Source organism: Paenibacillus camelliae, assembly GCF_023715345.1.
Lineage (GTDB): Bacteria > Bacillota > Bacilli > Paenibacillales > Paenibacillaceae > Pristimantibacillus > Pristimantibacillus camelliae.
In genome coordinates, this window is record NZ_JAMBNY010000001.1 from 288,357 (window position 1) to 403,699 (window position 115,343).

Here is a 115,343-nt window from a genome sequence, read left to right on the forward strand (position 1 = left end):
ATACGCGATACCGGTCACGTGCCGGTCCAGCACAGCGTGTTCATTATGCTCCCAAGCTGCATCCTGCACTAATGTGCCTTCCTCATTCGAAAACGTTGACCGAATACGAACAGGTATGCGTGCCTGCTGAGCGATCTCAACCGCGCGTGGGTGAACGACTTTTGCTCCTTCTCTCGCCATATGGCAAATTTCAGCGTAGCTCACTTGTGCAATCGGTTTTGCATCGCTTACTAGCTTGGGATCAGCCGTTAAAATTCCATTCACATCGGTATATATATCAACGATCTCAGCCTTAAGAGCTGCGCCAAGCGCCGTCGCAGATGTATCGCTTCCCCCTCTGCCAAGCGTTGTAACAGCCCCGTGCTTCGTCATTCCTTGAAAGCCTGTGACGACAACAACATGATCAGCCTCCAAAGCCTTTAATATCCGCTCTGGTTTTATAGCTATGATCTTAGCTGATCCATACTCCTCATCAGTCTCAATGCCGGCCTCTCCACCAGAGAGCACCAATGCAGGAATTCCTTCCGAACGTATCTGTGCCCCAATTAACGTCGCGCTAATTAGTTCACCGCAGCTTAACAGCATATCCCGCTCTTTCAGATCAATGGCGTGCCCATAGGGCTGCAATTGATCAAGCAGTGTATCGGTAGCGTATGGATCACCTCTTCTACCGATCGCAGATACAACGACGACAACGGCATAGCCGTTGTCACGTTCGCGCTTTATATGTTGGATTACATGTTCCTTAGCTTGACTAGTCGATAAAGACGTACCGCCAAATTTTTGAACAATGATTCGCATAACTTACTTCGCCTCCAAGGTACACAGCCTAAGTTGACGAAGTGAAGGCCATTAGCCTTTTGCAATATATTCTGCGATTTGTACTGCATTCCATGCAGCGCCTTTTAGTAGGTTGTCAGACACAATCCACATGTTCAAGCCTTTTTCACTCGTAATATCACGACGAATGCGGCCTACGAAAACATCTGGCTTGCCAGCTGAATCGGTAGCTAAAGGATATTGCTGATTAGCAGGATCATCCACAAGCGTAACGCCTGGCGCAGCTGCTAGCAATTCCTTCACTTCTTCAACGTCGAATTGCTCATCAAATTCAACATATACGGATTCTGAATGTCCGTAAATAACAGGGATTCGAACACAAGTAGCAGATACTTCAATCGAATCGTCACCCATAATTTTTTTTGTTTCGTTTGTCATTTTCATTTCTTCAAAGGTATAGCCGTTTTCTGTAAACTTATCAATTTGCGGAATCGCATTAAATGCAATTTGATGCTTTACAGGTAGTCCCCCAACTGGCAATACATCTGGTGTAAATGGTTTTTCGTCAAGTACAGCACGTGTTTGGTCAAGTGTTTCTTGAATCGCACGAGCACCTGCTCCAGAAACGGCTTGATACGTCGAAACGATAACACGTTTAATACGGTAACGATCATGCAGCGGTTTAAGTGCTACGACCATTTGGATCGTAGAGCAGTTCGGATTGGCAATTATACCATTATGCTCCTTAATTTTATCAGCGTTAACCTCTGGAACAACAAGCGGAGCATTTGGATCCATACGGAATGCACTCGTATTATCGATACAAACAACACCACGCTTTGCTGCCTCAGGCGCTAATGCCTTACTTACGTCACCACCAGCACTAAATAGTGCAATTTCTACTCCATTAAAGCTATCTGGTGTTGCTTCCTCAATGACATGCTCCTGCCCTCTAAACGTAAGAGTTTTACCAGCTGAACGTGCTGAAGATAAAAATTTGATCTCATTTATAGGGAAGTTTCTCGTCTCCAACAGCTTAATAATTTGTTCCCCTACTGCTCCCGTTGATCCGACAACTGCTACATTGTATAATTTTTGATTTGACATATGATGCTTCTCCCCTCTATTACTTATATATTAATGGCGCTCGACTAAAAGTGGCTGCAGCTGCTTACCTTGCAAGGCCGCTTCACATGCTTCCATAATCAAGTCCATTCTAGCAACTAAAGAATTCGGTTTATTGATAGGATCATCTTGACCGAACGGTACAAAATAAATATTTTTCGTAACAATGAGCTTGGCAATATTCGCTAGATTTAAGCCTAATCCATCATTAGTCGAAATCGCAATAACGATTGGCCTACCATTGCGCATTTGGGATTTAGCAGCCATTAGCACGGCGCTATCCGTGATTGCATTTGCAAGTCTACTTGTTGTATTACCAGTACAAGGAGCGATCGTAAGGACATCAATTTTTTTCGATGGTCCAAGCGGCTCTGCTTGCACGATAGTAGAGACAATCTCATTACCTGTAATTCTATTAAGCTCATTACGCCATTTTTCGGCCGTGCCAAAACGAGTATCCGTCGTAATCAACGTATTGGACACAATCGGAATGACATTCGCTCCTGCATCAACAAATCGTTGGATTTGCGGCATTACCTCTTCAAATGTGCAATGTGAGCCTGACAGCGCATAACCAACTGTTTTTCCGTTCCAATCCATCATAATTCCCTCCGCTTCATTTGATCCAATAGTAATTGGCTTAAGCAATCGGCGAGAATTAGACCTGCTGTCTTCGGAGCTACAATGCCAGGCAGTCCTGGCGCAAGCAACGCTTTTATCTCTTTTGACTCAGCATAGGAAAAATCTGTTCCCCCTGGCTTTGTCGCAAGATCGATAATAACCGCGCTTTTTTGTAGTTTGTCGATTATTTGTGCTGTGATAATCATAGTCGGAATTGTATTAAAAAGCAAGTCAATATTCACCACATATTGCTCAAGATCCTTTGTGTAGAAAGGCTGAAAGCCCATTTCATAAGCACGTGCAAAGTGCTGGCTTCGATTTACACCAACCCACACGTTCGAACCCAATGCCTGCAAACCTCTCGCCATAGAAATTCCCGTTCGGCCGAACCCCAGAACCATCGAGTGAGATCGGTGAATGGTGATATCGGTATGCTGAATGGCCATCATAAGCGCGCCTTCCACCGTCGGTATCGAATTAAAGATTGCAATATCATCACGCTCGAACAACTCTACTAGCTGTAATTGGTGACGCGCACAGAGCTCCTTCAAATAAGGTTTAGCCATGCCTGCATAAATGACGCAAGTTTTAGGTAAGGCAGCAAGCAGTTCATCTGTTAGCTGTATCGTTTCGCTGCTGAAAACGGTATGCACATATCCATCGTCATCGCAACCGACAGCTGGCAGCAAAAGTGCATCAAGCTTAGCAAAAGCCTGTTTATTCAGCTCAATTGAAATTGCTTTATCAGGCAATTCCTTCTTCTGTTCAAAACCACAGATGCTGACTGTTGCATTGTTTTCGCAAAGCTTATTAATGATTTCAAGCTGCCTTGCATCTCCGCCAAGCAGAAGTACATTTACGCCCGTTAACATGGGGCACACTCCTTTCTGGCTCAAAAATATATGCTATACTATGCGGTTGCACAAAAATAGGTGTATAACTAGAGCTGAATCTTTTTAAAGTTCAACAAGGTCGAATCAGGCCTTAAAGGCGAGCCACTTCGTTTTACAGAATCGCTTTGCTCCTCCGCTCACGGTGAGCGTTGAGCAAACCTTGTATTGCTATATTCAGCTAACACCTCGCCATAACCATCAAAGCTTGAGCAAGGACGCACAACATATCTAAGCAAACACTAATGCTTGATACCTAAAAGACTCATTACATAACCAAACTAAAGCCCTCAAGCTGAGCACAAAAAAAGAGCAGTATGCCTATTCGGCATACTGCTCTTTTTGTCGCTCGATATAAAACCTATACTCCTGTATGTCCAAAACCGCCTGCACCGCGAACGGTGTCTGGCAGCTCATCAGCTTCTTCGATTGCAACCTTTGGTACAAGTCCAAACAGCATTTGTGCAATTCGTTCACCACGCTCAATCGTGAATGGCTCGCTACCAAAATTAACAAGCAATACCTTCACCTCTCCACGATAATCAGCATCGATGGTGCCAGGTGTATTCAAGCATGTAATCCCGTGCTTGTATGCTAGACCGCTGCGCGGACGAATTTGCGCCTCCAGCTCATTAGGCATTGCCATGGCAAAGCCAGTCGGAATCAGCTTGCGCTCACCAGGAGCAAGAATGATGGGTTCATCAACTGCCGCCTGCAGATCAAAGCCTGCGGAGCCTTCTGTCATCCTTTTGGGTATAGCTAAATCCTCATTGCCAGGCATTCTTTTAAATAACACTTGATACAAGCTGATCCCTCCTAAGGTTAGCAATTGCTTTGTCGCTTGCACCAACCATTGAAATAGCAAAAGGTGTTGCGAGCATCGTCTTAGTCACTTCTTTAATATCATCCATCGTAATCGCATCAATACGAGCTAGCAAGGCATCAATCGAATTATGCTTACCGAGCATAAGCTCATGCTTGCCATTTCGATTCATACGACTGCTCGTGCTTTCAAGATTAAGGATAAGCGAGCCTTTGAGCTGCTCCTTGCCTCGAATAAGCTCCGCTTCCGATAGGCCTTTGCTTCCAACTTCATGCATAAGCTCCATCGTTAAATTGACAACCTCTTCGGTTTGCTTTGGTGCAGTTCCAGCATAAATCGTAAAAAGACCAGAATCTGCAGCTGCACTATGATAGGAATAAACGGAATAAGCTAATCCCCGCTCCTCACGTATCACTTGAAACAGACGTGAGCTCATACCGCCGCCCAGCGCATTATTAAGTAAAATCATTGCATTCTGCAGCGGAGTGCCCATCGCGAAGCCTGGAAATGATATGCAGATATGATTTTGCTCCGTTTTCTTTTGGAAGAATGAATAATCACCAATAAAGCTTGGAGCCGTAATGCTCGTTGGCTCAGTCGCATCATTCCGATAATGTCCAAAATATGTTTCCAGCAGCTCAATTAAGCTTTTCGGCTCAATATTACCTGCAACACTCAACACGATATTATCTATGGTATAACGATCCTTCATAAATTGCAGCAAATCCTCGGAGCTCATCGATTCAAGAGTCTGCTCCGTACCTAAAATCGTATAAGCAAGCGGATGGTCGCCATAGGCAGACTTAGCCACTTCATCATGAACTCGATCATCCGGTGTATCCTCATACATCGATATCTCTTCTAGTATGACGTTACGCTCCTTCGCGAGCTCTTCTTTATCCATTTGCGAATTAAAAAACATATCTGCCAATACATCAACAGCTAGTGGCAAATGAGAATCAAGCACCTTAGCAAAGTAACAGGTGTATTCCTTAGCGGTAAATGCATTCACATTACCGCCGATCCCATCAAATAAGTCAGCAATATCGCGTGCACTGCGCTTTCCTGTTCCCTTGAACATCATGTGTTCAATAAAATGTGAAATTCCGTTATTATGTACCGTTTCATTGCGGGAACCATTCTTTACCCATATACCGAATGAAACAGATCGTACGGTAGGAATTTGTTCGACAACGACACGCATGCCGTTGCTAAGCTTGTATTTTTCCACCAAGCGCCCTCCTAAACCTTTTCGTAAGTTCAGCCATACTTCCTTGCAACGAAAAGTTGCTTCGGAAGCATTACCAATACTTTTCGTAGTTTCTTACTATACTCCCTTGCAACGAAAAGTTACATCGCAAGCATTTATGTGAATGATATCACTATATCAAAATATGTCTACTCCCTCAACTGCATCGTGCAATCGTTCTGAAGAAAGGGTATGTGCAACAGTACCAGGTATATATCCTTTCTCCTTCATATATTGAATCATCATCGGCAATGTCTGTTCGGTTGCTGCCGTTGGATGCATCAGAATCATTGCGCCAGGCTCAAGATTAGACTTAATACGTGCCATTACTTGATCTGACGTAGGATTGCGCCAATCAATCGTGTCAATCGTCCATAGTACCGTCAGAAGCCCCTGTTCTCTGGCAACTTGCACAGTCGTAGCATTAAAGGAGCCGGACGGCGGTGCGAACCATTGATTATTGACGTTCATTTCCTTCAGTAGTTGCTCTGTTTTAACAATCTGTCGTTGCTGCTCCGATCGAGACAAAGTCGCCATATCCGGATGGCTGTAGGCATGGTTGGATATTTCATGTCCTTCCTGCTGAATTCGGAGGGCGAGCTCTTTGTTTTTGCTAAGCCATGATCCATCAAAGAAGAAAGTAGCCTTTACATCCTCCGTCTTTAACGTATTAAGGATTGAATCCAAATACTCATTGCCCCAAGCCACATTAATCATTAACGCCACCGATCTTTTTTCTGGATTCCCTTTATAGATCGGATAACTTCCTAAATCCTCTAGCTGCACTGCGGGCTCTACCTCACGATAAATAAATCGCAGCTGTGCACCTCGTACTGTATTTACATTTAATTCATAGGTAGCATCAATGTCTACCTCTAGTCCGTTGTAACCTGGGATTGCTTTATACACGCGGTCAATTCGGGCATTGATTGGTTCAACTCTCAGCTTTTCTGCCTCTTCCTTAATTTGCTTGAGTAACTCGGCTTTTTCAGAATCACTACGATTTACTTGAACAAATGTATATACAGCATCCTGCTCTTTAATATGTTGCATAAAGCTCGAAATGTTTCCATTCATTTTCACTAGTACCGCAAGCATCAGCATGCTCGCTGCAATGAATGAAGCTCTTTTCCACCATGTACGATTCAACCTACTCACTCCACATCATCATTTAATCAGCTTAATCCGTACAAGCTCAGTTGTAGTACATGTTATGTGGACAAAGGTTGCTTTATGAATGAAACGCAAAAAAAGAGACAGATGAACTCTGACTCTTCCTCGCATGTTTAACTATAACTCAAACATATGTTACGCCTTCGGCGCCTCTTCTGCTTGAAGCACTGCTTTACGGGACAAATTAACGCGTCCTTGCTGATCAATTTCTGTTACTTTTACTGTAATTTGATCACCAATTTTTACGACATCCTCACACTTCGCCACGCGCTCAGTAGATAGCTGGGAAATATGAACAAGGCCATCTTTGTTAGGTAAGATCTCAACAAAACAGCCGAACTTCTCAATACGCTTCACTGTTCCTAGATAAATTTCACCAACAACGACCTCTTTAACAATGCCTTCAATAATTTGCTTCGCACGCTCATTCATTTCCTCATCAGATGAAGCAATGAATACGGAGCCATCCTGCTCAATATCGATCTTAACGCCAGTTTCCTCGATAATTTTGTTAATAATCTTACCACCAGAACCGATAACATCGCGAATTTTATCAGGATTAATTTTCATGCTGACAATTTTCGGAGCGTATCTCGATAAGCTAGAGCGAGATGATGTCATAACCTCAGTCATTTTACCAAGAATATGAAGTCGGCCTTCACGTGCTTGATCAAGCGCTTGCTCTAAAATCGCACGGTCAATACCTTGAATTTTAATATCCATCTGAATCGCTGTTACACCTTCAGCTGTACCTGCAACCTTAAAGTCCATATCCCCAAGATGATCTTCCATACCTTGGATATCAGAAAGAATCGAGAATTGTTCGCCGTCTTTAATAAGACCCATTGCAATACCCGCTACAGGAGCTTTAATCGGTACACCAGCATCCATCATTGCGAGAGTACTTGCACAGATACTTGCTTGTGAAGTCGAACCATTGGATTCAAGTACCTCAGACACTAGACGAATTGTATATGGGAACTCTTCCTCGGAAGGAATAACTTTAGATAACGCACGCTCGCCAAGCGCACCATGTCCAATCTCACGACGACCTGGAGGACGAAGCGGTCTTGCCTCACCTACAGAGAATGGAGGGAAGTTGTAATGATGCATAAAGCGTTTCGTTTCTTCAGCTGAAATACCATCAAGGATCTGCACATCACCAAGTGCACCTAACGTACAAATGCTTAGCGCCTGAGTTTGTCCACGTGTGAACAAGCCGGAACCATGTGTACGAGGCAGCAGTGCAACATCACATTCGATTGGACGAATTTCACTTAACGCACGGCCATCCGGACGTACCTTGTCATGTGTAATTAAGCGTCGAACCTCTTCCTTAACGATGTCGTACAATACTTCCTTCACATCAGCAATAAGCTCAGGAGTTTCTGCATATACCTCTTCGAAATGAGCGACTGTTTCTGCGTTAACCGCATCAATCGCATCCTGACGCGCATGCTTTTCAGCAATACTTACAGCTGCAACAAGGCGTTCAGAAGCAAATTCACGAACGGCTTTATTCACAGCTTCATCAACTGTATGTAACACAACTTCCATTTTTTCTTTACCAGCAAGCTTTTGAAGCTCTTCAATCGATACGATAAGCTCCTTAATCGCATCATGACCGAACATAATTGCTTCGAGCATAACCGATTCTGGCACTTCATTCGCTTCAGCTTCAACCATCATAATCGCATCTTTTGTACCAGATACGACAACGTAAATATCGGATTCTTGTTCCTGAGCTACTGTTGGATTAATAATAAACTCTCCATTAATACGTCCAACGACAACACCACCCACCGGTCCGTTAAACGGAACGTCTGAGATAGTAAGTGCAGCTGAAGTACCAATCATAGCAGCAATTTCAGGTGAGCAATCTCGATCTACGGACATCACGATATTCGCAATTTGAACATCATTTCGGAAGCCCTCAGGGAATAGTGGGCGAATTGGACGGTCAGTTAGACGGCTGGAAAGAATTGCTTTCTCGCTTGGTCTACCTTCGCGTTTAATAAAGCCCCCTGGAATTTTACCTACTGCATATAGGCGTTCTTCATAGTTTACGGTTAGCGGGAAGAAATCCAGATCCTTTGGTTCTGTTGAAGCAGTTACTGTACATAGTACAGCCGTTTCACCATAACGAACCATAACAGCTGCATTGGCTTGCTTAGCCAATCGACCTGTTTCAAGAACAAGTGGTCTTCCACCTAGCGTCGTTTCAACTCGATGTTGCATTCAAACCCTCCTCTATTATTATAAAAAGCAACCCGAAGCCTTTAGATCCATGATTGGACCACCCCAAGGACTGCAGGTTGCTTTTCTTTACACTGATCTTAACGGCGTAGGCCTAATTTTTCAATCAATGCGCTATAACGTCTAACATCTTTCTTTTTAAGGTAAGCAAGTAGTTTACGACGTTGACCTACCATTTTCAACAAACCACGACGCGAATGATGATCTTTCTTATGCGTACGTAAGTGATCTGTCAAATTAACGATGTTTTCCGTTAGGATAGCGATTTGTACCTCTGGAGACCCAGTGTCACTAGCGTGAGTTTTATGTGTCTCGATAATTTCATTTTTACGTTCTTGAGTGATTGCCATCCTGATTCACCTCCTTATCATAATCGCCATTAGCCTAGCATTCGGCGGTGAGCTCGAAATCCAAGCTAAGGTTCAGTTGAACAAGCTTGTACTAAATACACGCCTGACAACAGTTCATAGTATAGCATAATCGAAATTGGTTTGTCGAGATTATTGTTGCGAGAACAATGCTTTTACTTGATCAGCATCTTTATTAATTTGTGCAATTAGTTCAGTTATGCCTGCAAAGCGTTGCTCCGGTCGAATAAATTTCACAAATTCAACGGTCATATGCTCACCATAAATATCCTCAGAAAAATCAAATAAATGTGCTTCCATAACAGGTACGATATCCTCTGCATAGAAGGTTGGCTTCATTCCATGGTTCAAGACTCCGTAATATGTACGATCGCCTAGATGAGCGATAATCGCATAAACACCTAATCGTATCGTCAAATATGGGGCATCAAGACGCAAATTCGCTGTCGGAAAACCGATGGTGCGTCCTCGCTGATCTCCTTGGACGACAACGCCTTCCACTTGAAAGTTTCTTCCAAGCAGATGATTGGCTTGCTCAATGTTACCTTCCTCTAAGTATTGACGAATAATTGTACTGCTAACCTTAGCATCGTCGATCATAAAAGCCTCTACCTTATCGACCACAATGTTAGGCTCGCATAGCTGTGCAAGCACTTCTGGTGTTCCAGCACCTTTCGCACCAAAGCGAAAGTCAAAGCCAACAGCAACATGGACAACGTTAAGCTCGCGAAGCAATTGCTCAACGAAGGCCTTTGGCGTTATCGCCGCAAATTCTAGATCAAAGCGAACAACAAACACATAATCAACACCAAGCTCTTCAAATAGCTCTATCTTCGTTGGAAGAGGTGTTAAGCAATGTGTATATTGCTCTCCATGACCGAGAATGACCTTCGGATGAGGATCAAACGTCATAACTGCCGAGGCAAGTCCTTGCTCCTTTGCCGTGCTTACCGCCTTGCTTATCACTTGCTGATGCCCACGATGCACGCCGTCAAAATGACCTAACGCAATCGATATGGAACGGTCGTCTAGCGCTATATCATTTGTGGATATAGGGTAAGTCAATGTTATGATTTTCAAAGTTGACACACCTACATTTCATCTTTAACATTTTTCACTAAGAAAATACTTTAACCGGCAAAACTAGATGATGTTTTTTATCAAGCTGGAAAATCCCTAAAAATATCCCCGCCTCGTCAAATACACGCACGATCGAGCCGTCTTCTAGCTGCTGATGTCCATCAATATCAGTCCAATAGAGCTTTTGCCCTTGAATGGCGTATTTGCGTTTTATGCTTTTGACTGTTGTGGCTGGAATGTGATCAATCGCTTGATCAGGACTGATGAGGATATCCTCAAGCGTCCCTTGCTGCATATGCTCTTCTACTTGCTCCAAGGTTACACATTGCTCCTTAACGATACCGCCGGACATCGTTCGAACGAGTGAGGCCATCGCAGCTGGCACTCCTAATGCCCTGCCAATATCAACACATAATGTACGTATATAAGTCCCTTTAGAACAGAGCACAGAGAAAGTAAACTGGGGATGCTTTTTCTCAAGATCAATTGAAATTAGCTCAATCTGATGGATTGTCACCTGGCGAGCTTTTCTTTCAACTGATTTCCCTTCACGTGCTAGCTCATACAAACGTTTGCCATCCACCTTAACTGCTGAGTACATCGGAGGAATTTGCTCGATGTTACCGATAAATTGCTTCAGTACTTTTTTTATGTCCTGCTCTGATACTTGAACGGATTCCACAGAATCAATTATTTCTCCTGTCATATCCTCGGTATCGGTTGCTACTCCAAGACAGATCGTCGCCTCATATGATTTGGGACGCTCTTGTATATATTCAACAACACGCGTGCTTCTCCCCAAACAAAGAGGAAGTACACCTGTCACCATAGGATCAAGTGTACCCGCGTGTCCAATTCGTTTCATACCTAATAAACGTCGTGTTTTAGCTACTACATCATGCGACGTCCAGCCCTCAGGTTTCCATATAGCCAATATGCCGTCCATCTATGTCAACGCCTTTCGAAACGCTTCAACCAAGCTTTGAACGCTCTCATCCATATTAGCAGTTAAGCGACAGCCAGCAGCTCTAACATGGCCACCACCGCCAAAGCTTTGAGCTACTTCGGACACATTCACTTTGCCCTTTGAACGAATGCTAGCCTTCACGATTCCTGTATCTGATTCTTTGAATAGAATCCCGACCTCTACACCTTCTACGTTTAAGATATAGTTGACAATCCCTTCAATATCCTCAGTCACAGCTCCACAATTTTTAAGGTCATCCTTCATAATGGTAACCCAGCCAATCGTTTGCTCTTCGTTAAACGTTATTCGGGCAAGCGCTGCTTGCAGCAGCTTTAATCTTCCCATTGTCATCTTTTCAAGCAAATGATCAGCTAACTCATAAGCAGAGACACCAAGTGAAAGTAATTCTGATGCCATCGACATGACAGCTGGTGAGGTATTGGAGTAACGGAAGCCGCCTGTATCTGTTAAAAGTCCAGAATAGAGCGCTTTAGCACATGCTAAATTCGGTGTAAAGGAGGTTTTCTTAATGATGTCATAAATAATCTCTACTGTCGCTGCAGCATCGCTGCGAATGACATTAACGGTACCAAATCCATTATTCGTTGCATGATGATCAATGTTCAGCAGCGGTGATTTCCGCTCTTGAATTAATGTCATGACATCGCCTAGTCTTGACGCATCTGCACAATCCAGTGCAATAACTGCATCGAACTGAAGCTCAGCATTAACATCATATTGAACAATGTCCTCGTAGTGATAAAGGTAGCTTAGACGACCAGGCAATTCACTCTGATTCACGATCGTTACCTGTTTGCCGTATTGCTCCAGCAACCAACTCATCGCAGCACATGAGCTAATCGCATCACCATCGGGGTTTTCATGAGCAACAACTAGATAAGAAGAATAGCCTTGTATAAAGGCTATTGCTTCTTCGAGTTGTGATACATATTTGTCTGCAGCACTCATTTGGGACCCATATCCTGATTAATATCAGAAAGTAAGGATTCAATGCGACTGCCATATTCAATGCTGCTATCAAATTTGAATTGCAGTTCCGGTGTATGACGTAATTTAACTCGCTTGCCTAGCTCTGAGCGTAAATAGCCAGAAGCCTTTGACAATGCGCGCAGCGTCTCTTCCTTCTGTTCATCACTGCCTAGTACACTAAGATAAACTCGGGCCTGTGACAAATCATTTGTCGTTTCAACACCTGTTACTGTAATAAAGCCAATACGCGGATCTTTTAGCTCTGTTTGAATAATCAGGCTTAATTCCTTCTTGATCTGCTCACTTACACGGCCAACCCGTATTTTTGCCATTGCTTAATCACCTCTCAACTGGCTCCATGACAAAGGCTTCGATAACATCTGATTCCTTAACATCGTTGAAGCGTTCCAGTGTAATCCCGCATTCAAAGCCTTGAGAAACTTCCTTCGCATCATCCTTATAGCGCTTCAAGGAGTCAATTTTACCAGTATATACGACGATACCATCACGTATTACACGAGCTTCTGAGTTGCGTCCGATTTTGCCATCGGTAACCATACAACCGGCAATTGCACCAATTTTCGATACTTTGAAAATGTTACGAACCTCAGCATGACCAGTAACGACCTCTTTATATACTGGCTCCAGAAGTCCCTTCATAGCTTGTTCAATTTCATCGATAGCATTATAAATGATGCTATGCATACGAACATCAACTTTTTCCTGCTCGATCGTATATTCTGCTTGTGGCTCCGGTCGAACGTTAAATCCAATTACAATTGCATTAGATGCAGAAGCAAGAATAATATCAGACTCTGTAATCGCACCTGCACCACTGTGGATAATTTTCACACGTACACCTTCAACCTCGATTTTAGCAAGCGAGCCTTTAAGTGCTTCAGCAGAGCCTTGTACGTCAGCTTTAATAATGACGTTCAGCTCTTTCATCTCGCCTTCTTTAATGTGGTTGTATAGATCATCTAGTGTTACGCGTGTATTTGCACCGATCTCAGATTGACGATGCTTAATCGCACGGCGATCTGCAATTGCACGAGCTTTACGCTCATCCTCGAACACCATGAACGGATCTCCAGCAAGTGGCACTTCAGTTAAACCTGTAATCTCTACAGGTGTAGATGGACCTGCTTCCTTCATACGGCGACCGCGATCGTTCACCATTGCTCTTACACGACCGAAGCAGTTACCCGCTACGAATGCATCTCCAACCTTAAGCGTTCCGTGCTGTACAAGAATACGAGCAACCGGACCTTTACCTTTATCAAGCTCTGCTTCGATAACGGTACCACGAGCACGCTTGTTCGGATTCGCTTTGTATTCATTCACTTCTGCTACGAGTAGAATCATCTCAAGCAAGTTTTCAAGGCCAATACGCTGTTTCGCAGAAACTTCAACGAAGATTGTATCTCCGCCCCACTCTTCTGGTACCAGTTCATATTCTGTCATCTCTTGCTTGATTTTATCAACGTTTGCAGTCGGTTTATCAATTTTGTTAACTGCAACAATAATTGGACAATTTGCTGCTTTAGCGTGATTGATTGCCTCTACCGTTTGCGGCATAATGCCGTCATCTGCTGCTACTACAATAATTGTAATATCCGTTACTTGAGCACCACGAGCACGCATAAGCGTAAACGCTTCGTGACCAGGTGTATCTAGGAACGTAATTTTTTTATTGTTGATTTCTACTTGGTATGCACCGATATGCTGCGTAATACCGCCGGCTTCACCAGTCGTAACACTTGATTTACGAATAGAGTCAAGCAATGTTGTTTTACCGTGGTCAACGTGACCCATGATCGTAACAACTGGAGGGCGAGTCATAAGATCACTTTCCTCATCGACCTCTTCAACCGTTTCGAAGTTATCTTCCTCTACCGGAATTTTCACTTCTACCTCAATACCATATTCACCAGCGATTAGCAGGATAGCATCCATATCAACTTCCTGATTAATCGTTGCCATTACACCTAGGAAAAGAAGCTTTTTAATAACCTCAGAAGCATCCTTATGAAGCAGCTTAGCCAGCTCTCCGACCGTCATTGTACCGCGTACAATAATTTTCTTCGGCGTGTTGTCAATTTTCTCACGAGGCGGCTGAGACTGATTACGTCCTTGACGCCCTCTATTGTTTTTGTTTCTAAAGTTTGGATTTGATCGTCCATCCTCGAAACGTCTATTGCTGTGTTTGCCTTTATTACCGCTGCTGTAGTTTTTCTCTTCGCCGCCAGAAGTCGGTCTGCTATTCTCAAAGCGTGACTCGAATGCTTTGGAAGCTGTGCCTTGCGTGCTCGTTCCACGGTTTTGTCCGCCTTGAGGGCGATTGCCACCTTGTGGACGATTGCCTTGTGCACCGCCGCTGCTTGGACCACGATTGCCACCTTGTGCATTGCTGCTCGGACCGCGGTTACCGCCTTGGCTGCTTTGCGAACGGTTCTGGAAGCCAGATCCGCCTTGAGAATTCGAACTACTTTGTGGTCGGTTACCTTGTGGACGATTACCGCCTTGGCCTTGACCTTGAGGTCTGCTTTGCCCTGTTCTAGGCTTTTGATCACGATTCGTTTGATTAGTTTGTGGACGTTGCTCACGTTTTTGATTGTCGTTCATATTAATAGAATTCATTGTCCCCTGTCTTTTTTCGTCTATGTTTTGCTTTTTATCCTGTGTTGTATCTGTAGTGTTAGCTGTTTTTGCCTTAGATGCTGGAGCTTCAGCATTAGATTTTTTCACTGCTGCATTCTCCTTTATCTCACGAAAGAAGCCTTCTACCTTAGATACCATCACATTTTCCATAACGCTCATATGATTGTTTACAGGTAAATCGAGCCTTTTAAGAATGGTGATTATTTCCTTACTGCTCATATTTACGGATTTTGCATACTCGTAAACGCGCAGCTTGTCTTTATTTTCCTTACCATCTTGTTTATTATTCAAGTAAGATCCACCTCCATATTTTGGCTTAAATGACCTGCAATCAATTGTGCAAATTGCACGTCAGTTACTGCGATAATAACTCGCTCTGCTTTTCCAATTGCTCTGCCTAAGCTTTCTCTATCATAAGCCTCGACTAACGAAACGTCATAGCTTCCGCATTTATCACGAAACTTCTTTTTCGTATTGTCCGAAGCGTCATTCGCTACAATGACGAGCTTTGCTTTTCCAGCTCGTATTGCTTTCAGTACGATTTCATCACCAGTCGCTAGCTTCCCCGCTCGCATTGCCATACCTAAGGCTGACAAAGCTTTATTCGTCTTCATCCATTAGCTCCTTGCTTGCAATAAATTCGTCCTCGATTTTCACAAAATCCGCTTCAAGCTGTTCATAGATGTCATCGCTCACCGGCTGTTTTAATGCTCGATCAAGCGCCTTGCTTTTTCTCGCCAACTTAAAACAGCTTTGCTTACCACATAAATAAGCACCACGGCCAGATTTTTTGCCCGTTAGATCAATCAGAACTTGTTCCTCCGGTGTCCGTACGACCCGAATGAGTTCCTTCTTCGGCATCATCTCTTGACATGCCACACATTTACGAAGCGGTACTTTTCTTGGTCTCATCGCACACCCTCCATTCTGAATTTAGTCGAACGATACCGAGTCCTGATGCATCACTTCTTGCGAAGTTTTAGGACGCCCAAACTCCTGCTCAGCCTGCGTTTCAGATTTTATATCAATTTTCCAGCCCGTAAGCTTTGCCGCGAGACGAGCATTTTGGCCTTTAATTCCGATCGCTAGCGATAATTGATAATCTGGAACGATCACGCGTGCCATCTTTTCTTGCTCAAACACGATAACTTCCAGCACTTTAGAAGGGCTTAACGCATTCGCAACATATTCCTCAATATTGTCAGACCAACGGACAATATCAATTTTCTCACCTTTTAGCTCGTTAACGATCGTTTGAACACGAATACCTTTTGGTCCGACACAAGAACCAACTGGATCCACCTCGCTATTACGAGAATATACGGCGATCTTAGAGCGAAAGCCTGCTTCTCTTGCAACAGATCGGATTTCTACGACACCGTCATATATTTCTGGAACTTCAAGCTCAAATAGACGCTTCAACAATCCAGGATGAGTGCGAGATAATATAATTTGCGGTCCCTTAGTCGTATTTTCCACCTTCGTAATAAAAGCCTTCACACGATCAAGATGCTTGAATTTATCTGTAGGCATAAGCTCAGTAAGTGGCAAGACTGCTTCTACTTTACCGAGGTCTACATACAAATTCCGAGTATCCTGTCTCTGTACAAGGCCCGTTACGATATCTTCCTCTTTATCGATAAATGCGTTATAGATAAGACCACGCTCAGCTTCGCGAATACGCTGTGTTACGACCTGCTTCGCTGTTTGAGCGGCGATACGACCAAAATCTCGAGGGGTTACTTCGATCTCAGCAATATCATCTAAATGATAGTGCGGGTTCACCTCACGCGCAGACTCAAGCGATATTTCTAATCTCGAATCTAATACATCCTCGACAACCGTTTTACGAGCATATACCTTAATGACACCGTTATGACGATTAATTTCTACTCTAACATTTTGTGCAGTATTGAAGTTACGCTTATAGCTGGAGATAAGTGCGGCTTCAATCGCCTCTAAAAGCACATCCTGTGAGATGCCTTTCTCTTTTGCAATCTCTTGCAGTGCTTCAATAAACTCCATACTCATTGGAACGATGTTCCCCCTTTCATCTCATAAAAACTAGAAAATAATTGCAAGCCTAGCACTTGCAACTTTTTCGTAAGGTAATATATGCTCATTATTTCCTACACGTACAGTGATCATCTCACCGTCAAATGCAAGAAGCTGGCCTTCAAATTCCTTCATCTTGTTGATTGGTTCATAGGTCGTAATAAATACGTTCTTGCCAATCGCTTTTTGTACATCCTCTGGCTTTTTTAGCGGTCGCTCCGCACCGGGCGAGGATACTTCAAGGAAATAAGCTCCTGAGATTGGCTCGTGAATGTCAAGCTGTTCACTTACATACTCACTAATACGTACACATTCATCGATATCGATGCCGCCCTCTTTGTCACAGAAAATGCGCAGGAACCAATTACTGCCTTCCTTTATGTATTCAATATCCACTAATTCAAAGCCATTCTCTTCAAGAAATGGTGTGATCATTGCCTCGATTGCGGTTTTGATTGCTGATGTACTCAAATGCGTTCCTCCTAAAAGCTTTCATTCATCAAAATTGGGTAATACAACACATAAAGAGTGGGTTTCCCCACTCTTTAATCGCGAAAGTCTTATCAACATCATTGCCACAAAAATTATAACATAATCGCATGTTAGTGACAAGAAATGATTTCTAGTTGCATTAGTTGCTAAAATAATGAGAGCTGGTTCGATTCAGGTAATCCTCTAAAGCAACCCATATTGGTGAGCAGCTCGATCGTCGTTTTAGATGCCTTTGTTCTCATCTGGAAATCCTCAATGGATAAGTATTCCCCGCCATCCTTTGCAGCAGCGATGTTACGCGCCGCATTGGCTCCTATACCAGCAACAGCAGCAAACGGTGGAATAAGAGATGTGCCATCCACTTGGAATTTAACCGCATCCGAACGATACAGATCAATCGGCTTAAAGGAAAAGCCTCTTGCCGTCATCTCAAGACTCATTTCTAGCTGGGACAGCATGCTTTTCTCTTTCGGAGTTGCGCTAAAGCCTTTGCTTTCTATTTCCTCGATGCGTTTCGCGATAGCATCGTAGCCCTGACATAACAGCTCAAGCTCAAAATCATCCGCTCGTACAGTAAAATACGTTGCATAAAATTCAATAGGGTAATATAGCTTGAAAAATGCAGTACGAACAGCTGAGATAACATAAGCTGCGGCATGGGCTTTCGGGAACATGTACTCAATGCGCAGACAGGAATCGATATACCACTGCGGTACATTACAGCGTTTCATTTCCTCGATCCACTCTGGTGTAAGTCCTCTACCTTTACGAACACTCTCCGTAATCTTAAACGCTAGTGACGCATCCATACCCGCCTTATAGATTAAATAAAGCATAATATCGTCACGACAGCCGATTACGGTCTTGATTGTACAGGTGCGATTTTTAATGAGCTCCTGAGCATTCCCGAGCCATACACCAGTACCATGGGATAAGCCTGAGATTTGTAGTAAATCGGCAAAGCTTGATGGCTGCGTCTCCTGCAGCATCTGACGAACAAACTTCGTCCCCATCTCTGGCACACCATAGGTTGCTACGGCCGTACGTATTTGCTGTGGTGTTACGCCGAGCGCCTCAGTAGAGTTGAACAAGCTCATTACCTTAGGATCATTCATCGGTATGGTCGTAGGGTCAACGCCTGTTAAATCCTGCAGCATCCTCATCATCGTCGGATCATCGTGCCCTAGTATATCGAGCTTGAGTAAGTTTTCATCAAAGGCATGATAATCAAAATGCGTCGTTTTCCATTCTGCAGAAGTATCATCCGCTGGATACTGGACAGGTGTAACATCCTCTACCTCAATATAGTCAGGAACAACAACGATACCGCCGGGATGCTGACCAGTACTGCGTTTTACACCAGTACAGCCACTAGCTAGACGTGATAGCTCCGCGCCTCTCCACTTCTTCCCATGCTCTTCTTCATACTTTTTAGCAAAGCCGTAGGCTGTTTTTTCAGCAACAGTACCAATCGTTCCCGCACGGAATACGCTTTTCTCTCCGAAGAGCTCCTTCGTATAATTATGCGCGATTGGCTGATACTCTCCTGAGAAGTTAAGATCGATATCGGGAACCTTGTCTCCCTTGAAGCCAAGGAACGTCTCGAACGGAATATCTTGACCTTCCCCTTTTAGAGGTTGTCCACAGTTAGGACAATCCTTATTAGGCAAGTCAAAGCCACTCGGCACGCTACCATCTAAAAACCATTCGCTATATTTACATTCCTTATTCAGACATAAATAATGCGCAGGCAGTGGATTAACCTCTGATATGCCGAGGAAGGTCGCTACGACAGAGGAACCGACCGAGCCACGCGAACCTACGAGATAGCCGTCAGCATTTGACTTTTTAACAAGCTTCTCTGATATGAGGTAGTTGGCCGAGAAGTTGTATTTAATAATCGGCACTAGCTCTTTTTCTAATCGATCAATAACAACCTGCGGCAAATCCTCGCCGTACATCGATTTAGCTGTCTCATAGCAAGTATTGCGGATCTCTTCGTCTGCTCCATCAATATTTGGAGCGAATAGCTCAGAAGGGAACATCTGATATTGCTCAAAACGGTCTGCCAGCTCATTTGTATTTTTAATAACGACCTCATACGCGGCTTCTTCACCAAGGAATTTGAATTCCTGCAGCATTTCGTCGGTTGTACGGAAATGAGCATCAGGCTTTCTCATATTTTTAAGTGGACTAAAGCCAGTGATGCCGAGAATCGTAATATCACGATAGATCTTGTCCATCGGATTAAGGTAATGAACATTACCCGTTGCGATCACAGGCTTATTCAGCTTAATACCTAGCTGATAAATTCTTCTTAATGCATTTTCCAAGTCAGCTCGACTGCCAACAAGTCCTTTTTCTACCAAGTGAATATAGAAGTCTATTGGCTGGATCTCGAGCACATCGTAGAATTGTGCAACTTCTTCTGCCTCTTCCTCTGACTTGTTCAGCACTGTCTCAAAAAATTCGCCCTTCTCACAGCCAGAAACAACAAGCAAGCCTTCACGCAGCTCCATCAGCTTACTTTTTGGAATCGTAGCAACCTTCTTAAAGTATTCTGTATGTGATAGGCTGATCAGCTTGAATAGATTCTTTTTACCGACCGCATTAAGCGCATAAATGGTTGAGTGGAACGGTCTTGCATTGGACAGATCGAGGCCGACATAATCGTTCAGCTGTGTTAGCTTAACGATATTACGCTCAACTGCGTCTTTTACTAGCCCGTTCAATATTCCACCTAGTGCAATCGTATCATCAATCGCTCTATGGTGATTTTCTAAGCTCACTTTATATTTATCAGCCAATGTGTTCAGGCGGTGATTTTTCATCGTTGGATAAAGTAGTCTTGCCAGCTCTAACGTATCAAGCACCGGATTCGTAACCTCTGGCATACCGAGCGTTTTGCAATTTGCTTGGATAAAGCCGATATCGAAGCGAGCGTTATGGGCAACTAAAATATCATCGCCAATAAACTCGATAAATTGGCGTAGTGTTGGCTCAAGCTCGGGCGCATCAGCAACCATATCATCGGTAATGTTTGTCAGCTGCTGAATATTGTAAGGAATTTTTTCATGTGGATTAATGAATGAAGTAAAGCGATCCACTTCCACACCATTACGCATCCGAACACCAGCGATTTCAATAATTTTATTGTTAATGACAGAAAGACCTGTCGTCTCAATATCAAACACGATATAAGTTGCTTCTGCTAGAAGCTCTTCTCGAGGGTTAATGACAATCGGCACAGAGTCATTTACTAGATTCGCTTCAACACCATATAACACCTTCATGTCATGCTTCTTCGCTGCCTTCACCGCATCAGGGTAGCATTGAACGTTGCTATGGTCCGTAATTGCAATTGCTTTATGGCCCCACTTAGCAGCCATCGCAATATAATCACCCACATGAGTGACTGCGTCCATCGTGCTCATTGTCGTATGCAGATGAAACTCAACCCGCTTCTCCTTCGCATGATCCATACGAGTAGGCGGTGCACTTATCTCATGTAGATCGTTAGGGATCATCACAAGCTCAGGCTCCTGCATGAAGCGATCGTATTCTACCTTACCTCTAGCTTTGATCCATTTCTTGTTGCTGAGCTTGCTTAAGATTTTTACATCTTCCTTCGTTTTGGCGAATACCTTCATCGATAAAGAATCTGTAAAATCCGTTAGATTGAAAACAAACAGCGTGCTTCCATTACGCAGTTCCTTGACGTCAAGGTTAAATACCATACCTTGAACGGCAATCTTTTTCTCCTCATCAACGACATTCATTAGTGGAATGATCTCATCACGAATATCATAGCCGATGGCTAGACGAACCGGCTCATCCCCGCTATCATCCGGCTCTGGCTCTGGCTCCGAAGGAGCAGCGGCCATTAGCTGCTGAATCGCCTCATTATTCTCCTGCTCAATTTTCTCCATGAACTCATCAAGAACATCCTGGTTATTCTCAGCGAGCTGAAGCTTGACAAGAACTTCTCGGTTAAAGGTTTGTTGGTAATATCCCTTCACTTCATCATCGATTCTTTTTCTTTTTGCAAGCTCTAGTCCTGTAGGATCGAGCAAACCAATGACTAGCTGATTGCCAGCTGCCTGTACTGTCGCTTTTTGCAGCCAACCATTAACAGAAGGTATATTTTTTTGTGCCCATTCTAAAAAGACCGGCCAGTATTGCATGATTATATTTTCCGTATCTACCATATCGTCATAGATAAAAACGAAGGATGTGTTTGCAATATGTGCAAACTTTTTTCTAATTTGATGTGTAAATCCATTGTAGGCTTGTAATGGAACTAAGGACGTCTTGCGAATGCAAAACGTCCAATCATTGTTGTGCTTATTTACGATGACTTGCTCAATGTAACCATCCTTAAAGTAAGCTTGTATGAGTTCCTGCGGCAGCCCTGATTGCTCTACCAGCATTTCAAAGCGCTGACGCTTGCCGTCGGTTTGGTTCATGTTATCCACTCCTGACGTTCATCTTTACTATACTAAGTCATGTTACCATACTTGTGATTAATACGCTCTAGCAAAAATAACCGTATGCTTAGCTTCGCCATTACATACTAGACAAGTCGTTTTATGTGTTTCAGGTTCAAATGGAATGTTTCGGCTTGTAGCACCGGTCTCTTCCTTCACCTTTTTCTCGCATTCATCGGAGCCACACCAGCCTGCTTCTACGAATCCACGTTTCTTCTCCATAGCAGCCTTCATCTCCTCAAGTGTGTCCACGGAGTATGAATTTTCCTCGCGGAACGCTTTCGCACGCTCGAACATAGCCGTTTGCGTTTCATCTAGCATCTTTTGAACTTCTTCTGCCAGATTCGCCTGTGCTACAATGCGTTTCTCGCCTGTAATTCGAGACACAAGCACGACTTGACCATTATCCATATCGCGTGGCCCAAGCTCTAGACGAAGCGGTACACCGCGCATTTCGTATTCATTGAATTTCCAGCCTGGACTTACATCCGAGCGATCATCAACACGAACGCGAATTCCAGCAGCCTTTAGCTCTGCATAAAGCTCATCTACGCGAGCGACGACAGCATCACGAGTTTTGGCAGGGCCAATCGGAATCATAATGACTTGCGTCGGTGCCACTTTAGGAGGAAGCGCCAAACCACGGTCATCACCGTGTACCATAATTAGCGAACCGATAAGTCGTGTACTTACACCCCATGATGTCGTATGGCAGTATTGAAGCTCGTTGTTGCGATCCAAATACTTTATATCAAAAGCTACAGCGAATTTATTACCAAGAAAATGAGAGGTACCTGCTTGAACAGCACGGCCATCCTTCATCATCGCTTCAATGGAGTACGTATTAACCGCACCAGCAAAGCGCTCTGAAGGTGTTTTCTCACCTTTAATAACAGGAATCGCTAAAAACTCCTCAACAAATTCTGTGTAGACATCAAGCATTTGACGCGTTTCCTGACGTGCTTCTTCTTCAGTTTCATGCGCAGTGTGGCCTTCCTGCCACAAAAATTCACTTGTACGAAGGAATGGCAACGTCCGCTTCTCCCAGCGAACGACGTTCGCCCACTGGTTAATAAGAACAGGCAAATCGCGATAAGATTGAATCCATTTTGAATACATATGACCAATCATCGTTTCAGAGGTAGGACGAATCGCTAAGCGCTCCTCCAGCACCTCGCCAGCAGCTTCTGTTACCCAAGGCAGCTCGGGATTGAAGCCCTCCACATGATCCTTTTCCTTTTGGAAAAAGCTTTCCGGAATAAACATAGGGAAATACGCATTACGATGTCCGGTTTCCTTGAAACGACGGTCCAAATCGCGCTGAATATGCTCCCAAATCTCATAACCATCCGGACGAAATACAATACATCCGCGAACTGGTGAGTAATCCATCAATTCTGCTTTTTTAATTACATCAATATACCATCTGGAGAAGTCCTCAGATTGAGGTGTAATCTCCGTAACAAATTGTTTGTCTTTAGCCATCAGCAGCTTTACTCCCCTCGAATTAATCGTACGATATCATTGTAGGTGACAACGAGCATAAGCAGCATTAACAAAGCAAAGCCGATAAAATGTACAAAGCTTTCCTTATTCGGACTAATTGGTTTGCGACGAATCGCCTCAAGTCCAATGAATAATAATCGACTGCCATCTAATGCCGGAACAGGCAGTAAATTAAATATCCCTAAGTATAAGCTAAGTGTAGCTGTCCAGCTTGTTAGCTGAACGATGCCTTGTCTTGCGATTTGACTCGTAATCTCAGCGGTACGCACAGGGCCGCCTAGATCGTCAAGCTCTACCTGCAGCGTAACGAGCATTTTTAATCCGTCCATAATTAGAACGGTCATTTCCTTCATTAGTGTTACCCCACCAGTGAAGGTTTCGCCTAAGGTTGGTGCGCGAGTTCCGAATGCAGCCTGAACACCTATTTTCCCTTCTCCTTGCTCATTAGGAACAGGAGTAATCGTTAGTGACTGCGGATTGCCATCACGGATAAAATCAATAACAATCGGCTTATTCGGATGCTTTGCAATGATACTAATCATCCGCGTGTAATCTGTCCCAACTGCCTCACCATTTACCGCAGTAATAATATCTCCTACTTGCATCTTGGCTTCTACAGCAGGCGTATCAGGAAGTAATGCTCCAATCTGTACATTCTCTCTTACCCCAGCCATCTGCACATACAATAAGAACAATATAAAAGCTAGTATAAAGTTCATCATTGGACCTGCGAATATAGCTAGTGCGCGCTGACCAACCGTTTTACTCCCGAATTGACGATCAATCGGTGCAATTTGTGTTTCCGTGCTTCTTGCAATAATGTGCGCCGTAGGGTGCACTTGATACTTTTCAACTTCACCTTCAACGTCGAGATCAATATGTAGATTTCGCTCTAAATCAATGGAGACAACTTCACCTCGAAGCACGTCCTTACGCTCATCCAGACGATCGAGATATATACGTTGAACGACACCATCTTTTAATCGTACCGCGACGGTTTGTCCTGGTTGAACCTCAACAATCTCTGGGTCCTCACCGGCCATGCGTACAAATCCGCCAGCCGGAATAAGCCGCAATGTATATCTAGTTTCCCCACGTTTAAATGAAATGACCTTCGGACCAAAGCCAATCGCAAATTCTCGCACAAGAATTCCTGCTCGTTTTGCGAAAAAATAATGTCCCCATTCATGAATCGTTACGATAACGAAAAACACTAAAACTGTTAAAAACACCGTTTGAATCATTTGCATATATGCTATTAGCCTCCTATCGTTACGGCCTGTACATAGATTATCATTATTCCACTATGGTACACAAGAGAACTAAAAGCAGTTAAATTACAGATGCAATTGCTCTTGCCTCTTGATCTACAGCAACGATAGCTTCAATTGTATCTACCTTGCAGCTATTATGCTTTGAAAGCACTGACTCTACCACATGCTCAATCCCTAAAAACGAAAGCTCACCCTTAAGAAAACGGTCTACTGCTACCTCATTAGCCGCATTATAGACAGTAGGGGATGAAAGCCCTGCCTTGCCGCATTCAAATGCCAGCCTAAGCATCGGATAACGAGCAAAATCCATCGGTCGAAAATTCAATTGTCCGATTTGAGCCAGACTTAGTCGCTCGGAAGTATTCTTTATTCGATTTGGATATGTCAATGCATACTGAATTGGCACGCGCATGTCAGGCAAACCGAGCTGTGCAATGACACTACCATCCACGAACTCAACATATGAATGGATAATGCTCTCTGGATGAATGACAACATCAATTTGATCATAGGTCACATCAAATAACCAATGCGCCTCGATCACCTCTAGCCCTTTATTGGCCATTGTCGCAGAATCGATTGTAATTTTAGCTCCCATAGACCAGTTTGGATGCTTCAGTGCCTGCTCCACGGTAACATTATGTAGCTGCTCTCTCGTATAGTCTCTAAAGGATCCGCCCGAGGCAGTCAGTATGATTCGCTCTGCTTGCTCGACCCGTTCACCATTTAAGCATTGGAATATGGCGGAATGCTCACTATCTATAGGTAGCACTTTTACACCTTTTTCCTTTGCCAGCGCCATAACGATATGACCAGCAGTCACTAGTGTCTCTTTATTCGCAAGACCAATGTGCTTACCAGCTTGTATAGCAGCTATTGTCGCTGGTAATCCTCGACTGCCCATAATCGCCGTCACAACGACCTCTGCTTCATGCGCCGTAGCAACCTCAATAAGCCCCTGTTCTCCATAGACTACTTGAACAGAAGCCGGTATAAAGCCTCTCAGCTGCTCACTTAGCTCTCTTGTAGCTACACTCACTAATTTAGGAGCGTATTTATCGATTTGTTGCTTAAGCAGTTCGATATTATTACCTGCGGAAAGTGCAACGATCTGAAATTTATCTGGATGCTGATCTACAATATCTAATGTTTGTGTTCCAATAGACCCTGTTGATCCTAGTAATGAGATTTTCTTCAATTGACTACCTCCACCTACACCGGAATGAGCTGAGTGAGAACAAGGATTGGAAACACGATAATCCAACTATCCGTACGATCAATGATACCTCCATGTCCTGGAAGTAAATTGCTCATATCCTTAATGCCTCGTACTCTTTTGTAAGCTGATTGCATTAAATCTCCAAGTTGACCAGCAATCGCAGCAACTAGTCCTAACACAATGGCACGCCACAGCTCTATAAAATCAGGAGCAATGACAGCGAATAGAATCGCTACAATAATTGAGCTGATTATCCCGCCAATTGCACCTTCAATGGTTTTGTTTGGACTAATAAGTGGCCATAGCTTTCGTTTTCCAAAAGCACGCCCGAAAAAATAAGCGCCGATATCACTCGCCCAAATCGAGCAAAAAGCAATAAAGCTCCACCATAAGGCATACTCTTCCATCAAGCGGACATCAATCATCGCAGCAAAGCCAATTCCTAGATAGACGGTACCTAAAAAAGTAAGTGCTGCCTCATTAATCGTAACTTTATTTTTAGTAAGCACGGTCAATGCAAGTAGCACAAACATAAGCAGCCATATAATTGCAGTATCCTGGATCCAGCTCACGCCATACGATTCAAAGGGAATGACAAGCGCTAGCAGGCCAAGTAATGCTGCAATGTGCAATGGATTGTTCCAGCTAAGATGGTTCATTCGAGAAAACTCAAACATTGCAATAATTGCCATAACGATAATAAGCGCTGCATAATAATGTCCACCCAAGATCATTAATCCTAAGAAGAGAGCACCCGCCAGGACTCCAGTAACCAATCTTTGCTTCATTGCAATACTTCACCTCTATGTGATGTCGCTACACTCCGCCAAATCGACGTGCGCGCCGCTGATATTCCTGGATTGCCGCCATAAAATGCTCCTCCGAAAACTCAGGCCAAAACACATCAGTAAAATAAAACTCACTATACGCTAGCTGCCAGAGCATGAAGTTACTTAAACGTATTTCTCCACTTGTTCTAATAAGCAAATCCGGATCAGGCATATTTTTTGATTGCATATACGTCGAGAACAAATCCTCATTAATATGATCAACCTGCAGCTGCCCCGACTGGGCCTGTGCAGCAATTGCTTTCACAGCTTCAATTAATTCAAGCCTTCCACCATAATTCAAGGCGAAATTAAGTACAAGACCTGTATTACCCGCTGTCCGATTCATTGCCTCTTCAACTGCTTTTCTTGTATGAGGTGGAAGATGCTCCTGATCACCCATCATTCGAACTTGTACGTTATTTTCCATTAATTCTTCAATTTCTAGTTCAAGAAATTGCTGAGGCAGCTTCATTAAGAATTCAACCTCATCTTTTGGTCGCTTCCAGTTCTCTGTTGAAAAGGCATAGAGTGTTAAGTACTTCACCCCAAGATCGTTCGCAGCTACTGTAATACGTTTTACTGTTTTCATTCCAGTGTGATGACCAGCAATTCTAGGCAGGCCTTTATGCTTTGCCCATCTTCCGTTGCCATCCATTATAATTGCTATATGTTCTGGTATATTATCAAGCTGAATCGGTAATGGAGATTGAGCTTCCGTTTCCCCTTTTTTAGACCATAGTCGCTTTAACAATAGGCTCCCTCCCAGCAAAATTCCATGAATATTCGCCATTTACTGAAAGAACCCCACCTTAGGGAGGGGCTGCTCTTCATTAAACTTCCAATATTTCTTTTTCCTTCGTTGCTAATACTTTATCACTCTCAGTAATATATTTATCCGTAAGCTTTTGGATATCGTCCTGATGACGCTTGGATTCATCCTCGGAGATTTCGGCTTTTTCTAATTTTTTAATGCTATCATTCGCATCACGTCGAATGTTACGAATCGCTACCTTAGCATCTTCAGCAATTTTTTTAGCCGTTTTAACAAGCTCAACGCGGCGTTCCTCTGTAAGCATTGGAACGGATAGGCGGATAATTGCACCATCATTAGATGGCGTTAAGCCTACATCTGATTTTAAGATAGCACGTTCGATCTCTGCAAGCGAAGATTTATCCCATGGTTGAATAAGTAAAGTGCGAGAATCTGGAGTAGTAACGTTAGCTAATTGATTCAATGGTGTCAATGTTCCATAATATTCAACCTGAATTCGATCTAGCAGTGATGGACTTGCTTTGCCGGCACGTAATGAAGAAAAATCACGTTTCAGTGCATTAATTGCTTTTTCCATACGTTCTTCTGCAGATTTCTTTATAGCTTGAGGCATTATTTCCCACTTCCTTTCACAATTGTACCAATTTTTTCACCAAGAACAACACGTTTAATGTTTCCATTTTCTGTAATCGAGAACACAATCAATGGGATATTGTTATCCATGCAAAGTGAAGAAGCTGTTGAATCCATCACGCCTAAATTTTTATTGAGGACGTCTAGGTATGTTAACTCCTCGAATTTCTCAGCTGAAGCATCCTTGAAAGGATCCGCAGAATATACACCATCAACTTTATTTTTCGCCATTAGTATTACTTCTGCTTCGATTTCAGCAGCACGCAATGCAGCTGTAGTATCGGTAGAGAAGAAAGGATTACCTGTTCCAGCAGCAAAAATAACAACGCGACCTTTTTCAAGATGGCGAATGGCACGACGACGGATATATGGTTCTGCTATTTGCTGCATAGCAATTGAAGTTTGAACACGAGTTGGTACGTCGATCTGCTCTAATGCGTCCTGCAATGCCAACGAGTTCATTACTGTAGCAAGCATGCCCATATAGTCTGCTGTAGCACGATCGATTCCTTTCTCTGTTCCTGCAATTCCACGCCAAATATTGCCTCCACCAACGACAATTGCCACTTCTACACCTAGTGCAATGACTTCTTTCACCTGACTAGCAATTGAAGAAATAACCGATGCTTCAATACCATAGCCTTCTTGACCAGCTAGCGACTCTCCGCTAACCTTCAACACGATGCGTTTAAATACTGGATGTTCCAACTTATTTACCTCCATCTTACACCTCTAACATAAGAGGTATTCAATTATGTTCCATGATACAAGTAAGGCGGGGCAGAAGCCCCGCCCCTCTTAGTTGAGTTCGGATTAACCTTTAACTTGAGCCATAACCTCTTCAGCGAAGTTCTCAACTTTTTTCTCAAGACCTTCACCAAGCTCAAAGCGAGCAAAACGACGGATGGAGATATTCTCACCGATTGTGCTAATTTTTTCGTTCACAAGCGTTTCAATTGTTTTATCTGGATCTTTAATGAAAGCTTGCTCAAGCAGGCAGTATTCTTCATAGTATTTAGAAATACGACCTTCAACCATTTTATCAACGATATGAGCAGGTTTACCTTCGTTAAGTGCTTGTGCTTTAAGAATTTCTTTTTCTTTCTCGATATCCTCAGCAGGAACCTCTTCACGACGAACGTATTTAGGATTAGTTGCAGCAATATGCATTGCAACGTCTTTTACGAACTCTTTAAATTGGTCTGTTTTACCAACGAAGTCAGTTTCGCAGTTAACTTCTACCAATACACCGATACGGCCATTGCTATGGATGTAGGAATCAACGATACCCTCAGTTGCGATACGGCCAGCTTTGTTTGCAGCTGCCGCAAGACCCTTTTCACGTAGATGAGCGATTGCTTGATCAATATCGCCACCAGTTGCTTCAAGAGCTTTTTTGCAATCAAGCATACCTGCTCCAGTTCTCTCACGTAGTTCTTTTACTGCACTCGCATTTACTGCCATGTAAAAAACCTCCTAAATGTTCTATGTCTAATTTTGTTCAAAAAAAGGGTAGCGAGAGGTTTTCACCATCTGACCACCCTTTGTTGTTTATCCATTCATGCTATTAAGCAGTTGTTTGCTCGCCTTGGTTAGCTTCAACAATTGCGTCAGCCATTTTAGCAGTAAGCAATTTAACTGCACGAATTGCATCGTCATTACCAGGAATAACGTAGTCAATTTCGTCTGGATCGCAGTTTGTATCTACGATACCTACAATTGGGATACCCAATTTACGAGCTTCTGCTACAGCAATACGCTCTTTACGAGGATCGATTACAAACAGTGCACTTGGAAGTTCTTTCATGTTTTTAATTCCGCCTAGGAACTTCTCAAGACGCTCTTGTTCTTTTTTAAGAAGGATAACTTCTTTTTTAGGAAGAACTTCGAATGTACCGTCTTGCTCCCATTTTTCAAGCTGCTTCAAACGGTCAATACGTTTTTGAATCGTTTGGAAGTTAGTAAGCGTACCACCCAACCAACGTTGGTTGATGTAGAAGTTACCGCAACGCTCAGCTTCTTCTTTAACAGAATCTTGAGCTTGTTTTTTTGTACCAACAAAAAGCACTGTGCCGCCTTCTGCAGCTACAGATTTAACAAAGTTGTACGCTTCGTCAACTTTCTTAACTGTTTTTTGTAGGTCAATAATGTAAATACCGTTTCTTTCTGTGAAGATATAACGATCCATCTTTGGATTCCAACGACGAGTCTGGTGACCGAAGTGAACCCCAGCTTCTAAAAGCTGTTTCATAGAGATAACCGCCATGATCTGCACCTCCTATATTGGTTATTTGTGTCCTCCGCTCTTCGCATCTTGAATCACCACTTACACCGTGTGCAAGCACCCGTGAATCAATTGAAAAGCGTGTGTTTTTAACACCGTCATCTAATATACCATAAGCAATTGCGAGAAGCAAGCACTCTTCTCAAACAATTTGTCTGTTATTGGATGAGCGTCAGTCCTTTTGTTGAGATGTGCTCATTGGCCTCAGCTTCTGTCAAAGGCTGACTCGTGAACAACTTCTCTAGATCATCTAGTGTCATTTGCTCCTCAATATAAAAAAAACCAGCGCGAATATCCACACTGTGGTTTCTAAAATAATCAACAAATTGACTACTATCATTGAATAGACCATTGCTTTCTAATCGCTTAGCTGTTGAAGTAATTGAGTCACCTGGATGCACTCGAAAAATTGCAGCAGTATTCTCTGGAGTTTGTGCTGGTTCTGGCGTCTCAACCGCTTCAGATTCAACTGGCGGTTCGGCTGGCTCTACTAGTTCGTTAGTCGGAGCTTGAGGTTCTTCTGCTGATGCCGGTGCTTCTGGCGCCTGCGCATCTTCAGAAGCAGATGTTTCCTCACCAATCGGTGTAGGTGTTGGAGTTGGTGAAGCATCCCGGCCGTTAATCTGTTGTTCAATCGCATTGAGCTGCTCTTGGCTTTTTTCTCCGATTGTAAAGAGCTCGAGCATCAACACACCGATAATAATACCAATACCAATTCCGATAAGTAGTGATCGTCTATGCATAGCGAGACTTCTCCTCCTGCATCGCGAGCTGTATAATAAGCTGAATCTCACCCTTATTTTTACCTAGCTTTTTAGCAATCGCCTCAACTGACTTACCGGAGTTGTACATCTCAAATAGCTCTGTATAACGGCTTTGTATACTATTTGCAGGAATGTCCACTTCGGACTCATCCTTAGCAGCCTCAGGAGCTTCAGCGCGATGGCCTGCATTGCTGGATAGGTTAGGACTAGCTTGAAGTAGCTGTAGCTTCCCCTCCGCTGCAGCGACCTGCTGTGAAAGCTTAGAGAGCTGCTCCTCAAGCATCATGTTTCGTTGTTCCAGACGAGCAAGCGCTTCACCTTTAACGCGGTCTTCTTCTTTGAGCTGATTTAACGACGTTGTAATCATTTTTACTAGATCGTTATGCTCATTCTCCATATTATCCATAAATTGCTCAAACGCTAGCTCAAGCTGCTCCATTTGAGCATTTGAGCTAGCGCCAGGCTTTTCATTTTTTCCTTTTGGAAGCAACAAAGCTGCGACTGCAATAACCGCTCCTAAAAGTGCAATATATTGCCATGATTGCATTAAAATCCCGCCTTGAATTAAAGTCTAATATCTAGATGATGCCCTTTATAAGGATGATTGGATGACTTCTCTTCATCCTTCTCTTGCTGGGTGCCAATACGAGCATGCTTCTTTTGTGAGTCTTGCCCGCTTTGTTCTTTCTCTTGATCTCTTATCATGCCTTTTTCTGTTTCATCAACAGCTGTTGCTTGCGAACGCTTGTGTTCCGCTTCCTTTACAACAGATGCTTCGAGCATCGTTTGCTCCATCACTGGACGCTGTATGGCTTGCTGCTGTAAACCACTCAGCTCAGGAGCACGTGGTACGGAAAGCTGGAGATTCAATGGTGATAAACCCATCCTTACTCCCCCTTGGCACGATACCTAGCGATACCGTTAGTAGTATGGCACCATTACAATTTCGCCATCTTCATACTTAAATACAACGCTACTGGTGCTATCTTTAATATAACGTGTATAGCGACCAATGACAATTTTTACACCGCCAAAAACTTGATTTTTAATAGAAACGGTAGCTAATTCGCTATCTTCTAGTTGTTTTTCAATTTCCAACATACGGTCCTTCAAATCATTGATTAACACAGTCGTTTGATTTTTCGTATGAATCAGCTTTTGTCTCATCGCCAACCGATCAGGTGTTAATTTCCCCGTCGCCGCCAGTTGATCGAGAATGACTAGTGCCTTTTCCGTACGATCTAAATGCTCTGTTTGCTCCTTAATCGATGCTCGTATGTTTAATTGTTCATTCCGATGCTCAGGATGGACACCAACCTCAATCGTAGTAGCAGTTGACATCGCATTTCCAATTGTTTTTGCCGATACGCCATCACTAGCCTGAATAACTCCGCCTACAATTAGTCCCTTAGAACTATCACAAATAACCTTTTGACCCGCTTTTACGATAGAGTGCAATATGCTTTGTGATGCATGAACGTCTCCACCTGCTGTAATATTGGCATCCTGGATAAAGGAGCATTTAATATTTTGAGCTGCAGTAACCATGCCTTTACCAGAAGCCATAATGCCGCCAGTAATCTCTATGGAACCGCCAGAATTAAGCTCAGCACCTTCAACACCGCCAATAACCCGAATGTCACCTGCTGCATTAACCTTAAACCCTGTAAGCACATTGCCACGAATAACTACTGTTCCGACAAAATCGATATTCCCAACTCGATAGTCGACATCACCCTTAACCTCGAATACCGGGAACACATTAATTTTATCCTTATCTGTCAGAGAGATTAAGCCATCAATGGCAGAGTACATTAAATTCCCCTCTGCATTTACGACAACATTTTTTCCAACCTTAAACCTTGCGGGCTTACCAATTACACCCGGCACTGTTTCACCCGTCACAGTTAAGCCGGAAGGGCCAGTTTGAGGTGGAATAAGGCGAGCAATAAGCTGTCCCCTTTTAACGTTATCCAGCTTAGTCACTTGTTTAAAGTCAATGACATCGTTGTCAGAGTTATCGGATTCACGATGCTTATCCTCGACATCAACAAACACGACACTGCCATCAATCCCTTTTCCTGCAGGTTCACCTTTAGCAACCTCGATCTTACGATTCATATATTGAATGGGCTCTTTACAGATAGAGCGAATATGGTCATGTAACAAGCCATGGACAATGCCCTGCTTACGAATATAGCTTTCCAAATCCTCTGGAACATACTTCTCATCATCATATATGGTCTTCAAGCTTACAAAAGCAACTAATTTATCGGATGAAAGCTCCAGGTTAACGCTTGATTCATATTTACTCATGTCCATAACTACACCCCTCCCATTTAACGAAATAGTTCGGCTTTGTGCTGCTCCAGAACTCCTTTTAATCGTTGAATTGCTTTGGAATGAAGTTGTGATATTCTCGATGGTGATAGTGACATTACCTCTGCAATTTCGCTTAAACTTAGATCCTCGAAGTAAAATAATGAAACGACCGTGCGTTCCTTTTCCGTAAGCCGCTCAATTCCTTTTTCTAGGCTTGCCTTCAAAAATACATCGTCCACCGTAGATTCAGGTTGTTTTGCTGATTGATCTATTAAAAGAGACATTCTTGTCTCAGATTCTTCTTCACGTAATGGTTCTTCTAATGAGAAGACTGCTGAAATGGATACATCTTGTACCATTGCAGCAAATTCTTTCTCGTTAATTTCTAGGAATTCGCAGACTTCAGCATCTGTAACCGATCTCATATGCTTCTGCTCTAGTACTTGATAAGCTTCTTCAATTCTTTTCGCCTTTTCTCTGACGGATCGTGGTACCCAATCTCCTTGTCTTAAACCGTCAATTATAGCACCACGAATTCGCCAGGAAGCATAGGTTTCAAACTGTAATCCTCGTAAATAATCGAACTTTTCAATTGCATCAATGAGTCCCATGACACCATGACTTGCAAGGTCTTCCTTGATTACATTTTTCGGTAATCCAATCGACATCCGGTTTGTTACATATTCAACAAGAGGCAAGTAATTTTCAATCAGGCTTTTTTTAGCATCAATATCTCCCTGCTCACGCCATGCTTGCCATAAATGAAGATTAGTAAGGTGAGAAACTTTTTGATCTTTCATTATCTCACTCTCCTGTTAGATGACGTACTGCTTTGGTCAGCTGTTCTGCTTGGATATTATCTGTCGACACAAGCTTCGTTGGGTTCAAAGGTTTAAATTGCTCCGTCTTTTCATTATTAGCTAATGGCTCAGACTTTCCCTCCGAACTGCCGGGCGCTAGTTGATCCCGCAGTAAAGCATTCAGATCCTCCTCACTATCCGGAGTTACATAGTTTACTGTATTACCGGAGAGTGCTTGCTCGTCCTCATCCTGAACTTCGTCAATAACAGGGGCTTCGTTTGTACTTAGCAGCAAACCGAGTATGTAGCGTAACGGATAGGCTAGTAGAAAGAATGCAATACATGCATATACCCCTCGCAATAACGAGACTGCCCATGGGTTATTGGATAGACCAATAAAAAAGACTGCAAGAAGACCAAAGATACCAAATCCTAAATTCCAACGCCAGCTTCCATACATTTTAAATCTCCTTTATCCCATGCTGCACACTGCGAATCGTAAGCATTCCGCTTTTGGAGCTCAGCTCGATCGTTCGACCAAAATTACCACCAGTATCCTGTGAGATTAAAGGAATGCTATACTGCTCCAGCATCATTAAGCAGGATTCAACATTCCTTGGACCAATTCGCAAGGAATCGGTCTGACCAGGTAAAGTGAACATTTGCGAACCACCGGCCATTTTCGCTTGTAAGCGACTTACATTCGCACCAAGTGCCAGCATTCTTTCTATGAGTTCAGGTATTGCCGTATCTGCATATTTAGCGACATTAATGGGAGCTTCTCTTGCTATGCTAGATGATGGGAGCATAACATGTGCCATTCCAGCAACATGCTTCGTTGGATCAAACAATGTTAATCCAACACAAGAGCCTAAACCTGTTGTTTTTAGATGCTCACCATTCGCCGCTGTATTCAAATCAGCCATTCCTACCTTTATTAGAAGTTCACTGATCATCCCAGCCTGACTCCTAATGCTCGAAATATAATGTCGAATGAGTTTGGATCAGGAATAAGAAAGAAGTGTCCCTCTAACGACTTGCAATCCTCTAGAAAGCTAGTCTCTATAAGAAGTGCGGAGTCACCCATCTCACCATACTGCATTAACCCGTAGCTTAGAATTGCTCCTGCCATATCATGAGCAATCGAAGGGACTGAAGGCAGTAATTGCAGCTGTGTAAAATCTGCAAGTGAGGAAAGGTATGAACCAGCAAGGATATTACCAATCTCACATAGGGTTGACAGTTCCAACTCAGAATATGTGCCATCATCTAAATGCTCTTTAGGCAGCAATTGCTTCATCAACTGCAGTGCATAGTGCTCCTGCATGATGAAAAACATGTTGCCTGGAACATCTCCCTCAACACGCAAAAACACAGCAATTACGATTTGTTCAGAGCCGCCCACACGCTCGGCCACCTCTTCAAAAGGAAGCAATTGTACACTTGGCACTGACATATCAATTGGCTTATTAAGCAACGTAGACATTGCCGTTGCTGCATTACCTGCACCTATGTTACCAACTTCCTTCAAAACATCCATCTCGAACGCTTCAAAACGATTGTAATTGGCCAAGGCTCACACCTCTAACTGCTCGAGCTGTACAATTTCTGATTTGTTTAGTACCTCAGAAAGATTTAGCATAATAAGCAGACGATCTTCACCGATTTTAGCAATGCCATCTAAATATTTTGCCTGAATTCCACCAACGATCTCTGGCGGTGTATCAATAATATCAGAATCAATATCGATTACATCATTCGCAGAATCTACAATAAAACCAACTTCCATTTCATTGACTGCGACGACGATAATTCGTGTGTGCTCGGTTACTTCTGTCTCAGGAAGGTTGAAGCGTCCACTTAAATTCATGACGGGAACAACGATGCCTCGAAGATTAATTACCCCTTTAATAAAGGAAGGCGTTTTAGGAACGCGTGTAATTGGCATCATACGTTCGATCGTTCGAACCTTATCTACCTCGATGCCATATTCCTCATTTGCTATACCAAAAACGATAACTTTCAACTCTTCACTCATCATAACCCCTCCTTATTTTATTAAAGCATTTGGATCTACGATTAGAGCAACTTGTCCATCACCTAATATCGTAGCGCCTGAAACTCCAGAAATATTAGTTAAGTACTTACCAAGAGTTTTCAATACAATTTCACTTTGACCTATAAATTCATCAATAACGACGGCTGCCCACTTATCGCCTTTATGTATAACGATAATTTCGTGTTCTTCTTCATGCTCCTCGGAATAGCTTGGCGATTCGAATAGCTTAGATAAAGAAATAAGTGGAATAACTGCATTTCTAAACTTAATCATCGGATTGCCATGAACCATTAATATGCTGGAGCGCTGAATAATAGCTGTCTCAACAATGGAAGAAAGAGGTATAGCATATTTTTCATCTCCAAGCTTAATGAGCATAGCAGAAATGATAGAAAGTGTTAACGGTAGTTGAACGGAGAACTTCGTTCCCTTTCCTTCTACAGATGTTACGGTAACGTTCCCGCCTAATGATGTGATTTTAGTACGTACTACGTCCAGACCTACACCGCGTCCAGATATATCTGAGATAACATCAGCTGTACTAAAGCCTGCTGAGAATATGAGGTTGTTAATTTCATCAATAGATAGTTTTCCAGCATCTTCTGGCTTTACGACACCTTTGCTAATTGCTTTTTCCAGTACTTTTTTAGCATTAATGCCTTTTCCGTCTTCTTCAACCTCGATAAATACATGGTTTCCACTATGGAAAGCACGTAAGTGTACCGTACCAGTCTCTGACTTACCAGCTGCAACTCGCTCTGCAACAGTCTCTATACCGTGGTCAACCGAGTTCCGAAGTAAGTGAACAAGCGGATCACCGATTTCATCGATAACTGTACGATCAAGCTCTGTATCAGCTCCAGTGATGATCAGATCGATTTTCTTATCCAGAGATTTAGCTAGATCTCGAATCATACGAGGGAAACGATTAAACACAGTATCCACTGGTACCATGCGAAGTTTTAATACAATATTTTGCAGGTCTGAGCTTACACGTGCCATATGCTCTACCGTATCGGTTAAATCTTGTCGTTTAACCTCACTTGCAAGCTGCTCTAGGCGTACACGATCGATCAACATTTCGCTGAATAAATTCATTAACGCATCAAGTCGATCAATGTCAACGCGAATCGTACGGTTAGCAACAGGCGCTTTGACAGCTGGTTTTTTCTGCTCATCTGCAGACTTAACCTCAGCTTTTTCAGTCTTAACTGGTGCTGCTGGCGCTTCTACTGCTGCAGCTGCTTGTGTACCAGCACTAGATAGCGTAGCAAGAGATTCCTCATCTAGCGGCAATACTTCAACTGTCTCAATCTCAGAAATACTATTAATCTTCGAAGTCAACTCTTCCGGGCTAACCGAGCTAATAGTAAAAACCGTAAACGATCGGTCGAATTTTTCTTGCTCTAAATCCTCAACGGAAGGCTCTGACTTTATGACCTCGCCCGTATTCTCAAGCACATCAAAAACCATATAAGAACGTGCAGCCTTGAGTACACAGCTTTCTGTAAGGGTTACTTTAATATAGAAAACTTGAAGACCACTTTGTATGGACTGCTTCAAAACAGAGGATTGATATTGATCTAGCAATCCGCCGTTTTCCTGGCCTGCTGCAGAAGTAGATGCTGATGCCGCTGGCTCAGTTGAACTGTTTTTGTAGTCGCCCTTCACGATATTAGCGAGATTGTTAACGATATGGGTAACATCTGACTTACCTGTTCCCCCTTGAACAACATCCTCAACCATCGATTCTAGTGCATCCAAACCTTGAAACAATGTATCAAATATAAAGCTGTCCATTTTTAGCTTATCATTACGAACGAGGTCAAGCACGTTTTCCATCTCGTGGGTCAACGACGCCAAATCCTCAAAGCCCATCGTTGCGGACATTCCTTTTAATGTATGTGCTGATCTGAATATATCCTGCACAATTGAGATATCCTCTGGTGAGCTTTCAAGTCTCATCAGATTGTCATTCAAAGCCTGCAGGTGATCATTTGATTCGTCAATAAACATTGATAAGTAAGCATTCATATCCATAACATGACACCTCCTAAAAGTTTGTACTGCTAATGTTTCAACACTAGTTTCATTAATTCAGGTGCAATATGTGACAGAGGAAGCACTTTACTTGCAGCTCCGAGTTCAACTGCTGAACGCGGCATACCATATACCACACAGCTTTCTTCAGCTTCTGCAATGGTTGATGCAACGCCTTGATCCGCCAGCTTCTTCATCCCCTGTGCGCCATCGCTCCCCATACCTGTCATTAGAACGATATGACGTTCCAGCTCCTGGAAATCAAGTAGTGATTCAAAAAGTACATCTACCGATGGTCTGTGACCATTTCGAGGAGGCTCATTGCTTAAGCTAATGACATATTGATCCTGCTGACGCTCTACTTTCATATGGTAGCCACCGGGAGCAACGTATGCTCTTCCATTTTGAAGCTGCATTCCATGCTCAGCCTCGCAAACCTCTAGCTCACTAAAATGATTTAATCGCTGTGCAAGCGATTTGGTGAATCGTGGTGGCATATGCTGCACAATGACTACAGGTGCAGCTAAATCTGCTGGTAGATGACTAATCACCTCATGCAGTGCTTTTGGACCACCAGTTGACGTTCCAATTGCAATGATAGAAGCAATGCTTCCGATATTGATAGATTTTCTGCTCTTCGCTTTACTCACGCTTTCCACTTCTACGTGTTTAGGAGCCGGCGGTGGTACTGTGACCTTCACTTCATCCAACTTTGCAGGCATGTTTGTCTGTTTGAGTGGCGTGCTTTGCTCTAGGTGAGTTTTTGGCTCGGCAGATTTTTTTATAGTCTTTTTACCTATAATTCTATCATCTTTCAGGAGATTTGACGCAGATTCTGCAGAATAATCTGTTTTTTTATTTTCTATTTTTGAGAACAATGTCGATTGGTTCGTCGTCGCAGTTTTCTTTCGACGTGTTAATACTGCGATTTTTAACTTTTCTATCAGAACCTCGCCGACTGAATGAATATCCTGCGCATTCGCTCCTACCATCGTAGGCTTACGAATAAAATCAAAAGCACCAAATTGCAGCGCCTTTATCGTATCGCGCGTATTAGCCTCACTTATGCCAGATAGCATAATGATCGGCAGCTTATGCTTTTTCAAAATATGCTGCATAGCATCAATACCATTCATCATCGGCATTTCGAGATCAAGCGTAATGACATCTGGATTAGACGTCTCTACACTAGTCACAGCTTCTATTCCATTTTGAGCAGTACCTACTACTTTAAACTGTGAATCTTTCTCTATTAAATCTGTAATGATTTTTCTCATAAAGGCTGAGTCATCGACAACTAACACACGATATGGCTCCATTAACCTCGCCTCCATCTTAAGGATTATCTAGTACGCTTCAGCAGTTTATGTAAAAATCCTTTAATACCAGTTGAAGAGCTATTAGAAGGTATATTTAAATATTCCTTCGCAATTGCGATAATTGACTTTGCTGCATCACTTTCAGGAAATATAACAAGTAGCGGCATTTGCTTCTTAACTGATTTAGAAACGTGAGGGTCATCGTATATGTTGCCAATTGACGGCAAATCAACATTCAGGAATCTCTTCGTTGCACTTGCTATGCTTGCAGCTGTTCGTTCGCCTTCAGAGCGATCACCAGATCGATTCACGACCATCTTAAATTGTACAGATGCATCAATCGAATGCACCATCTTAATTAGGGCATATGCATCCGTAATCGATGTTGGTTCTGGTGTCGTAACAACAATGGTCTCGTCAGAAGCAGTAATAAATTGAGCGGTTTCCTTAGACAGCCCTGCACCAGTATCAAAGATGATATAGTCATAATGTCCTTGCAGCTTCATAATTTCAGTACCAAAACGATTAACCTCATCATCCGATAGTCTCACAAGCTCTAGCAGACCTGAGCCACCAGCAATATAATGAAGTCCTTCAGGCCCAACACTAATAATATCCCAAATCGTCTTTTCATTTTTTACAAGGTGATACAGATTATATCGAGAGCTTGTACCCATGAGCACATCGATATTGGCCATTCCAATATCAGCATCGATAACGAGTACCTTTTTTCCGAACCGCTGCAAGGCGATGCTAAAGTTCAGGCTGAAGTTTGATTTCCCAACACCGCCTTTACCGCTAGTAACGGAAATAAATTTGGTTTTTTCTTCGTTATATTGAGCTGAGTGCTGCTTAACTAATTTTCTTAATGCTTCTGCTTGGTCATTCATGATGAGAATCTCCTAGTAAAAGCTCAATATACTTGTTCAATTCGAATGGTGCAATATCGTCAGGTACATTTTGACCACTTGTAATAAATAGCGGCATGAGTCCATATTGCATAACCATATTAAAGATCGAACCGTACACCTGCGTCTCATCAAGCTTTGTAAATACAACTTTTCTCACGCCGTATTTACTGAATTTTTCAGCAATAATTCTCATATCTGCCGTCCTACCTGTAAGACTGAGCACAAGTACCGACTCACTCTGTTCATTACGCGGTAGTAAACTGTTAACCTCAGATACATGTAGATCACTACTGTAGTTACGACCTGCCGTATCCATAAATATTAGCTCAGTATGCTCCAGTGCTGTAATTGCTCGCTCTAGCTCAAGCGGAGAGAACACAACCTCTAGCGGTAGATTGAGTATATTGGCATATGTCCGAAGCTGCTCTACAGCAGCAATTCGATAAGTATCAGCAGTAATGAGTCCTAGCTTCTTACCTTCTTTGATCGAATAATTTGCCGCAAGCTTTGCAATGGTCGTCGTTTTCCCGACACCTGTTGGTCCAACAAACTGAACCAATTGACTCGTAGGTGCTAGCGTAGATTTCTGATATGGAAATAACCATTCCTTCAGCTTTTCTTTCGTAAGATGCCACACTTGATTCGTATCTAGCGCAACACCAGCTTCCTCTTCTAGCTGCAAAAGCTCCTCGAACAGCAGATCAATCCATTGCTCGTCAAGCTCCTGCTCTTGTAATCTCGATTTTAGAGCAATAATAGCTTCTGATGGCTCACGATCCTCGTTGTCTTTTTGTGATAGTCTGACCATTTCTAATCTCAAGCTTTTTAACTCATTAACAATAAATTGTTCCGTCGGTGTCATATCATTCGATGTGTTTGAAGCTTCCTTTGCAGCTGTAGCTTTTGGTGTTGGAACCTTCGACTCAAGGTGATTAGCAACCACGCTGCCTACTTCCTCGCCGCCCTCGTCCACTGGATTCGTTACGGTTGATCCAGTATTATACAAGCGTGATGCAAACGACGCTGCCCCATCAGTTGCTGAGGGTATCGCCTTGCTACTTTTATTCGTAGCCAAAGCAGCAGGAGGAGCAGAAGGATTTTCATTGTCCTGAGGTTTCGTTTTTTTGGAAGCCTTCAGGATCTGCTCGATCACTTGATCAACATCGATATCATCTAAAGCTGAATTACTCGGCTTAGGCTTTGTTTCAGGCTTTGCTGAATTTGGTTCAACTGCAGCCATGACCTCCAGCTTACGTTTACGAAACATCCCCATAAAACCGCCGACTTTAATCTCTCTAGATTCAAGAATGACTGCATCCTTGCCTAATTCACTTTTTATGAGCGGAACTGCATCTGACATTGCGTCTACGACATATTTTTTCACTCTCACAGATTAACCACCCCAACGCTCTGTACTTCAATATTCGGCTCAAGCTCACTATAGGAAATAATCGGCAAATCCTGCATCGTGCGAGCAACAATTTGTCTCAAATACATACGAATGGTTGGCGAAGTCAGTACAATAGGCTGTTGACCTGATTGCAGCAAACGATTGACTTGCTCGGTGAGACGTTGAAAAATTTGCTGTGATGATACAGGATCAAGAGATACATAGCTGCCTTGATCATTTTGCTGTACGGATTCAATGATTTTCTTCTCCAGCTGCGCACCTAGCGTGATGACTCGCAAGGATTGGCCACCTGGTGCATATTGCTGTGTAATTTGTCTTGATAGAGCCTGTCTTACATATTCCGTTAAAATATCGGTATCCTTCGAATATTGACCATAGTCTGCCAATGTCTCGAAGATCGTAACTAGATCGCGAATCGAAACTTTTTCTTGGAGAAGCTTCGTCAACACTTTTTGCACGTCACCGATGGACATTACACCTGGAATTAAATCTTCTACAAGTGCAGGATAATTTGCCTTCACATTCTCTACCAGTGCCTTCGTTTCTTGACGTCCAATGAGCTCATGTGCATGACGCTTAACGATTTCCGTTAGATGTGTAGCCACAACGGATGGTGGATCAACGACCGTGTAACCAGACAGCTCCGCTCGTTCCTTCGTCATCTCATCAATCCATATCGCTGGCAATCCAAATGCCGGCTCAGTTGTTTCGATGCCGTGAATCGATTCATCATCATAACCTGGGCTCATAGCCAAGTAGTGATTAAGAAGCAATTCTCCTCTGGCAACCGTATTCCCTTTTATTTTAATGACATATTCATTCGGTTTAAGCTGAATGTTATCTCGTATTCTAATAACAGGTACGACAAGTCCTAGCTCAAGCGCACACTGTCGTCTGATCATAATGATCCGATCTAGTAGATCTCCACCCTGCTGCGTATCAGCTAAAGGAATTAAGCCATAGCCAAATTCAAATTCGATTGGGTCTACCGATAGCAAGCTTATGACGCTTTCTGGACTTCTAACCTCTTCGATTTGCTGTTCTTCAACAAGCAATTCATCCTGTTCTGCCTTTTTAAGCTGTGAACGACTAAGTAAATAACCGGCGATCGCAAGTCCAATAGCAAACGGCCATGTTCTAAGTATTCCAATAGGTGTTAAGCCTAATACGGCAATCGTTGCTGCTGCTACATATAGCAGCTTAGGATATTTGAACAGCTGACCAGTAATATCCTCTGCCAAATTTCCTTCCGATGCTGAACGAGTAACAATTAAGCCTGAAGCTGTTGAGATCAACAACGCAGGAATTTGAGCAACAAGACCATCACCGATTGTTAGAATTGTGAACGTCGTTGATGCTTCTCCGAAGCTTAAGCCCATCATAGCCATACCGATAATGAAACCGCCGATCAGGTTAATAATCATCATGATGATCGTGGCAATTGCATCACCCTTAATAAACTTACTCGCACCATCCATTGCTCCATAAAAGTCAGCTTCTCGCTCGATGGTGGAACGGCGTTCTTTCGCTTCCTGCTCATTAATAAGTCCAGAGTTCAAGTCCGCATCGATACTCATCTGCTTACCTGGCATTGCATCAAGTGTAAAGCGAGCTGCTACCTCAGCGACACGCTCTGAACCTTTGGTAATGACGATAAATTGAACGACCACGAGAATTAAAAACACGATAAAGCCAATAACAACCTGGCCTCCGCCTACCCATTGACCAAACGTTTCAATGACAGCTCCGCCTTCTGCATGGGTTAGTATGTTTCTAGTGGTAGAAATACTAAGCGCGAGTCGGAATATTGTTGTAACGAGTAGAATCGCTGGGAATATCGAGAAGTCCAAAGCTGACTTTGTATTCATAGCTACAAGTAGAATCGTGATCGCCATCGTAATATTAACGATTAGAAGAAAGTCAATTAATAGAACTGGGAGCGGTACGATCATCATGAGAATTATCCCGATAATTCCACACGTTATAATGAGCTCTTTTAACTTCATGATGTTCCCTCCCTTACATTATTATTTAGCATGCTTCCTACCTCTAATCTTATATACATATGCCAGCACCTCTGCCACAGCCTGAAACAGATCAGCAGGAATTGCATCTCCTATTTCTGTTTGACTGTATAAAGCACGTGCAAGTGGCTTATTTTCCATCGTTATTACATCATGCTCTTTTGCAACCTCTTTAATTTTAAGAGCAAGATGATCCATCCCTTTCGCGACAACGACCGGTGCTTCCATATTTGCAGCATCATATTTCAATGCAACAGCAAAATGTGTAGGGTTCGTAATAACGACGTCTGCATTAGGGACCTCCTGCATCATTCGCGATATTGCCATTCGCAATTGCTTTTCCCGGATTTTTCGTTTTATTAACGGGTCACCTTCAGATTTCTTATGCTCATCTTTGATATCTTGCTTTGACATTCGAATACTTTTTGCGTGCTCATATTTTTGATATAAAAAGTCTAAAAATGCCAGTACGATTAATATAGCCCCTGTAGTTACACCCATTCGTATAACGAGAGATGCTAGATAAGATACTACAGTTTCAATAGGCTGAAGGCCTAACCCTGTAATTGTTCCCCATTCATTGCTTATTATCGAAAAAACAACTACAGCAATGATAATAACCTTTAATAAGCTTTTAGCGAACTCTACAAGACTGCGCATAGAAAAAATACGCTTAAAGCCTTCGATCGGATTTAGTTTTTTTAATTGAACCTTTAACGGTTCGTTCGTTAATAGAAATCCAAACTGCACAACATTGCCAATAACGCCAGTGATCATGACGATCGCAAGTATAGGAGCGATAATTAGCAGCACCTGAAGTATAACGTTGATAAAGAAATCACCAAGGTTTGTAATCGTGACTTCCATCGTTAACCAATTTTCAAACAAATCATGAAATAAATTCGTAAAATGTGTTTTATAGTAATCTCCGAGCATCATAAAGGATGCGAAGCACAGTGTAAGAATCAACGCGGATGGAAGCTCTTGGGATTTGGCAACCTGTCCTTTTTTTCGTGAGTCCTGTTTCTTCTTAGGGGTTGCCTTCTCTGTTTTTTCTTGATTGAATAGCTGTAGATCTACAACTAAACGATATTTACGCACTGTTTTGCCTCCATTCTTTATGCAGGCGGACCTTGCACCACACCGAAAAATTGCTCTAGCGAGTTAAACATAACCGTAAAGATTTTCTCGAAGATCACTGCCATGCCTGGCATTAACAAGAAAATTAATAATAAACCAAGCATAATTTTTACTGGAAAACCAATAACAAACACATTAAATTGAGGGGCTGTCTTTGCTAAGAAGCCAAGCCCAACATCTGTAATGAACATTGCAACCATTATCGGCAACGCAACTTGAACTCCGATTACTATGCTGGAAATGACGGCGTTTGTTAAAAATTGGGCTAAGCTTCCATCTCCCATTCTAGAAAACCATTGATTTTCAATCGGGATATACAAGTAGCTGTCCATCAATCCAGTAAGTAAGAAGTGATGTCCATTCATCATTAAGAACACGACAAGCAAAAGCATATACTTAAAATTACCGAGCAATGGTACCGATACACCCGATACAGGGTCTACGATGTTCGCCATTGCGAAACCGATCTGCATGTCGATGATCCCACCTGCAGTTTGTACCGTAACAAAAAACAGATACACAATAAACCCCATCATAAGTCCGATAAGCACTTCTCTTATGACAAGCAAGAAATATTGAATATCTATAATCATCGCCTGACTAGGACCGTGCACGGTTACGATTAGCAGGGAAATAAAAAAGCCGAGCCCAATCTTAAATATCGCCGGAACATTTCTGTGATTAAAGATCGGTGTTACGACGAAAAAAGCTGTTACTCGACAAAATATTAACAAAAAAATAGGGACTGCCTCTAAAAATACATCTGTCATCGAATTCACAGCCTAACCGATATAATGGTGCAGATTATTAAATATCGTATACGTGAAGTCGACAACCGTATTGAGAATCCACGGTCCGAATATGACTACCGCTAACAATACTGCAACGATCTTCGGTACAAACGCTAAAGTCTGTTCTTGGATCTGGGTTGTCGCCTGAAACACACTTACTACTAAACCAGTCACTAGTGCAAGAACGAGCATAGGTGCGGCTGCTTTCAATACAGTAAATACAGCTTGTCCAGCTATCCCTATAATAAAATCTGCACTCAATATTTCCCCCTCCTGATCTAGCTTTAAGGGTTAAAGCTTAGTAGTAATGAACGTACAATGAGATACCAGCCATCTACTAATATAAACAATAGTATTTTGAAAGGCAGCGAGATCATGATCGGTGGTAGCATCATCATCCCCATCGCCATAAGTGTACTCGAAACAATCATATCAATAATTAAAAATGGGATAAAAATCATAAAGCCCATCTGGAATGCCGTCTTCAATTCACTTATCGCGAAGGCTGGAATCAATGTCGTAATTGGAATCTCCTCATACGATGATGGCTTTTCTTCCCCTGTATAATTCATGAACAATAGGAGATCCTTTTCACGCGTATGATTAAACATAAACTTTTTCATAGGCTTTGCAGCTTCTTCAAAGGCTTCCTCTTGTGTCAACTCACCTTGAATGTAAGGCTGAAGCGCCACTTGATTAATCTCATTAAATGTCGGTGCCATGATAAAGAATGTTAAAAACATTGCCAATCCAACAAGCACTTGCGCTGGAGGTATCGTATTCGTTCCCATCGATGTTTTCACAAAGCCAAGGACAATAACGATTCGAGTAAAGCTCGTCATTAACACCAAAATTGCAGGGGCAACGCTTAATACAGTGATTAGCAATAAAATAGAGAGTGTACTAGTCCCTGAAGCATCAGCATCATCATTACCAATATTAATGGAGATATCAGGAAGCGGTTCAGCGTGAGCATATGGTACCAAGAAAACAAAAAACATCATTATCAATGGTACGATAAGCATCCACTTTTTTTTCATTGTCCATCAACCATTCATTATTTTTTATCTTTTAATAAAGACTCAAGCTCTTGCTTGCGCTCTGCTTGCTTATCAAGCTTAGTCTGCAATAAGTCTTCGAATGAGCGTGGATCATTCCACATTTCATCCGAAGCATTCGTGGAATCAGACTGTTTCTTACGCGATGCAACGAATTGCTTGAGTGAGCTGAAGCTAATGTTGCTTTGCTCTGCTAATTCTAATGCTGCAATGATTTGCGCAACCTTATCAGGGTCTACTTCTTTGTCTAGCAAAGTAACAGATTCACCCACACCTACGATGTAGATTCGATCTGCAACCTCAATCACTTGCATTGAGCTATTTTGTCCGAGACTAACTCCTCCAAGAGAACGCATGCCACGTTGATTACCCCAGGCACGATTTCTTTTAGACAGCCACTTTACAGTGATCATTAAAAGCGCAATGACGATTGCTAAAGCTACAAATACCTTAATAACATCGAACACGATGTTCGTCTGTTGAAACGCTGGAGACCCATCGCTTGCCAAGCCACTTCCTTGCTCGCTGTTACTTGAAGCAGCAACAGCGATGTTTGGAAGAGTTATGAATAGTAAGCTACTACTAGCGATTTTTAGCACATACGAACGAATATTAAACTTACTCATTAGCCTAGTGTTTTCTTAATAGCTTCGATTACTCGATCAGCTTGGAATGGCTTAACGATGAAATCTTTCGCACCTGCTTGGATCGCGTCAATAACCATAGCTTGCTGACCCATCGCAGAGCACATAATAACTTTTGCATTTGCATCAATTTTACGGATTTCCTTCAATGCTGAAATCCCATCCATCTCTGGCATCGTAATATCCATCGTAATTAGGTCTGGCTTCAATTCCTTAAATTTCTCAATAGCTTGAGCACCGTCTGGTGCTTCACCAACTACCTCATAACCATTTTTGCTTAAAATATCACGAATCATCATTCGCATAAAAGCAGCATCATCAACAATTAGAATACGATTAGACATCTTTCTTCCTCCTAGAAATCCGTTATTGTAGTTTTTGAATTCTGTCCCATTGACTCACGATATCTGTAACACGAACACCAAAGTTCTCGTCGATGACAACAACCTCGCCTTTTGCAATGAGCTTGTTGTTAACAAGAATATCGACTGGTTCACCTGCTAGCTTGTCCAGCTCAATAATTGAGCCTTGAGAAAGCTCAAGGATATCTTTTATTTGCTTCTGGGTCCTACCTAATTCTACAGTGACCTTCAATGGTATGTCGAGTAGTAAATTAAGATTTGTCCCATCGGTTTGCGTATATGGTGCTTGATTAAAATTCGCAAACTGTACAGGTTGAACATTTACGTTGCGATTCATGTTCGTTTGTTGATGCTGATCATAATTCATCGCAGGCGCTGGCGCTGGCTGAGCAAACATATCCTGTTGTGGGGCATGGAATGTATTACCCATTGGCTGCTGCTGCTCTACTTGAGCTGCTGGCGCTACTGGCGGTACAGCCATTGGCGCTGGCGCAGGTGGAGTTGTCTCCTGAACAGGGGCCGGAGTAACATCCATCGGCTCCGTATCCGTACCCATCAGTGTTGCGACCATTTGCTTCGCAAAAGAAATTGGAAGCAGCTGCATAATTGTAGAATCTATTAAATCTCCAATCGTTAAATGGAAGGAAATTTTGATCATAATATCTTCTGGTGGAAGATGATCAATGCCATCTCCGCTTGTTACATCTAATATATTTATTCCAGGCGGCGATATATTTACTAGTCGGTTAAATATCGTCGACATCGACGTAGCAGAAGATCCCATCATTTGGTTCATTGCTTCTTGAACTGCTGAAATATGGATTTCATTCAGCTCTTGGTCAGTTACTTCTCCTTCTCCACCAAGCATTAAATCTGCGATTACTTGTGCGTCTTTCGTACGAATGACTAATGAATTTATACCTTCAAAGCCATCAACATATTCAACACTTACCGCAACATGCGGTTTAGGAAATACGTCACCAAGCTCGCTTTTACGAACGATAGATACGGAAGGAGTCGTAATATCTACCTTTCTACCTAATAAAGTTGACAATGCAGTTGCTGCACTGCCGAACGTAATATTTCCAATCTCACCTAAAGCATCCTGCTCTAGCGTAGACAGGTAATCCTCTAAGACGACCTCTTCTGCTTCTGCAGGAGTCATGTCACTATGCTCGGGCTCACCTGAGGATTGACGAAGCAATGCATCGATTTCCTCCTGAGATAAATAATCTTTACTCGTCATAGTCTTCTTCCGCTCCTTCGTTTACAATCTCATCAATTTGAATCGCTATGCGATCCCTTATCGAGCCTGGACTTCCAATAAATTTCAGCTTTTCTCCTACTTTTATCTTAAGTCCTTCATCAACTGGTTTGTTAAGCGTTAATACGTCACCTTGAGCTAAGCCCAAAAACTCCTGAATCGTAATGGTTGCCTCTCCAAGTTCAGCAATGATTGGTAGTTTAGTCTTCTTCACACGATGCTCAAGGATTTCAACTTCCTCTGGTATGCGCTCCTTCTTTTGTGAAACAAACCAATGATGTACAGACAGTCTTGGCATAATTGGTTCTAGTACAACATGCGGAATACAAAGATTAATCATCCCTGTTGTGTCCCCAATTTTTGTACTAAAAGAGATTAGCGCTATCGTTTCATTGGGAGACACGATTTGCATAAACTGTGGATTCGTCTCCAATGCTTCAAGCTTCGGTTTAATATCAATGACCGTTTTCCAAGCTTCTTGTAGATTATCAAACGCTCTAGCAAAAACCTTTTCCATGACAATCGTTTCAATCTCAGTAAGAGCGTTCATCTTCGATGGAGCTGTTCCTGGACCACCAAGCAGGCGATCTAACATGGCGTAGGCTACGTTAGGATTTACTTCTAGTACCATACGCCCTTCTAAAGGCTCAGCTTCAAAGATATTTAATATCGTCATCTTTGGAATTGATCGTATAAATTCATCATAAGGCAATTGCTCTACATCAACGACATTGATTTGTACAAAGGTTCTTAATTGAGCTGAAAAATAAGTAGTTAAATAACGAGCAAAATTTTCATGAATTCGAGTCAAGCTGCGGATATGATCCTTAGAAAAGCGTACTGCACGCTTAAAGTCATATACACTAATTTTTCTTGTAGGTTCTTCCTTCTTCAAATCTTCTGCATCCATCTCACCTGATGATAAAGCGGCAAGTAATGCGTCGATCTCATTCTGAGATAAAACATCAACCATGTCTCTCACCTCCTTAGAGGAATTCATTAGAAGCTAAATTTTTGCAATCATAAAATCTGTAATTTCAACTTTCACTAGTTTACCCTTTGGCAAAATAGGGTTGATTAGATTCAGCAGCTGTGACTCTAGCTGATCCTCACCTTGAGAGCCATTCAGCTCATCAGCAGTCATATCAGCGAGCACTCTACTGATGATTGGCTTCACTTCTATGTCTAGAATCTTGTCAAAGCTTTCCTTAGACTTTTTATCATCAAGCTGGAAGGCAAAGTTTATGCTCACTACATATTGTGAATCTTTCAAATTTCTACGGAAATCTGTCAATGTAGAGGTTACTTCAACTCTTTTTTCTGCGCTGAGAACTTCAACCTCTACTGGTTTGTTGCTTGCGAGTGCTGAGCTCGAATCATCAAACATCGTCTTATACACGACGATTCCTACTACAGCTATTAATGTAATTGAAAGTAGAATAGTTATTAACCACGGCAGCATCTTTTTCATGGCAAAGACTCCTTTATTCTTGACTCTTTTGGGCCGCAGTAATTAGGCCGATTGTTTGAAGAAACTGCTGATTGAGCGCTATAATTTCAGCAGCAGATTCTTTTACTACTATTTTGTTTCCAGTCGTTAGCGTAATTACCGTATCAGCGGCTTCGTCAACAAACTCAATGAGAAGTGCGTTAATGGTTACTGATCGACCGTTTAAGCGCGTTAGTGTAATCATTAGCAGCCTCCTAGCTTAGAGGGGGATCAATGGATCCCCCTTCAACCTACATTACTTATCGCTTAAGATTTACAACCTCTTGTAGAATTTCATCGGAAGTAGTAATGATTCTTGAGTTCGCCTGGAATCCACGCTGAGCAACAATCATTTCTGTAAATTCACTTGTTAAGTCAACGTTTGACATTTCAAGCTGACCAGCGATGATGCCACCTGTACCAAGCTCTGCATCATTAGGAGCTACGATCTCAATCTCGCCATCTGGATTCGCATTGACCGTCATGCGGTACAAGTTCCCTCCTAGCTTTTCTAGCCCCTCTGGGTTAACGACACGTGCTACACCAATTTGTGCAACTTCAACAGGGCCGTCAGGCGTTACCCCGACAATCATACCGTCCTGTGAGATGCTAAACGCAGTTACCTCTTCATCTACAATGATAGGTGCACCACCAACATCAAGCACGAATAGTCCATCACCATTTACGAGCTGACGGTTAGCATCAAGTGTAAAGTTACCTGCGCGGCTAAGCACTTGCTCTGCATCGTCGCCTGCTGACAGCACGAAGAATCCATCACCATTGATTCTCAAATCAGTTGGTCGATTCGTTGTCATTGCACTACCTGCGGTATGTATCGTATCAATAGATGCAATATTAACACCAAGACCTACTTGCTTCGCATTAACACCGCCGCTTACTCCATCCTCTGGAGCTGTTACACCACTAACGGTTTGGCTCAAAATATCCGAAAACATTACACGGCCGGATTTAAAACCGATCGTATTAACGTTTGCAATATTGTTACCAATTACGTCAAGCTTTGTTTGGAAGCCTCTCATTCCTGAAACTCCAGAATACATCGATCTAAGCATGATTCATCCTCCTAATATTAGGTATTTATTAGCTGCATCAGTCGGTCAGCAGCTGTAGGCCCCCTTATCGGTCCAGCCTATTTCAAAATAATTGCACTATCAATTTGTGTAAACACATTGCTTTGCAGCTGTCCACCATCTAAAGCAGTGACAACTGTTCGAGTAGGAACGTTAACGATCATCGCAATATCACGATAGACGATCAGCGAATCCTTCGCACCCTTTTGTGCCGCTGAATCAACCGCTTCACTAATTTGATTCAAGCTTTCCTGCGGAAGGCTAATTCCTCGCTGAGCCATTCTAATCTCCGCATGGTGGCTGAACTTAAGCATCTCACGATCTAATGCTTCAGAAAAGCTCGGCTTATCCGTTTTATTAGATTGCACATTGTGATGCCCTTGTTGAAAAGCGCCAGGATTGACCTTCATCGGATAGAGCTGACCAACTCTAAAGCTCTCATTCATTACTCCATCACCTCTTCACTAGAGGAGGAGTCTGTTGGCTCGCTTTCTTCTTGATCCGAAGAGTTGTCATTCTCAATTGGAGTAGATGAGATCTGTCCAATAAAATCCATACCGATTTTCTCTCCGCCAACTTGTACAAAGAGATGACCATCCTGTGAAATAATAGAATCTACCAATCCGCTTCTCTGAACAATTTCTCCAGCATTATCATACTCATTCCAGGTCACGTGCTTACCTATTAAACTCGAAGCCGTTCCGATATTCAAACGCAGAAGAGAGATCTCTTCTTTCATATTGATTAATTGTTCTACAGAAGAGAACTGTGCCATCTGAGCGATATACTGTGTATTATCCATCGGAGATAATGGGTCCTGATTCTGAAGCTGAGCAACTAATAAACCTAAAAATTGGTCCTTACCAAGTTCATTTGTTTTAGTAGAAGCTTTAACTACATTAGACGTATTATAATGAGGCCACACAACAGATGATTGTATTGAGCTTGCCATCTTTTCACCTCCATCTTACTTTAATGGATTAGTTAAACCGTTTCGTTAACTGCTCGTCCGAAGCCTAATTCTTGATTAGCTGCATTGATAAGTAATTCTTCTTCAAAGGCTGCTTCATCAAGCTCTTTTCTAGAGCTGTCATCGTTACCGTTTTGACTATTGGATTGTTGCTTTTGCTGTTGACTAAGCTGAGATGCAAATTCAGTTTGAGCAACTTCTATTTTTTCTACCGTTATCCCTTGAGCTGCAAGTGAAGCACGAAGCTGAAGCATTTGATTTTCTAATGCGTCCTTCGCCATCGCTGTTTCTGTTTGGAACATTGCAGTCAGCACGCCATTCTGCATAGAAATTTTAACATCAACATGACCTAAATGCTCAGGTGTTAGTGATAGTCTCGCTTCCGTCAAGCCATTTAGCTCGGTCACGTTAAATCTTTGCACAATTAAGCCTCTCATCGTATCTGCAAACTCATCTGCAAGAACATAAGCACTAGTAACAGAAGGGCCTGTTCGAATGAAATGAGGCAAAAGCTCACGTACATTGTGAGCACGTAGCTGCGCAATCGTAGCAGAAGGCTGAACAGCCGTATCCTCTTGTACAGCTTGAGTAGCTGAGTTTGAGGCATCATTCGCTTGTGTAGCAGCTTGAGCGTAAGTTGCTTCTACATTCAATCGCTGTAGATGAGATGCTTGTTCATCTGATGCTGACTTATCTTTCACAGCAAACTCGGAAGCTGACGCAGCTCCACTAGCATTTTGTTGACCTACTGCTTGATTAAGCTTTAGATCTTGTTGCGACTCTGCAGCTTTATTATTCGTTGCTTGGTCTGTTGTAGCAGACTTGATAATCTGTGCCATATCGTCTGCTATCGTATTACTGCTGTCAATCGTTCCCGCGGCTTGCTTGAGCTTAGCATCCTGAAGCAGCTGAGCTACTGTGGCTTGAACGATATGTAATTGTTCAGTTACGATATCTTCTACAGTTTGAACACCAGGTAATACCTTAACTTCACCGCTTTGCAATGCATGTTGAAGCATCAAAAGCTGATCCTGAAGCTTAATAACTAGTTGATTGGATGAACTTTGTTGAGCATCGCTATCTAACTGTTGATCAACACTGAGCATAGGAGCTTGCTTGCTAGCTTCTTGATTGAAGGAGACCACTTGGATTAACGCCTCCATTTGCTGAATCAAATCTTCAACAACGGATTGCTGTTCATTATCTAGTCCAAACTGCTCTAGCTCATCTAGCTGATCTAACAAGCCCTCAAGCAAAGCATTAAGCTGTTCAGCTGACGCTTGCTCCTCATTCAGTGATCCGGCTTTACCAGCCAAAAGCAATGCAGATGATGCAACCATTTGACCTGTTTCAGCTGTTTGGCCTGCATCTCCTTGCTGTCCTTCGACAAGACTGACTAATTGCTTTTGAAAGGATGTTGCATTTGTTGAGGAAGAATTCGTATTGGTTAGCTGTGCAACATTTCCCATCACAGTACCAGGATTCAATACATTCATTACGTCCATTATGTCACCTCCTTTCGAGACTCCCTCGCATTAGTCTTGCATTAGTCTTGCATCAATCTTGTAACTAGTAATGCAGCTGTCGTTTCATTAATAGCTGTCATTTCTTCTAAGATTGCGGAACGAGCTGTGCTTCCCGTAACCTTCAATATACGAAGGACCTTACTGGAGCTTACGTCCATCATTTTCAACAGCATATCTGCTGCAGCCGATGGCTCCATCGCAGAAAATGTTGCTGCTAGGTCTGCATCACTAACCTCATTTGTTGAAGATTCCTGTTCATTTTCCGATTGAAGCAGCTGTACTCTAGATTGCAGAGCTGCAATTTCTAGATCTTTAGCTGTTTCACTGTCCTTAAGCAGCATCGTAACATCGGCTGCTGTCTTTGGAGTCATTTTCTCCATAATACGCACGCGATCATCTGCTCGCATGTTACCGAAAAGAAGTGCCATTTCCTCCAATGTCATACTTTGCACAATAGGAGCAGCCTTACTCGGTGTCATTTTTGCAAACATACTCGCCAGCTCTTGAATTCGTGCCGTATACTGCTCATCAGTAATCGCAGTTGGTTCAGTTACAGGCTCCTCGCTGATTGTCTCACTCTTTTCCTGAAGAGTTGCAATGGTTTGCTCCTGCTCAATCGTTTTCTGTTGTGCTGCATTCAGCTCGTTTTGCAAAGTCGCCAGCTGAGTTTCTAGTTCAACGATTCGCTCACTATATTTGTCTTTTTTCATTTCATCATCTGAGTTTACAGCCGTCGTACTAGGCGCCGGCAATACATTACGAACGACTGGAATATCTTGACCGATCTCCAAAGCCTTGTTTCGTATATCTACATCGAGAAAAGTGACCAATAGTCCGAGCAAAACAATCACAAACAAAATAGGAGTAATAATAAATACAGCTTTTTCTATAAAACTGCTTTCTTGCTTTTCTTCGTCAATGGCTGCCAAATCCATTCACTCCCTTGCACGGTCTTATGGGGTAGGTGACATAAAACGGATGGAGGCCATCTCGTCTAATTCATTCTGTTCCTTGATTTGCATGCTATAGCGAAATTTAGTAAAGGCATTCTCCTTAGCCTTATGCCAAACCTTTTCTTCCCTCATCTTATCTGCCAAATCGTTTCTACGTTGCTCTACTTTACGCTCTGCACGTTCAATATCTTTCATTTTGCTTTTAATCGTTTGAGCAAAGTATTCAATATATTCGTCAATAGCAAGTACTTCAGCTAAAGGGGTCGCTTCTTTTACAGATTGCTCAAGCTTTTGTTCCCATTCTCTTTGCTGCTGCTGAAGTGATCGAAGCTGCTCTCTCTCCGAATTAAGCTCACCAATTGCATCAGATAGAAGCCATTCCGCGTGAGTCTTTTCACTTTCCTTCAAATCAACAATCTTTTGGAAGCTATACTTGAACGCTGCCATTCATTATCAACTCCTAGCAAAATTCGCAATTAGCTGCTGCTGAACTTCCTCCAGCGTTACCTTTTCATTTGTACGCTGTTTTGTAAACGAGTTAATCAGATCGATATATTGAATCGCCATATCAATTTGTTGATTAGATCCTTGCTGATATGCACCGATATTGATTAGATCCTCTGAATCACGATATATGGCAAGTAACCTTTTCAGCTCATTTGCAGCATCCAGCTGTTCTTCAGTGACGATCTCGTTCATTACACGACTGACAGACGATAGAACATCTATCGCTGGATAATGACCCTTATGTGCTAAAGCCCTGCTTAGTACGATATGACCATCTAATATACCTCGAACGGCATCCGCGATTGGCTCATTCATATCATCACCATCAACGAGGACGGTGTAAAAGGCTGTAATTGATCCCTTTTTTCCTGTACCAGCTCTCTCAAGCAGCTTCGGCAATGCAGCAAACACCGAAGGTGTATAACCTCTTGTCGCTGGAGGCTCTCCAATAGCCAGACCAACCTCACGCATCGCCATCGCATAACGCGTTACAGAATCCATCATGAGCATGACATTTAATCCGCGGTCTCTAAAGTACTCTGCAATAGAAGTCGCAATCATTGCACCCTTCATACGAATTAGCGCTGGCTGATCTGAAGTCGCTACGACTACAACAGATCTAGCAAGACCCTCTGGTCCTAGATCCTTTTCAATAAATTCAAGCACCTCACGTCCACGTTCTCCGATCAGTGCGATGACATTAACATCAGCCGTCGTATTTCTAGCGATCATCCCTAGTAGTGTACTTTTCCCTACTCCAGATCCAGCGAATATACCAACACGTTGGCCTTCACCAACGGTAAGCAATCCATCGATCGCTCGTACACCTGTCCCAAGCGGTTTGGTGACTCGTGGTCTTGCAAGAGGGTTATTCGGTGTGTTATGGGTTGAATAATTCGGCATTCTGCTTGGGAGAAAGCTGCCATCCAGCGGATTTCCCAGTCCATCAAGCACTTTACCAAGCAACTCAGAGCCCACTTGAACCGTTAATGGTTTTCCTGTGCCGACAACGTCACAGCCTGGGCTGATGGAATGCAGATCTCCTAGCGGCATTAAAATAACTTTATTTTCACGAAAGCCTACAACCTCTGCCTTAAGCGGCTTCGAAGATTTTGTAGGATAGATATAACAGAGGTCACCAATACTTGCATCTGGTCCTTGCGACTCGACAGTCAACCCAATAACCTGTGTTACTTTCCCATTAATACGTACGGGATCGACATTTTTCAGATGCTCTCGGTATTTGTCGACTTCTAAATTAAGCTTGGTCATTGGCTTGACCTCTTTCCTCTACACTTTGATGAGCAATGTTGAGCAATTCACGCTTAATCTCTGATAATTGTGTATCGATCCGAGCATCAATACTACCGAATTTGGAACGAATGACACAGCCATGATCCTTTACGGTTGTATCAGGTATAATCACTAGCTCAGCCTGTGAATCTATCGTTGCATCCAGTTCTTCACGCGCTCCTTGAATGAACGATAGTGACGATGGTGCAACACATAGAATGATTTCACCTTGCTCTCGTCTACGGGAAAGTGTACGTGTAATAATATCTAGTACCATGTCAGGCTCTAAGGAAAGCTGTTTATCGATTACTTTTTCTGCGATTGAACAGCTTAATTCAACGATAAACGGCTCTGCTTCTTGAATAATCTGCTCACGCGTTCGATAGGCTTCCTTAAGAATAGAAGCAGCTTCTGACAAGTTATGCTCCCATTCCTGCTCAACCTTCACATGAGCCTCTTCAAGCCCTTGTTGATAACCAGCCTCAAAGCCTTCCTTTTTATGCTTTTCTTGCAGCTCAGCATCCTCATTACGTTTCTCTAGCCACCACACATCAATCTGCTGCTCAGTATCTTGCAGCATCTTTTCACATTCAGCTGCAGCTTCCTTTATGCGTGCCTCAGCAGCTGCCATCGCATCGGCAATAATTTGCTCTTTAAGCGAAATCGTTGCTTCATCCGGCTGTTCTACCTCGGACACTTCTTCAGCATTCTCAGTAAAATTGGGCTGTTGAGTAACATATTGATTGTTGACGCGCAACTTTTTAAGCTCTTCAAGCGTCATAACATGTGAGGACTTGATTAGATTAGACAATAATATCATCTCCTCCGCCACGTGCGATGATGATTTCACCAGACTCTTCTAGTCGTCTTATAATTGCAACGATTCGAGTCTGAGCTTCTTCTACATCACGCAAGCGTACAGGTCCCATAAATTCCATTTCTTCTTGGAATGTTTCTGACATGCGCTTTGACATATTACGGAATATCGCTTCACGAACCTCTTCACTCGACACCTTAAGTGCAAGCTGAAGATCCGCATTTTCAACATCACGTATAATACGTTGAATGGAGCGGTTATCAATGCTAACAATATCCTCAAAGACAAACATACGCTTCTTGATATCTTCAGCGAGTTCAGGATCTTGAATTTCTAATGCATCTAGAATTGTACGCTCTGTACCACGGTCAACACCATTTAGTATTTGTACGATAGAATCGATGCCACCTGCATTGGTGTAATCCTGAGTAACGGTCGATGAAAGCTTTTGCTCCAGTATGTGCTCAATTTGAGTAATGACCTCTGGAGAAGTACTATCCATGAGCGCAATTCTTTTTGCTACATCAGCCTGCTTATCCTGAGGCAAGGAGGACAGTATCGTCGCTGCTTGCTCAGCCTGCAGATATGATAGAACAAGGGCTATCGTTTGTGTGTTTTCATTCTGAATAAAGTTAAGGATCTGTGCAGGATCAGCCTTACGCGCAAAGTCGAAAGGTCTAACCTGCAACGTCGCAGTAAGTCTAGTCAAAACTTCTTTTGCCTTATCTTCACCAAGTGCTTTATCAAGAATTTCTTTCGCATAGGCAATACCGCCTTGTGAAATAAACTCTTGAGCCATACATATTTGATGGAACTCTTGTAATATAAAATCACGATCATTGCTGTCGACTTTACGTACGTTTGCGATTTCAAGCGTAAGCTGTTCAATCTCATCATCACGTAAATGCTTAAATATTTGTGCGGATACTTCAGGTCCTAGCGTAATCAGTAAGATCGCTGCCTTTTGACGTCCTGATAATCCTTGTGCTAGTTTAGACATTACAGCACCTCTATTCATCTACTAGCCAGGTACGAAGCAAGTTGACAAATTCGTCAGGTTTGCGTTTGGCAAGTTGTTCAAGATTTTTGCGAGCTTGATTATCATTTTGCAGATTTTCAAGATCAATTGTTTCATAGGCAGGTCGTTCAGGAATATCTTCCACAACCATCTCATCTTCAAGCGCTTGAGCTTTACGGCGACGAAGCAATACAACAATTAACGCAATAATCGCTGCTAAAGCTAGTGCAGACAAGCCAATAATCCAAGCCATCGGAATTCCAGCTTCCTGAGCAACAGCAGTTTCTTCATCGAAGTTACGAGCTATTAACGTCACCTTTTGCTGAAGGTTTTCATCACTTGTTAGGTCTTGGCCTGAATTAGCCAATTGACTACGTACAAAGCTTGCTAAGTAATTCGTAATCGCAGCTTGATCTGCATCACTTGCTAGCTCTGAAGCCTCAAAGCCGACACTGATCGAAAGATCCTTTACGACATACGCTTGCGATTCAATAATGTTATTAATACGATTTACATCATAGTTTCGAATGGTAGAGTTACTTTCGGATTCACTCTGGTCTCCATTTGATCCAGTTTGATAGGTCGGGATATCAGTTTCTCCTGTCCCGACAACGCCACTTGAGGCTTGTGAATTCGTACTGGAGCTTGATTCTAATTGTTCACTGATAATAATTCCATTATTGTTATTATTTTCTAGCGGCAACACAAGACTTTCCTGGCTTGATTTCTTATCGAAGTTCAAGCTACTTGAAATACTAACTACAATTTTATCAACGCCATAAATTTGACTTAAATATTGTTGAATCTGATTTTTAATCTCTTGCTCATATTTTCGTTGTATATTAAATTGCGTCTCAATAACGTTAGTTCCGCCATTGATTAAGTCGCTCGCTTCAGAAGAAATCAATTCTCCTAGCTGCTGACTTGAAATCGTAATATCCTGTGTATCGATATTACCAACCGCTGCTTTTATCAAATTATAGTAGCCATCGATGTCCTTTTGCGATGGTCGATATCCGCTCGTAAAGGTTAGGACTACAGCAGCAGAAGGCTTGTTTAGTTCCTCAGTCGTTAAAAACACACTTTCCTCTGGCATTGTTATGAGCACTTTAGAGCTTTCAATGCCATTTAAGTTATTTAACAGCTTCTGAACCTCACCATTAATGGCGCTTTGTTTTTTCACGTTGAACTCATTTTCTGTCGTTCCAAGTGAGCTTGTCCCTATTCCAAATGTTTCAGCGAAGCCTAGCGATCCATTTTGGATTAAACCCTGAGATCCTACATCGATCTGAACTCGGGCAGCATCTTTCGCTGGAATAGAAATTTCTGATCCAGTAGCATTTAGCTTATATGGAATTCCTGCAGCATCCAAATGATTAATTACAGCTGCTGAATCCATCGTATCCAAATTTTTGAAAGCAACCTCATATTCAGTTCTAGTAAAAATAATTGTCATTAATACGATTGCTACAATCAGTCCAATACTCGATGCACTTAACCATATTTTCTGTTTATTACTCATTTGCTGAAAACTGGTTTTCACTTTGTTAACATATTGGGCTACTCTTTCGTTCACGTCTTCACCTCATCCGCGTTCTATGCAGGTAACAAGTCATCCTAGATTTGGATTCTCATTATTTCTTGATACGCTGCCACAACTTTATTGCGAATCTCTGAGGTTAGTTGCAAACTTAATTGAGATTGACTTGCTGCAATCAGTACTTCAGTAGCATCCACTTGACCCGCTAAGTATAAATCATTCTTTTTATGAACGTCTGCTTCTAATGCAGAAACGTCATTTAGTGCGTTATTCAAATATTCTCCAAATGATTTAGTTATTTCTGATGTTGATGGTGATTTTTCAGTTTGACTTACATTAATTGTTTTCAGAGCATTGATAGCTTTAGTTGACACATGCTCGATCATTTAGTGACTCAATCCTCTCCGTATTTTATTTCCCCAACTCCAATGCCTTTACAAACATAGATTTGGTAGCATTCAGTGCTGTTACATTCGATTCATAAGCCCGAACAGCTGCAATCATATCAACCATTTCTGTCGCGATATCAACATTAGGCATATGTACATAACCATCCGCATTCGCATCGGGATGCGATGGATTATATACCAACTTCGTTGGTGAGGAGTCTTCCATTATTTTAGCTACGCTGACTCCCTTTAATTTATTTGATTCATCTTTCCCATCTAACGCCTTATTAAATAGCTGAGAAAATGATTGCTCATTTGAATTCATCACGACAAGCTTACGTTTATACGGGACATATTCCCCATTTACAAAATCTGCTCTAGTCGTTTCAGCATTTGCGATATTTGATGAAATTACATCCATCCGCATTCTATTCGCTGTTAACGCAGAAGCACTAATATCGAAACCATTCGTAATCTTCATGTATACTTACCTCCTGAACCTATTTCGCTCCTGTAATTGCGATTCTCATCATAGAAAAATCGTGATTCAGCTGCTGAACATATAGGTTGTAATTTAATTGGTTTTTAGCTAGCAGTGCCATTTCTGCATCTAAATCGACATTATTCTTCGTCGTGTTGTTCATTGATGTCGATTGATCTGTAACAAGCTTAGCAGTTGGCAAGCCTAAATTACCTTTACCAATGGAGATATGCTTTTCATGGGTACGATTACCTTGGATTTTTTCGTTCGATTTACCCATTTGTTGGGCAATTAAGTCCTCAAAAACTAATTCGGAACGCTTAAAATTAGGTGTTTCAGCATTTGCTATGTTATTGGATATCACACGTTGCCTAGCTTCAGCAGTAAAAAGGGCAGATTCCATACGCTGAAAAGAAGCGTTATTGACAAGTTTCACTAAGTTTCACCACTCTCTTTCATACTTGCTAATAGGAATTATTCAACACGAATCCACAAAATCCTTTATTTTTATACAGAAACATTAAAAAAATATAATAATAAGTCGAAACATATAACTACATTTTCTTTAATTCCAGCTAATTACACAATAAGAAAAAAGCCCTAACTTCTACAAGAGTTAGGGCTTTATAACCACATTGAATATTTCCTTTTTATTAAGCTTTATTCTTCTCAAGCTCTTGAAGCAACTGATGATTAAGTATTTTAATGTATGTGCCTTTCATGCCTAGAGACCTCGTCTCAATTACCCCTGCGCTTTCCAGCTTTCTCAGGGCATTTACGATGACAGAGCGTGTAATTCCTACTCGGTCAGCGATTTTGGAGGCAACTAACAAGCCTTCCTTACCTTCAAGCTCCTCAAAAATATGCTCGACAGCTTCAAGCTCACTATAGGACAACGAGCCAATTGCAACCGATACTACCGCTCGGCTTCGCGCCTCTTGCTCAACCTCTTCCGTTCTTTCCCTTAAAATTTCCATTCCGACTATAGTACTACCGTACTCTGCCAGCACTAAATCGTCATCAGTCAAGCTTTCTGATTGGCGCATGAGGAGTAGAGAGCCTAATCGATCACCACCACCAATAATTGGTACTATAGCCATAGTTTCCATCATGCCTAATCTACTAATGATGTCTGACTGCATCGCGGATGGAGTTAAATTTATGTTTGTTTCATCTATACGTAGCATCATATTGTTCATCTCGTTCGAGAAACGCAGTTCCTCTGTCTGTAAAGAACGTAAATAGTCATGTGCGTGAACATCTAGTGCTGCGCACCCTAATATTTTGCCACGACGACTTGTAACAAACACATTTGCTAATATAGTGGAGCTTAATACTTCTGCCATTTCTCTAAAGCTAACCGGCTTACCTGCAGCTCGCTGCAACAGTCGATTTAATGTTCGTGTTTTGCTCAATAGACTCATTACGAAGTGCCTCCTAAAACTGTTCCTGCTACAATATATATTGACTTAGATCTCGATCTTTAGCAATACCTCCCAGTTTAGCTTTTACGTATTCAGGAGTAATCGTCATATGCTCCAGCGTAAGCTCAGGGGCTTCAAAGGAAAGATCCTCAAGCAGCTTCTCGAGAATTGTATGCAAACGTCTCGCTCCAATGTTCTCCATATTACGGTTGACCTCAGCCGCGATGGCTGCGAGCTCTCTAATCGCTTCCTCTGAAAATTCAATGGTTATGCCTTCTGTTTCAAGTAACGCCGTATACTGCTTCGTCAGTGCATTTTGGGGCTCTGTTAAAATACTTACAAAGTCATCTTCAGAAAGAGATGTAAGTTCAACACGAATTGGAAAGCGCCCTTGAAGTTCAGGTATAAGATCAGACGGCTTAGCAATGTGGAATGCACCTGCCGCTACAAAAAGTATGTAGTCGGTTTTAACAGGGCCATACTTCGTTATAACCGTCGAGCCTTCGACAATCGGCAAAATGTCACGCTGCACACCCTCACGCGACACATCCGGTCCTGAGCCGCGAGAAGGGGCAGCGATTTTATCAATCTCATCGATGAAGATGATACCGCTTTGCTCAGCGCGTACAACGGATTCAGCGATAACTTCGTCCATATCGATCAATTTATTCGCCTCCTGCTGAGTAAGCACTTTTCTAGCTTCCTTCACAGGCAGACTTCTCTTTCTAGGCTTTTTAGGCATCAATGATCCTAGCAGGTCCTGCATGTTCATTCCCATACTATCCATGCCTTGACCGCCTGCTAGCATATCCATCATCGATGGCGAGTTATCCTCTACTTCGATTTGTATCTTTTCATTTTCTAGCTTTCCTGCTGCTAAATCTTCACGAACCTTAGCTCTTCGTTCATGTAGTCCTTGATCTACGGCGGAGTCCTTTTCATCATCTTGCTCTGACTGCATATTGCCAAACAACATTTCGAATGGGTTTTTATTCGACTTCTGCTTTACCTGTGCTGGTGCTAGCAAATCAACAATGCGCTCATTTGCAAGCTTTTCAGCTTCGTCCTGCACATAGACGACCTTTTCAGCTTTAACCATTCGAATAGCAGTCTCAACCAGGTCTCTAACCATGGACTCTACGTCACGACCAACGTAGCCGACTTCCGTAAATTTTGTTGCTTCAACCTTAACGAATGGTGCTTTAACTAGCTTTGCTAGACGTCTAGCAATTTCCGTTTTACCGACACCTGTTGGACCGATCATAAGAATATTTTTAGGAACGATCTCATCACGTAAGCTTTCATCAAGATTACTTCTACGATAGCGATTGCGCAGCGCAACAGCTACAGAACGTTTTGCTTCTTTTTGACCTACAATATATTTATCAAGCTCTGCAACGATTTCTCGCGGTGTTAATGCCTTGTTATTCATACACATCCCCCCACTTTCGATAAGATCAGATTTCTTCCACTATAATGTTATGGTTCGTATATACACAAATTTCTGCAGCAATATCTAGCGCACCTCTTGCCATATCCTTTGCTTCCAGATCTGTTGCATGACGCTTCAAAGCACGTGCAGCTGCAAGCGCAAAACTTCCTCCAGAACCAATAGCAATTACATCATCATCTGGCTCGATAATTTCTCCGTTTCCAGATATAAGCAGCATGCCTGACTTATCCATTACAATCATCATCGCTTCAAGCTTACGGAGTACACGATCGGAGCGCCACTCCTTAGCCAGCTCAACAGCAGCCCGTTGTAGGTTACCATGATGCTCTTCCAGCTTCGCTTCGAATTTTTCAAATAACGTAATGGCGTCTGCTACTGATCCTGCAAATCCAGCGACAACCTGTCCACGATATAAGCGTCGAACCTTTTTAGCTGTTCCTTTCATAACCATTGAATTTCCAAAGGTTACCTGTCCATCGCCGGCAATCGCTCCCTTGCCGTTATGTCTGACTGCACAAATTGTTGTGGCGTGAAATTGCATCTCCATCGTTCGTTTTCCCTCCTAATTAGTTGTTATCTTCAATAAGCACACTACAAATAGATAACAAATTATACATGTTGCTGTTTAAATTGCTCGATTTGCGCCAATGCTCGATTAGCAATAGCTTCATTTTTTTCCTTCTTATTTCGAATTTTATTCTCAAGAGGTGGAAAAAGACCGAAGTTTGCGTTCATCGGCTGAAAATGTTTAAAGTCAGCAGTCGTAATATAATGAGCCATGCTTCCCAGTGCTGTTTCCTTAGGCACTTCAACTAACGCTTCACCCTTAGCAAGCTTAGCAGCGTTGATGCCAGCAATTAAGCCTGATGCAGCAGATTCAACATAGCCTTCTACCCCAGTCATCTGGCCAGCAAAAAATAAATTCTCACGTTTCTTTGTTTGATAAGTCGCCTTTAATAGGCTTGGCGAGTTAATGAACGTGTTGCGGTGCATAACACCGTAGCGAACAAACTCTGCGTTTTCAAGCCCAGGAATCATCTGGAATACTCTTTTCTGCTCTCCCCACTTCAAATGCGTTTGGAAGCCTACCATATTATATAGCGTTCCAGCAGCATTATCCTGTCTTAACTGAATCACGGCGTGAGGGATTTTTCCTGTGTGCGGATTAACGAGACCAACTGGCTTCATAGGGCCAAACAGTATCGTTTGTTTCCCGCGAGTAGCCATTACCTCGATCGGCATACAGCCCTCAAAGTAAATCTCTTTTTCGAATTCTTTTAGCTGCGCCACCTCTGCTGTAATTAACGCATCGTAAAATGCATTGAATTCTTCTTCAGTCATCGGACAGTTCAGATAAGCGGCTTCGCCTTTATCGTAGCGTGAAGCTAAGTATACTTTGCTCATATCGATAGAATCTTTTTCGATTATCGGCGCTGCTGCATCATAGAAGTAGAAATACTCTTCACCAAGTAGGCCTTTAATCTCATTAGATAATGCTTCCGCAGTCAGTGGGCCCGTTGCAATGACGACGATGCCATCCTCAGGTATTTTAGTCACTTCTTCATTTTTAACTTCAATTAACGGATGATTGCGCAGGCGGTTAGTCACTTCAGCTGAAAAGCCTTCACGATCTACCGCTAATGCACCGCCAGCAGGAACCGCATGCTGATCTGCACTGCTAATAATAATTGAATCAAGAATACGCATTTCTTCCTTAAGTACGCCGACCGCATTCGTCAGCCCGTTTGCTCTTAAGCTATTACTGCATACAAGCTCAGCAAATTGATTGGTGTGATGAGCAGGCGTTTTTGTTACTGGTCTCATTTCGTAGAGTACGACCTCTACCCCTTGATTTGCGATTTGCCATGCTGCTTCACTGCCTGCTAAACCCGCTCCAATGACGGTAACCTTTTGTTTATTCAATGACTTCCATCTCCTCATCTGACTTTACGTATAGAAAGACAATATCCTCCCAGGTAGGGAGGATGATTCGTCGTATTAGCTGTTATTAATCCTCGTGCTCTTCCACGATTTCTTCCGTAAAATCGCAACCTGTACATTGTAATCTTGCACCGTTGCGATTACGTTTTTCTACTAATGTCTGATCACAATTCGGACATTTTCTGTTCGTAGGCTTATCCCATGACACATAATCGCATTCAGGATACGTATCGCAGCCATAAAAAATTCTACCTTTTTTGCTACGACGCTCTACAATATGTCCTTTGTTACATTTCGGACACACAACGCCAATCTCTTTTACGATCGGTTTTGTATTCCGGCAATCTGGAAAGCCTGAGCAAGCAAGAAATCTTCCAAATCTCCCCATTTTGTAGACAAGAGGCTTGCCACACTTTTCACAAAGCTCATCAGACACTTCGTCTTGAATTTCGATTTCCTTCATTTCTTCTTCAGCAACCTGAAGTCGCTTTTCAAAGGTTTCGTAAAAATCACTCAATACTTTAACCCAGTCCTCTGTTCCTTCTTCTACATGGTCTAGATTATCTTCCATATTTGCTGTGAATTCTACATTTAGAATTTCCGGGAAAAACTCTTCCATTAATTGATTAATTAATTCTCCGAGCTCAGTAGGGAAAAACTTTTTCTCTTCAAGCGCAACATAGCCACGTTTCTGTACCGTCTCTAGCGTTGGAGCGTACGTACTTGGTCTGCCTATTCCAAGCTCCTCAAGTGCTCTAACTAGCCTTGCTTCTGTATAGCGCGGTGGCGGCTGAGTGAAATGCTGCTTCGGATCAATATCTGCAGGCGATAGCTTCTCATCTTTTTCTAATGCTGGTAAGAAGGTGTATTCCTCAACAGTCCCATCATCATTACCTTCTACATAGACCTTCATGAAGCCGGCAAATTTAATTTTAGAGCCTGTAGAGCGGAAGGTTGCCTCTCCAACTTTAAAATCTACAGTCATTGTATCCAGTACAGCTGAAGACATTTGACTGGAAGCAAAACGGTCCCAAATTAATTTGTATAGACGGAACTGATCACGAGATAAGAAGGGCTTCATCGTTTCAGGGTCGCGATAAATAGAAGTTGGTCGAATCGCTTCATGCGCGTCTTGTGCACCGCTGTTCTTCTTCGTATATTGTCTAGCTTCTGCCGGAATATAGTCTGCACCATACTTCTCAGTCACATAGGTTCGAGCTTCTTCTTGTGCTACAGGTGAAATACGCGTCGAGTCCGTTCTCATATAAGTAATTAGACCGACTGTACCCTCCTTGCCAAGCTCAACCCCTTCATAGAGCTGCTGCGCTACCGACATCGTCTTCGACGCTCTGAATCCAAGCTTTCTTGCTGCTTCCTGCTGCAGCGAGCTCGTAATAAATGGTGGAGAGGGATGACGAAGTCTTTCTTTCTCCTTCACCTCTGCTACCGTAAAGCTTTCATTCTTTATGAAGCTTAATACTTCATTGACTTCGGCTTCATTGTTTAATTCTTTTTTCTTTCCATTTAATCCGTAGAACTTTGCATCGAATGATTGACCACGATGCTCCAGCTTCGCCGTAATGGACCAATATTCCTCCGGTACGAACGCATCGATTTCATTTTCACGATCAATGATGAGCTTCACGGTAACAGACTGTACACGTCCAGCTGACAAGCCCTTTTTTACTTTCTTCCATAATAGAGGACTTATTTTATAACCGACGAAGCGGTCAAGTATACGTCTTGCTTGTTGAGCATTTACAAGATCCATATTTATTTGTCTAGGTGTCTTGAATGCTTCCTTTACTGCTTGCTTTGTAATTTCATTAAATACGACGCGACACGGCTCTGTACCATCAACCTCAAGATAATGAGCAAGATGCCATGCAATCGCTTCTCCTTCGCGATCGGGGTCGGCCGCTAGATAAACACGTTTAACTTTTTTACTTGCATCCTTTAGTTCTTTAAGTATCGACCCTTTCCCGCGGATCGTTATATACTTTGGACTAAAATTATTTTCCACATCAACACCAAATTGACTTTTAGGTAAATCACGTATATGTCCCATGGACGCTTTCACAATATATTTGCTACCTAAATATTTACCAATCGTTTTGGCTTTGGCGGGTGATTCTACTATTACTAACGAATCTGCCATTCGAGGTGCCTCCTCTTGAAACAAGTTACAATGCGTGATATATCGATCCAGGCTGTAGCTCTATGATTTGTTTTATACATAAATTTAGCAGAAGAACATTCAAATGTCCAAACGGGATTAATGTGTGTTCATGAATTTCGTTTATCGAGCGGGGCTGTTCTGTAATAAATGTATAGATCATTTGTTCTTCATCAGATAATATAAGATTCTGTTGTCGAACGCCCTGTTCTTCATTCAAGGAATTTTCATTACGGTTCACATTCTCGTTCAACCATGGTAGCTCTTCAAACAGCTGCTGTGAGGACAATAGCATTCTAGCATATCCTTTCTCAATAAGAAAGTTTGGTCCTTCACTTTTGTTAGAAAAAATCGAGCCTGGTACTGCAAATAATTCTCGGTCCATATCCATTGCATGTCTAGCTGTAATCATGGAACCACTTTTTTTCTCACCTTCAATAATGATCGTTGCACAGCTTAAGCCAGCAATTATTCGATTGCGTTGATGAAACTGTCCTGGATGTATAGGAGAGCTTAACATGCTCTCAGATAGAAGCAGCCCTTCACTTGCTAGCTGCTCATATAATGCATAATTGTTTGCTGGATAGCATTGATTAATCGCGCTAGGCAGCACTGCAATTGTACTCGCGTGGTGAACGGCAGCGTGCTTATGAGCAATCGTATCAATACCGTTGGCGAAGCCACTTACGATGGAGATGCCTGCTTCTGCGAACTGTTCACTAAACTGCTTCGTACATCGTATGCCATAGGAAGTCGGATATCTAGTACCAACAATCGCAATAGCATCACGCTTCAGCAGCTCTAACCGCCCTTTTACAAATATAACCCATGGCGGCTGCGCAATATGCTTTAACCGCTCAGGATAATGATCATCCCAGATTGAGATGGAGTGAAAAGGCTGCTTGGCTTCTCTTTCGAGTAATTCATCGATACTAGGCTGAACATAGTCTAGTTGAAATTGACAGAGACGCTGAGCATGCTTCTTCTGGAAGCCAAGCTCCTGAAGCTGCTCCTCTGACCAATGATTAGACATTAATATATCGTGCTTCAGCATACGTTCTACACTGTGCCAGCCTATTCCTTCAAGCTTCATAAGCTCAATAACATAGTGCTTTAACTGTAGTTTATCCATGGATTCACCCTCATAAGGAGCAAATCTTGCAAACACCTCTTCATTGTGCCTTATTTATATTAGTAATTGCAAGTATTGCTCTAGAATTAGATTAAATTTTCTAACAAATTAGACAAATAGATAAAAAAGAAGCCTTATCTCCGTTAACAGAGATAAGGCTTCTTGCCTATCATACCCTATACATTTACTTAACCGTTCTTACTTTATCAAGCATGCCTTTGTCTTCAAGCAGGCTCACAAGCGTAGATCCCATCTCGGATGGAGTTGGAGCAACGCGTACACCACATGCTTCTAATGTAGCGATCTTTTCGGCTGCTGTTCCTTTTCCGCCTGAGATGATCGCTCCCGCATGACCCATACGTTTCCCTGGAGGTGCAGTAGCGCCACCAATGAAGCCTACAACTGGCTTCGTCATATTCGCTTTGATCCATTCTGCTGCTTCTTCCTCGGCAGTACCACCGATTTCACCGATCATAATAACTGCATGCGTATCAGGATCTTCATTGAAGCGATGCAGAATATCGATGAACTCAGAGCCTTTAACCGGGTCACCGCCAATACCAACAGCAGTTGATTGACCGATGCCGCGTGTCGTAAGCTGATGAACCGCTTCATACGTCAATGTACCAGAGCGAGAAACAACCCCAACATGACCTGGTGTATGAATGTAGCCTGGCATAATACCAATCTTACATTCGCCTGGCGTAATGACACCTGGACAGTTAGGTCCAATTAGAATAGAGCTTTTGCCTTCCATATAGCGCTTAACCTTTACCATATCAAGCACAGGAATGCCTTCTGTAATACAAATAACAAGCTCAATGCCTGCGTCAACCGCTTCAATAATTGCTTCCGCAGCAAATGCTGGTGGAACGTAAATAACTGAAGCTGTTGCACCTGTTGCTTGAACCGCTTGATCCACTGTATTGAATACAGGCAAGGAAACAACGGAGCCATCCTCAAGTGTAATTTCAACATTGGTACCGCCTTTACCTGGTGTTACGCCGCCCACCATTTGCGTACCGTAATCAAGGGCGCCCTTGGCATGGAATAATCCCGTCGCGCCAGTAATTCCTTGTGTAATTACTTTTGTATCACGATTTACTAAAATTGCCACTTAACCCACATCCTCTGAATGTTTTCGTGTTTAAGCTATGTCTCAATCAACTATTGCACCAGTGCGACAATCTTCTGAGCACCGTCAGCCATGGAATCAGCCGCTACAATGTTTAGGCCGGATTCATTTAGAATTTTCTTTCCGAGCTCAACATTCGTTCCTTCAAGGCGAACAACAAGCGGACGATCTAGGCCTACTTGCTTAGCAGCCTCAACTACACCGTTGGCGATAACGTCACAACGCATAATACCGCCAAAAATGTTCACGAAAATACCTTTTACTTTTTCATCAGATAGAATAATCTTAAATGCTTCTGTTACTTTTTCAGTTGTAGCACCGCCACCAACGTCAAGGAAGTTAGCCGGTTCGCCGCCGTAATATTTAATAATATCCATCGTCGCCATTGCTAGACCTGCACCATTAACCATGCAGCCAATGTTGCCATCAAGCGCGATGTAGCTTAGGTCGAATTTGGATGCTTCGATTTCCTTCGGATCTTCTTCATCAAGATCACGCAGCTCTAATATGTCCTTATGACGGAACAAAGCATTGGAATCAAAGTTAAGCTTTGCGTCCAGCGCCATAACTTGTCCATCACCTGTAACAACAAGTGGGTTAATTTCGGCAATAGAGCAATCTTTTTCCACGAAAGCGCTATACAAACTAAGGATAAATTTGGCTGCCTTGTTAATTAGCTCATTCGGAATGTTAATCGCATATGCTAATTTGCGTGCTTGATAAGCCTGCAAACCAATTGCTGGATCAACGACTTCTTTGAAGATTTTCTCTGGAGTTTGAGCAGCTACTTCTTCAATTTCTGTGCCGCCCTCTTCTGATGCCATAATTACGACACGACCAGTTACTCGATCAAGCACTACACCAATATAGTACTCTTTCTTAATGTCGCAGCCTTGTTCAATTAGAAGTCTTTTTACTTCTTTGCCTTCAGGCCCTGTTTGATGAGTGACGAGCGTTTTACCTAAAATTTCAGAAGCGTATGTACGCACTTCATCTAGATTTTTAGCTACCTTGACGCCACCAGCTTTACCTCGGCCACCAGCATGAATTTGAGCTTTAACGACGACAACACCTGAGCCGAGCTCTTCTGCAGCCTTCACTGCTTCCTCAACTGTAAATGCAACCTTACCTTCAGGTACCACGACGCCGTATTGTTTTAGTACAGCTTTACCTTGATACTCATGGATGTTCATGTTGAAATCCTCCATTTCACTGACTTATTGCAGTAATATGTTCAAAGAAACTGCTTACATTGTAACATCTTTCTAGATTTTTATCCTCTCTTTCTTAAAAAATAGTGTGCTGTTTTTGCTATCATACTAATCTCAATTTGAGATTATAGCACGATTTACTACTAAATTTGACATCTCTTGCAGTTTTATTAAGATTTTATCGACTTCTTTATGCTATTACTATATGCTTTATGCTACAATAATAGAGTAATACATAGAAGTGAGGAAGCACCTCCATACATGGAGGTGTTTTTTTGTATACAGAAGTAAAAAGCGCCATCGTCGTTGGTGTTGATGGTGTAGGCATAACCGTTGAAGTCGATATATCTAGCGGCATCCCACAAATTGCCGTAGTCGGTCTGCCCGATTCAGCGGTTAGAGAGTCCGTAGACCGAGTACGTTCGGCTATTCGGAACAGCGGGTTTCAGTTCCCACTGGAGCGGATTACGATTAATCTTGCACCTGCTGCAATACGAAAGGAAGGGACCAGCCTTGATCTTGCGATTGCGGCAGGCTTACTGCAAGCCTCCGGCCAGCTGGAAACTGACCTAACTCAGATGCTGCTTATAGGCGAGCTGTCCCTGGATGGTACGGTACGTCCAATTCATGGTGTACTGGCAATGATGCAATATGCAAAGCAGTCAGGCTTTAGTAAAATGATCCTGCCTGCTGGTAACGAGCATGAGGCACGAATGTTGTCAGGAATGGATATTTGCAGCATTACACACCTTAGTGAGCTCAAGGAGCTAACTTTTCAGACATCCGAATCGTTGAAAACACAGTCTGACTTGGTATCTAATGAGCCAACATCCATGCTTGATCTAACCGATATCGTCGGACAACAGGAAGCGAAGCGAGCATTACTTATCGCTGCTGCAGGGCGGCACAATATCATTGTATCAGGACCACCAGGCGTTGGAAAAACGATGCTGATGCGCCGATTGCCTACAATACTACCAGAGCTCTCAGAGCTTGAAGCGCTTGAAGTGATGAAAATTTATAGCGTTGCGGGCAAGCTGTCTTTAAGTGATAGCACACTGAAGCGACAGCCTCCTTTTCGGGCGCCACACCATTCGATCTCTACTGCTGGTCTTATTGGAGGAGGCGGCAACCCTAAGCCTGGCGAGGTTACGCTATCACATCATGGCGTACTGTTCTTAGATGAGCTCCCTGAATTTTCCCGGCAAGTGCTGGAGCTGCTCAGGCAGCCATTAGAGGAGCGAGCTGTGACGATCTCACGTGCAAGGCATCATATTACTTTCCCTGCCTCCTTCATGCTAGCTGCTTCCTGCAACCCGTGCCCTTGCGGCTATCACGGCTTTGCAACAGAACAAACTAGCTGCACATGCACACACCAAATGATTCAGCGCTATCGCTCGAAGCTTTCAGGTCCACTGCTTGATCGCATCGACATACAGCTGGATATCGGTCGTCCACAGACACTTGTCCACAACACTCAGGATCTAGCATATAGTTCTAAGGAACTGAAGGCTAAAGTTCTTAAAGCTATTGCCATTCAGCAGCAACGATATCATTCTGAACCTTATTCCTATAATAGTGAGCTTCCATCCTCCGCTTTAAAGGTCTACGCCCCGATCCCTAAGGAAGGCGCTGCACTTCTGGAGCATGCCTTCAACAAGCTCGGTCTAAGCATGCGCGGCTACAATCGCATCATTAAGATCGCTCGTACGATCGCCGATATTGAGGGCAACGACAGCATCCAGCTTCCTCATATTGCAGAAGCGATTCAATACCGCAAGCTGGATCTGTTTTAAGGCAGATATTACTGTGAAACTTCAATACACTTCAATAATACACTTCAAGACAATTGCAAAACTTTCAATTAAATTAATTCAATGAACAGTCCTTAGCACAATAAAAGGCATGTTTTCGGTGTCTCGAAAACATGCCTTTTATTATTATCCGATAGTTGATCAAGCATAGCGAATCACGTTTTATTTTCTTGCTTTAGAATTTTTCATAAGCTAGAACGCATGCTCGATATGTGTAGCGCTTAGTTGGTCTCCTGCTTTTTCTACTAATACAACATCAAAGCGTACGGACTGCTCCGCTAAACGATGCTGATAGAGATATATTTCTGCTATGCGCTTTACTTGGGTGCGCTTATGCACTGTGACTGCTTCAAGAACTGAGCCAAAGCGTTGCTCTTTGTTCTGTTGTAATGTGGAAATCGTTCGAGTACGAACCTCGACAAATACGACCACGTCGCCATCTCTAGCAACAAGATCCAGCTCTCCTGCTGGACATCGCCAATTGCGAGCAATGATCGTGAGTCCCTTCCTCCGCAATACTTGAGCCGCATAATTTTCTCCAAGCAACCCGATCTGCTTACGATTCATCATCATCCCACACTTTCGCACGATGATCGGCTCGATATACGAAGCTCAATATTTCCGCAACTACCGCAAAAAGCTCAGGTGGTATTTCTTGATCAATATCAAGCTTCGATAATACCTCTACTAGCGATTGATCCTCTTGGATCGGAACACCATTCTCCTTCGCTGATTCCAATATTCGTTCAGCAAGCTCTCCCTGACCTTTTGCAATAACGACAGGGGCAGAGCTAGTGAGAGGATCATATTTCATCGCCACTGCTTTTTTGAGCCTAGTCATTTTCTCATTCATACTTTAAAGTCTACTCCTTTATATCTAGTGGAGCTTAACTGATCGATGTCAGGTGGGATAATGACCGCTCTGCCCTCTTCTGGCTTTACAGTCTCATCCTCTTTTATCGGAACGGGTGTTGCTCTTACTGAGGATAGCATGTATCCATGGTCATACAATGCCTCGCTAATTTCTGGCTTAAGTGATTCGATAATCGGTGCCACTGCCGGATGATCGTTCCATAGATTAAGACTGACAATTTTATTGACGATGTTCATATCTACTAACGTCGGACCAAGCGATTTCATCTGCAGATCGAATACGATGCGACAATTTTCGGAGTCCAGCTCACCACGGCGATCTCTACGTGTTTGAATATGAACGGCTGCTGTCTGCCCATTGTTCGCATCCTTAATCGGGATGTACATCGTAATATGAGAGAACAATGAGTGATTCCGTTCTGCCGTCAGCATAAGCTGCTGACCTGTAATTGCATGAAGCAGCTGCTGAGCTGTCTCCTTGACCTGAACTGATACATCTGGCTGACCGAGCAATTGAATAATTGCCGACTTTATATTATCATGTGACGACTGTTGTAGCGATTGTTGAGTCCCCAACGTTGCTTGCTGCTGTACTTGGCTCAGCTCTTGCTGCGCACTGTTAACTGAAGCTTGCTGCACACTAAGCGGAGTCACCTGACTCGTAGACTGCTGCTGTGTTGAAGCAGCTCCACCTGCTTGATCATGCTGAAGCATAAGCTGTGCAGTGACTTGCCCTTGGACTGAACTTGGCGATTGACCTGCCTGCTGCGTAGTAGTGTTTGTCACTTGCTCTGCACTTGCTTGCTGCATAAGCTGGGCAGCGTTTGCCACTGGCTGAGTCGTTGTTGCAGCCATCGGCATAGCAGCTGATGCTGGTTGATTTGGAGGCTGCGTAGCCGTTTGAGCCCCCGACTGAGAAGGTTGCGACGTGCTAGTGTGAACTTGCTGCAGGCTCGACTGCTCAGCTGGTTGTGTCATTTGTGGTGCCGCCGTACCTTGTTGCTGCATTAGCTGCTTGCCTAGCGTCGCTTCATAATTCACTCCTAGCCATTTCAATAGCTGTGGTAATAGGCTCGAACCATTTCCAGATACATTCACGCCTGATTGGTTAGCTGCTGCAGGCTGTTGACCTGCTGACCCCTGTGACTGAGCTGTAGTGGAGGCTTGCCCGTTCAGTCCGTTAGACTCGCTAGTTTGCCACGACGCTGAAGCCTGCTGACTATGAGCCGCTGCGGACGTTGCTTGCAGTCCTGCGCCTTGCTGTAGTCCCGTTTGAGTGCCTACGGCGCTACCCTGTTGTGCTCCTGCTTGATTACCGACACCGCTCGCCTGCTGTGCACTCGCTTGATTACCAACAACGCCCTGCTGTTGTGTAGCTGCTTGACTGCCTACTCCGCTCAGCTGCTGTAAAGCTGCTTGATTACCTGTGCCGCTCGGTTGTTGAACTCCTGCTTGATTACTGACAACGCTCGGTTGCTGAGAAGCTTGAACCCCTACTCCGCCCTGTTGCTGTGAAGCTGCTTGATTACCTGTGCCGCTCGTCTGTGATTGCCCTATACCCGCAGACTGTGAAGGTAGTTGTCTTATTAGCTCCGCACCATCCTCTAGTAATGAAGCTAGCTGCGATATGATTGCATTCGTCGCTGGTGAAGCAGAATTATTTGGCACAGTTAGCAGTCCTCGCAGCTGCCCCAACAGCTCATGTGCCGGAGTACCGCTTTGCAGCTGATATATAGCAGAGATGGTAGCTGCACTCATCGGCAGCCCACGCTTGAATACCGTTGCAGCCGCCTGCATCCATTGTTCTTGATTCACACCTGCAGGCGCAAGCTGTGCTGCACGCTGAAATGCTGCAGCAGTCTCTTTATTTAAAGCAAATCCTTCTTTGCGTAAATCTTTAACAAGCTCATTGGCCCATGGTTTATCTGGCAGGTTCAAAGCTTTAAGGATGTCCTTCGTTGGATCCTGCAGTCCAATCGTTGTTGGATCGACCTGCTTTAGATGGATCTGCCCACCCCTTGAATCTGGTTGTACCTGTAGCAAAGAGGCCTGGCCTTCCATAATTGGCACCTCTAGCTTAGCTCTCACATGCACACCATTGATCGATACGGTAGCTTCATTGTTCGGATATTGCTGAAGCACTACCCCACGTACAATTTGACCTACACGTAGCTCCAAGGTCCTTACATCATTGCTTACCGCATCACCAAGGATGCCTTTCATACGATTAACGTTCAACAATAGCCGTTCACCTCTTTTCTTGCTACTATTTATTATCGGCTGAGCATGCTGTATTCGTGAAGATTCATCGTAATTTTGTTGCGCATATTTGTGTTAAAGGCCACATTATCTATATAAAAAACTAGCGATTAGCAGGTATTCCCTACTAATCGCTAGCTCTAGCTTGAACATTCATCCTATTCCACCTGTCCTCAAGCTGCTCACCGAGCAGTTTTCTGAGAAACGTCTTACGATGCATGGGCGTAGGCCCGTGCTCTAGGATCAATTCATTATGAAGCTTTGTACCATAGCCTTTATGCTTATCAAGCTGATACTCCGGATAGCGCTCGTTCCATTCATGCTTGCATAGACGATCCCTTGTAACCTTAGCAAGAATGGAGGCAGCACCGATAGACTGACTTTTGGCATCGCCTTTCACTATCGCCTCCTGTGGAATCGGCAGCTCAATCGTTTCAGCGTCAATTAACATATATTCTGGCTTGATTGTTAGCCCTTCAACAGCTTGCTTCATCGCAAGACGTGAGGCCTGCTTTATATTCATAATATCCACGATATGCGCTGGAATACATGCAATAGAGTAAGCAATGGCATGCTCAACAATTTGATCATACAGCTGTTCACGTTTTTTCTCGGATAGCTTCTTAGAATCATTAATTCCTTCCAAAACTAGCCCAGTCGGAAGGACAACTGCTGCAGATACTACATCCCCAAACAAACAGCCTCGACCTACCTCATCTACGCCCGCTATGAGCTCAATTCCTCGCTGCCATAGCTGCTTCTCAAAGGCTAATTGATCGATTATCTCTTCCATTTTAGACCTCTCTTACCGGCATATCGTCAAATGGAGCTTCAAGCGTAATTCGGCCAAGCTTTCCGGAACGAAGCTCACGCAAAATAATGCCCGATGTTTTTTCCAGATCGATTTGTCCACCACTGATTAGGCAGCCACGTTTTCGTCCGATCTCTTCCATGATGCGTACAATCTCCATATTGTTTTCGAGATCATTAGGCGGTTCATCTAGATCAAAACGTTCAGACAACGTGTCCCAATAACGGTCACATAATATCTTTACGGCTTGATAGCCAATATCGTCGATATTCAATATCTGCTCACGAATGGCTCCTGTTATAGCAAGACGATATCCAACGATCTGATCTTCAAATTTAGGCCATAAAATCCCTGGTGTATCAAGCAATTCAAGCTCATGATTCGTCTTAATCCATTGCTGTCCCTTCGTTACACCAGGCTTATCACCGGTAATCGCTACATTTCTGCCCGCCAAGCGATTAATTAACGTTGATTTTCCTACATTCGGTATCCCAACAATTAGACTCCGAACAGGTCTTGGACGCATTCCTTTTGCAATTTGTCTATCGATTTTTTCCTTAAGTATTTCCTTTGTGAGGGACGCTATTTGGTTCACGCCTGTCCCAGTACTGGAATCGACGATCGCACAAGTATGTCCTTCATGCTCAAAATATTGCTTCCACTGTTCATTCATTTGCGGATCAGCTAGATCTGACTTATTTAATATAATAAGTCGTGGCTTACCAAGCAATATTTCATCAATCATTGGATTGCGGCTAGAAATTGGAACACGTGCATCAAGCAGCTCGATTGCAATATCAATCAGCTTAAGCTTTTCTTGTATTTGTCGTTTCGCACGGGTCATATGACCAGGAAACCATTGAATTGCCATGTGCTGCTCACCTCATCTAGTTGTAATGCTCAATTAACTTTAATTTATTTAATGGCCACATTACGACATCTGCACGACCAATAATGTCGTCTTCAGAGACGTAACCAATAGCTCTACTATCCTTACTATCGCTTCGATTGTCACCCATTACGAAGTAATGTCCTTCTGGAATGACATTGTCGGGATGATTATCGTTAGGGAAACTAAAATAATCACCAACCCCGTTGTAGGTTTCATTGCTTGCATGACTTTCTGCAATCGCCTCAGCAAGATACGGCTCATCGATACGTTCATCGTTTATGTACACATCATCGCCATGTACTTCTATTGTATCACCAGGCAGACCAATAATACGTTTAATAAAACGACGTCCTTCATCAGGAACATCAAAAACAATAACATCGCCATAGCTAGGCTCACTAATTTTATAGACAAGTAAATTTACAATAACACGTTCCTTCGTATGAAAATTAGGTTCCATTGACGCACCATCCACAATAAATGGAGAGAACAGGAAGTTTCGTACGACAAGAACTAAAATAACGGCAATAGCAATCGCTTTAATCCATTCTACGATTTCACGATATGCCTTTTTTTGTCGAGCTTCTTTTTCACTCGGATTTGGGATAGAGTCTACGGTTTGATTGGGATGAACGTGATCCTTGTTCGAGATTTCATTTGACTCACTTTGGTCATCGTTTAGCTGAGGTAATTTATCATTAGGCTCCATTCCTGCATCCTCCTAGTGTCAAAAATCATCCTGGAACACGAAAAGGAGCTTGATAACCAAGCTCCTCCTGATGTTTCATCTTAGCGAATTTCCTTGATTCTTGCGGCTTTACCACGCAAGCTACGAAGGTAGTACAGTTTCGCGCGGCGAACTTTACCACGACGTGCTACTTCGATTTTATCAAGCTTTGGTGAATGAAGAGGGAAAGTTCTTTCCACGCCAACACCGTAAGAGATTTTACGTACTGTAAAAGTTTCGCTAATTCCGCCACCGCGACGTTTAATTACCACGCCTTCGAATAACTGAATACGCTCACGAGATCCCTCGATAACTTTTACATACACTTTCAACGTATCACCAGGACGGAAATTAGGTACGTCTTGACGAAGTTGCTCTTGTGCAATTGCTTGTACGATATTCATTACATTCAACTCCTTTCACCGTAGATGTTCTTATAAGCTCCTTAATCCACTGATTCTCTCATCACTTATAGCGGACCATCCGTTATACGAAAACAACATTATAAACTATACCATAAAGAAAGATATATTACAATGTTAAATTCCTAATCTTACTGCTTTAGCTTCGTTTCTTTATATTGCTCCAGCCACTTGCGTTCACGATCGGTAAGCTCTACGTTGTCTAGCAAATCAGGTCTACGCTCCAATGTGCGCAATAGGGACTGCTCACGTCTCCATTTCTCAATGTTAGCATGATGACCTGACAAGAGCTCATCAGGAACCTTCATATCACGAAACTGAGCAGGACGAGTGTAATGAGGATACTCCAGCAGGCCTGTACTATAGGAATCAGTCACCGCACTGGATTCATTGCCAAGCGCGCCAGGCAGTAATCTAACAATGCTATCAATAACCGTCATAGCAGGCAGCTCACCGCCAGTGAGTACATAATCACCTACAGAGATTTCATCGGTAACGAGATGCTGACGAATACGTTCATCATAGCCTTCATAATGACCACAAATAAATATAAGATGGTTCGATTGGCTCAGTTCCTCTGCCTTACGCTGTGTATAGCGCTCGCCCTGTGGGCACATCAAAATAACGCGAGGCGCCTCAGACACATCAGCATGGAGAGCTTCTACGGCGGCAAATACCGGCTCAGGCTTTAAAACCATACCACCGCCTCCGCCATACGGATAATCATCAACGGTATTATGCTTATTGTTCGCATAGGCTCTGAAATTAATCGCTTCAAGAGAAACAATCCCTTTTTCTTGAGCTTTGCCTAAAATACTGCTGTTAAAAACACCAGTAAACATTTCCGGGAATAAGGTTAGCACATCTATCCGCATATTAGATCAGCCCTTCAAGCAAATGTACGGTAATCCTTTTGGCCGCAACATCTACGTTACGAACGACAGGATCAATAACAGGCAGTAAAATCTGTTTACCACCTGGTACAGATGGCTCAACGACCCATACATCGTTTGCTCCTGGCGAAAGGATTTCTTTGACCGTTCCTAGCAGCTCTTCTTCCTCAGTGTATACCTCGCAGCCAATAATTTGATGATAAAAATATTCGCCATCATCTAGCTGTCCTTGAGCTTCTTCAGATACACGAATAACCCAGCCTTTATATTTCTCAACATCGTTAATGTTGTCAAAGCCCTTTAGCTTTACATAGTAGAGGCCCTTCTGTTCACGTGAACGCTCAATTTCGATTTCTTCAGATTGACCGGTCTCATCATTAAACATCATTAGCCGATTCCCCTTTGTAAAACGCTCCTCTGGAAAATCCGTTTTAGACAACACCTTTAATTCACCACGAATACCATGTGTGTTAACGATTACACCCACGTTAAACCAGTTCATACTCATTACATCATCCCTTACTCGCAAACTTATTACGTATCATACCAAAAAAGGGCAGGATTTTCATCCTAACCCTCTAGCTACGCATTCTATGATTGAATATCGACGATTACGCGCTTATTCGATTTTGTAGCAGCCGAGTTCACCACTGTACGCATTGCCTTCGCAATTCGACCTTGTTTACCGATAATTTTACCGACATCAGATGGATGAACCGAAAGCTCATAAACCGTACTACGCTCATCGTCTCTCACTTGAACGCGTACATCTTCCGGATGATCCACTAAAGCCTTCGCAATGACAAGAATTAAATCCTTCATGACAAAGCCCTCCGCTTCTCAACAGTAATAAGCTCAAGGCTTATTACTTCTGTTGTTTAAGCTCATGGAATTTTTTCATTACACCCGCTTTAGAAAGCAAGTCGCGAACTGTGTCAGATGCTTGTGCACCTGATTGTAGCCATTTCAACGCTTTTTCTTCGTTGATGGATACTTGAGCTGGTTGCGCAACTGGGTTATAAGTACCGATTTCCTCGATAAAACGTCCATCACGTGGAGAACGAGAATCAGATACAACAACGCGGTAAAACGGAGCTTTGTGAGCACCGATACGTTTCAAACGAATACGTACTGCCATGATATTTCACCTCCTTCAACAAAATACGGTTTATGTTAGCTTCAACACGAGTTACTACTGTTGAAGCTTGACTTCTACGGTTGAGCCTTCAGCACGAAGATTTTTCTTCAAATCGAAGTTTTATGTTCGAGCTTTCAGCACCGAGAAGATTGCGTGAAGCTAGGAAACGAGGAGCAGAGCGTACTGTTTTGGTACGCGAGCACCGCAGGCTTCCGATGAACGCAATATTCGAAGTCGAATACGCATCGCTGAATATTCAACGTGATCAAAGCTTGATGATAAAACATCCTCTAAATTTAGACTTTCAGCACCGAGAAGATCGCACGAAGCTAGTGACGCGAAGCGCGGAGCGTACGTTTTTGGTACGCGAGCACTGCAGCTAGCGATGAATGCGATATTCGAAGCCGAATATGCTACGTTGGATTACAACGTGATCAAAGTCTAAAATGGGAACTTCATGTTTTTGCCCATGAGGCCCTTCAAGCCCTTCTTCCCCTTCATGCCCTTCATACCTTTCGGTCCGTTAGGGCCCATCATCGAGCTGAATTGCTTCATCATTTTACGCATATCGTCAAATTGCTTAATGAGACGATTTACTTCAACGACGGTCACACCACTACCAGCTGCAACACGCTTACGACGACTATGATTTAGCAAATCAGGGTTTTGCTTCTCTTCCTTCGTCATCGATTTAACGATCGCTTCAACGCGAGACAGCTGACGCTCATCAACCTTCAAATCCTTCATATTGCCCTTCATCTTACCCATTCCAGGCAGCATATCCATAATCTGATCGAGCGGACCTAGATTGCGAACCTGCTCCATTTGCTCTAGGAAATCCTCAAACGTAAACTCAGCATTACGCATTTTACGTTCCATCTCTGCAGCTTTATCCGCATCGATGCCTGCTTGAGCTTTCTCAATCAAGGAGAGCATATCCCCCATGCCAAGAATACGAGAAGCCATACGCTCTGGATGGAAAGGCTCCAATGAATCGATCTTCTCACCCATTGCAGCAAATTTAATCGGTTGCCCTGTGACAGCTTTAACGGATAACGCCGCACCACCGCGCGTATCACCATCAAGCTTCGTAAGAACAACACCTGTTAACTCTAGTTGCTCGTGGAAGCTTTGAGCGACGTTAACAGCGTCTTGTCCAGTCATCGCATCGACAACGAGCAATACTTCATCAGGGTGTACGATCTCATGGATCTGCTTCAGCTCACCCATTAACGCTTCGTCAATATGCAGACGGCCTGCTGTATCGAAGATAACGTAATCGTTGCCGTTATCCTTCGCATGCTGTAAGCCTTGACGCGCGATCTCAACTGGTGAAACTTGATCACCTAATGCGAATACCGGAGCATTAATTTGCTCTCCGAGCACTTGAAGCTGCTTAATCGCTGCCGGACGATAAATATCACAGGCAACAAGTAGCGGCTTATGATTGCTCTTTTGCAATAAACGAGCCAGCTTACCTGTTGAGGTTGTTTTACCTGCACCCTGTAGACCAACCATCATAATAACGGTCGGAGGCTTGTTCGCTTTTGCAAGCTTTGCCTGTGTTCCTCCCATAAGCGCAGTCAATTCTTTGTTTACGATATCAATGATAACCATGCCTGGTGTGAAGCTTTTGGATACTTCGAGGCCAATTGCCTGTTCTTTAACTTTGGCTATAAAGTCTTTTACGACCTTAAAGTTAACGTCCGCTTCAAGTAATGCAAGACGAACTTCACGCATCGCATCATTGACATCATTTTCAGATACTTTTCCTTTGCCCTTCAGCTTACTAAATACACTTTGTAATCTGCTGGACAAGCTTTCAAATGCTGCCATCCTTTATCGCCTCCATTCCTACCATAATGTCGTTCGTTCGCAGCTGCTCAATTAACTGTTGAAGCTCGCTGCGCTGCTCAGCCTGCAAGCCAAGCGTATCAATCTTATGTTTAAGCTGCTCTGTAAGTCGAAGTGTTTGCTCATATCTAGCTAACAAACGTAGCTTCTGTTCATACGCGGCTAATGCCTGTTCAGCTCTCTTTATATTATCATATACCGCCTGACGGCTAATGCCAAATTCTGCAGCAATTTCGCCTAGTGAAAAATCATCACGGTAGTAAAAGTTAAGTATTATACGTTGCTTTTCCGTTAATAGCTCCTCATAGAAATCAAGCAGCAAATTAACATGTGTCGTTTTGGTAAGGGCATCTGGCTCTATACGTTCCATTCTAATCCCCTCCGCATCGGCTTTATACTATGTAAAGTAAAATCCCTTTACACCGACCAACCTCAACTATCATAACTGATCAATTAGGGAGTGTCAAGTCTTTTTCCTTGTCAGTCAAAATTACTTGTTCAATCAATGAAAAAAAGTTAGATTAGCAATAAATTTTATACCATGCTACGATTCATTTGCACCAAAAAACTGTAAATGAAAGGAAATGATATCATGAAATATTCTGTTCAATCCATTCAGACTTATCGTGTAGCATACTTCAGGCGAGTTGGCCCCTATGGTCCAGATAATTACAAAGTGATGGATCGATTAAAGACTTGGGCGGTAGAAAAGCAATTATTAAATGCTACTTCGATTCTACTCGGCATCTCGCTAGACAACCCGCAACAGGTCTCTCCAATGGAGTGCAGATACGATGCATGCATTGTTATCGACGAACAGGTACAATTAAGTATCGATGATGATGTGAAGGAAAGAGTAATTGAGGGGGGCAAGTATTTCGTATATTCGATAAAGCATACACCGGAGGCAATACAACGAGCATGGAATGAAATTATGCCTATGATTTATCAAAACGGGTATGTTATTGATGACAAGCCGATTCTCGAGCGTTATATTGGCTTAATGGATGAGCATTCGTATTGTGATATTTGTGTTCCGATTCGTTAAGAAACCATTGCAAACATATTGTAATGTAACATTATGAAGCACTTATGACAACGTGTTATAGCTAGCTGTCAACCTCTTGTTAGTAGCATTTCTAAGACAGCTAGCCTATACTGATCTGTCATAGTGAAAGATAATTATTTTTTCCGAAATTCTGCTATCATTAATTTAGAACACGTTAATGGAATCTGATAAGAATGGGGACTATGATCATGATCGTAAGGACAGAAGAAATGAAGGACTATGAAGGTATTTTTGACATCAACGTTCAAGCCTTTAATCATCGCGATGATGAAGCTAGACTAGTCGAAAGAATAAGACAATCTAATAAATTTATACCCGAGCTTTCATTAGTCGGAGAATTAGACGATGAAATCGTCGGTCACGCTTTGTTTAGTGAGGCAGCTGTAAAGAATGAAAATAACGAAGAAACCGTCATCGTGCTAGCACCAATTGCTGTAAAACCTGCTCTCCAAAAGCAAGGTATTGGAAAAGCATTAATCGAGGAAGGCATTAAGCGATGTAGAGCACTCGGATACGATTTTATTCTACTTATCGGTCATCCGAGCTATTATTCTAAGTTAGGCTTTAAACCTGCAAGAAACTATGGACTTGAGTTAACACAATTCGAGGTACCTGATGATGTCTTTATGGTCTATGAGCTTGGAGAGAATAAGCTTGGGCAAATAAAAGGGGAGCTTGTTTATCCTGAAGCATTTTTCGCTGACTGACTGTGTGAATCTAACTTCGTTGTCTATTCAATGCTTTGCTTCCAAACACAAAGCCATCCAATCCGCTTTGCAGCACGGATAAACGCGTGCATGCAATGTGCGACCTGGATGGCTTTCTCTATTATGCTAAGTATGTGTAGTTAATTATCTGCCTCTGCTTCTTCTTCCTCTGCCTTCTGAATAAGACCTGCAAACAGCGCATGAACAAATTGTTCAGAATCAAACTCCTGAAGATCACCCATTTTTTCACCTAGTCCTACTAGCTTCACAGGGAGATTCAGCTCGTTGCGAATCGCTATAACGATTCCGCCCTTCGCTGTACCATCCAGCTTCGTAAGCACTAGACCGGTAACGCCGCTCTTTTCGCCAAACAGCTTCGCTTGGCTTAACGCATTTTGTCCCGTTGTCGCATCAAGTACGAGAAGCACCTCATGCGGAGCTGATGGCATTTCCCTTTGAATGACACGGAAAATTTTATTCAGCTCTTCCATAAGATTTGTTTTATTTTGCAAGCGGCCTGCCGTATCGCAAATAAGCACGTCAACGTTGCGCTGCTTTGCCGCATGTACTGCATCGAAGATAACAGCTGCCGGATCAGAACCAGGAGATTGCTTAATGACGTCAACGCCTACACGCTCTCCCCATACTTCCAATTGCTCAATTGCTCCTGCGCGGAACGTATCGCCGGCGGCAAGAAGCACCTGCTTCCCTTCGCTTTTCAGCTTATGAGCCAGCTTACCAATCGTCGTTGTTTTACCTACACCATTGACGCCAACGAATAGATATACCGTTATTTCTCCCGAAGGAGCTACAGCAAGCTTAGGATCGTCTTCTCCTTTAAGCATACCAACCAGCTTCTCGGATAGGACAGGCTGAAGCTCTGCAGCATCTTCAATTTTGCGTTTTTTCACTTCATCACGCAGCTCATCAATAAGCTGCATAACGGTAGTGACCCCAACGTCAGCTCCGATTAGAATTTCTTCAAGCTCCTCATAAAACTCCTCATCGATTTTTTTACGACGAGTAATGAGCTCTTCAACTTTTTCAACTAGAGCCGTTCTTGTCTTTGCCAAACCTTCTTTAAATACATTTGTTACTGCTTCAGTTTTTGAAGCAATACTTTCCTTTAGCTTCTTGAAAAAACTCATGTAAGCTCTGGCACCCCCGATTATATTGCTTTTTGTTTATAACGATTCATAATTTATTCGACGTCGAATACGCTTCAACGGTTTACATCGAAATCAAAGTTGGACTTTTAAACAACCACTTCCAATGGAGTTTAAAAAGTTCGGCTTTCAGTTCCAAGAAGATTGGACGCTAGTAGAAAACGAGGAGCACAGCGTATGCCTTTAATACGCGAGCACCACAGCTTTCGCTAGCGTTCAATATTCGACGTCGAGTAATCTACAACGCATAGCATCGAAATCAAAGTCGGACTTTTTAAACAACCCCTACGCGGTCACACCGTCAAATACATGATCCTCTTCCAACCTCACAGAAACCAGCTTGGAGACACCGCCTTCTTCCATCGTAACCCCATATAGCACATCTGCTTCTTCCATCGTGCCTTTACGATGCGTAACGACGATAAATTGAGTCAGCTCTGAAAACTCTCTCAAGTATTGCGCGAACCTCGCAACGTTAGCCTCATCGAGTGCTGCTTCTACCTCATCCAGCACACAGAAAGGTACTGGTTTAACTTGTAGAATCGCAAACAGCAAGGCAATCGCAGTAAGCGCGCGCTCCCCACCAGAAAGCAGCTGTAGATTTTGCAGTTTTTTGCCCGGAGGCTGTGCAACAATATCTATACCTGTTTCCAGTATGTTCGCTGGATCAACGAGTATAAGATCAGCACGTCCTCCGCCGAACAATTTACTGAAGACGACGATAAAATGCTTGCGGATTTCATCAAAGGTCGTCTTAAATCGCTTCGACATTTCATCATCCATCTCGCGAATGACCTCATAAAGGGTTGCCTTCGCTTCCATCAAGTCATTCTTTTGCTCTGTTAGGAAGTCGTAGCGTTCTTTTACACGCTCATATTCCTCAATGGCCCCCAAATTGATTTCGCCAAGCGAGCTGATTTGCCGCTTTAGCTCTCTCACATCAAGCTGGACAGCATTAATCTCCTCTGGAGGTGGATACTGCTCCTTCGCCATCTCATAGCTGTAGCCATATTCATCAGCAAGCTTTTTAATCGTATGATCCAGCTCAACGTCCTGACGATTGAGCACAATTTCGGTTTGACGCATCTGCTCTTCGATTTGTCTCAAAGCTTGACGCTGCTCTTTCGTCTCGTTCTCTCCCTGCTCTAGCCCGCTTAGCTTCTGTACGCGCTGCAAACGGAAGGAATCGGTACGATCGCTGCATTGTTGCTTGCTCTCCTTAAGCTGAGCAAGTTTTGCAACCTGCTCCTCAGCTTCCTGTTTCAAGCTTTCAGCTTGCTCCTGAAGCTGTGTTAGCTGCTGCTGCTGGGCTTTTAGCTCCTCTTTCGCACGGCTTATATCATTACGCAAGCGAGCTGCCTGATCTTCATAATTACTGAATTCCTGATCTTGTTTTGCAACAGTAATTTTAAGATCGGTAAGCTGAACTTGAAGCTCTTCCTTCTGAGATTCGTTCACTTTACGCGTTTGCTCCGCATGCTTGATCGATTGTTGGAGTTTAGCTTCCTGCTGGGACAGCTCTGCTAGCTGACGCTGTGCCTCCTCAATTCGAGATGTTGCTGCTTGCTGCTCGCTTACTTGAGCTTGCTTATCGCTATTAGATAATGCTTGCTGCTCACTTAAAAACTTCATTTCCTGTTGAAGCTGCTGCAAGTCTCCTTTTAAGCTCTGCTCTTCCAATCGCTTCTGCTCAAGTCGTTCACGAGCCTGCTCGGAGTTTTGTGAGCGAATGCTCATTTCCTTACGCAGGTCAACCAGCTTCAGTCTTTCTTGCTCGATTTGACGCTTAACAGCTGCAATGGCTTCGTCCAGCTGTTCGATCTGACGATGTCGACCGAGTAAGCTTGCCCCTCTTTTCTGCAAGCTTCCCCCTGTCATTGAACCCCCAGCATTGACTACATCACCTTCCAATGTAACAACGCGATAGCGGTATTGACAGCGGGCAGCGATACGGTTAGCTTGCTCCAAGTTTTCTGCAAGAAGTACGTTCCCTAATAGATTAAATACAATCTCCTTGTAACGCTCCTCTGTATGCACAAGCTCAGCTGCTACTCCGACAAACCCATCCAGCTCCGTAATAATACGCTTGTCCATCTCACCTAAGCGACGTCCTCGTATGACATCGAGTGGTAAAAACGTCGCTCGACCAAGCTGACGCTGCTTCAAATAGCTAATCGCAGTACGGGCTGTCCGCTCATCCTCCATAACAATATGCTGGAGTGCCCCACCAAGCGCAGTCTCCACCGCAGTCTCGATACGCTCTGGCACGACAATGAGCTCGGCTACAGCACCATGTACACCAGTAATGGCAGATTGCTGACGTCGCGCAGCTTTAAGAATTTCCTTAACGCCATGCATAAAGCCGTCCATTGCATCCTGCATTTCCTTCATCGTATCTCGGCGTGACATATCACTATCGAGCTTCTGCTCATAGCGTCTAAGCTGAGTCGTCGCTTGCTCGATCGCTTGATTGAGCTTACGTGCTTCGTCAGCTTCCTCTAGCATCTTAGTACGAAGCTTATCATGCTCTTTCCCTAGCTCGGCAATCACTTGCTCAAGCTCAAACTTTTTCGCTTCCAAAGTACGCTGCTGCTGCAGCCACTTCGCCTCGTCCTCGCCAATACGCTCCATCCGGCGCTGCAGTGCTTCCTGCTGCTGCTCGGAATAGCGAATTTCATTACGAAGCTGAGCCATCGAGCTCAAAATGTCGAGAAGCTCGCCCTTTAAGCGTTCTTCAGCATCCTGTGCACTTCCGCTCGCTACACCTTGCATTCGCTCCTCTTCTGCCTGAAGCGTCATGCGAAGGCTTGTCAAACGCTCTTCGAGCTCTGCTGCTTTGCCTCGTACAGCTACCTCTTCCTTAGACAAGCTCATAATTCGCTCATCCGTCACTGCAATAGCCTGCTCAACGCTTAAACGAGTTTCTTCGTTATGACGCATTCTCTCTTTAATGACTTCGCTATAGCCTTCGCATTTTTCTACGTCCTCGCTAATTTGAAGCATCGCTTGATGAAGCTCATCAAGCTCTTTTTCGACCTCTCTAAGCTGCAAACGATCACTCTCAAGGACAGCGTCATGCTTGCTTACAACAGCAGAAAGCTTTAGCTGTTCCTGATTAAGCGCTTCTAGCTTGGCCGTTGACTCTGACCAGGCATTATGTAGCGTTTCGATTTGATGTACATAAAGAGAGATTTCCTTCGATTTCAACTGTTCTTTTAGTGTCTTAAAGTGAAGAGCAACCTCTGATTGCTTACGAAGCGGCTCTACTTGATCCTCAAGCTCTGTCACAAGGTCATGAATACGCAGCAGGTTTTGCTCTGTATCATCCAGCTTGCGCTTTGCTTCCTTTTTCCGAGACTTATACTTGACGATGCCAGATGCCTCTTCAAAAATTCCGCGCCGGTCCTCTGAGCGTGTACTTAATATTTCTTCAATTCTACCTTGTCCGATAATCGAGTACGCCTCTTTACCGATACCCGTATCCATAAATAATTCCGTAATATCTTTGAGTCGACATGCTTGCTTATTAATCATATATTCGCTATCACCGCTTCGATGAACGCGTCTAGTTACCGTTACCTCATTGTATTCTAATGGCAGTGCACCGTCAGAATTGTCTAGTGTTAACGAAACTTCTCCATAATTTACAGCACGACGTGCATCACTTCCGGCAAATATAATATCTTCCATTTTGCCCCCGCGAAGACTTTTAGCGCTTTGCTCACCAAGAACCCAACGAATACCGTCTGAAATATTACTTTTTCCAGATCCGTTAGGTCCAACAACAGCTGTTATTCCGTTAACAAATTCAAGCTCAGTTTTATCTGCGAATGACTTGAAGCCTGATAATTCAATTCTTTTCAAAAACATAGTCTGGCTTTCACCTCACAGTACATTGTACCACAGATTGTTTTAGGCCGATATCATTTCTATGATCGCTGACATACAAAAAGCATCCCTTTGGACAACCGTCCAACGAAATGCTTTTTGTATGTTCGGACCCATTACTTATGCTGCATATTTTTCGATTCTTGTTCCGCTAGCTTTCCCCATGCTTCTGCGGCAGCTCTTTGTTCAGCTTCTTTTTTGGAACGGCCGATTCCCACGCCATAGCAGGTCTGATCAAGCAAGACCTCAATAACAAATTCCCGATCATGAGCAGGTCCTCGCTCTTCAACGATTCGGTACTCAATGGCTCCTAGCCCAATGTGCTGAGCTCGTTCCTGAAGCTTAGACTTCGCATCCTTCATGAGCAAGCCATAGTTGTTCGAATCGATATGAGGGAACATGTGCTGCTCAAGAAAATGTCTTGTCGTCTCGATTCCCATGTCAAGATAGAGCGCTCCGACAAAGGATTCGAACAAATCTGCCAGCAATGCTTGCCGATGTCTACCGCCAAGCTGTTCCTCGCCTCGACCAAGCAATACATAGCTGCCAAAATCAAGCCGCTCAGCAAAATGTGCCAACGAAGGTTCACAAACAACCGATGCTCGCATACGTGTCAATTCACCCTCAGGGCGTTTGGGGTACGTTTTATACAGATACTCTGAGACAAGCAGCTGTAATACAGCATCTCCTAGAAACTCTAGTCGTTCATTGTCCTGTACAGAACCCCGCTTATGCTCATTTACATAAGAGGTATGCGTAAAAGCCTGCCGTAAAAGCTTTACCCTTGTAAAGTTGAGCTGCAGCTTTTGCTGCAGCTCATCAAACAAATCATTCTTCATATTTCTTCATCATGATGGACGCATTATGTCCACCGAAACCAAATGAATTTGATAACGCAACCTTAACATCAGCCTTACGAGGTTTGTTTGGCACATAATCCAAATCAAGCTCTGGATCCTGATTGTCTAAGTTGATCGTTGGAGCAATCACTCCATGTTTAAGGGTAAGGGCAAGGATTACAGCTTCTACTCCACCTGCTGCACCAAGCAAATGACCAGTCATCGACTTCGTAGAGCTAACGGCAAGCTTATAAGCATGCTCACCAAACGTATGCTTAATCGCTGTTGATTCGGATATATCACCTACAGGCGTACTTGTACCATGCGCATTAATATAATCAACCGCTGTTCGATCAATGCCTGCATCCTTCAATGCACTTTCCATGCATCGTGCCGCACCAGTTGGATCTGGCTCTGTCATGTGATGCGCGTCTCCACTCATCCCGTACCCGATCACTTCTCCATAAATTTTCGCACCGCGTGCTTTAGCATGCTCAAGCTCTTCAAGAATGAGAACGCCAGAGCCTTCACCCATTACGAATCCATCGCGCTCTACATCAAACGGACGACTTGCCTTCTCAGGCTCATCATTACGTGTAGACATGGCTCTCATGGAGCAGAATCCAGCCATCCCTGTAGGACGAATCGTCGCCTCAGCTCCACCTGCAATCATGACATCCGCATCGCCACGCTGAATAATTTTAAAGGAATCACCGATAGAATGTGTTCCCGTTGCACAAGCCGTTACAGCTGTTGAGTTTGGTCCTTTAGCGCCAGCGATCATAGACACTTGTCCAGATGCCATATTCGCAATCATCATTGGAATGAAGAACGGACTTACTCGTTTGGGTCCTTTTTCAAGCAAGATGGAATGCTGATCTTCCCATGTTCCTAAACCGCCTATGCCAGAGCCAACAACAACACCAATTCGCTCGGCAGGGACATGCTCACCAATCTTAATGCCTGAATCTTCAATAGCCTTTAGGCTTGCCGCAACAGCGAATTGAACGAAACGATCCATACGACGCGCTTCTTTCTTATCTATACCGTAATTGGTTAGATCAAAGCCTTTAATCTCCGCAGCAATACGTGTCGGATATTCCGAAACATCAAATGCTTCAATTAGGGATACACCGGACTTGCCTTCTAATAAATTCCCCCAAAACTGCTCGAGCTCTGAGCCTAACGATGTCAATATGCCCATTCCCGTTACAACAACTCTACGCTTCATTCATGCTCACCCCTACTATCATTCATCTTTTCATCTATATCGAAAAAGAATTGTTTATCAATCCTTATGCATGACTTATCAGTTAATTAATTCTTAAAAACTTGCGAGCAAAATAAGGATTGAGTCCCGTTATAGCTAACGGGACTCGATCATTTTAGGTATGAGATTGTATGTAATTTACAACTTCTCCTACCGTAGTGATCTTCTCTGCATCTTCATCAGAAATTTCAAGGTTAAACTCGTCTTCGAGTTCCATGATAAGCTCAACTACATCTAGTGAGTCAGCGTTCAAATCTTCCTTGAAAGAAGCTTCCAAAGTTACCTTTTCTGCATCAACACCTAGGCGGTCAACAATAATGCTTGTTACGCGTTCTAGTACATCGGACATCCGATTCACCTCCTCTACGTATTATACGAAAACGATTAAAAAATAGCTATCCTACAATCTACTGAATTGAAAGTTTAAATCAACAAGCCCTACATATACATGCCGCCATCGACATGAATCGTTTGCCCCGTCATATAGGATGCTGCATCTGATGCTAAGAAGCGAACCGCATTCGCAATGTCAGCAGCTTCGCCAAGCTTTGCAAGCGGAATTTGACCTGCCAACGATTGCTTCATATCATCTGGCAGTTTATCTGTCATATCCGTTTGAATAAAGCCTGGTGCCACACAGTTAACCGTAATATTTCTGGCAGCAAGCTCACGCGCACTCGCTTTAGTCAGGCCAATGACACCAGCCTTTGCCGCAACATAGTTCGCTTGACCTGGATTACCAAGCACCCCTACAACAGATGAGATATTAATAATTTTACCTGAACGCTGCTTCATCATTGGACGTGTTACAGCTTTAATTCCGTTGAAGACACCTTTAAGATTTGTTTCGATCACTTGATCAAACTCTTCTTCCTTCATGCGCATGATGAGATTGTCACGTGTAATCCCTGCGTTATTGACCAATATATCAATCGCGCCTAGTTGCTCGACAACCTGTTTCACCATATCTTCAAATTCAGCTGCTAATCCAACATTCGCTTTAATAATAATCGCTTTACGTCCAAGCTCGCGTACCGCTTCTGCCGTTTCAGCAGCAGCCTGCTCACTCCCGGAATAGTTGATAGCTACATCTGCTCCTGCTTCTGCGAGTGCAATCGCAATTGCTCTGCCGATTCCTCTCGATGCACCCGTTACAAGTGCCTTTTTACCTTCTAAGCCTGCAAACATACCGTTCCTCCTCATCAATCCGTATTATGACACTCACGAATGAGTTTTACGCTTGCGATGCTTGTGTGAATGCCTGTAATGACTCCAAGCTATTAATCGTAACCGTCGTTACATTACGATCGATCTTTTTGATCAGTCCTGTTAATACAGAGCCAGATCCGATCTCAACAAAAGTGTCGACGCCTAGCTCAATAAGCTTCTTCACGCTATCTTCCCATAAAACAGGTGCACACACCTGCTGCTCAAGCAACGATGTAATCTGCGCAGCTGCGCTCACCGGCTCAGCAGTTACATTGGCGATGACAGGAATTGATGCATCCTGCATCGTCAACTTCTCCAGCTCTTCTCGAAGCGCGATAGCCGCTTTTTCCATAAGTGAGGAATGAAAGGGACCACTTACTTCTAGTGGAATGACACGCTTAGCACCAATTTCCTTGCCGCGTGCGACCACTTCATTCACACCTTCTACTGAGCCTGACACAACAATTTGACCTGGACAATTCATGTTAGCCAGCTCCACAAGCTTGCCTTCAGAAGTAATCTGCGCACATAGCTGTTTTAGTGCTTCACGTTCTGCACCAAGAACTGCCGCCATTGCCCCTTGACCTCCAGGAACGGCCTGCTCCATAAATTGACCTCGCGCGCGAACTGTTCGAACCGCATCTTCAAAGCTTAGCACACCTGCAGCAACAAGCGCGCTGTATTCACCCAAACTATGTCCTGCTACGTAATCTGCCTTCAAACCTGACTTCTCAATCAGCTTCAAAAAGGCGACACTCACAGTCAGGAGCGCTGGCTGCGTATTAGCAGTCTGCTTAAGCTCCGTGTCAGGTCCATTAAACATTAGCTCTGTAATTGAAAAGCCCAGCGCTTCATTCGCTTGTTCTAAAATGGCACGCGCATCAACGTCATGCTCATATATATCTTTACCCATACCAACAGTCTGAGCTCCCTGCCCAGGAAATACAAAAGCAATTTTGCCCACCGATTTGCCTCCCTAGCCTTATGCATTATTGTCTTTACATTACGGTATTCATTGCAAAAGGGTTGCATCGTTTCTCCTTATATAGGACGATACTGCGCCTGTCTCCTACCACTTTATGATCGTAGATCCCCAGGTTAGGCCGCCACCAAAGCCTACAAGGCATAATGTATCGCCTTCACCAATTCGGTTTTGCTCTACCGCTTCAGCTAACGCTACCGGTATCGAAGCTGCTGACATGTTTCCATATTTATCAATGTTGATTAGCGCTTTATCTTCTGTAAGATCGAGACGCTGTAAGGAAGATTGAATGATGCGGATATTAGCTTGATGTGGTACGAGAAGATCAACATCAGCTTTGCTAATTCCCGCCTTCTCAATCGCCTCTTCAGCAGCACTGCCCATAATTCGAACGGCGAATTTGAACACTTCATTGCCGGCCATATGGATTGAATGCTCATTATTGCTAATCGTTTCTGCCGTAGCTGGCTTACGAGAGCCACCTCCTGCAACCTTTAGCAGCTCGCCGCCCGATCCATCTGCACCAAGAACAAACGATTGGAAGCCTCTACCTTCCTCGACCTCACCGACGACAACGGCGCCTGCACCATCACCGAACAAAATGCAAGTGTTACGATCGGTGTAGTCTGTAATCCGCGACAATGTTTCAGCTCCGATCACGAGTATCTTACGATACAAGCCGCTTTGTACGAAGCCGTTAGCCGTTGCCAGGCTGTATATGAAGCCAGAGCATGCAGCTGACAGATCAAATGCTGGACAAGTAGCACCTAGCTTTTCCTGAACCAAGCATGCCGTTGACGGGAAGAACATGTCTGGTGTAACCGTCGCAACGATAATAAGATCGATATCCTTAGCTGTTAAGCCGGCATTGTGCAGCGCTTGCTCCGCAGCTTTATAGGCAAGATCAGACGTCGCTTCATCACTTGCAGCTATTCTTCTTTCCTTTATTCCTGTTCGTGTTACAATCCATTCATCATTTGTATCTACCATTTGCTCTAGCTGCTGGTTGGTTAGCACCTGCTCAGGCACATATTTTCCAGCACCTAATATCCCTACTGATTTGGAATTCATAGCTCCAATCACTCCTTGTTGATCTCTGCAGTAATCGATTCAATAAGCTTACCCTTTATCGCTGTTTTTGCTTGCTTAACAGCGGCTTGCACAGCTCTTGCGTCTGAAGAACCGTGAATTTTCATTACACATCCATTGACCCCAAGCAGCAAAGCACCACCAAATTCGTTCGGGTCCAATGTTTTTTTCAAGCCTTTAAGCTTAGGCAGCATAATGGCTGCAGCAACCTTCGTCAGCAAGCTTTGGGTAAATGAGGTTTTTAATTGCTTGAAAATAACAGATGCTGCTCCTTCATACGATTTAAGCATTATATTTCCAGCAAAGCCATCACATACAAGCACATCACATGGACGCTCAAGCATATGCTTTGACTCCACATTACCTACAAAGTTGAGCTCACTTTGCTTCAATAGCTCATATGTAGCCTTAGACACTTCATTACCTTTAGAATCCTCAGTCCCTACATTAAGCAGACCGACTCGCGGTGCTTTCATGCCTTGTGCGCGCTCGCGATAAATGCTTCCCATAACTGCATATTGATAGAGCTGCTCTGGTGTCGCATCCATATTCGCACCAAGATCAAGCGCAAGCATTCCTACACCGTCCAATGATGGTAATAGCGGTGCTAGTGCTGGTCTTTCAATGCCCGGAATACGGCCAACTACTAGTAAGCCTGTTGCCATCAAAGCTCCTGTATTTCCTGCTGACAGCATAGCATCAGCTTCTTTATCCTTCACAAGCTTACCAGCGACAACCATCGAGGAGTCCTTCTTTCGACGGACGGCGCGGACTGGTTCATCCTCCGATTCAATTACCTCTGTTGCGTGAACAATATGCAAATTACCCGGCTGCGCTTCAGTCAAATGCATTTTTATTTGAGCTTCATCGCCGACAAGCAATAGCTGAATATCTTCGTTTTCCTTAGCAGCAGCGACCGCACCAGCAACCATTTCCTTTGGTGCGAAGTCACCACCCATAGCATCTATTGCAATTTTCAACTTTATTCTCCTCCTTGGGTGTTCGCCGCATCGGAACGATAAACAACGAAATTCCCCTGAAACACAAGCTCATCGCCTACGTACGTGTTGAGCTCGACTTTCGATTTATTTCTATCATCCTTCGAGCGAACATATGCCTTTGCGATACATTTCTCGCCAAGCTTTACAGGCCTTAAGAATCGAATATCACTGCTAGCTGTTAAAGCGATGGGACAATCAATGACTGCGACCGCCAACGAATTGGCTTGTGCAAACAAATGATGTCCACGTGCGATTCCTGTTCGTGTAAAGACATGCTCCTCACGAATCTCGAAAAGAGATATCCCACTATGATCGAGCTGCAGATCAACGATTTCTCCGATTACTTCATCGATTTGCAATGAGCGCACGGAATCGTAGGAACGCTCGGCCATTTCCTTCATCCGCTCGCGCAGCTCTGGAATACCAAGCTCCATTCGATCCAATCTAATCGTCTGTATGCTTACTTTCAATGCTCTTGTCAGCTCTCGATCCGTCACGAATGGATTTTCTTTAATGTATTGGATCAGCAGCTGATGCCGCTCGCGTTTATTTAACTTCGCCATGAGGGCACCACTCTCCTGTTCAAGTGTTAGGTTAATGCACAAATTTTATGTGTATTTAGTAGCTCGATTTAATACCTGGTACTAAATTAGTATAGAGGATATTGCTCGTCATAGCAATTTATTTTTTATGTAGGCATAATGGATACAGACTCATACTGTAGCGCATAGCATAATAGAGATAGACTCACAACTAAGCATTGTTGCGTAGAACAGAAAAATGGCAGGCAAGTGAAAGGGATCACCGCTCTACCATTTTTGTTTTGAAGCGTTCGTTGACTGCGATACCTAACGATGCTCATGTCAACAGCATGTTAAATATGTTTATACCGCCGCTGTCGTACCCGTTCACGGTATTCCTTCGGCACTAAGCCCGTTTCATTTTTAAATACACGGTTAAAATGTCGGATGTTTGAAAAACCAGTTGCGTCAGCGACGCTGGCTATTTTCTCATCTGTTGATGCTAGTCTCTTTTTCGCATCCTCAATACGCAAATCCGTTACGTACTCAATAAACGTTTTACCGACCTTCTGCTTAAATAACGTACTAAAATACGCTGAATTTAAGTACACATGCTCTGCAATGTCCGTTAAAGTTATAGGCTCAACATAATGCTGCTCAATATAGTGTAAAGCAATTGCAACTGGATCGCTGTCCAGTTGCCTATTCCCTGCAGCGATCACCGCAGTTAAACTGCCAAACAGCTGACGGCTCACCTCCATGAGCTCACCACGCGAGCTAATAGAGCAAATATCAATAAGCAGCTTACGAATATCCCGTCCACCGAGCCAAGCCTTTGTAAGGCCTAGATCCTCTGAACGTTCATAATAATGGATCAGCAGCTTACAGATTTGCTGGTGCACTAGCTCAGGTGTCTGTGCCTGCTGACATAGCTCTATAATGACGGAATCCACTAAGTCATCGATTCCATGTAAGCGGCCCTCATTAATCGCTCGCTCCAGCGCTTCCCACGACCATTTTTTGCGCTCCGACTGGAAGAGTTGATGCTTAACTGATTGCTCATATTCCAAAACCTTATCACCACCTACAACAAGACGGTAGATAAGTGCCATCTGCGCTTCGCGAAACGTTGTAAGCATCGACTCAAATCCTTTTACTGGTCGACCAACACCGATCGTAACCGTCAAATTAGATAACGACTTAATCTGCATACGTACAGACTCTGCCAGCTTCAATAACTGCCTCTCACCCTCCGCCGCATCAGGTAAATTTACGAGTGCTGCCACCTCCGTATCGGAAAAAACGAAGCTAAAGCCCTTCATACGGAATTGAATCATCTCTTGCACAAATTGTTGAATATAGAGCTGGAAAAGTGAAGGATCAGTTGTACGATAACGATCATTATCAACAGAATCCTTATCTAGCTTAATAACCATGCAGTTGTAATAAGGATCGGTCAGCTCGATCCCAATCTGTGATAGCAGATCAAGATGCATTTGTTGAACGTTGCTTTGCATAATACCAGCAACAAGCTGTGCAGCTACCTGCTGTCGCAGCTCTTGCCCTTCTGGCACTACGTCGTGATCATGTTCTTTATGTTTATTAAGCCAATCTTGCTTTACAGACGATAGTACTCTGAGCAATTCCTCACGCTCTACTGGCTTCATCAAATAATCCCTCGCCCCACTTCGCATAGACTGCTGGGCGTAGGTAAAATCCTCATAGCCGCTAATGACAACTACTTGTAGCTCTGGAAAACGTTCGCGGGCAATTCTCTGCAACTGTAATCCGTCCATTCTCGGCATACGTATATCTGTTAAAACAACATCAGGTCTGTGTTGTTCAAGCAGTTCAAGTGCCTCATAGCCATCACGAGCATCGGCTACAATATCCCATTCCTTATCAGAAGCAGCTATCATAGCTCGCAGGCCTCTACGGAAAATTGCTTCGTCATCCACAATCATCATTGTTGGCATATCCCCGCGCTCCCTTCCCTCTTCTGCTAAGTAACAGCTAAATAGTCGGTGGCTCAACAAATCGTTGAACCGGTAGCGTCATATTGACCTTCAGACCTTGATACGGCATGCTCTCCAGTGTGATGCCATAGCCTTCACCATAGTGGAGCAAGATTCTTCGATGCACATTTAATAGTCCATTACCTGACTGTCCACCCAGCTCCTTCGAGGTTTTTAATCGCTTACGCAGCTGCTCAAGACTCTCTTGATCTATACCGATTCCATCATCCTCTACAATGATCGTTAACGTGTTTCTATGGATAGCTGCTCTTAAACAAATGCTGCCGTTACCGACACCTTTATCAATGCCATGATTAATTGCATTTTCGACCAACGGTTGAATGCTTAATGGAATCACTAGTAGATCGTAGGCTTCGTTATCGATGTGCTCTATATATTGAATACGTTCTTCATAGCGTATTTTTTGAATACTCATATAGCCGTTTACATGCATCAGTTCATCACGAAGTGTTACCTTATCTCTATGATTACTTAAGCTGTAACGCATGAGCCGGCCTAAATTGTTGGACATCGTCACAATTTCACGATTGCCTTCTACCTCCGCGAGCATACTGATCGAGCCAAGTGTATTGTATAGAAAATGTGGATTGATCTGAAATTGAAGTGCTGCGATTTGTGCATCCTTCTCACGAATTTCTGTTTCATAGAGCAAATAGCCTAACTCGCTTAGCTTAGAAACCATCATATTGAAGGAATGACCTAGGCGACCTACCTCATCTCCAGATTGAACTGGAAATTGCACAAGCAACTCCCCTTGCTCCACCTTACGCATTAATCGACTTAACTTGCGCAGAGGCAGTGTAATACGGTAAGCAACAACGACAGACGCAAGAATGGCTAGACCAATACATATAAACAATGCAAGGGCTATCGAATTTCTAACAACTAAGCTGTCCTTCATGAGCTCCTTCACTGGAACACCACTAATCGTTGTCCAGCCTGTTACTTCAGACGTTACATAAGCGATTAGCTGCTTATCCTTACTCGATCCATAGCTATGCAGTACGCCTTGTCCGCTCAATGCTCCAAGCTCTAAAACGGGCTGAGATTCATCCTGTCTAATGACAGGCATCCCTTGACCGTCAATAATATACAATACTTCTTGCTCGCTTGTGTCTGTTTGCTGAAGCAGCTTACGTACACTGACAGGATCAATATTAATAACAATATATCCTAGCGTGCGCCCCGTATCGAAGCTCCTCAGCTCTCTTGCTATCGAGAATACTTGATAGGCTGTACCACTTGTCGATAAAATTTCATGCGTCGTAATAAAGGTTGGCTGGCCAAATCGGCTGCGAGCTTGCTTGAGCCAATCTGCACTTTCATCCAGCTTATAGGTAGTCAAATACTGACTTTCCGGCAGGACGACATAGGATGCTCCTTTTTCGCCGTACAACGACACCCCCATAATATCTAATCGTCCGTTAATAAAAATCGAGGAAACGAAGCGGTTCAAGCTATCTATCTCCTCAAGCGTTAAGGGCTGCCCGGATTCACGCTCCGATGATATAAAATCCATTACCTCTTTATAGGAATAAGGCATCAATGTCAGTCGGTCAAGTTCATTCATATAAGTATCAATGTTAAGCGTCACTTGCTTTAACGTTTGTAATTGATAAGTACCAACGTTTTTCTCCATAGCCTTTTGAAAGCTGGCAAACGTATATACCCCCATCGCTGCTAAGGGAACTAGAATAAGTACACAGTTAATCAATATTAATTTACGAGCGAGCTCTTGATTTTTGAAGGCCTTTACCGGATTAGCAATCCTGTTTATCATGACCACTACTCCTCCATCGCTGCATTAACGAGCTGTTCTGCCTGTTGTAGCGCTTGCTCCGGTGTCTGCTTCCCGTATATCATTTTTTCAAATTCTTTAATCAGTATTTCAATCATGGACCATTGCTTTTGATGACGCGGCCAGTATACAACATAATCGGCAGCCGCTGCATAATCACTACGATACTTTAGCTGATTAAACGTCTCGCTCTCCACTACCTGTGTCATACTAGGCACATGTCCTGCTTTCGCCCATTGTTCACCATGCTCAACCATCCATTTCGAGAATATCATGGCAGCTTTACGTTTTTCATCGGTCATATTGTGTTTTTTCGGTATGGCCAAGGAATGAGAATCTCCCCACTGGGCAGGGCGATCATACAACACAGGGACGGTTACAACGCCTAAGTCAAGCTCTGTTGATTTTTCGAATGCACCGGTACCCCACATTCCTAAAAACAGCACCGCCGCGTTGCCATCATAGAAAGCCTTAAACGAATCATTAATATTCGGAGGTATAAGCTCCTGCTCATACAAGCCATTAATAAAGGTCAGCGCTCTTAAAGCTTGCGGGTTATTAAAGGATGCTTTTCCTTGCTCATTATAAAATGATCCACCATCATTCATCTGATTATATAAGCTCCACCATAGCCAAACCGAATCAATTCTAGTGCTTGGCATAGCCATCGGCGCCACGTCAGATGGCACAGCTTCACGAATCTTTTCTAGAAACTTCTGAAACCCCTCTTCACCAGGCTCTATCAACGGCCTGCCTGTTGCTTCGTCTAACACTCCCGCCTCTCGCAAATGCTGCTTGTTATAATACATGACCAAGGCATGGGTATCTAATGGAACAGCATAGGACTGCTCGTTATATTCCGTAGACTCACGAATGTTCGAGTTAAGCTGGCTAAGATCAAGGCCTACTTGTTCAGCGATATCTGTAACCGTCTCTATGTATCCATTCTGAACGAATTGAGGCATACTTGTCGTATGAATAATCGCTATATCAGGAGCGTTACTTGACAAGATCGCAGTACGTAGACGTGAATAGTAATCATCAAGACGTGAATTCGTCTGAACGACATAGATGTCATCCTGTTCCTTATTAAATTGCTCCACCATCTCCGTCATAAATTGATTGTCTCCACCACTAAAGGGCGTCCAGTATTCCAGCAGTACTGCCTCCTTACGAATCTGAGGAACAGGCTGCACCTCAGATTCGTTGGAACATCCACTTAAAGCACTAAACAATATACCTATCGCTAGCACCAATAAGCATCGCCTAGCATAGCTCACCCGATATCCTAACATTTGTGACGCTTCCCCCTCGCCAGCAAACTGACTGCAAACGATGTATTATTACTTAATTGTTGTATCTACGATTTTAATATATCTATATAGTCAAGCGCGATAGCTGACGACAAATTTTTGATAACGATTTCATTTATACCTTTATCTAATTTAACTGATAGTAAAATTGTGTTGAAATGCTGACGCTCTCCTGGCTCAATCGTTATCACCTTAGCTTTTTTACCATTGATGGAGATCTGAAGCTGCTGCTCTGCGTCTCCACGATTGGAGGCTGCGATACGTAGTTCATATTCCCCTGCTTCTGGTACTACAAAATTTGAAAACTGCAGCTCACCTTCATCTGTGGAATCTCCGAGTACCGCGCCCCAGCCTGAAGCGAAAGGATTACTTTCAGCATATGCTCCCTTACCAGCTTGTGCATTCTCAGCCTCATATCGTGTAATTTCTATTGCTTCTAACGCTGCCCCTTCTTCTAGCTGCACTTTAATTGTATTCATGCCTTCATTAAACGGGACAATCACCCATACATAGCCAATGTCTTGATGTGCCGTTTCTGCTAGCTCTACACCGCCCCATTCCTCCTCGTTAACGAATAATACTGCAGAGCTGTCTGAGCCTTCGCTACGGTAATGAAGCAGGATGGGCATCTCAGTTGCATGTCGTGATGGAATTAACTCAAACAGAAGCTCTCCGTCCGCAACCTTAGCATGCTTAGCGTAATATATACCTTCTCCAGCAGGGACAGCAATTGCTGTTTCAATGGCTAACGGACCGTTTAGTATAGGCATGCCCTGATCATCCCAAGCTACACGTTCAGCACGTGCCTTGCGATTATTCCAGCCGTCATGGATACCACTTGTCGCATGATAAACGATCCATGTCTCAGTCCCATCAGGGGATGTAGTAAATGAATTGTGACCAGGTCCAAAAACATCGATTTCTTCGTTCATCTTCATAAGAGGCTGCTCTACCTTACTCCAATGCTCTGGTTCCAGTGGATTACCGCCTTCCTGCAGGGCAAGTAAGCCGATACTGTAAAACGGTGTCCAGCTACCCGCTCCCGAATAAGCAATAAATAATCGACCATTATGCTTCAATATCGCTTGCCCTTCTTGAATATACGGCGGCCCCCCTGCTCGCTCCCATTCATATAGAGGCTCACTAAGCAGTACACGCGGGCCACTAATCGTCAGTGGATCACTCATCGGTGCAATGTAGGTATTCTGACTAATGTTAACGTCACCTTCCCACCCTGACCATACAAAGTATAACTGCTCTTCATGCTCCATCACTAACCCATCAATGGCCCACTTATCGCTGCCATCATCAACTTTTCCGCGAAATTCGTATTCGCCTAGCGGATCATCACTCACTGCCTCTAACACATACATTCGATGATTTTCATTGTTCCCATCATCCGCAGCGAAGTAAATATACCACTTGCCTTGAATATATTGCAGCTCCGGTGCCCATAGATTAGCGGAGTACATCGTACCAAAGGGCGGATACCAAACAACTTTACGCTTTACGTGACGAAAATCTATTGTTCGAGATTTCATCACCATAATATCAGCACCATTGTGCGTAAATGTCATATAGTAAAAACCATCCTTGTAAACAACACTCGGGTCAGGTGTATCCATATCGACGATCGGATTTTTGAACGTTCCACCATGTCCAGAATAGGTAGTCATTATAGCATCTCCCCTCTGATCTGCCGAATTACCGTGATCTCTACCTAGCACGATCCACAGTAAGACAAGGATTACAATGGCAGCTACAAGAGCCGCCAAAAGAGATATACGTTTCTGATTCATAAAGCAAGCTCCCTTTTAACGACTATTTAACCGCCGATTGGATAATGGCTTTTACAAAAAAACGTTGGCCAATCATAAAAATAATGAGCACAGGCAACGCAGCTATGGTTGTCATTGCCATAAGCTTACCATAAGCCTGTGTATAGCTGCCTTGCGACATTAGTGCAATACCGGCAGTAATCGTACGCATATCTGGTGAGGTTGCCGCGTATAACGGCCACACAAAGTCATTGTATATGCCCATAAACGTGAAGATACCTAGCGTAACCATAATAGAAACCGACGAAGGCAGGACGACCCTGGAATAAATTTGCCACTTATTCGCGCCATCGATCCGAGCCGCTTCCTCTATTTCCTTCGGAAAGGATATGAAAAATTGATATAACAGAAACACACCAAAAGCACCTGCTGTATACGGTAATATCAGTGCAGCATACGTATTAATTAAGCCCAGCCCATTAAACTCCATATACATAGGAAGAAAGGTTAGAACGCCAGGAATCATTAGGGATGCGATAAACATCGAAAATAGTATTTTACGAAACATCATATCCTGTAGTCTTGCTAAAGCATAAGCAGCCATGGAATCAATGAGCAATATAATTCCGGTACCGATGATACCAATTGATAAGGAATTCGTAATCCAGCGCATAATCGGTACATTCATTAATTCACCATTAAGGCCTTGAATATAGTTATCTATGGTCGGCTTTTTCGGGATAAAATTCATCTGCCCTGCAAGTGCTTCAAAATCATTTTTTAGGGAAGTAGATATCATCCAAACAAGTGGCAATAACATGACTGCTGCCAATAAAATTGCAACGATAATAAGCAATGCTTTTCGCAGCTTGTGCATACTAGTTCCCCTCCTTTCGTCCATAGGTTAATCGATATTGAACGAGAGAAATGATAATGATGATCAGAGCCATAATAATTGCCATAGCCGATGCTGAGCCTACCTCTTTCCGAATAAATGCATGATCAAGTACGTTAATTAGAAGTACACGAGTCGTATCGCCAGGCCCGCCGCGTGTTAACAGAAACGGCTGAGCATAAATGTTGAATGACGCAATCGTCGATGTAATCATTACAAACAGCATAACAGGACGAATTGTAGGTAATGTAATATATATAAACTTACTCCAGGAGCTGGCACCATCTATTGAAGCTGCCTCGTAATAATCCTCTGGTACCTGATTCAGTGCGTTAATAAAAATAATCATATTAAAGCCGATCGTCCACCATAATGTTGTTATAATTAGCGAGACCCACGCCCACGGTGTACCTGTTAGCCACGGTATCGATTGGCCCCCTAGCTTTTGAAGCATGCTGTTCAGAAAGCCTGCGTTCGTATCAAACATCATTAACCAAATAACAGCCATAACCGATGCGGACAACGCATACGGAATGAAATAAAATGTACGGAATAGACCTCTTAGTTTACTTGGCAACGCATTGACCAGCATCGCAATTGCTAGCCCTGCGATAATAAGCAACGGCACCGAGAATATAACAAACTGAATCGTGGCCCATAGCCCGCGAAAAAACAGTGCATTCTCATAACTGTTCGGAGTAAAGATAGCGATATAGTTGCTTAGACCGACGAAAGGATGCTCCTTCGAGAGCAATTCAAAATCATGCAGGCTAATATAGAAGCCGTAGCAAATCGGAAATAGCAGAAATGCCGCAAAGCATAATGTATAGGGCAATGCAAACAGCGAGGAGCTAATTCGGGATTTTAGCGTTGGTTTCACACTCATGACCTCCTACAAAAAGGGAAGGACGGTCGTATTCCGTCCCTCTCCCATTATTAAGCTAATTATTTTCCGATCGCCTGTTGCGACTTAGCTGCAGCATCATCCATCGCCTGTTGTGCTGGCTTATTGCCTAGTAGTGCATTGTTCAGCTCGCCCCAGATCGGCTCAGAAATAGTCGGCCAGTTCAACACATTCGGTGCAAACTGTACATAAGAGAAGCTTTCTGCAATGGCGCTTTGAGGCAATGCCTTAAACTCAGCGCTTTCAAGCATTGGCTTAGATGCAAGCGCCTGACCAGATTCCGCCCAGTCTAGAGAGTTGGAGGATACATATTTTAAGAAGTCACCAATTCCCGCTAAAATACCTTCATCTGTAACCCCTTGCGGAATTGCAAAGTTATGAGAACCACCAAACACTGCTGGCTTTGCTTTACCGATTTGCGGAACGGGTGCTACTCCAAAATTAAGTCCCGCTTCATCAAATTGTGATTTCATCCATGGTCCATTAAACTGGATCGCATTTTTCCCTTGCAGGAATAGCGTATTTTCGCCATCCTGTTGTACATTGGAAGGAGAGACTCCTTTATCAATAAGACCTCGCATCCATTCGATCATCTCCACTGCTTCTGGTGAATTGTAGGCTACATTATCACCATCCCATAGCTCTCCACCATTTTGCCACACTAAAGTCGGGAAGATAAATTGCTGCGGCCATAACGTTGGTACAACGTAGCCATATACATTCGCTTGTTGATCAGTAAGCTTTTCAACGGCTGCATCGAATTCTGCACGGTTCGTTGGTACAGAGGTAATACCTGCTTTTTCAAACAGATCTTTGTTGTAATACATGACAAGTGGATGAATATCTAGCGGGATGCCATACCACTTTCCATCAATCGTTGCATAATCAATCGGCGCCTCGACGTAATCTGCCTTACTAATTCCAGCATTTGCTGCGAGATCATCTATGGCCTGAAGCTGACCTTTGCTTTGGTACGTTGGTATTTGATCCAGATGCATAATAACGAGATCTGGACTATCCTTAGAAGCGTTCAATGCAACGTCTAGCATCTTGTAATACTCACCATTGGGCTGTATAACAAACTCCATACTGTACTGATCCTGCGAAGCGTTATAGCTATCAACAATATTTTTCATAAACGGACCATCTGCGCCAGAGAATGGCGACCAAAACAATAGCTTTGTTTTTCCCTTTTTCGTATTCTCGCTGTTACTGCTTTGTGATTTATTGCCTTGTGAGGTGCTATCATTAGTCGTATTGTTCGTATTCCCTCCTGAGCAGCCCGCCGCAATAAGTGTGACCATGATGATAAGCGTAACTAGCATTGACCCTTTTTTCCTCATCTTCATTTCCCCCTCATGATTTAACATTAATTGTTGTGCTTGCTCATAATGTTAAGCCTTGAGCCGGAGGAAAAGTATGTCATATATTTTGATGTCATAGACAATTTTTTAGGAGGACAACACTGTCCACTCCCATGCCTCTATGGTGAGATCATGGCTACAATCGAGCGTCAGATTATGCAGCTGCTCCGTCCATTCTTCACTGACTAACAGCTGGCGGTCATACCATATTTCCAATCTATCTGCTTGATGCCGAAGATGTAGAGTAGTATGGCTTTTCACTTCAGCTGTAGGGAGCACAACACTTTTTACTTTTGCATTCGATGCAGTAGGTGGCGTATGCTCCACGTGTTGAGATGGACTTTTTGATTGCAGCTTCAACCTCAACTCACATTGTCCAAGTTTTCCGAGCAGATCAAGCCGCAGCTTGCTAGAAGCCTCTGCGAATGGATTATATAATTCGATCGCCGTCCCTTGTCCACACGATCTTCCTTGCAGAGCATCACCTTCAATACGCCACAGCCCTTCCTTCGCTCGAATATATCGCATGAGCTCAACTGCTGTGCCCCTATCAAATGCAAGATGTCCAGTTAATGAAACACCCGAAAAATAAGCTGACGTATAGTGAGTTGACAAGCCGAAGCATGGTAATTCACCACACCGCAATGCCTGAAGTTTTGCTGTTAGCACAGCTATCCCATCTAATGTTACCGTCATGTGTTTACCATGAACGGCTATAAGCAGCTGGTGATAGGCAGCGAAGGAAAAATCCTTCTGAACACTCACTGCTTGCGGAGGCAGCTTAACACCGCCCATCACTTCATATAAACCAATCGTACGCTTTCCTGCATCTAACAGCAGTTCTGCGTAATGCTGGTCATCTGCGTAAGTAATGACTACACCGTACAGACCACCCATATGATGTGGCTCCCAGCGAACGTTAGCTTCAAATAAGCTAGTGGCATAACTTTGCTTAAGCAGCAGCTTGCTTTTGCCAAGCGTACTTTGCTGCTGCAGCTCTCCATCCTTCACATGCCACTGACCGGCCGTTTGATGCCAGCTGCTGGTTAAAGTGTCATCACAATTATTATCGAATAACTCGCGAAAGCTTGGTTGCTCTGGTGCATATCGCATCGTGCTGCTTGGGCCTGGCACCCACAGCTCCTTACCAAGCCAAAGCAACGGATCCATTCGCATTTGGCGACGCTCCTCATCTCCGCCACCCTCTGTATAGCCTTGCGCCGGCACGCGGTCCCGTCCGTGGTAAATTACCCAGTCCTCTACATTGTTCGGTCCTTTCACAACACTGTTATGACCGACACCCTCTACAGCTTCATTTTGTCGCAGTAAGGGCTGATACGTTTCGTTATCAGGATGCTTAGACCAGGATAAGTTTGTTATAGATTCACCTTCTTGGTGCTGGGCTGTGCTATAGCCAATGTAATAGTGAGGCTTCGTAAAGGCGTTTCCACTGTACATTATGTAATGCATATCACGGTGCCTTAGATAAAACGCTCCTTCGATCGTATGCCAGTTTCGTCCATCACCAAAGCGGTTGTGCTCATAAATCTCTTCATCAAGTGTAGGCTTTACGATTAGCTTAGGGTTTCCTTCAAGTGTTAATGGATCTATCATCCGATCTGCTAAAATAACTGTGCCTGGTCGAAGGTCATCAATGCCGAGCGTTTCATTCGTAGAGTACAGCATCACTAAACTGCCGTCTGTATCCCTTACAACATGAGCATCAATGGTGAAGGTTGAAAATAACTGCTTCACAAACCGAAATGGCCCAGATGGCGTTTCTGCAACTGCCACCTGTAAGTATTCATAATGCACATCTGCTTCTCCAATTGGTCTCGAAGATACATACATATAAAACAAGCCATTATCATAGAACACTGCAGGTGCCCAGTAATCAGCATGACCTTCTCGCTGGTAGGCATAACCGCAATGCGTCCAATGAATCATATCGGTAGAGCAGAGCATGGTTACGCCGTCACCGGAGGTTGTATAGGCATAGTAACGTCCATTATATTTCAAAACATAAGGATCGGGATTCGCCTCAGCGTTAAACGTACGATAAAGCAGTGCCTCAGGAGCAACCGTAATTTGAAGTGGGTTTATATACATACTCATTGTTCATACCTCCAAGAAATGTACTCGTCGCTAATGAATGGATGTTTAAATTCGATAAAAGTATAGCAATTCCACTCAGCAGCACGACAGCGCGATTCTTTGGAGCTTATGGACGGATTTTTGGAACATTTTCATTGAAGGAGTATGACCTATGAAATGAAATAGCGGGGGAAAAACTTTGGCATTCGAAAATTTGCATAAAAAAAGAGCTGCCCCGAAGTTAGTTAACTTTCGGGACAGCCCCATAAACATGATTATTATTGAGAAATAATCTCTTTTGTTTTGTAATATCCACAAACTTTGCAAACGTGGTGACCTAGTTTAAGCTCTCCACATTGCTCACATTTCACCATGCCTGGAACTGCAAGTTTGAAATGCGTACGACGTTTATCACGGCGAGTCTTGGATGTTCTACGTTGAGGTACTGCCATATTTTCCACCTCCTTCACAAATTCAAGGAATATTATTCCTTAAAAAAATCTTTCAGCGCTTCTAATCGCGGATCGATTCTTTCATTACTACATTGACATGATTGCTCGTTTCGATTACTGCCGCATTGCGGACAAAGACCTTCGCAATCCTCTTTACATAGTGGAGCAAAAGGCATAAATAATTGCACATACTCCTCCACATATGGTGTTAGATCTAGGCGGTCATCAGTAATCAAGACCACATCATTTTCTTCCTCGTCTTCATCTTCGCTAATTTCTTCCGATGAAGCAGGTCTGAATTGCTCAGCGAATGGAATGATTGAGTGCGTATGCGTTGGCTCAAGGCAACGAGAGCAGGCTAATTCCATATCTATTTCAAGATTTCCCTTTACTTCAACTTCCTCACCCACAGGAGTAAGTGTTAAGTTGATATGTAGAGGGCCTGTCTTAATTACATCTTGACGATTAGAAAAAAGCTTAGATACATCTAGTTGTTCATTCACGATCACTGTTTGATCTTTCGCTAATAGATCTTTCAAACGAAACTGCATAATATCACCCCAAACAGACAAAGTTTATTATAGCTATCCTGCTCCTATTTTGTCAAGAATATTACCACTGTTTTATGGATGAACATAACCTTTGTTCCACTTCTTAGCATTATGCTATAGTGAGAGTAGTACGATAGCATAGAAAGGAAGATTGGATGAAGGCTGTCGGTCTTATTGTAGAATACAACCCGTTCCATAATGGACATCTGCATCATTTGCAACAATCCAAACAAATAACGAGCCGAGACGCTGTCGTAGCCGTCATGAGCGGCCACTTTTTACAACGAGGAGAGCCGGCATTAGTTGATAAATGGACAAGAACAGAAATGGCACTTGCCGGTGGCTGTGACCTTGTGCTAGAGCTGCCTGTTGCTTATGCAACGTCCTCAGCAGAATGGTTTGCTTATGGCGCTGTTGCTCTATTAGAGGCAACGGGTGTCGTTGACGCTATATGCTTTGGCACGGAAAGCGGACAATTAAAGCCGCTTCAAGCAGCAGCCAGCTTCATCTCTGCAGACTCAAGTGATGAGATAAAGCATTTACTCCAGGAGCAGCTTAAGCAAGGTGTAAGCTATCCCAAAGCATTCAGCAGTGCTTTAACTGAGCTGCTTGAGCATACACCAGCTTGGTCGCAAAATCCTATTGCCCTGGATCAACCGAATCACACACTAGGTTTACATTATCTTGTCGCACTTCAGCGACTACAAAGCAGAATAACACCGTATACGATTGCACGTGAGCAAGCCCAGTACAACGATGACTCACCGCATCACGATCGTATTGCAAGCGCTACTGCTATTCGCAGATTGCTGTTGGAGGGTAACCAGCTAGATGATATCTCCTCCTACATTCCTGCCTCAACCTTCTCAATCTTACAGCGCGAGCTCATACATAGCAAGAAACAGGCAATGAGCTGGGAGCACTTTGCATTACAGCTGTATTATCAGCTTGCAGTAACACCTGATTCACAGCTTGCCTCATTTCGAGAAATGGAGGAAGGACTAGAGCACCGTCTTAAACATTGTGCTATGAATACATCGCATTACTCTGTCCATAAGCTACTGGATGCTGCTAAAACTAAGCGCTATACGCGGACAAAGCTGCAACGTGCACTTCTAGCTGTTCTGCTTCAGCACCATAAGCAGCATTTTACAAGAGATGCGCTGGCTTCGGGCGTACAGTATTTGCGGGTACTTGGCTTTACAGATAAAGGTCAACAGCTACTGAAGCACATGAAGAAACAAGCGAAGCTCCCAATTATTCATACCCCTGCGCAGTTTAAGGACCCTTCCGTATTTTTACAGCTCGATATCGCTGCGACAAGCTGTTATATGCAAGCGTACTCGTCTGAAATACCGAAGCTCCAGCTATCTGATTATAGCAGACCACCCATTCGCGTATAGCTAGTTTAGTTGGCATTGGAACATGTATATATGCTATTGGAGTGAAGCAAGCACCTGCATCGCTTCCTCCAATGTAGATACACCATGAATTTCCATCGTATGATCTAACTTTTTTAACGTTCGACGAGCTTCTTCCTCATTTCCTTTCGGAACAATAAAGATCTGTGCACCTTGCTCGCTGGTGGAATATACTTTCTGAACGATTCCTCCAATGCTCCCTACCTCACCTTCTGCATTAATCGTTCCTGTAACAGCAATTTTCTTGCCCTTCGTTAGATCACCAGGTGTCAGCTGATCGATTATCGTTAATGCAAGCACAAGTCCGGCTGAAGGCCCACCAATATTATCAGTCGCAATATCGAGATGGTAGTCCGGATCATCTGATATTACTGACCTAAGCTCAATATAGCTTTCGACCTGTAGTCGATCATATACGAGCTTTTCTTTATCTAGGAGCAAATCATCATCATGAAGAGTGATCGTTTTCTGCAGCCGTTCATCCCCCCGCTTCACGATCAGATGAACCTTTTCTCCTGCCTCTTGGTTCGTAAGCCAAGCATGGAGCTGGCTAACGCTATGAATAATTACTTCCTCTCCTATTGCATTCACTCCAGCAACAATCTCATCGCCTGCTTCAAAAAAACCACACACGATTAAGCAAGTGCTTGGCTGCTGAACAATAAGCTTCTGTGGCTGTATAGAATAAGGAATGTTCAAGTACCGATACGCCGCTTCAAGCGCATGATTATGAGAACCTCGCATCATGGTGGTAACTCTAGCGGCGTACTCTTCCATCGATGACCTTCCTATTACATCCGTCTTTAGTCTAACTTCATCTTTTGGTGATACAAGTGACCCTAGCATCTCCCATAAATTCGGCGTTGCAAGGAGGACAGCAGTCAGCAGCAGCTCACCTTCTTCTTGCTGTTGCTCAGCCTCCTGTGAATTCTGCTCATAAAACAACGATGTATGCTCATGTGTCTGTATATACCCCTGTGCCGGAACGGCAATACCTGGCTTCAGTACGACAAAGGGAGAAGGGGCATAAAGTAAAATCATCATAATGACAGTAGTAACGACAATCGTTATGAGCACAGTCCGTATCTTTATATATGACTGCCTCAATTTCTTTCACTCCTAGCTTGTTCTAATTTTGCAATTTTTCGCGTAACAATAAGGGACTGAGTTGTCCAACTTCATGCTCAAAGGAGAGATTGTGTTGCACAAAACCATATTTATCGCACTCACGATGCTGTTTCTCGTGCTATCCGTTGTGCTCTCCCCAGACGTTGCACTACAAGCATCCCTATCTGGCATAACGATCTGGTGGAATCTTGTATTTCCAGGACTTCTACCTTTTTTTATTCTATATGAATTAGTACTAGCGTTTGGCTTGCTGCATGGCATTAACGCGATGCTCGCACCTTTTGTCACACGCCTGCTGCAGCTACCTAGAGCTGCAGGCATTCCACTGCTAATGAGTATGAGCTGCGGTTTCCCAACTGGCGTTGAACCAACGATAAAGCTGCTTGAGGACGGTCAACTGACGAAGGCGCAAGCTCAACGTCTTCTCGCCTATATCCATCTACCTAATCCTATCTTTATTATCGTCATTATCGGCGCTGGCGTCTTTCAGCTGCCTTTTTACGGATATATTATACTGGCGTCAGTTTGGCTTGCAGCACTTCTGCTTATGCTTGCACATACACGATTGTCCTCGCGGCACGACAAGACAGCTCTCAAGCCTTCCTCTTCGCATATGGAGCCTTACTTTGCGAGTGCCATGCAGTTTGGACGAGAGCTTGACGGAAGAACGTTCGGTCAGGTACTAGGTGATAGTGTATATGGGAGCGTACAAAAGCTATTTATCGTTGGCGGGTTTATTATCTTTGCCTCAGTGCTCGCAGCCTTTATACATCCAGTGTTTAATGCAGTTATGCCACAGCTGCCTTTTCTAGAGCAAATGCTGCTTGAGCAACACGTCGGCAGCTTTGCAATTGCCGAATGGGCTTCACAGCAGACGAATACGGTTGTTGCTTTAGCATTAATTGCTGCTTGCCTAGGCTTTACTGGTATTAGCGGTATTCTGCAGGTAACCTATTATACTTTTCGTCATCGTGACATCAAACTTCTTCCGTTCGTAGGATACCGACTTATCCATGCCGCTTTAAGCTTCGTGCTGCTAATTATGCTGTGGAAGCCATTAAGCTGGATCATTGCTAAGCTTACCGGAGCGCCAGAACAGACTGTTTTCGTGCAGCCACCTCCGCAAGTCTCCATGCTCCATTGGCAAAGCCTATGGCCAGCAAGCATACTGCTCTGTCTAATCACTGGCCTTCTTATCCTTACTGCACACCTGCTTTGGCGCAGTTATAGCCATAAAGTGTAATGATTGTTGTTATGTAAATAATAATTGCCCGTTTACGCGATAGATGTGCGGTTTAACGGGCAATTATTTGTTTCTAGCTTTATCGAAGTGGTCGCATTGGACCACATTTTTCACGTAATCGTTGCTCTACCTCAGGCGGAACCATCTTGGAAACTTCACCTTGAAAGTTCGCTATCTCTTTAACGATGCTGGAGCTGAGATACGAATACTTCGGGTGGGTCATCATAAAAACGGTATCGATGCCATCATCCAGCATTTGATTCGTGGATGCAAGCTGCAGCTCATATTCAAAGTCAGTTACAGAACGGATGCCACGGATAATGACACTCGCATTTTTCATGCGCATAAACCTAACGAGCAAGTCACGGAAGCTATCAATCTCTACGTTAGGCATATCTTTCGTTACCTCGCGCAGTAGCTCCTTACGCTCTTCTACCGAAAACATCGGATTTTTACTTGTATTGTTAAGCACAGCAACAATTATACGGTCATACTGCCTTGCCGCTCGATGAATGATATCTAGATGTCCATATGTAACAGGGTCAAAGCTACCCGGATATACTGCAATTCGTTCCTGGCCGTGTGTACTATTGATCATATTCTCTCTCCTGACTCGGTAAGCCTGATCTGCCTACAAGCTTGCATGCTCAAGCTGCTCTGGCTGATGTCGATATATCGTAACAGCTGCTTCTCCGTATTGTGAATGGCGCTGTTGCTTCAAATTTCCAATTACTTCATCATATTGTACTTTGGAATCGTGCTCGATTACAATGACAGCATGAGTCGCTATTAGATTAAGCTCCTGCATAGTATGCAGCCATTGATCCATATCATTCATTCGATATGGCGGATCTAAAAAGATGATGTCGAAGGCTAGCTGCTTTTTATGAAGCACCTTTAATGCTCTAGCCGAATCATTGCGATAAATTTCAAAATCAGCCTGTGCACCAGC

At 43.3% G+C, this 115,343-nt stretch carries 114 protein-coding genes (2 of these 114 cut by a window edge); 5 read left to right on the top strand and 109 right to left on the bottom strand.

What is annotated here, in order from left to right:
• The 73 genes from dapG to sucC all read right to left on the bottom strand — a co-directional run.
• Positions 1–801 carry the 5' portion of an aspartate kinase gene (gene dapG, locus M3180_RS01365; protein ID WP_251665428.1) on the bottom strand. 414 nt of this gene lie to the left of the window's left edge, so 801 of the gene's 1,215 nt are visible here — the first part of the coding sequence; the start codon lies at positions 799–801; the stop codon falls past the left edge of the window.
• Positions 802–852: 51 nt separating this feature from the next.
• Complete coding sequence (locus tag M3180_RS01370; RefSeq protein WP_251665429.1) at positions 853–1,887, bottom strand: aspartate-semialdehyde dehydrogenase; 1,035 nt, start codon at positions 1,885–1,887, stop codon at positions 853–855.
• Positions 1,888–1,917: 30 nt separating this feature from the next.
• Complete coding sequence (locus M3180_RS01375; RefSeq protein ID WP_251666333.1) at positions 1,918–2,505, bottom strand: dipicolinate synthase subunit B; 588 nt, start codon at positions 2,503–2,505, stop codon at positions 1,918–1,920.
• Positions 2,505–3,398, bottom strand: coding sequence for a dipicolinate synthase subunit DpsA (gene dpsA / locus M3180_RS01380; RefSeq protein ID WP_251665430.1), 894 nt, complete (start codon positions 3,396–3,398; stop codon positions 2,505–2,507). The genes M3180_RS01375 and dpsA overlap by 1 nt, the downstream gene beginning before the upstream one ends.
• Before the next feature lie 379 nt (positions 3,399–3,777).
• Positions 3,778–4,197, bottom strand: coding sequence for a dUTP diphosphatase (gene dut, locus M3180_RS01385; RefSeq protein WP_251666334.1), 420 nt, complete (start codon positions 4,195–4,197; stop codon positions 3,778–3,780).
• Between the two features lie 4 nt (positions 4,198–4,201).
• Positions 4,202–5,470, bottom strand: coding sequence for a M16 family metallopeptidase (locus M3180_RS01390; RefSeq protein WP_251665431.1), 1,269 nt, complete (start codon positions 5,468–5,470; stop codon positions 4,202–4,204).
• A 156-nt stretch (positions 5,471–5,626) separates the two neighbouring features.
• A complete protein-coding gene (locus M3180_RS01395) occupies positions 5,627–6,637 on the bottom strand; it encodes a polysaccharide deacetylase family protein (protein WP_251665432.1) in 1,011 nt (336 codons plus the stop codon).
• 159 nt (positions 6,638–6,796) lie between these two features.
• Positions 6,797–8,899 (bottom strand): polyribonucleotide nucleotidyltransferase, encoded by a 2,103-nt coding sequence (gene pnp, locus M3180_RS01400; protein WP_251665433.1) that lies wholly within the window; start codon positions 8,897–8,899, stop codon positions 6,797–6,799.
• Positions 8,900–8,997: 98 nt separating this feature from the next.
• Entirely contained in the window at positions 8,998–9,267 is a 270-nt protein-coding gene (rpsO, locus tag M3180_RS01405) for a 30S ribosomal protein S15 (protein WP_251665434.1), read from the bottom strand.
• A 150-nt stretch (positions 9,268–9,417) separates the two neighbouring features.
• Positions 9,418–10,365 carry a bifunctional riboflavin kinase/FAD synthetase gene (locus M3180_RS01410; RefSeq protein ID WP_251665435.1) on the bottom strand — a complete coding sequence of 316 codons (948 nt, stop codon included), beginning with the start codon at positions 10,363–10,365 and terminating at the stop codon, positions 9,418–9,420.
• Between the two features lie 37 nt (positions 10,366–10,402).
• Complete coding sequence (truB, locus tag M3180_RS01415) at positions 10,403–11,299, bottom strand: tRNA pseudouridine(55) synthase TruB (RefSeq protein ID WP_349774453.1); 897 nt, start codon at positions 11,297–11,299, stop codon at positions 10,403–10,405.
• A gap of 12 nt (positions 11,300–11,311) precedes the next feature.
• Positions 11,312–12,301: a DHH family phosphoesterase gene (locus M3180_RS01420; protein WP_251665437.1), complete on the bottom strand. Its 990-nt coding sequence runs from the start codon at positions 12,299–12,301 to the stop codon at positions 11,312–11,314.
• Entirely contained in the window at positions 12,298–12,654 is a 357-nt protein-coding gene (gene rbfA, locus M3180_RS01425) for a 30S ribosome-binding factor RbfA (RefSeq protein WP_251665438.1), read from the bottom strand. The genes M3180_RS01420 and rbfA overlap by 4 nt, the downstream gene beginning before the upstream one ends.
• A 7-nt stretch (positions 12,655–12,661) precedes the next feature.
• Positions 12,662–15,202, bottom strand: coding sequence for a translation initiation factor IF-2 (gene infB, locus M3180_RS01430; RefSeq protein WP_251666335.1), 2,541 nt, complete (start codon positions 15,200–15,202; stop codon positions 12,662–12,664).
• Positions 15,203–15,270: 68 nt separating this feature from the next.
• Positions 15,271–15,597 carry a L7Ae/L30e/S12e/Gadd45 family ribosomal protein gene (locus tag M3180_RS01435; RefSeq protein WP_251665439.1) on the bottom strand — a complete coding sequence of 109 codons (327 nt, stop codon included), beginning with the start codon at positions 15,595–15,597 and terminating at the stop codon, positions 15,271–15,273.
• The gene (gene rnpM, locus M3180_RS01440; protein ID WP_251665440.1) at positions 15,584–15,895 is read right to left on the bottom strand and encodes an RNase P modulator RnpM; all 312 of its coding nucleotides are present in this window, start codon (positions 15,893–15,895) and stop codon (positions 15,584–15,586) included. Before rnpM ends, M3180_RS01435 begins: the two co-directional genes overlap by 14 nt.
• A 21-nt stretch (positions 15,896–15,916) precedes the next feature.
• The gene (gene nusA / locus M3180_RS01445; protein ID WP_251665441.1) at positions 15,917–17,014 is read right to left on the bottom strand and encodes a transcription termination factor NusA; all 1,098 of its coding nucleotides are present in this window, start codon (positions 17,012–17,014) and stop codon (positions 15,917–15,919) included.
• A 33-nt stretch (positions 17,015–17,047) separates the two neighbouring features.
• A complete protein-coding gene (rimP, locus tag M3180_RS01450) occupies positions 17,048–17,509 on the bottom strand; it encodes a ribosome maturation factor RimP (RefSeq protein ID WP_251665442.1) in 462 nt (153 codons plus the stop codon).
• Positions 17,510–17,676: 167 nt separating this feature from the next.
• Positions 17,677–21,996 carry a PolC-type DNA polymerase III gene (locus M3180_RS01455; RefSeq protein WP_251665443.1) on the bottom strand — a complete coding sequence of 1,440 codons (4,320 nt, stop codon included), beginning with the start codon at positions 21,994–21,996 and terminating at the stop codon, positions 17,677–17,679.
• A 57-nt stretch (positions 21,997–22,053) separates the two neighbouring features.
• Positions 22,054–23,502 carry a proline--tRNA ligase gene (gene proS / locus M3180_RS01460; protein WP_251665444.1) on the bottom strand — a complete coding sequence of 483 codons (1,449 nt, stop codon included), beginning with the start codon at positions 23,500–23,502 and terminating at the stop codon, positions 22,054–22,056.
• Positions 23,503–23,510: 8 nt separating this feature from the next.
• Positions 23,511–24,773: an RIP metalloprotease RseP gene (gene rseP, locus M3180_RS01465; protein WP_251665445.1), complete on the bottom strand. Its 1,263-nt coding sequence runs from the start codon at positions 24,771–24,773 to the stop codon at positions 23,511–23,513.
• An 82-nt stretch (positions 24,774–24,855) separates the two neighbouring features.
• Positions 24,856–25,995 carry a 1-deoxy-D-xylulose-5-phosphate reductoisomerase gene (locus M3180_RS01470; protein ID WP_251665446.1) on the bottom strand — a complete coding sequence of 380 codons (1,140 nt, stop codon included), beginning with the start codon at positions 25,993–25,995 and terminating at the stop codon, positions 24,856–24,858.
• 14 nt (positions 25,996–26,009) lie between these two features.
• The gene (locus M3180_RS01475; RefSeq protein WP_251665447.1) at positions 26,010–26,804 is read right to left on the bottom strand and encodes a phosphatidate cytidylyltransferase; all 795 of its coding nucleotides are present in this window, start codon (positions 26,802–26,804) and stop codon (positions 26,010–26,012) included.
• Positions 26,805–26,832: 28 nt separating this feature from the next.
• Positions 26,833–27,597 carry an undecaprenyl pyrophosphate synthase gene (gene uppS, locus M3180_RS01480; RefSeq protein WP_251665448.1) on the bottom strand — a complete coding sequence of 255 codons (765 nt, stop codon included), beginning with the start codon at positions 27,595–27,597 and terminating at the stop codon, positions 26,833–26,835.
• 79 nt (positions 27,598–27,676) lie between these two features.
• The gene (frr, locus tag M3180_RS01485; RefSeq protein WP_251665449.1) at positions 27,677–28,231 is read right to left on the bottom strand and encodes a ribosome recycling factor; all 555 of its coding nucleotides are present in this window, start codon (positions 28,229–28,231) and stop codon (positions 27,677–27,679) included.
• Positions 28,231–28,959 (bottom strand): UMP kinase, encoded by a 729-nt coding sequence (gene pyrH, locus M3180_RS01490; protein WP_251665450.1) that lies wholly within the window; start codon positions 28,957–28,959, stop codon positions 28,231–28,233. Before pyrH ends, frr begins: the two co-directional genes overlap by 1 nt.
• Positions 28,960–29,064: 105 nt before the next feature.
• Complete coding sequence (gene tsf, locus M3180_RS01495) at positions 29,065–29,715, bottom strand: translation elongation factor Ts (RefSeq protein ID WP_251665451.1); 651 nt, start codon at positions 29,713–29,715, stop codon at positions 29,065–29,067.
• 103 nt (positions 29,716–29,818) lie between these two features.
• Complete coding sequence (gene rpsB, locus M3180_RS01500; protein WP_251665452.1) at positions 29,819–30,517, bottom strand: 30S ribosomal protein S2; 699 nt, start codon at positions 30,515–30,517, stop codon at positions 29,819–29,821.
• Between the two features lie 176 nt (positions 30,518–30,693).
• Entirely contained in the window at positions 30,694–31,278 is a 585-nt protein-coding gene (locus tag M3180_RS01505; RefSeq protein ID WP_251665453.1) for a hypothetical protein, read from the bottom strand.
• Complete coding sequence (locus tag M3180_RS01510) at positions 31,271–31,846, bottom strand: DUF6115 domain-containing protein (RefSeq protein WP_251665454.1); 576 nt, start codon at positions 31,844–31,846, stop codon at positions 31,271–31,273. Before M3180_RS01510 ends, M3180_RS01505 begins: the two co-directional genes overlap by 8 nt.
• Positions 31,847–31,863: 17 nt before the next feature.
• Positions 31,864–32,184, bottom strand: coding sequence for a hypothetical protein (locus M3180_RS01515; RefSeq protein ID WP_251665455.1), 321 nt, complete (start codon positions 32,182–32,184; stop codon positions 31,864–31,866).
• Positions 32,185–32,220: 36 nt separating this feature from the next.
• Positions 32,221–33,621, bottom strand: coding sequence for a flagellar assembly protein A (locus tag M3180_RS01520; protein WP_251665456.1), 1,401 nt, complete (start codon positions 33,619–33,621; stop codon positions 32,221–32,223).
• A 17-nt stretch (positions 33,622–33,638) separates the two neighbouring features.
• Complete coding sequence (locus M3180_RS01525) at positions 33,639–34,421, bottom strand: FliA/WhiG family RNA polymerase sigma factor (RefSeq protein ID WP_251665457.1); 783 nt, start codon at positions 34,419–34,421, stop codon at positions 33,639–33,641.
• A gap of 4 nt (positions 34,422–34,425) precedes the next feature.
• A complete protein-coding gene (locus tag M3180_RS01530) occupies positions 34,426–34,881 on the bottom strand; it encodes a hypothetical protein (protein WP_251665458.1) in 456 nt (151 codons plus the stop codon).
• A 1-nt stretch (position 34,882) separates the two neighbouring features.
• Positions 34,883–35,377, bottom strand: a complete 495-nt coding sequence (locus M3180_RS01535) for a chemotaxis protein CheD (protein WP_251665459.1) — start codon at positions 35,375–35,377, stop codon at positions 34,883–34,885.
• Entirely contained in the window at positions 35,374–35,961 is a 588-nt protein-coding gene (locus M3180_RS01540) for a chemotaxis protein CheC (protein ID WP_251666336.1), read from the bottom strand. Before M3180_RS01540 ends, M3180_RS01535 begins: the two co-directional genes overlap by 4 nt.
• A 36-nt stretch (positions 35,962–35,997) precedes the next feature.
• Positions 35,998–36,459 carry a chemotaxis protein CheW gene (locus tag M3180_RS01545; protein ID WP_251665460.1) on the bottom strand — a complete coding sequence of 154 codons (462 nt, stop codon included), beginning with the start codon at positions 36,457–36,459 and terminating at the stop codon, positions 35,998–36,000.
• Between the two features lie 12 nt (positions 36,460–36,471).
• Complete coding sequence (locus M3180_RS01550; protein ID WP_251665461.1) at positions 36,472–38,520, bottom strand: chemotaxis protein CheA; 2,049 nt, start codon at positions 38,518–38,520, stop codon at positions 36,472–36,474.
• Positions 38,521–38,549: 29 nt separating this feature from the next.
• Complete coding sequence (locus M3180_RS01555; protein WP_251665462.1) at positions 38,550–39,839, bottom strand: protein-glutamate methylesterase/protein-glutamine glutaminase; 1,290 nt, start codon at positions 39,837–39,839, stop codon at positions 38,550–38,552.
• 23 nt (positions 39,840–39,862) lie between these two features.
• Complete coding sequence (locus M3180_RS01560) at positions 39,863–40,729, bottom strand: MinD/ParA family protein (RefSeq protein WP_251665463.1); 867 nt, start codon at positions 40,727–40,729, stop codon at positions 39,863–39,865.
• Positions 40,722–42,140: a flagellar biosynthesis GTPase FlhF gene (gene flhF / locus M3180_RS01565; protein ID WP_251665464.1), complete on the bottom strand. Its 1,419-nt coding sequence runs from the start codon at positions 42,138–42,140 to the stop codon at positions 40,722–40,724. The genes M3180_RS01560 and flhF overlap by 8 nt, the downstream gene beginning before the upstream one ends.
• Positions 42,137–44,167, bottom strand: coding sequence for a flagellar biosynthesis protein FlhA (flhA, locus tag M3180_RS01570; protein WP_251665465.1), 2,031 nt, complete (start codon positions 44,165–44,167; stop codon positions 42,137–42,139). Before flhA ends, flhF begins: the two co-directional genes overlap by 4 nt.
• A 21-nt stretch (positions 44,168–44,188) precedes the next feature.
• Complete coding sequence (flhB, locus tag M3180_RS01575; protein ID WP_251665466.1) at positions 44,189–45,286, bottom strand: flagellar biosynthesis protein FlhB; 1,098 nt, start codon at positions 45,284–45,286, stop codon at positions 44,189–44,191.
• Positions 45,287–45,303: 17 nt separating this feature from the next.
• On the bottom strand, positions 45,304–46,095 hold the full coding sequence (fliR, locus tag M3180_RS01580) for a flagellar biosynthetic protein FliR (RefSeq protein ID WP_251665467.1): 792 nt from the start codon (positions 46,093–46,095) through the stop codon (positions 45,304–45,306).
• A gap of 12 nt (positions 46,096–46,107) precedes the next feature.
• Positions 46,108–46,377, bottom strand: coding sequence for a flagellar biosynthesis protein FliQ (fliQ, locus tag M3180_RS01585; protein ID WP_251665468.1), 270 nt, complete (start codon positions 46,375–46,377; stop codon positions 46,108–46,110).
• 23 nt (positions 46,378–46,400) lie between these two features.
• Positions 46,401–47,156, bottom strand: a complete 756-nt coding sequence (fliP, locus tag M3180_RS01590) for a flagellar type III secretion system pore protein FliP (protein ID WP_251665469.1) — start codon at positions 47,154–47,156, stop codon at positions 46,401–46,403.
• Positions 47,157–47,173: 17 nt separating this feature from the next.
• The gene (locus M3180_RS01595) at positions 47,174–47,800 is read right to left on the bottom strand and encodes a flagellar biosynthetic protein FliO (RefSeq protein WP_251665470.1); all 627 of its coding nucleotides are present in this window, start codon (positions 47,798–47,800) and stop codon (positions 47,174–47,176) included.
• Positions 47,800–48,162, bottom strand: coding sequence for a response regulator (locus M3180_RS01600; protein ID WP_251665471.1), 363 nt, complete (start codon positions 48,160–48,162; stop codon positions 47,800–47,802). Before M3180_RS01600 ends, M3180_RS01595 begins: the two co-directional genes overlap by 1 nt.
• 22 nt (positions 48,163–48,184) lie before the next feature.
• Positions 48,185–49,426, bottom strand: coding sequence for a flagellar motor switch phosphatase FliY (fliY, locus tag M3180_RS01605; RefSeq protein ID WP_251665472.1), 1,242 nt, complete (start codon positions 49,424–49,426; stop codon positions 48,185–48,187).
• Complete coding sequence (gene fliM / locus M3180_RS01610; RefSeq protein ID WP_251665473.1) at positions 49,416–50,417, bottom strand: flagellar motor switch protein FliM; 1,002 nt, start codon at positions 50,415–50,417, stop codon at positions 49,416–49,418. Before fliM ends, fliY begins: the two co-directional genes overlap by 11 nt.
• Before the next feature lie 33 nt (positions 50,418–50,450).
• Positions 50,451–50,915 (bottom strand): flagellar basal body-associated FliL family protein, encoded by a 465-nt coding sequence (locus M3180_RS01615; protein WP_251665474.1) that lies wholly within the window; start codon positions 50,913–50,915, stop codon positions 50,451–50,453.
• Between the two features lie 13 nt (positions 50,916–50,928).
• Positions 50,929–51,138 carry a flagellar FlbD family protein gene (locus M3180_RS01620; RefSeq protein ID WP_251665475.1) on the bottom strand — a complete coding sequence of 70 codons (210 nt, stop codon included), beginning with the start codon at positions 51,136–51,138 and terminating at the stop codon, positions 50,929–50,931.
• Positions 51,139–51,193: 55 nt separating this feature from the next.
• Complete coding sequence (gene flgG / locus M3180_RS01625) at positions 51,194–52,006, bottom strand: flagellar basal body rod protein FlgG (protein WP_251665476.1); 813 nt, start codon at positions 52,004–52,006, stop codon at positions 51,194–51,196.
• Between the two features lie 77 nt (positions 52,007–52,083).
• A complete protein-coding gene (locus M3180_RS01630) occupies positions 52,084–52,470 on the bottom strand; it encodes a TIGR02530 family flagellar biosynthesis protein (protein ID WP_251665477.1) in 387 nt (128 codons plus the stop codon).
• The gene (locus tag M3180_RS01635) at positions 52,470–52,976 is read right to left on the bottom strand and encodes a flagellar hook capping FlgD N-terminal domain-containing protein (protein ID WP_251665478.1); all 507 of its coding nucleotides are present in this window, start codon (positions 52,974–52,976) and stop codon (positions 52,470–52,472) included. The genes M3180_RS01630 and M3180_RS01635 overlap by 1 nt, the downstream gene beginning before the upstream one ends.
• 32 nt (positions 52,977–53,008) lie before the next feature.
• Positions 53,009–54,499, bottom strand: a complete 1,491-nt coding sequence (locus tag M3180_RS01640) for a flagellar hook-length control protein FliK (protein WP_251665479.1) — start codon at positions 54,497–54,499, stop codon at positions 53,009–53,011.
• A gap of 41 nt (positions 54,500–54,540) precedes the next feature.
• A complete protein-coding gene (locus M3180_RS01645) occupies positions 54,541–55,449 on the bottom strand; it encodes a MotE family protein (RefSeq protein WP_251665480.1) in 909 nt (302 codons plus the stop codon).
• A 24-nt stretch (positions 55,450–55,473) separates the two neighbouring features.
• A complete protein-coding gene (fliJ, locus tag M3180_RS01650) occupies positions 55,474–55,920 on the bottom strand; it encodes a flagellar export protein FliJ (RefSeq protein WP_251665481.1) in 447 nt (148 codons plus the stop codon).
• Positions 55,921–55,926: 6 nt separating this feature from the next.
• Positions 55,927–57,252 (bottom strand): flagellar protein export ATPase FliI, encoded by a 1,326-nt coding sequence (gene fliI / locus M3180_RS01655; RefSeq protein ID WP_251665482.1) that lies wholly within the window; start codon positions 57,250–57,252, stop codon positions 55,927–55,929.
• A complete protein-coding gene (locus tag M3180_RS01660) occupies positions 57,239–58,084 on the bottom strand; it encodes a FliH/SctL family protein (RefSeq protein ID WP_251665483.1) in 846 nt (281 codons plus the stop codon). Before M3180_RS01660 ends, fliI begins: the two co-directional genes overlap by 14 nt.
• Positions 58,077–59,090 carry a flagellar motor switch protein FliG gene (fliG, locus tag M3180_RS01665; RefSeq protein ID WP_251665484.1) on the bottom strand — a complete coding sequence of 338 codons (1,014 nt, stop codon included), beginning with the start codon at positions 59,088–59,090 and terminating at the stop codon, positions 58,077–58,079. The genes M3180_RS01660 and fliG overlap by 8 nt, the downstream gene beginning before the upstream one ends.
• 10 nt (positions 59,091–59,100) lie before the next feature.
• Complete coding sequence (gene fliF, locus M3180_RS01670) at positions 59,101–60,684, bottom strand: flagellar basal-body MS-ring/collar protein FliF (protein WP_251665485.1); 1,584 nt, start codon at positions 60,682–60,684, stop codon at positions 59,101–59,103.
• Between the two features lie 41 nt (positions 60,685–60,725).
• Positions 60,726–61,034 carry a flagellar hook-basal body complex protein FliE gene (gene fliE / locus M3180_RS01675; protein ID WP_251665486.1) on the bottom strand — a complete coding sequence of 103 codons (309 nt, stop codon included), beginning with the start codon at positions 61,032–61,034 and terminating at the stop codon, positions 60,726–60,728.
• Positions 61,035–61,059: 25 nt separating this feature from the next.
• On the bottom strand, positions 61,060–61,518 hold the full coding sequence (gene flgC / locus M3180_RS01680) for a flagellar basal body rod protein FlgC (protein ID WP_251665487.1): 459 nt from the start codon (positions 61,516–61,518) through the stop codon (positions 61,060–61,062).
• A gap of 19 nt (positions 61,519–61,537) precedes the next feature.
• Positions 61,538–61,954, bottom strand: a complete 417-nt coding sequence (gene flgB / locus M3180_RS01685; RefSeq protein WP_251665488.1) for a flagellar basal body rod protein FlgB — start codon at positions 61,952–61,954, stop codon at positions 61,538–61,540.
• A 217-nt stretch (positions 61,955–62,171) separates the two neighbouring features.
• On the bottom strand, positions 62,172–62,942 hold the full coding sequence (gene codY / locus M3180_RS01690) for a GTP-sensing pleiotropic transcriptional regulator CodY (protein ID WP_251665489.1): 771 nt from the start codon (positions 62,940–62,942) through the stop codon (positions 62,172–62,174).
• Positions 62,943–62,970: 28 nt separating this feature from the next.
• Positions 62,971–64,374, bottom strand: a complete 1,404-nt coding sequence (gene hslU / locus M3180_RS01695; protein WP_251665490.1) for an ATP-dependent protease ATPase subunit HslU — start codon at positions 64,372–64,374, stop codon at positions 62,971–62,973.
• Positions 64,375–64,399: 25 nt separating this feature from the next.
• Complete coding sequence (hslV, locus tag M3180_RS01700; protein ID WP_251665491.1) at positions 64,400–64,942, bottom strand: ATP-dependent protease subunit HslV; 543 nt, start codon at positions 64,940–64,942, stop codon at positions 64,400–64,402.
• A 62-nt stretch (positions 64,943–65,004) separates the two neighbouring features.
• The gene (gene trmFO, locus M3180_RS01705) at positions 65,005–66,318 is read right to left on the bottom strand and encodes an FADH(2)-oxidizing methylenetetrahydrofolate--tRNA-(uracil(54)-C(5))-methyltransferase TrmFO (RefSeq protein WP_251665492.1); all 1,314 of its coding nucleotides are present in this window, start codon (positions 66,316–66,318) and stop codon (positions 65,005–65,007) included.
• Positions 66,319–66,403: 85 nt separating this feature from the next.
• Positions 66,404–68,494 (bottom strand): type I DNA topoisomerase, encoded by a 2,091-nt coding sequence (gene topA / locus M3180_RS01710; RefSeq protein WP_251665493.1) that lies wholly within the window; start codon positions 68,492–68,494, stop codon positions 66,404–66,406.
• A gap of 25 nt (positions 68,495–68,519) precedes the next feature.
• A complete protein-coding gene (gene dprA, locus M3180_RS01715; protein WP_251665494.1) occupies positions 68,520–69,644 on the bottom strand; it encodes a DNA-processing protein DprA in 1,125 nt (374 codons plus the stop codon).
• A 184-nt stretch (positions 69,645–69,828) separates the two neighbouring features.
• Positions 69,829–70,761, bottom strand: a complete 933-nt coding sequence (gene sucD, locus M3180_RS01720; RefSeq protein WP_251665495.1) for a succinate--CoA ligase subunit alpha — start codon at positions 70,759–70,761, stop codon at positions 69,829–69,831.
• A gap of 50 nt (positions 70,762–70,811) precedes the next feature.
• Positions 70,812–71,972, bottom strand: a complete 1,161-nt coding sequence (gene sucC, locus M3180_RS01725) for an ADP-forming succinate--CoA ligase subunit beta (protein WP_251665496.1) — start codon at positions 71,970–71,972, stop codon at positions 70,812–70,814.
• A 293-nt stretch (positions 71,973–72,265) separates the two neighbouring features.
• Between sucC and M3180_RS01730 the strand changes: the two genes are divergently transcribed.
• Positions 72,266–73,786: a YifB family Mg chelatase-like AAA ATPase gene (locus tag M3180_RS01730; protein ID WP_251665497.1), complete on the top strand. Its 1,521-nt coding sequence runs from the start codon at positions 72,266–72,268 to the stop codon at positions 73,784–73,786.
• A 210-nt stretch (positions 73,787–73,996) separates the two neighbouring features.
• On the opposite strand, the gene M3180_RS01735 is transcribed toward M3180_RS01730, so the two are convergent.
• The 13 genes from M3180_RS01735 to ylxM form a co-directional block, all read right to left on the bottom strand.
• Positions 73,997–74,371: a YraN family protein gene (locus tag M3180_RS01735; RefSeq protein ID WP_251665498.1), complete on the bottom strand. Its 375-nt coding sequence runs from the start codon at positions 74,369–74,371 to the stop codon at positions 73,997–73,999.
• On the bottom strand, positions 74,361–74,657 hold the full coding sequence (locus M3180_RS01740; protein WP_251665499.1) for an EscU/YscU/HrcU family type III secretion system export apparatus switch protein: 297 nt from the start codon (positions 74,655–74,657) through the stop codon (positions 74,361–74,363). Before M3180_RS01740 ends, M3180_RS01735 begins: the two co-directional genes overlap by 11 nt.
• Positions 74,654–76,918, bottom strand: coding sequence for a TP0910 N-terminal domain-containing protein (locus M3180_RS01745; RefSeq protein ID WP_251665500.1), 2,265 nt, complete (start codon positions 76,916–76,918; stop codon positions 74,654–74,656). The genes M3180_RS01740 and M3180_RS01745 overlap by 4 nt, the downstream gene beginning before the upstream one ends.
• 145 nt (positions 76,919–77,063) lie before the next feature.
• The gene (gene rnhB / locus M3180_RS01750; protein WP_251665501.1) at positions 77,064–77,729 is read right to left on the bottom strand and encodes a ribonuclease HII; all 666 of its coding nucleotides are present in this window, start codon (positions 77,727–77,729) and stop codon (positions 77,064–77,066) included.
• Position 77,730: 1 nt separating this feature from the next.
• A complete protein-coding gene (ylqF, locus tag M3180_RS01755; protein WP_251665502.1) occupies positions 77,731–78,618 on the bottom strand; it encodes a ribosome biogenesis GTPase YlqF in 888 nt (295 codons plus the stop codon).
• Positions 78,619–78,634: 16 nt separating this feature from the next.
• Positions 78,635–79,348 (bottom strand): signal peptidase I, encoded by a 714-nt coding sequence (gene lepB / locus M3180_RS01760; RefSeq protein WP_251665503.1) that lies wholly within the window; start codon positions 79,346–79,348, stop codon positions 78,635–78,637.
• A gap of 80 nt (positions 79,349–79,428) precedes the next feature.
• A complete protein-coding gene (gene rplS, locus M3180_RS01765; protein ID WP_251665504.1) occupies positions 79,429–79,770 on the bottom strand; it encodes a 50S ribosomal protein L19 in 342 nt (113 codons plus the stop codon).
• Positions 79,771–79,919: 149 nt separating this feature from the next.
• Positions 79,920–80,663 carry a tRNA (guanosine(37)-N1)-methyltransferase TrmD gene (trmD, locus tag M3180_RS01770; protein WP_251665505.1) on the bottom strand — a complete coding sequence of 248 codons (744 nt, stop codon included), beginning with the start codon at positions 80,661–80,663 and terminating at the stop codon, positions 79,920–79,922.
• Position 80,664: 1 nt separating this feature from the next.
• Entirely contained in the window at positions 80,665–81,189 is a 525-nt protein-coding gene (gene rimM, locus M3180_RS01775; protein ID WP_251665506.1) for a ribosome maturation factor RimM, read from the bottom strand.
• 83 nt (positions 81,190–81,272) lie between these two features.
• Positions 81,273–81,503, bottom strand: coding sequence for a KH domain-containing protein (locus M3180_RS01780; RefSeq protein WP_251665507.1), 231 nt, complete (start codon positions 81,501–81,503; stop codon positions 81,273–81,275).
• 43 nt (positions 81,504–81,546) lie between these two features.
• Entirely contained in the window at positions 81,547–81,819 is a 273-nt protein-coding gene (rpsP, locus tag M3180_RS01785; protein ID WP_251665508.1) for a 30S ribosomal protein S16, read from the bottom strand.
• A gap of 441 nt (positions 81,820–82,260) precedes the next feature.
• On the bottom strand, positions 82,261–83,655 hold the full coding sequence (gene ffh, locus M3180_RS01790) for a signal recognition particle protein (protein WP_251665509.1): 1,395 nt from the start codon (positions 83,653–83,655) through the stop codon (positions 82,261–82,263).
• Positions 83,642–84,043: a YlxM family DNA-binding protein gene (ylxM, locus tag M3180_RS01795; RefSeq protein ID WP_251665510.1), complete on the bottom strand. Its 402-nt coding sequence runs from the start codon at positions 84,041–84,043 to the stop codon at positions 83,642–83,644. Before ylxM ends, ffh begins: the two co-directional genes overlap by 14 nt.
• A 222-nt stretch (positions 84,044–84,265) precedes the next feature.
• Here ylxM and M3180_RS01800 point away from each other — a divergent pair, with 222 nt between their 5' ends.
• Together M3180_RS01800 and M3180_RS01805 are read left to right on the top strand one after the other, a co-directional pair.
• Positions 84,266–84,721, top strand: coding sequence for an AraC family transcriptional regulator (locus M3180_RS01800; RefSeq protein ID WP_251665511.1), 456 nt, complete (start codon positions 84,266–84,268; stop codon positions 84,719–84,721).
• A 209-nt stretch (positions 84,722–84,930) separates the two neighbouring features.
• Positions 84,931–85,449: a GNAT family N-acetyltransferase gene (locus tag M3180_RS01805; protein ID WP_251665512.1), complete on the top strand. Its 519-nt coding sequence runs from the start codon at positions 84,931–84,933 to the stop codon at positions 85,447–85,449.
• Positions 85,450–85,589: 140 nt separating this feature from the next.
• Here M3180_RS01805 and ftsY read toward each other — a convergent pair whose 3' ends face one another.
• The 20 genes from ftsY to M3180_RS01905 form a co-directional block, all read right to left on the bottom strand.
• Complete coding sequence (ftsY, locus tag M3180_RS01810) at positions 85,590–86,597, bottom strand: signal recognition particle-docking protein FtsY (protein WP_251665513.1); 1,008 nt, start codon at positions 86,595–86,597, stop codon at positions 85,590–85,592.
• A gap of 303 nt (positions 86,598–86,900) precedes the next feature.
• Entirely contained in the window at positions 86,901–90,485 is a 3,585-nt protein-coding gene (gene smc, locus M3180_RS01815; RefSeq protein WP_251665514.1) for a chromosome segregation protein SMC, read from the bottom strand.
• 134 nt (positions 90,486–90,619) lie between these two features.
• On the bottom strand, positions 90,620–91,342 hold the full coding sequence (gene rnc, locus M3180_RS01820; protein ID WP_251665515.1) for a ribonuclease III: 723 nt from the start codon (positions 91,340–91,342) through the stop codon (positions 90,620–90,622).
• Positions 91,332–92,573 carry a beta-ketoacyl-ACP synthase II gene (gene fabF / locus M3180_RS01825; protein ID WP_251665516.1) on the bottom strand — a complete coding sequence of 414 codons (1,242 nt, stop codon included), beginning with the start codon at positions 92,571–92,573 and terminating at the stop codon, positions 91,332–91,334. Before fabF ends, rnc begins: the two co-directional genes overlap by 11 nt.
• Positions 92,574–92,727: 154 nt before the next feature.
• The gene (gene acpP / locus M3180_RS01830) at positions 92,728–92,961 is read right to left on the bottom strand and encodes an acyl carrier protein (RefSeq protein ID WP_251665517.1); all 234 of its coding nucleotides are present in this window, start codon (positions 92,959–92,961) and stop codon (positions 92,728–92,730) included.
• 89 nt (positions 92,962–93,050) lie between these two features.
• Positions 93,051–93,800, bottom strand: a complete 750-nt coding sequence (fabG, locus tag M3180_RS01835; RefSeq protein WP_251665518.1) for a 3-oxoacyl-[acyl-carrier-protein] reductase — start codon at positions 93,798–93,800, stop codon at positions 93,051–93,053.
• Between the two features lie 46 nt (positions 93,801–93,846).
• The gene (gene fabD, locus M3180_RS01840) at positions 93,847–94,785 is read right to left on the bottom strand and encodes an ACP S-malonyltransferase (protein WP_251665519.1); all 939 of its coding nucleotides are present in this window, start codon (positions 94,783–94,785) and stop codon (positions 93,847–93,849) included.
• 105 nt (positions 94,786–94,890) lie between these two features.
• Positions 94,891–95,874 carry a beta-ketoacyl-ACP synthase III gene (locus M3180_RS01845; protein ID WP_251665520.1) on the bottom strand — a complete coding sequence of 328 codons (984 nt, stop codon included), beginning with the start codon at positions 95,872–95,874 and terminating at the stop codon, positions 94,891–94,893.
• A gap of 8 nt (positions 95,875–95,882) precedes the next feature.
• The gene (gene plsX, locus M3180_RS01850; protein ID WP_251665521.1) at positions 95,883–96,872 is read right to left on the bottom strand and encodes a phosphate acyltransferase PlsX; all 990 of its coding nucleotides are present in this window, start codon (positions 96,870–96,872) and stop codon (positions 95,883–95,885) included.
• Positions 96,873–96,874: 2 nt separating this feature from the next.
• Positions 96,875–97,456, bottom strand: a complete 582-nt coding sequence (fapR, locus tag M3180_RS01855; protein WP_251665522.1) for a transcription factor FapR — start codon at positions 97,454–97,456, stop codon at positions 96,875–96,877.
• A gap of 311 nt (positions 97,457–97,767) precedes the next feature.
• Positions 97,768–99,390 carry a response regulator gene (locus tag M3180_RS01860; protein WP_251665523.1) on the bottom strand — a complete coding sequence of 541 codons (1,623 nt, stop codon included), beginning with the start codon at positions 99,388–99,390 and terminating at the stop codon, positions 97,768–97,770.
• A gap of 37 nt (positions 99,391–99,427) precedes the next feature.
• Positions 99,428–101,230 carry a cache domain-containing sensor histidine kinase gene (locus M3180_RS01865; RefSeq protein WP_251665524.1) on the bottom strand — a complete coding sequence of 601 codons (1,803 nt, stop codon included), beginning with the start codon at positions 101,228–101,230 and terminating at the stop codon, positions 99,428–99,430.
• 5 nt (positions 101,231–101,235) lie between these two features.
• On the bottom strand, positions 101,236–102,543 hold the full coding sequence (locus M3180_RS01870) for an ABC transporter substrate-binding protein (RefSeq protein WP_251665525.1): 1,308 nt from the start codon (positions 102,541–102,543) through the stop codon (positions 101,236–101,238).
• A gap of 65 nt (positions 102,544–102,608) precedes the next feature.
• A complete protein-coding gene (locus M3180_RS01875; protein ID WP_251665526.1) occupies positions 102,609–104,360 on the bottom strand; it encodes a family 43 glycosylhydrolase in 1,752 nt (583 codons plus the stop codon).
• Positions 104,361–104,382: 22 nt separating this feature from the next.
• Positions 104,383–105,216, bottom strand: coding sequence for a carbohydrate ABC transporter permease (locus M3180_RS01880; protein ID WP_251665527.1), 834 nt, complete (start codon positions 105,214–105,216; stop codon positions 104,383–104,385).
• A 1-nt stretch (position 105,217) separates the two neighbouring features.
• Positions 105,218–106,114 carry a carbohydrate ABC transporter permease gene (locus tag M3180_RS01885; RefSeq protein ID WP_251665528.1) on the bottom strand — a complete coding sequence of 299 codons (897 nt, stop codon included), beginning with the start codon at positions 106,112–106,114 and terminating at the stop codon, positions 105,218–105,220.
• 65 nt (positions 106,115–106,179) lie between these two features.
• Positions 106,180–107,481 (bottom strand): ABC transporter substrate-binding protein, encoded by a 1,302-nt coding sequence (locus tag M3180_RS01890; protein ID WP_251665529.1) that lies wholly within the window; start codon positions 107,479–107,481, stop codon positions 106,180–106,182.
• Positions 107,482–107,589: 108 nt separating this feature from the next.
• Positions 107,590–109,617: a glycoside hydrolase family 43 protein gene (locus M3180_RS01895; RefSeq protein WP_251665530.1), complete on the bottom strand. Its 2,028-nt coding sequence runs from the start codon at positions 109,615–109,617 to the stop codon at positions 107,590–107,592.
• A 257-nt stretch (positions 109,618–109,874) separates the two neighbouring features.
• On the bottom strand, positions 109,875–110,048 hold the full coding sequence (gene rpmF, locus M3180_RS01900; protein WP_015845071.1) for a 50S ribosomal protein L32: 174 nt from the start codon (positions 110,046–110,048) through the stop codon (positions 109,875–109,877).
• A gap of 32 nt (positions 110,049–110,080) precedes the next feature.
• Positions 110,081–110,599: a YceD family protein gene (locus M3180_RS01905; protein ID WP_251665531.1), complete on the bottom strand. Its 519-nt coding sequence runs from the start codon at positions 110,597–110,599 to the stop codon at positions 110,081–110,083.
• 155 nt (positions 110,600–110,754) lie between these two features.
• Here M3180_RS01905 and M3180_RS01910 point away from each other — a divergent pair, with 155 nt between their 5' ends.
• Positions 110,755–112,002: a nucleotidyltransferase gene (locus M3180_RS01910; RefSeq protein WP_251665532.1), complete on the top strand. Its 1,248-nt coding sequence runs from the start codon at positions 110,755–110,757 to the stop codon at positions 112,000–112,002.
• 33 nt (positions 112,003–112,035) lie between these two features.
• On the opposite strand, the gene M3180_RS01915 is transcribed toward M3180_RS01910, so the two are convergent.
• The gene (locus M3180_RS01915; RefSeq protein WP_251665533.1) at positions 112,036–113,127 is read right to left on the bottom strand and encodes a S16 family serine protease; all 1,092 of its coding nucleotides are present in this window, start codon (positions 113,125–113,127) and stop codon (positions 112,036–112,038) included.
• Positions 113,128–113,221: 94 nt separating this feature from the next.
• Here M3180_RS01915 and M3180_RS01920 point away from each other — a divergent pair, with 94 nt between their 5' ends.
• A complete protein-coding gene (locus M3180_RS01920) occupies positions 113,222–114,391 on the top strand; it encodes a hypothetical protein (RefSeq protein WP_251665534.1) in 1,170 nt (389 codons plus the stop codon).
• Between the two features lie 79 nt (positions 114,392–114,470).
• On the opposite strand, the gene coaD is transcribed toward M3180_RS01920, so the two are convergent.
• Positions 114,471–114,989 carry a pantetheine-phosphate adenylyltransferase gene (gene coaD / locus M3180_RS01925; protein WP_251665535.1) on the bottom strand — a complete coding sequence of 173 codons (519 nt, stop codon included), beginning with the start codon at positions 114,987–114,989 and terminating at the stop codon, positions 114,471–114,473.
• 33 nt (positions 114,990–115,022) lie between these two features.
• Positions 115,023–115,343, bottom strand: the 3' portion of a protein-coding gene (rsmD, locus tag M3180_RS01930) for a 16S rRNA (guanine(966)-N(2))-methyltransferase RsmD (protein ID WP_251665536.1). 258 nt of this gene lie beyond the right edge of the window; 321 of the gene's 579 nt are visible here — the last part of the coding sequence; its start codon lies beyond the right edge, outside the window; the stop codon is at positions 115,023–115,025.

What these genes read in the sequence shown, in the direction of transcription:
- M3180_RS01555 (WP_251665462.1), bottom strand. Translation starts at nt 39,839, where the DNA reads ATGGAGCCATATCGTGTGTTAGTTGTCGATGACTCAGCCTTTATGAGA.
- rseP (WP_251665445.1), bottom strand. Translation starts at nt 24,773, where the DNA reads ATGCAAATGATTCAAACGGTGTTTTTAACAGTTTTAGTGTTTTTCGTT.
- M3180_RS01545 (WP_251665460.1), bottom strand. Translation starts at nt 36,459, where the DNA reads ATGAGTGAAGAGTTGAAAGTTATCGTTTTTGGTATAGCAAATGAGGAA.
- fliR (WP_251665467.1), bottom strand. Translation starts at nt 46,095, where the DNA reads ATGACAGATGTATTTTTAGAGGCAGTCCCTATTTTTTTGTTAATATTT.
- M3180_RS01420 (WP_251665437.1), bottom strand. Translation starts at nt 12,301, where the DNA reads ATGAGTGCTGCAGACAAATATGTATCACAACTCGAAGAAGCAATAGCC.
- rpsB (WP_251665452.1), bottom strand. Translation starts at nt 30,517, where the DNA reads ATGGCGGTTATCTCTATGAAACAGCTTTTAGAAGCTGGGGTTCACTTC.
- flgG (WP_251665476.1), bottom strand. Translation starts at nt 52,006, where the DNA reads ATGCTTAGATCGATGTATTCTGGAGTTTCAGGAATGAGAGGCTTCCAA.
- M3180_RS01375 (WP_251666333.1), bottom strand. Translation starts at nt 2,505, where the DNA reads ATGGATTGGAACGGAAAAACAGTTGGTTATGCGCTGTCAGGCTCACAT.
- M3180_RS01535 (WP_251665459.1), bottom strand. Translation starts at nt 35,377, where the DNA reads ATGATCAGTGAACTTCTAATAAAGGTAGGAATGGCTGATTTGAATACA.
- M3180_RS01550 (WP_251665461.1), bottom strand. Translation starts at nt 38,520, where the DNA reads ATGGATATGAATGCTTACTTATCAATGTTTATTGACGAATCAAATGAT.
- acpP (WP_251665517.1), bottom strand. Translation starts at nt 92,961, where the DNA reads ATGTCCGATGTACTAGAACGCGTAACAAGCATTATTGTTGACCGCCTA.
- rimM (WP_251665506.1), bottom strand. Translation starts at nt 81,189, where the DNA reads ATGAGTATGAACTGGTTTAACGTGGGTGTAATCGTTAACACACATGGT.
- M3180_RS01435 (WP_251665439.1), bottom strand. Translation starts at nt 15,597, where the DNA reads ATGAAGACGAATAAAGCTTTGTCAGCCTTAGGTATGGCAATGCGAGCG.
- fliP (WP_251665469.1), bottom strand. Translation starts at nt 47,156, where the DNA reads ATGAAAAAAAAGTGGATGCTTATCGTACCATTGATAATGATGTTTTTT.
- M3180_RS01740 (WP_251665499.1), bottom strand. Translation starts at nt 74,657, where the DNA reads ATGAATGAGAAAATGACTAGGCTCAAAAAAGCAGTGGCGATGAAATAT.
- smc (WP_251665514.1), bottom strand. Translation starts at nt 90,485, where the DNA reads ATGTTTTTGAAAAGAATTGAATTATCAGGCTTCAAGTCATTCGCAGAT.
- fapR (WP_251665522.1), bottom strand. Translation starts at nt 97,456, where the DNA reads ATGGCGAAGTTAAATAAACGCGAGCGGCATCAGCTGCTGATCCAATAC.
- infB (WP_251666335.1), bottom strand. Translation starts at nt 15,202, where the DNA reads ATGAGCAGTAAGGAAATAATCACCATTCTTAAAAGGCTCGATTTACCT.
- dut (WP_251666334.1), bottom strand. Translation starts at nt 4,197, where the DNA reads ATGCCTGGCAATGAGGATTTAGCTATACCCAAAAGGATGACAGAAGGC.
- frr (WP_251665449.1), bottom strand. Translation starts at nt 28,231, where the DNA reads ATGCCTCAAGCTATAAAGAAATCTGCAGAAGAACGTATGGAAAAAGCA.
- M3180_RS01520 (WP_251665456.1), bottom strand. Translation starts at nt 33,621, where the DNA reads ATGGACATGAGTAAATATGAATCAAGCGTTAACCTGGAGCTTTCATCC.
- ylxM (WP_251665510.1), bottom strand. Translation starts at nt 84,043, where the DNA reads ATGGAACGTATAGAGCCAGATGCCCTTACCAAAACGACACATGTTAAT.
- M3180_RS01630 (WP_251665477.1), bottom strand. Translation starts at nt 52,470, where the DNA reads ATGAATGAGAGCTTTAGAGTTGGTCAGCTCTATCCGATGAAGGTCAAT.
- M3180_RS01865 (WP_251665524.1), bottom strand. Translation starts at nt 101,230, where the DNA reads ATGATAAACAGGATTGCTAATCCGGTAAAGGCCTTCAAAAATCAAGAG.
- hslU (WP_251665490.1), bottom strand. Translation starts at nt 64,374, where the DNA reads ATGAATAACAAGGCATTAACACCGCGAGAAATCGTTGCAGAGCTTGAT.
- nusA (WP_251665441.1), bottom strand. Translation starts at nt 17,014, where the DNA reads ATGAGTATGGAGTTTATTGAAGCACTGCAAGAGATTGCAAAAGAGAAA.
- M3180_RS01805 (WP_251665512.1), top strand. Translation starts at nt 84,931, where the DNA reads ATGATCGTAAGGACAGAAGAAATGAAGGACTATGAAGGTATTTTTGAC.
- ftsY (WP_251665513.1), bottom strand. Translation starts at nt 86,597, where the DNA reads ATGAGTTTTTTCAAGAAGCTAAAGGAAAGTATTGCTTCAAAAACTGAA.
- sucC (WP_251665496.1), bottom strand. Translation starts at nt 71,972, where the DNA reads ATGAACATCCATGAGTATCAAGGTAAAGCTGTACTAAAACAATACGGC.
- M3180_RS01800 (WP_251665511.1), top strand. Translation starts at nt 84,266, where the DNA reads ATGAAATATTCTGTTCAATCCATTCAGACTTATCGTGTAGCATACTTC.
- lepB (WP_251665503.1), bottom strand. Translation starts at nt 79,348, where the DNA reads ATGGAGCCTAATGATAAATTACCTCAGCTAAACGATGACCAAAGTGAG.
- fabF (WP_251665516.1), bottom strand. Translation starts at nt 92,573, where the DNA reads ATGAAGCGTAGAGTTGTTGTAACGGGAATGGGCATATTGACATCGTTA.
- M3180_RS01890 (WP_251665529.1), bottom strand. Translation starts at nt 107,481, where the DNA reads ATGAGGAAAAAAGGGTCAATGCTAGTTACGCTTATCATCATGGTCACA.
- M3180_RS01455 (WP_251665443.1), bottom strand. Translation starts at nt 21,996, where the DNA reads ATGAACCAAACCGACGGCAAGCGTCAGCGCTTTGAAATGCTGGTAGAG.
- rnc (WP_251665515.1), bottom strand. Translation starts at nt 91,342, where the DNA reads ATGAAGAATGATTTGTTTGATGAGCTGCAGCAAAAGCTGCAGCTCAAC.
- M3180_RS01560 (WP_251665463.1), bottom strand. Translation starts at nt 40,729, where the DNA reads ATGAATGACCAAGCAGAAGCATTAAGAAAATTAGTTAAGCAGCACTCA.
- M3180_RS01540 (WP_251666336.1), bottom strand. Translation starts at nt 35,961, where the DNA reads ATGGATGTTTTGAAGGAAGTTGGTAACATAGGTGCAGGTAATGCAGCA.
- rnhB (WP_251665501.1), bottom strand. Translation starts at nt 77,729, where the DNA reads ATGGAAGAGATAATCGATCAATTAGCCTTTGAGAAGCAGCTATGGCAG.
- M3180_RS01905 (WP_251665531.1), bottom strand. Translation starts at nt 110,599, where the DNA reads ATGCAGTTTCGTTTGAAAGATCTATTAGCGAAAGATCAAACAGTGATC.
- M3180_RS01875 (WP_251665526.1), bottom strand. Translation starts at nt 104,360, where the DNA reads ATGAATCAGAAACGTATATCTCTTTTGGCGGCTCTTGTAGCTGCCATT.
- M3180_RS01620 (WP_251665475.1), bottom strand. Translation starts at nt 51,138, where the DNA reads ATGATTACACTAACGCGCTTAAACGGTCGATCAGTAACCATTAACGCA.
- coaD (WP_251665535.1), bottom strand. Translation starts at nt 114,989, where the DNA reads ATGATCAATAGTACACACGGCCAGGAACGAATTGCAGTATATCCGGGT.
- M3180_RS01860 (WP_251665523.1), bottom strand. Translation starts at nt 99,390, where the DNA reads ATGCCAACAATGATGATTGTGGATGACGAAGCAATTTTCCGTAGAGGC.
- M3180_RS01845 (WP_251665520.1), bottom strand. Translation starts at nt 95,874, where the DNA reads ATGAATTCCAAATCAGTAGGGATATTAGGTGCTGGAAAATATGTGCCT.
- rbfA (WP_251665438.1), bottom strand. Translation starts at nt 12,654, where the DNA reads ATGGCAAAAATACGGGTTGGCCGTGTAAGTGAGCAGATCAAGAAGGAA.
- M3180_RS01640 (WP_251665479.1), bottom strand. Translation starts at nt 54,499, where the DNA reads ATGGACGTAATGAATGTATTGAATCCTGGTACTGTGATGGGAAATGTT.
- fliJ (WP_251665481.1), bottom strand. Translation starts at nt 55,920, where the DNA reads ATGGCAGCGTTCAAGTATAGCTTCCAAAAGATTGTTGATTTGAAGGAA.
- M3180_RS01735 (WP_251665498.1), bottom strand. Translation starts at nt 74,371, where the DNA reads ATGAATCGTAAGCAGATCGGGTTGCTTGGAGAAAATTATGCGGCTCAA.
- fliI (WP_251665482.1), bottom strand. Translation starts at nt 57,252, where the DNA reads ATGACCAAGCTTAATTTAGAAGTCGACAAATACCGAGAGCATCTGAAA.
- rpsP (WP_251665508.1), bottom strand. Translation starts at nt 81,819, where the DNA reads ATGGCAGTACGTATTCGTTTGAAACGTATCGGTGCTCACAAAGCTCCG.
- ffh (WP_251665509.1), bottom strand. Translation starts at nt 83,655, where the DNA reads ATGGCAGCATTTGAAAGCTTGTCCAGCAGATTACAAAGTGTATTTAGT.
- dprA (WP_251665494.1), bottom strand. Translation starts at nt 69,644, where the DNA reads ATGGATAAACTACAGTTAAAGCACTATGTTATTGAGCTTATGAAGCTT.
- M3180_RS01910 (WP_251665532.1), top strand. Translation starts at nt 110,755, where the DNA reads ATGAAGGCTGTCGGTCTTATTGTAGAATACAACCCGTTCCATAATGGA.
- proS (WP_251665444.1), bottom strand. Translation starts at nt 23,502, where the DNA reads ATGGCTAAAGACAAACAATTTGTTACGGAGATTACACCTCAATCTGAG.
- fliG (WP_251665484.1), bottom strand. Translation starts at nt 59,090, where the DNA reads ATGTCTAAACTAGCACAAGGATTATCAGGACGTCAAAAGGCAGCGATC.
- flhA (WP_251665465.1), bottom strand. Translation starts at nt 44,167, where the DNA reads ATGAAGTTAAAAGAGCTCATTATAACGTGTGGAATTATCGGGATAATT.
- M3180_RS01780 (WP_251665507.1), bottom strand. Translation starts at nt 81,503, where the DNA reads ATGAAGGATTTAATTCTTGTCATTGCGAAGGCTTTAGTGGATCATCCG.
- M3180_RS01895 (WP_251665530.1), bottom strand. Translation starts at nt 109,617, where the DNA reads ATGAGTATGTATATAAACCCACTTCAAATTACGGTTGCTCCTGAGGCA.
- trmD (WP_251665505.1), bottom strand. Translation starts at nt 80,663, where the DNA reads ATGCGGATAGATGTGCTAACCTTATTCCCGGAAATGTTTACTGGTGTT.
- fliE (WP_251665486.1), bottom strand. Translation starts at nt 61,034, where the DNA reads ATGATCGAGCATGTGTCAACTAAAGCTATCAATGCTCTGAAAACAATT.
- M3180_RS01870 (WP_251665525.1), bottom strand. Translation starts at nt 102,543, where the DNA reads ATGTTAGGATATCGGGTGAGCTATGCTAGGCGATGCTTATTGGTGCTA.
- fabG (WP_251665518.1), bottom strand. Translation starts at nt 93,800, where the DNA reads ATGTTTGCAGGCTTAGAAGGTAAAAAGGCACTTGTAACGGGTGCATCG.
- fliM (WP_251665473.1), bottom strand. Translation starts at nt 50,417, where the DNA reads ATGGTTGATGTTTTATCTCAGAATGAGATCGACGCATTACTTGCCGCT.
- M3180_RS01510 (WP_251665454.1), bottom strand. Translation starts at nt 31,846, where the DNA reads ATGCAATCATGGCAATATATTGCACTTTTAGGAGCGGTTATTGCAGTC.
- M3180_RS01600 (WP_251665471.1), bottom strand. Translation starts at nt 48,162, where the DNA reads ATGTCTAATCGTATTCTAATTGTTGATGATGCTGCTTTTATGCGAATG.
- tsf (WP_251665451.1), bottom strand. Translation starts at nt 29,715, where the DNA reads ATGGCAGTAAATGCGAGTGCAGTAAAAGAACTACGTGAGAGAACTGGA.
- fliY (WP_251665472.1), bottom strand. Translation starts at nt 49,426, where the DNA reads ATGACGAGTAAAGATTATTTATCTCAGGAGGAAATCGATGCATTGCTT.
- M3180_RS01505 (WP_251665453.1), bottom strand. Translation starts at nt 31,278, where the DNA reads ATGCATAGACGATCACTACTTATCGGAATTGGTATTGGTATTATTATC.
- pnp (WP_251665433.1), bottom strand. Translation starts at nt 8,899, where the DNA reads ATGCAACATCGAGTTGAAACGACGCTAGGTGGAAGACCACTTGTTCTT.
- dpsA (WP_251665430.1), bottom strand. Translation starts at nt 3,398, where the DNA reads ATGTTAACGGGCGTAAATGTACTTCTGCTTGGCGGAGATGCAAGGCAG.
- M3180_RS01515 (WP_251665455.1), bottom strand. Translation starts at nt 32,184, where the DNA reads ATGGGTTTATCACCATTGAATCTCCAGCTTTCCGTACCACGTGCTCCT.
- M3180_RS01880 (WP_251665527.1), bottom strand. Translation starts at nt 105,216, where the DNA reads ATGCACAAGCTGCGAAAAGCATTGCTTATTATCGTTGCAATTTTATTG.
- ylqF (WP_251665502.1), bottom strand. Translation starts at nt 78,618, where the DNA reads ATGGCAATTCAATGGTTTCCTGGTCATATGACCCGTGCGAAACGACAA.
- M3180_RS01635 (WP_251665478.1), bottom strand. Translation starts at nt 52,976, where the DNA reads ATGGCAAGCTCAATACAATCATCTGTTGTGTGGCCTCATTATAATACG.
- hslV (WP_251665491.1), bottom strand. Translation starts at nt 64,942, where the DNA reads ATGGAGATGCAATTTCACGCCACAACAATTTGTGCAGTCAGACATAAC.
- codY (WP_251665489.1), bottom strand. Translation starts at nt 62,942, where the DNA reads ATGAGTCTATTGAGCAAAACACGAACATTAAATCGACTGTTGCAGCGA.
- rpsO (WP_251665434.1), bottom strand. Translation starts at nt 9,267, where the DNA reads ATGGCAATCACTCAAGAACGTAAAAATGAAATTATCGAGACACATAAA.
- M3180_RS01595 (WP_251665470.1), bottom strand. Translation starts at nt 47,800, where the DNA reads ATGAGTAAGTTTAATATTCGTTCGTATGTGCTAAAAATCGCTAGTAGT.
- flgC (WP_251665487.1), bottom strand. Translation starts at nt 61,518, where the DNA reads ATGAAGATTACGAATGGTTTCGATATTAGTGCTTCTGCGTTAACAGCG.
- M3180_RS01475 (WP_251665447.1), bottom strand. Translation starts at nt 26,804, where the DNA reads ATGAAGCAAAGATTGGTTACTGGAGTCCTGGCGGGTGCTCTCTTCTTA.
- rplS (WP_251665504.1), bottom strand. Translation starts at nt 79,770, where the DNA reads ATGAATATCGTACAAGCAATTGCACAAGAGCAACTTCGTCAAGACGTA.
- rpmF (WP_015845071.1), bottom strand. Translation starts at nt 110,048, where the DNA reads ATGGCAGTACCTCAACGTAGAACATCCAAGACTCGCCGTGATAAACGT.
- M3180_RS01370 (WP_251665429.1), bottom strand. Translation starts at nt 1,887, where the DNA reads ATGTCAAATCAAAAATTATACAATGTAGCAGTTGTCGGATCAACGGGA.
- M3180_RS01530 (WP_251665458.1), bottom strand. Translation starts at nt 34,881, where the DNA reads ATGTATGGAAGCTGGCGTTGGAATTTAGGATTTGGTATCTTTGGTCTT.
- rnpM (WP_251665440.1), bottom strand. Translation starts at nt 15,895, where the DNA reads ATGAGACCAAGAAAAGTACCGCTTCGTAAATGTGTGGCATGTCAAGAG.
- M3180_RS01615 (WP_251665474.1), bottom strand. Translation starts at nt 50,915, where the DNA reads ATGAAAAAGATGCTGCCGTGGTTAATAACTATTCTACTTTCAATTACA.
- topA (WP_251665493.1), bottom strand. Translation starts at nt 68,494, where the DNA reads ATGGCAGATTCGTTAGTAATAGTAGAATCACCCGCCAAAGCCAAAACG.
- M3180_RS01525 (WP_251665457.1), bottom strand. Translation starts at nt 34,421, where the DNA reads ATGAAAGATCAAAAAGTTTCTCACCTTACTAATCTTCATTTATGGCAA.